Annotated in this window: 103 protein-coding genes, 7 tRNA genes and 3 pseudogenes (2 of these 113 cut by a window edge); 51 read left to right on the top strand and 62 right to left on the bottom strand. The window is 66.9% G+C overall.

Annotated features, from left to right (window positions below; genetic code table 11):
- On the top strand, window positions 1-658 hold the 3' portion of the coding sequence (locus ABZ004_RS05925; protein WP_355678630.1) for an SDR family oxidoreductase. Its footprint begins 86 nt before the window's first position; only the last 658 of its 744 coding nucleotides appear in the window; its start codon lies beyond the left edge, outside the window; the stop codon is at window positions 656-658.
- Here the strand turns inward: ABZ004_RS05925 and ABZ004_RS05920 are convergent.
- A complete protein-coding gene (locus ABZ004_RS05920) occupies window positions 641-1687 on the bottom strand; it encodes a LacI family DNA-binding transcriptional regulator (protein ID WP_355678629.1) in 1047 nt (348 codons plus the stop codon). The two genes, ABZ004_RS05925 and ABZ004_RS05920, sit on opposite strands and share 18 nt — an antisense overlap.
- 165 nt (window positions 1688-1852) lie before the next feature.
- Here ABZ004_RS05920 and ABZ004_RS05915 point away from each other — a divergent pair, with 165 nt between their 5' ends.
- Genes ABZ004_RS05915 through ABZ004_RS05905 form a run of 3 tightly spaced genes read left to right on the top strand, consistent with a single transcriptional unit; the run spans window position 1853 to window position 4922 of the window.
- Complete coding sequence (locus ABZ004_RS05915) at window positions 1853-3118, top strand: extracellular solute-binding protein (protein ID WP_355678628.1); 1266 nt, start codon at window positions 1853-1855, stop codon at window positions 3116-3118.
- Between the two features lie 2 nt (window positions 3119-3120).
- Window positions 3121-4080, top strand: coding sequence for a sugar ABC transporter permease (locus ABZ004_RS05910; RefSeq protein WP_355678627.1), 960 nt, complete (start codon window positions 3121-3123; stop codon window positions 4078-4080).
- Entirely contained in the window at window positions 4077-4922 is an 846-nt protein-coding gene (locus ABZ004_RS05905; RefSeq protein ID WP_355678626.1) for a carbohydrate ABC transporter permease, read from the top strand. Before ABZ004_RS05910 ends, ABZ004_RS05905 begins: the two co-directional genes overlap by 4 nt.
- Before the next feature lie 117 nt (window positions 4923-5039).
- Here the strand turns inward: ABZ004_RS05905 and ABZ004_RS05900 are convergent.
- From ABZ004_RS05900 to ABZ004_RS05885, 4 genes are all read right to left on the bottom strand, one after another.
- A tRNA-Val gene (locus tag ABZ004_RS05900) sits at window positions 5040-5111 on the bottom strand.
- A 28-nt stretch (window positions 5112-5139) separates the two neighbouring features.
- Window positions 5140-5210, bottom strand: a tRNA-Cys gene (locus ABZ004_RS05895).
- Window positions 5211-5240: 30 nt separating this feature from the next.
- Window positions 5241-5313 (bottom strand) — tRNA-Gly (locus ABZ004_RS05890).
- 143 nt (window positions 5314-5456) lie between these two features.
- Window positions 5457-6326 (bottom strand): sigma-70 family RNA polymerase sigma factor, encoded by an 870-nt coding sequence (locus tag ABZ004_RS05885; protein ID WP_355678625.1) that lies wholly within the window; start codon window positions 6324-6326, stop codon window positions 5457-5459.
- A gap of 97 nt (window positions 6327-6423) precedes the next feature.
- Between ABZ004_RS05885 and ABZ004_RS05880 the strand changes: the two genes are divergently transcribed.
- Together ABZ004_RS05880 and ABZ004_RS05875 are read left to right on the top strand one after the other, a co-directional pair.
- The gene (locus ABZ004_RS05880) at window positions 6424-6876 is read left to right on the top strand and encodes a pyridoxamine 5'-phosphate oxidase family protein (RefSeq protein WP_355678624.1); all 453 of its coding nucleotides are present in this window, start codon (window positions 6424-6426) and stop codon (window positions 6874-6876) included.
- A 10-nt stretch (window positions 6877-6886) separates the two neighbouring features.
- Window positions 6887-7543: a DUF2461 family protein gene (locus ABZ004_RS05875; RefSeq protein WP_355678623.1), complete on the top strand. Its 657-nt coding sequence runs from the start codon at window positions 6887-6889 to the stop codon at window positions 7541-7543.
- Here the strand turns inward: ABZ004_RS05875 and ABZ004_RS05870 are convergent.
- Complete coding sequence (locus ABZ004_RS05870; protein WP_355678622.1) at window positions 7540-8679, bottom strand: epoxide hydrolase family protein; 1140 nt, start codon at window positions 8677-8679, stop codon at window positions 7540-7542. The genes ABZ004_RS05875 and ABZ004_RS05870 overlap by 4 nt on opposite strands.
- Before the next feature lie 62 nt (window positions 8680-8741).
- On the opposite strand from ABZ004_RS05870, the gene ABZ004_RS05865 reads away from it, so the two are divergent.
- Window positions 8742-9728, top strand: a complete 987-nt coding sequence (locus ABZ004_RS05865) for a YafY family protein (RefSeq protein ID WP_355678621.1) — start codon at window positions 8742-8744, stop codon at window positions 9726-9728.
- Between the two features lie 110 nt (window positions 9729-9838).
- Window positions 9839-10315, top strand: a complete 477-nt coding sequence (locus ABZ004_RS05860) for a hypothetical protein (protein WP_355678620.1) — start codon at window positions 9839-9841, stop codon at window positions 10313-10315.
- Between the two features lie 163 nt (window positions 10316-10478).
- Here ABZ004_RS05860 and ABZ004_RS05855 read toward each other — a convergent pair whose 3' ends face one another.
- From ABZ004_RS05855 to ABZ004_RS05840, 4 genes are all read right to left on the bottom strand, one after another.
- Window positions 10479-10670 (bottom strand): hypothetical protein, encoded by a 192-nt coding sequence (locus tag ABZ004_RS05855; RefSeq protein ID WP_355678619.1) that lies wholly within the window; start codon window positions 10668-10670, stop codon window positions 10479-10481.
- Between the two features lie 232 nt (window positions 10671-10902).
- Window positions 10903-10974, bottom strand: a tRNA-Val gene (locus ABZ004_RS05850).
- Between the two features lie 19 nt (window positions 10975-10993).
- Window positions 10994-11064: transfer RNA gene (locus ABZ004_RS05845), tRNA-Cys, on the bottom strand.
- A gap of 33 nt (window positions 11065-11097) precedes the next feature.
- Window positions 11098-11170, bottom strand: a tRNA-Gly gene (locus ABZ004_RS05840).
- Between the two features lie 181 nt (window positions 11171-11351).
- On the opposite strand from ABZ004_RS05840, the gene ABZ004_RS05835 reads away from it, so the two are divergent.
- Entirely contained in the window at window positions 11352-12176 is an 825-nt protein-coding gene (locus ABZ004_RS05835; protein ID WP_355678618.1) for an aminotransferase class IV, read from the top strand.
- A 295-nt stretch (window positions 12177-12471) separates the two neighbouring features.
- On the opposite strand, the gene ABZ004_RS05830 is transcribed toward ABZ004_RS05835, so the two are convergent.
- Window positions 12472-13038: a CGNR zinc finger domain-containing protein gene (locus ABZ004_RS05830; RefSeq protein WP_355678617.1), complete on the bottom strand. Its 567-nt coding sequence runs from the start codon at window positions 13036-13038 to the stop codon at window positions 12472-12474.
- A 126-nt stretch (window positions 13039-13164) separates the two neighbouring features.
- On the opposite strand from ABZ004_RS05830, the gene ABZ004_RS05825 reads away from it, so the two are divergent.
- Window positions 13165-13236: transfer RNA gene (locus ABZ004_RS05825), tRNA-Val, on the top strand.
- A 302-nt stretch (window positions 13237-13538) separates the two neighbouring features.
- Here ABZ004_RS05825 and ABZ004_RS05820 read toward each other — a convergent pair.
- A complete protein-coding gene (locus ABZ004_RS05820; protein WP_355678616.1) occupies window positions 13539-14450 on the bottom strand; it encodes a LysR family transcriptional regulator in 912 nt (303 codons plus the stop codon).
- A gap of 61 nt (window positions 14451-14511) precedes the next feature.
- Between ABZ004_RS05820 and ABZ004_RS05815 the strand changes: the two genes are divergently transcribed.
- Window positions 14512-15495: a DMT family transporter gene (locus tag ABZ004_RS05815; protein WP_355678615.1), complete on the top strand. Its 984-nt coding sequence runs from the start codon at window positions 14512-14514 to the stop codon at window positions 15493-15495.
- On the opposite strand, the gene ABZ004_RS05810 is transcribed toward ABZ004_RS05815, so the two are convergent.
- The 4 genes from ABZ004_RS05810 to ABZ004_RS05795 all read right to left on the bottom strand — a co-directional run bounded on the left by ABZ004_RS05810 (window position 15394) and on the right by ABZ004_RS05795 (window position 18991).
- Complete coding sequence (locus tag ABZ004_RS05810) at window positions 15394-15906, bottom strand: pyridoxamine 5'-phosphate oxidase family protein (protein WP_355678614.1); 513 nt, start codon at window positions 15904-15906, stop codon at window positions 15394-15396. The genes ABZ004_RS05815 and ABZ004_RS05810 overlap by 102 nt on opposite strands.
- Window positions 15907-15939: 33 nt before the next feature.
- On the bottom strand, window positions 15940-17403 hold the full coding sequence (locus ABZ004_RS05805; protein WP_355678613.1) for a glycosyltransferase family 39 protein: 1464 nt from the start codon (window positions 17401-17403) through the stop codon (window positions 15940-15942).
- A gap of 16 nt (window positions 17404-17419) precedes the next feature.
- A complete protein-coding gene (locus ABZ004_RS05800) occupies window positions 17420-18139 on the bottom strand; it encodes an SDR family NAD(P)-dependent oxidoreductase (RefSeq protein WP_355678612.1) in 720 nt (239 codons plus the stop codon).
- Between the two features lie 105 nt (window positions 18140-18244).
- Window positions 18245-18991 carry a hypothetical protein gene (locus ABZ004_RS05795; RefSeq protein ID WP_355678611.1) on the bottom strand — a complete coding sequence of 249 codons (747 nt, stop codon included), beginning with the start codon at window positions 18989-18991 and terminating at the stop codon, window positions 18245-18247.
- A gap of 139 nt (window positions 18992-19130) precedes the next feature.
- Between ABZ004_RS05795 and ABZ004_RS05790 the strand changes: the two genes are divergently transcribed.
- The 4 genes from ABZ004_RS05790 (at window position 19131) to ABZ004_RS05775 (ending at window position 24183) form a co-directional block, all read left to right on the top strand.
- Window positions 19131-20246, top strand: a complete 1116-nt coding sequence (locus ABZ004_RS05790) for a GntR family transcriptional regulator (RefSeq protein ID WP_355678610.1) — start codon at window positions 19131-19133, stop codon at window positions 20244-20246.
- Window positions 20247-20292: 46 nt separating this feature from the next.
- Window positions 20293-21861 (top strand): histidine kinase, encoded by a 1569-nt coding sequence (locus tag ABZ004_RS05785; protein WP_355678609.1) that lies wholly within the window; start codon window positions 20293-20295, stop codon window positions 21859-21861.
- Window positions 21858-22523: a response regulator transcription factor gene (locus ABZ004_RS05780; protein WP_355678608.1), complete on the top strand. Its 666-nt coding sequence runs from the start codon at window positions 21858-21860 to the stop codon at window positions 22521-22523. The genes ABZ004_RS05785 and ABZ004_RS05780 overlap by 4 nt, the downstream gene beginning before the upstream one ends.
- 235 nt (window positions 22524-22758) lie before the next feature.
- Window positions 22759-24183, top strand: coding sequence for an AAA family ATPase (locus tag ABZ004_RS05775; RefSeq protein ID WP_355678607.1), 1425 nt, complete (start codon window positions 22759-22761; stop codon window positions 24181-24183).
- A 55-nt stretch (window positions 24184-24238) separates the two neighbouring features.
- Here the strand turns inward: ABZ004_RS05775 and ABZ004_RS05770 are convergent, their stop codons facing one another.
- The 3 genes from ABZ004_RS05770 to ABZ004_RS05760 are packed head-to-tail and all read right to left on the bottom strand — an operon-like array spanning window position 24239 to window position 26600.
- A complete protein-coding gene (locus tag ABZ004_RS05770; RefSeq protein WP_355678606.1) occupies window positions 24239-25036 on the bottom strand; it encodes an ABC transporter permease in 798 nt (265 codons plus the stop codon).
- Window positions 25033-25686: a DedA family protein gene (locus ABZ004_RS05765; RefSeq protein WP_355678605.1), complete on the bottom strand. Its 654-nt coding sequence runs from the start codon at window positions 25684-25686 to the stop codon at window positions 25033-25035. Before ABZ004_RS05765 ends, ABZ004_RS05770 begins: the two co-directional genes overlap by 4 nt.
- Window positions 25683-26600: an ATP-binding cassette domain-containing protein gene (locus ABZ004_RS05760; RefSeq protein ID WP_355678604.1), complete on the bottom strand. Its 918-nt coding sequence runs from the start codon at window positions 26598-26600 to the stop codon at window positions 25683-25685. The genes ABZ004_RS05765 and ABZ004_RS05760 overlap by 4 nt, the downstream gene beginning before the upstream one ends.
- A 211-nt stretch (window positions 26601-26811) precedes the next feature.
- On the opposite strand from ABZ004_RS05760, the gene thrS (ABZ004_RS05755) reads away from it, so the two are divergent.
- Both thrS (ABZ004_RS05755) and ABZ004_RS05750 read left to right on the top strand, forming a co-directional pair.
- Window positions 26812-28836: a threonine--tRNA ligase gene (thrS, locus tag ABZ004_RS05755; protein WP_355678603.1), complete on the top strand. Its 2025-nt coding sequence runs from the start codon at window positions 26812-26814 to the stop codon at window positions 28834-28836.
- Window positions 28833-29447, top strand: coding sequence for an HIT domain-containing protein (locus ABZ004_RS05750; protein WP_355678602.1), 615 nt, complete (start codon window positions 28833-28835; stop codon window positions 29445-29447). Before thrS (ABZ004_RS05755) ends, ABZ004_RS05750 begins: the two co-directional genes overlap by 4 nt.
- Here the strand turns inward: ABZ004_RS05750 and ABZ004_RS05745 are convergent, their stop codons facing one another.
- Window positions 29448-30443, bottom strand: a complete 996-nt coding sequence (locus tag ABZ004_RS05745; protein WP_355678601.1) for a hypothetical protein — start codon at window positions 30441-30443, stop codon at window positions 29448-29450.
- An 84-nt stretch (window positions 30444-30527) separates the two neighbouring features.
- Between ABZ004_RS05745 and pgsA the strand changes: the two genes are divergently transcribed.
- The 3 genes from pgsA to ABZ004_RS05730 are packed head-to-tail and all read left to right on the top strand — an operon-like array spanning window position 30528 to window position 33178.
- A complete protein-coding gene (gene pgsA / locus ABZ004_RS05740; RefSeq protein ID WP_355678600.1) occupies window positions 30528-31205 on the top strand; it encodes a phosphatidylinositol phosphate synthase in 678 nt (225 codons plus the stop codon).
- A 3-nt stretch (window positions 31206-31208) separates the two neighbouring features.
- Entirely contained in the window at window positions 31209-32075 is an 867-nt protein-coding gene (locus ABZ004_RS05735; protein WP_355678599.1) for a phosphatidylinositol mannoside acyltransferase, read from the top strand.
- Window positions 32075-33178, top strand: a complete 1104-nt coding sequence (locus ABZ004_RS05730; RefSeq protein WP_355678598.1) for a glycosyltransferase family 4 protein — start codon at window positions 32075-32077, stop codon at window positions 33176-33178. Before ABZ004_RS05735 ends, ABZ004_RS05730 begins: the two co-directional genes overlap by 1 nt.
- 56 nt (window positions 33179-33234) lie before the next feature.
- Here the strand turns inward: ABZ004_RS05730 and ABZ004_RS05725 are convergent, their stop codons facing one another.
- Window positions 33235-33639, bottom strand: coding sequence for an HIT family protein (locus ABZ004_RS05725; protein ID WP_355678597.1), 405 nt, complete (start codon window positions 33637-33639; stop codon window positions 33235-33237).
- Between the two features lie 85 nt (window positions 33640-33724).
- On the opposite strand from ABZ004_RS05725, the gene ABZ004_RS05720 reads away from it, so the two are divergent.
- The 3 genes from ABZ004_RS05720 to ABZ004_RS05710 are packed head-to-tail and all read left to right on the top strand — an operon-like array spanning window position 33725 to window position 36278.
- Window positions 33725-34168 carry a hypothetical protein gene (locus ABZ004_RS05720; protein WP_355678596.1) on the top strand — a complete coding sequence of 148 codons (444 nt, stop codon included), beginning with the start codon at window positions 33725-33727 and terminating at the stop codon, window positions 34166-34168.
- A complete protein-coding gene (locus ABZ004_RS05715) occupies window positions 34165-35040 on the top strand; it encodes a tetratricopeptide repeat protein (protein WP_355678595.1) in 876 nt (291 codons plus the stop codon). The genes ABZ004_RS05720 and ABZ004_RS05715 overlap by 4 nt, the downstream gene beginning before the upstream one ends.
- A complete protein-coding gene (locus ABZ004_RS05710) occupies window positions 35037-36278 on the top strand; it encodes a tetratricopeptide repeat protein (RefSeq protein WP_355678594.1) in 1242 nt (413 codons plus the stop codon). The genes ABZ004_RS05715 and ABZ004_RS05710 overlap by 4 nt, the downstream gene beginning before the upstream one ends.
- Here the strand turns inward: ABZ004_RS05710 and ABZ004_RS05705 are convergent.
- Complete coding sequence (locus tag ABZ004_RS05705; RefSeq protein WP_355678593.1) at window positions 36275-38407, bottom strand: elongation factor G-like protein EF-G2; 2133 nt, start codon at window positions 38405-38407, stop codon at window positions 36275-36277. The genes ABZ004_RS05710 and ABZ004_RS05705 overlap by 4 nt on opposite strands.
- A 248-nt stretch (window positions 38408-38655) precedes the next feature.
- A complete protein-coding gene (locus tag ABZ004_RS05700) occupies window positions 38656-39609 on the bottom strand; it encodes a hypothetical protein (RefSeq protein WP_355678592.1) in 954 nt (317 codons plus the stop codon).
- Between the two features lie 279 nt (window positions 39610-39888).
- Between ABZ004_RS05700 and ABZ004_RS05695 the strand changes: the two genes are divergently transcribed.
- Together ABZ004_RS05695 and ABZ004_RS05690 are read left to right on the top strand one after the other, a co-directional pair.
- Complete coding sequence (locus tag ABZ004_RS05695; protein ID WP_355678591.1) at window positions 39889-41142, top strand: tyrosine-type recombinase/integrase; 1254 nt, start codon at window positions 39889-39891, stop codon at window positions 41140-41142.
- Between the two features lie 49 nt (window positions 41143-41191).
- A complete protein-coding gene (locus tag ABZ004_RS05690; RefSeq protein WP_355678590.1) occupies window positions 41192-43099 on the top strand; it encodes a DUF2207 domain-containing protein in 1908 nt (635 codons plus the stop codon).
- A gap of 9 nt (window positions 43100-43108) precedes the next feature.
- Here ABZ004_RS05690 and ABZ004_RS05685 read toward each other — a convergent pair whose 3' ends face one another.
- The 4 genes from ABZ004_RS05685 to ABZ004_RS05670 all read right to left on the bottom strand — a co-directional run bounded on the left by ABZ004_RS05685 (window position 43109) and on the right by ABZ004_RS05670 (window position 47087).
- Window positions 43109-43636, bottom strand: a complete 528-nt coding sequence (locus ABZ004_RS05685) for a ferritin (protein ID WP_355678589.1) — start codon at window positions 43634-43636, stop codon at window positions 43109-43111.
- A gap of 62 nt (window positions 43637-43698) precedes the next feature.
- Complete coding sequence (locus ABZ004_RS05680) at window positions 43699-44106, bottom strand: hypothetical protein (RefSeq protein ID WP_355678588.1); 408 nt, start codon at window positions 44104-44106, stop codon at window positions 43699-43701.
- A gap of 18 nt (window positions 44107-44124) precedes the next feature.
- On the bottom strand, window positions 44125-46023 hold the full coding sequence (locus ABZ004_RS05675) for a DUF2264 domain-containing protein (protein ID WP_355678587.1): 1899 nt from the start codon (window positions 46021-46023) through the stop codon (window positions 44125-44127).
- Window positions 46020-47087 carry a hydroxyacid dehydrogenase gene (locus ABZ004_RS05670; protein ID WP_355678586.1) on the bottom strand — a complete coding sequence of 356 codons (1068 nt, stop codon included), beginning with the start codon at window positions 47085-47087 and terminating at the stop codon, window positions 46020-46022. The genes ABZ004_RS05675 and ABZ004_RS05670 overlap by 4 nt, the downstream gene beginning before the upstream one ends.
- A 191-nt stretch (window positions 47088-47278) precedes the next feature.
- On the opposite strand from ABZ004_RS05670, the gene ABZ004_RS05665 reads away from it, so the two are divergent.
- The 3 genes from ABZ004_RS05665 (at window position 47279) to thrS (ABZ004_RS05655) (ending at window position 50492) form a co-directional block, all read left to right on the top strand.
- Window positions 47279-48193, top strand: coding sequence for a PAC2 family protein (locus ABZ004_RS05665; protein WP_355678585.1), 915 nt, complete (start codon window positions 47279-47281; stop codon window positions 48191-48193).
- Window positions 48194-48263: 70 nt separating this feature from the next.
- Window positions 48264-49100, top strand: a complete 837-nt coding sequence (locus tag ABZ004_RS05660) for an acyl-CoA thioesterase II (RefSeq protein ID WP_355678584.1) — start codon at window positions 48264-48266, stop codon at window positions 49098-49100.
- Window positions 49101-49280: 180 nt separating this feature from the next.
- Window positions 49281-50492: a threonine--tRNA ligase gene (thrS, locus tag ABZ004_RS05655; protein ID WP_355678583.1), complete on the top strand. Its 1212-nt coding sequence runs from the start codon at window positions 49281-49283 to the stop codon at window positions 50490-50492.
- Here the strand turns inward: thrS (ABZ004_RS05655) and ABZ004_RS05650 are convergent.
- The 6 genes from ABZ004_RS05650 to ABZ004_RS05625 form a co-directional block, all read right to left on the bottom strand.
- Window positions 50485-53370 (bottom strand): BREX system ATP-binding domain-containing protein, encoded by a 2886-nt coding sequence (locus tag ABZ004_RS05650; RefSeq protein ID WP_355678582.1) that lies wholly within the window; start codon window positions 53368-53370, stop codon window positions 50485-50487. The two genes, thrS (ABZ004_RS05655) and ABZ004_RS05650, sit on opposite strands and share 8 nt — an antisense overlap.
- Before the next feature lie 27 nt (window positions 53371-53397).
- Complete coding sequence (locus ABZ004_RS05645; protein ID WP_355678581.1) at window positions 53398-53598, bottom strand: hypothetical protein; 201 nt, start codon at window positions 53596-53598, stop codon at window positions 53398-53400.
- Between the two features lie 193 nt (window positions 53599-53791).
- On the bottom strand, window positions 53792-54649 hold the full coding sequence (locus ABZ004_RS05640) for a MaoC/PaaZ C-terminal domain-containing protein (RefSeq protein ID WP_355678580.1): 858 nt from the start codon (window positions 54647-54649) through the stop codon (window positions 53792-53794).
- Window position 54650: 1 nt separating this feature from the next.
- Window positions 54651-55988 carry a 3-oxoacyl-ACP reductase gene (locus ABZ004_RS05635; RefSeq protein ID WP_355678579.1) on the bottom strand — a complete coding sequence of 446 codons (1338 nt, stop codon included), beginning with the start codon at window positions 55986-55988 and terminating at the stop codon, window positions 54651-54653.
- Window positions 55988-57271: an acetyl-CoA C-acetyltransferase gene (locus tag ABZ004_RS05630; RefSeq protein ID WP_355678578.1), complete on the bottom strand. Its 1284-nt coding sequence runs from the start codon at window positions 57269-57271 to the stop codon at window positions 55988-55990. The genes ABZ004_RS05635 and ABZ004_RS05630 overlap by 1 nt, the downstream gene beginning before the upstream one ends.
- Window positions 57268-58038, bottom strand: a complete 771-nt coding sequence (locus ABZ004_RS05625) for a TetR/AcrR family transcriptional regulator (RefSeq protein ID WP_355678577.1) — start codon at window positions 58036-58038, stop codon at window positions 57268-57270. The genes ABZ004_RS05630 and ABZ004_RS05625 overlap by 4 nt, the downstream gene beginning before the upstream one ends.
- 52 nt (window positions 58039-58090) lie before the next feature.
- Here ABZ004_RS05625 and ABZ004_RS05620 point away from each other — a divergent pair, with 52 nt between their 5' ends.
- Window positions 58091-59467 carry an acyl-CoA dehydrogenase family protein gene (locus tag ABZ004_RS05620; RefSeq protein ID WP_355678576.1) on the top strand — a complete coding sequence of 459 codons (1377 nt, stop codon included), beginning with the start codon at window positions 58091-58093 and terminating at the stop codon, window positions 59465-59467.
- Window positions 59468-59479: 12 nt separating this feature from the next.
- On the opposite strand, the gene ABZ004_RS05615 is transcribed toward ABZ004_RS05620, so the two are convergent.
- From ABZ004_RS05615 to ABZ004_RS05605, 3 genes are all read right to left on the bottom strand, one after another.
- Window positions 59480-60817, bottom strand: coding sequence for a site-specific integrase (locus tag ABZ004_RS05615; protein WP_355678575.1), 1338 nt, complete (start codon window positions 60815-60817; stop codon window positions 59480-59482).
- Window positions 60818-61528: 711 nt separating this feature from the next.
- Entirely contained in the window at window positions 61529-62056 is a 528-nt protein-coding gene (locus ABZ004_RS05610; RefSeq protein ID WP_355678574.1) for an NUDIX hydrolase, read from the bottom strand.
- Window positions 62053-63318, bottom strand: coding sequence for a helix-turn-helix transcriptional regulator (locus tag ABZ004_RS05605; RefSeq protein WP_355678573.1), 1266 nt, complete (start codon window positions 63316-63318; stop codon window positions 62053-62055). The genes ABZ004_RS05610 and ABZ004_RS05605 overlap by 4 nt, the downstream gene beginning before the upstream one ends.
- A gap of 207 nt (window positions 63319-63525) precedes the next feature.
- Here ABZ004_RS05605 and ABZ004_RS05600 point away from each other — a divergent pair, with 207 nt between their 5' ends.
- On the top strand, window positions 63526-63873 hold the full coding sequence (locus ABZ004_RS05600) for a hypothetical protein (RefSeq protein WP_355678572.1): 348 nt from the start codon (window positions 63526-63528) through the stop codon (window positions 63871-63873).
- Between the two features lie 1460 nt (window positions 63874-65333).
- Window positions 65334-66239: an SMEK domain-containing protein gene (locus tag ABZ004_RS05595; protein WP_355678571.1), complete on the top strand. Its 906-nt coding sequence runs from the start codon at window positions 65334-65336 to the stop codon at window positions 66237-66239.
- Window positions 66240-66701: 462 nt separating this feature from the next.
- On the opposite strand, the gene ABZ004_RS05590 is transcribed toward ABZ004_RS05595, so the two are convergent.
- The 3 genes from ABZ004_RS05590 to ABZ004_RS05580 form a co-directional block, all read right to left on the bottom strand.
- Window positions 66702-67130 carry a hypothetical protein gene (locus ABZ004_RS05590; RefSeq protein WP_355678570.1) on the bottom strand — a complete coding sequence of 143 codons (429 nt, stop codon included), beginning with the start codon at window positions 67128-67130 and terminating at the stop codon, window positions 66702-66704.
- A gap of 91 nt (window positions 67131-67221) precedes the next feature.
- A complete protein-coding gene (locus tag ABZ004_RS05585; RefSeq protein ID WP_355678569.1) occupies window positions 67222-67872 on the bottom strand; it encodes a DUF5343 domain-containing protein in 651 nt (216 codons plus the stop codon).
- Between the two features lie 166 nt (window positions 67873-68038).
- Window positions 68039-68464 carry a pentapeptide repeat-containing protein gene (locus tag ABZ004_RS05580; protein WP_355678568.1) on the bottom strand — a complete coding sequence of 142 codons (426 nt, stop codon included), beginning with the start codon at window positions 68462-68464 and terminating at the stop codon, window positions 68039-68041.
- A gap of 340 nt (window positions 68465-68804) precedes the next feature.
- Here ABZ004_RS05580 and ABZ004_RS05575 point away from each other — a divergent pair, with 340 nt between their 5' ends.
- The 4 genes from ABZ004_RS05575 to ABZ004_RS05560 all read left to right on the top strand — a co-directional run bounded on the left by ABZ004_RS05575 (window position 68805) and on the right by ABZ004_RS05560 (window position 79009).
- The gene (locus ABZ004_RS05575) at window positions 68805-69860 is read left to right on the top strand and encodes a hypothetical protein (protein ID WP_355678567.1); all 1056 of its coding nucleotides are present in this window, start codon (window positions 68805-68807) and stop codon (window positions 69858-69860) included.
- A gap of 629 nt (window positions 69861-70489) precedes the next feature.
- On the top strand, window positions 70490-70684 hold the full coding sequence (locus tag ABZ004_RS05570; protein ID WP_355678566.1) for a hypothetical protein: 195 nt from the start codon (window positions 70490-70492) through the stop codon (window positions 70682-70684).
- 280 nt (window positions 70685-70964) lie between these two features.
- Window positions 70965-74183, top strand: a complete 3219-nt coding sequence (locus tag ABZ004_RS05565; RefSeq protein ID WP_355678565.1) for a hypothetical protein — start codon at window positions 70965-70967, stop codon at window positions 74181-74183.
- 8 nt (window positions 74184-74191) lie between these two features.
- Complete coding sequence (locus ABZ004_RS05560; protein ID WP_355678564.1) at window positions 74192-79009, top strand: hypothetical protein; 4818 nt, start codon at window positions 74192-74194, stop codon at window positions 79007-79009.
- On the opposite strand, the gene ABZ004_RS05555 is transcribed toward ABZ004_RS05560, so the two are convergent.
- The gene (locus ABZ004_RS05555) at window positions 78985-79305 is read right to left on the bottom strand and encodes a hypothetical protein (RefSeq protein WP_355678563.1); all 321 of its coding nucleotides are present in this window, start codon (window positions 79303-79305) and stop codon (window positions 78985-78987) included. The genes ABZ004_RS05560 and ABZ004_RS05555 overlap by 25 nt on opposite strands.
- A gap of 206 nt (window positions 79306-79511) precedes the next feature.
- On the opposite strand from ABZ004_RS05555, the gene ABZ004_RS05550 reads away from it, so the two are divergent.
- On the top strand, window positions 79512-79655 hold the full coding sequence (locus ABZ004_RS05550; RefSeq protein ID WP_355678562.1) for a hypothetical protein: 144 nt from the start codon (window positions 79512-79514) through the stop codon (window positions 79653-79655).
- 12 nt (window positions 79656-79667) lie between these two features.
- Here ABZ004_RS05550 and ABZ004_RS05545 read toward each other — a convergent pair.
- From ABZ004_RS05545 to ABZ004_RS05535, 3 genes and pseudogenes are all read right to left on the bottom strand, one after another.
- A pseudogene (locus ABZ004_RS05545) lies at window positions 79668-80939 on the bottom strand (neutral zinc metallopeptidase); the annotation flags it as partial.
- Window positions 80930-81454, bottom strand: a complete 525-nt coding sequence (locus tag ABZ004_RS05540) for a DUF5709 domain-containing protein (RefSeq protein WP_355678561.1) — start codon at window positions 81452-81454, stop codon at window positions 80930-80932. The pseudogene ABZ004_RS05545 and the gene ABZ004_RS05540, both read right to left, overlap by 10 nt.
- The gene (locus ABZ004_RS05535) at window positions 81454-81666 is read right to left on the bottom strand and encodes a hypothetical protein (RefSeq protein ID WP_355678560.1); all 213 of its coding nucleotides are present in this window, start codon (window positions 81664-81666) and stop codon (window positions 81454-81456) included. Before ABZ004_RS05535 ends, ABZ004_RS05540 begins: the two co-directional genes overlap by 1 nt.
- A gap of 166 nt (window positions 81667-81832) precedes the next feature.
- On the opposite strand from ABZ004_RS05535, the gene ABZ004_RS05530 reads away from it, so the two are divergent.
- Window positions 81833-82477, top strand: a complete 645-nt coding sequence (locus ABZ004_RS05530) for a hypothetical protein (protein ID WP_355678559.1) — start codon at window positions 81833-81835, stop codon at window positions 82475-82477.
- A 271-nt stretch (window positions 82478-82748) separates the two neighbouring features.
- On the opposite strand, the gene ABZ004_RS05525 is transcribed toward ABZ004_RS05530, so the two are convergent.
- The gene (locus ABZ004_RS05525) at window positions 82749-83339 is read right to left on the bottom strand and encodes a GAF and ANTAR domain-containing protein (RefSeq protein WP_355678558.1); all 591 of its coding nucleotides are present in this window, start codon (window positions 83337-83339) and stop codon (window positions 82749-82751) included.
- Here ABZ004_RS05525 and ABZ004_RS05520 point away from each other — a divergent pair.
- Window positions 83281-85497 (top strand): hypothetical protein, encoded by a 2217-nt coding sequence (locus ABZ004_RS05520; RefSeq protein ID WP_355678662.1) that lies wholly within the window; start codon window positions 83281-83283, stop codon window positions 85495-85497. The two genes, ABZ004_RS05525 and ABZ004_RS05520, sit on opposite strands and share 59 nt — an antisense overlap.
- A 230-nt stretch (window positions 85498-85727) precedes the next feature.
- Here the strand turns inward: ABZ004_RS05520 and ABZ004_RS05515 are convergent, their stop codons facing one another.
- From ABZ004_RS05515 to ABZ004_RS05500, 4 genes are all read right to left on the bottom strand, one after another.
- Window positions 85728-86132: a nuclear transport factor 2 family protein gene (locus ABZ004_RS05515; protein WP_355678557.1), complete on the bottom strand. Its 405-nt coding sequence runs from the start codon at window positions 86130-86132 to the stop codon at window positions 85728-85730.
- Window positions 86133-86201: 69 nt separating this feature from the next.
- Window positions 86202-86360, bottom strand: a complete 159-nt coding sequence (locus tag ABZ004_RS05510; RefSeq protein WP_355678556.1) for a hypothetical protein — start codon at window positions 86358-86360, stop codon at window positions 86202-86204.
- 7 nt (window positions 86361-86367) lie between these two features.
- The gene (locus ABZ004_RS05505; protein ID WP_355678555.1) at window positions 86368-86736 is read right to left on the bottom strand and encodes a hypothetical protein; all 369 of its coding nucleotides are present in this window, start codon (window positions 86734-86736) and stop codon (window positions 86368-86370) included.
- Complete coding sequence (locus ABZ004_RS05500) at window positions 86702-86935, bottom strand: helix-turn-helix transcriptional regulator (protein ID WP_355678554.1); 234 nt, start codon at window positions 86933-86935, stop codon at window positions 86702-86704. Before ABZ004_RS05500 ends, ABZ004_RS05505 begins: the two co-directional genes overlap by 35 nt.
- Window positions 86936-87023: 88 nt before the next feature.
- Between ABZ004_RS05500 and ABZ004_RS05495 the strand changes: the two are divergent.
- Window positions 87024-87438 (top strand): annotated as a pseudogene (locus tag ABZ004_RS05495) (amidohydrolase family protein).
- A gap of 93 nt (window positions 87439-87531) precedes the next feature.
- A complete protein-coding gene (locus tag ABZ004_RS05490) occupies window positions 87532-87867 on the top strand; it encodes a carboxymuconolactone decarboxylase family protein (RefSeq protein ID WP_355678553.1) in 336 nt (111 codons plus the stop codon).
- Here the strand turns inward: ABZ004_RS05490 and ABZ004_RS05485 are convergent.
- Both ABZ004_RS05485 and ABZ004_RS05480 read right to left on the bottom strand, forming a co-directional pair.
- A complete protein-coding gene (locus tag ABZ004_RS05485; RefSeq protein WP_355678552.1) occupies window positions 87864-88625 on the bottom strand; it encodes a hypothetical protein in 762 nt (253 codons plus the stop codon). The genes ABZ004_RS05490 and ABZ004_RS05485 overlap by 4 nt on opposite strands.
- A complete protein-coding gene (locus tag ABZ004_RS05480) occupies window positions 88622-88921 on the bottom strand; it encodes a helix-turn-helix transcriptional regulator (RefSeq protein WP_355678551.1) in 300 nt (99 codons plus the stop codon). The genes ABZ004_RS05485 and ABZ004_RS05480 overlap by 4 nt, the downstream gene beginning before the upstream one ends.
- A gap of 51 nt (window positions 88922-88972) precedes the next feature.
- Here ABZ004_RS05480 and ABZ004_RS05475 point away from each other — a divergent pair, with 51 nt between their 5' ends.
- Entirely contained in the window at window positions 88973-90166 is a 1194-nt protein-coding gene (locus tag ABZ004_RS05475) for a hypothetical protein (RefSeq protein WP_355678550.1), read from the top strand.
- Here ABZ004_RS05475 and ABZ004_RS05470 read toward each other — a convergent pair whose 3' ends face one another.
- From ABZ004_RS05470 to ABZ004_RS05445, 6 genes are read right to left on the bottom strand one after another with little or no spacing between them, the layout of a single operon-like run.
- Window positions 90167-90961 carry a hypothetical protein gene (locus tag ABZ004_RS05470; RefSeq protein WP_355678549.1) on the bottom strand — a complete coding sequence of 265 codons (795 nt, stop codon included), beginning with the start codon at window positions 90959-90961 and terminating at the stop codon, window positions 90167-90169.
- A 39-nt stretch (window positions 90962-91000) separates the two neighbouring features.
- The gene (locus tag ABZ004_RS05465) at window positions 91001-92257 is read right to left on the bottom strand and encodes a hypothetical protein (RefSeq protein ID WP_355678548.1); all 1257 of its coding nucleotides are present in this window, start codon (window positions 92255-92257) and stop codon (window positions 91001-91003) included.
- Between the two features lie 49 nt (window positions 92258-92306).
- Complete coding sequence (locus tag ABZ004_RS05460) at window positions 92307-93563, bottom strand: HAMP domain-containing sensor histidine kinase (protein WP_355678547.1); 1257 nt, start codon at window positions 93561-93563, stop codon at window positions 92307-92309.
- Window positions 93554-94207 (bottom strand): response regulator transcription factor, encoded by a 654-nt coding sequence (locus ABZ004_RS05455; RefSeq protein WP_355678546.1) that lies wholly within the window; start codon window positions 94205-94207, stop codon window positions 93554-93556. Before ABZ004_RS05455 ends, ABZ004_RS05460 begins: the two co-directional genes overlap by 10 nt.
- 48 nt (window positions 94208-94255) lie before the next feature.
- Window positions 94256-95014, bottom strand: a complete 759-nt coding sequence (locus ABZ004_RS05450) for an ABC transporter permease (RefSeq protein ID WP_355678545.1) — start codon at window positions 95012-95014, stop codon at window positions 94256-94258.
- Window positions 95014-95739, bottom strand: a complete 726-nt coding sequence (locus tag ABZ004_RS05445; protein WP_355678544.1) for an ATP-binding cassette domain-containing protein — start codon at window positions 95737-95739, stop codon at window positions 95014-95016. The genes ABZ004_RS05450 and ABZ004_RS05445 overlap by 1 nt, the downstream gene beginning before the upstream one ends.
- Window positions 95740-95882: 143 nt before the next feature.
- On the opposite strand from ABZ004_RS05445, the gene ABZ004_RS05440 reads away from it, so the two are divergent.
- From ABZ004_RS05440 to ABZ004_RS05425, 4 genes are all read left to right on the top strand, one after another.
- Complete coding sequence (locus ABZ004_RS05440) at window positions 95883-96986, top strand: sensor histidine kinase (RefSeq protein WP_355678543.1); 1104 nt, start codon at window positions 95883-95885, stop codon at window positions 96984-96986.
- Window positions 96983-97648, top strand: a complete 666-nt coding sequence (locus ABZ004_RS05435; protein ID WP_355678542.1) for a response regulator transcription factor — start codon at window positions 96983-96985, stop codon at window positions 97646-97648. Before ABZ004_RS05440 ends, ABZ004_RS05435 begins: the two co-directional genes overlap by 4 nt.
- Before the next feature lie 56 nt (window positions 97649-97704).
- Window positions 97705-98724, top strand: a complete 1020-nt coding sequence (locus tag ABZ004_RS05430; RefSeq protein WP_355678541.1) for an EcsC family protein — start codon at window positions 97705-97707, stop codon at window positions 98722-98724.
- A 78-nt stretch (window positions 98725-98802) separates the two neighbouring features.
- Window positions 98803-99411, top strand: a complete 609-nt coding sequence (locus ABZ004_RS05425) for a DcrB-related protein (RefSeq protein ID WP_355678540.1) — start codon at window positions 98803-98805, stop codon at window positions 99409-99411.
- A gap of 23 nt (window positions 99412-99434) precedes the next feature.
- Here ABZ004_RS05425 and ABZ004_RS05420 read toward each other — a convergent pair whose 3' ends face one another.
- A complete protein-coding gene (locus tag ABZ004_RS05420) occupies window positions 99435-100826 on the bottom strand; it encodes an ATP-binding protein (RefSeq protein WP_355678539.1) in 1392 nt (463 codons plus the stop codon).
- A gap of 3 nt (window positions 100827-100829) precedes the next feature.
- Window positions 100830-102482, bottom strand: a complete 1653-nt coding sequence (locus tag ABZ004_RS05415) for an FAD-dependent oxidoreductase (RefSeq protein WP_355678538.1) — start codon at window positions 102480-102482, stop codon at window positions 100830-100832.
- A 152-nt stretch (window positions 102483-102634) separates the two neighbouring features.
- On the opposite strand from ABZ004_RS05415, the gene ABZ004_RS05410 reads away from it, so the two are divergent.
- The 5 genes and pseudogenes from ABZ004_RS05410 (at window position 102635) to ABZ004_RS05390 (ending at window position 107478) form a co-directional block, all read left to right on the top strand.
- A complete protein-coding gene (locus ABZ004_RS05410; RefSeq protein ID WP_355678537.1) occupies window positions 102635-104416 on the top strand; it encodes a ricin-type beta-trefoil lectin domain protein in 1782 nt (593 codons plus the stop codon).
- 38 nt (window positions 104417-104454) lie between these two features.
- Window positions 104455-106200 (top strand): annotated as a pseudogene (locus tag ABZ004_RS05405) (phosphocholine-specific phospholipase C); the annotation flags it as partial.
- Window positions 106163-106483, top strand: a complete 321-nt coding sequence (locus ABZ004_RS05400; RefSeq protein WP_355678660.1) for a phospholipase domain-containing protein — start codon at window positions 106163-106165, stop codon at window positions 106481-106483. The pseudogene ABZ004_RS05405 and the gene ABZ004_RS05400, both read left to right, overlap by 38 nt.
- A 99-nt stretch (window positions 106484-106582) precedes the next feature.
- Window positions 106583-106942, top strand: coding sequence for a DUF1003 domain-containing protein (locus tag ABZ004_RS05395; protein ID WP_355678536.1), 360 nt, complete (start codon window positions 106583-106585; stop codon window positions 106940-106942).
- Window positions 106943-107019: 77 nt separating this feature from the next.
- Entirely contained in the window at window positions 107020-107478 is a 459-nt protein-coding gene (locus ABZ004_RS05390) for a phospholipase A2 (protein ID WP_355678535.1), read from the top strand.
- Window positions 107479-107508: 30 nt separating this feature from the next.
- Here the strand turns inward: ABZ004_RS05390 and ABZ004_RS05385 are convergent, their stop codons facing one another.
- The 3 genes from ABZ004_RS05385 to ABZ004_RS05375 all read right to left on the bottom strand — a co-directional run bounded on the left by ABZ004_RS05385 (window position 107509) and on the right by ABZ004_RS05375 (window position 110451).
- The gene (locus ABZ004_RS05385; RefSeq protein ID WP_355678534.1) at window positions 107509-108651 is read right to left on the bottom strand and encodes a nitric oxide synthase oxygenase; all 1143 of its coding nucleotides are present in this window, start codon (window positions 108649-108651) and stop codon (window positions 107509-107511) included.
- Between the two features lie 89 nt (window positions 108652-108740).
- Window positions 108741-109214 (bottom strand): DivIVA domain-containing protein, encoded by a 474-nt coding sequence (locus ABZ004_RS05380; protein ID WP_355678533.1) that lies wholly within the window; start codon window positions 109212-109214, stop codon window positions 108741-108743.
- Entirely contained in the window at window positions 109162-110451 is a 1290-nt protein-coding gene (locus ABZ004_RS05375) for a globin domain-containing protein (RefSeq protein ID WP_355678532.1), read from the bottom strand. Before ABZ004_RS05375 ends, ABZ004_RS05380 begins: the two co-directional genes overlap by 53 nt.
- Before the next feature lie 435 nt (window positions 110452-110886).
- On the opposite strand from ABZ004_RS05375, the gene ABZ004_RS05370 reads away from it, so the two are divergent.
- A complete protein-coding gene (locus ABZ004_RS05370) occupies window positions 110887-111273 on the top strand; it encodes an RNHCP domain-containing protein (RefSeq protein ID WP_355678531.1) in 387 nt (128 codons plus the stop codon).
- A gap of 53 nt (window positions 111274-111326) precedes the next feature.
- Here the strand turns inward: ABZ004_RS05370 and ABZ004_RS05365 are convergent, their stop codons facing one another.
- Window positions 111327-111463, bottom strand: partial view of a helix-turn-helix domain-containing protein gene (locus tag ABZ004_RS05365; protein ID WP_355678530.1) — the final stretch only. Its footprint extends 499 nt past the window's final position; the window shows 137 of its 636 coding nt (coding positions 500-636); the start codon falls outside the window, past its right edge — the gene reads right to left on this strand; it ends in the stop codon at window positions 111327-111329.

Raw genomic sequence — 111463 nt, 5'->3', positions numbered from 1 at the left:
AGCAGTGCACTACGGCTCGTCTGCCGAGGCCGCGTCGGAGGTCCTGTCGAAGCTTCCAGGAACTGGCCACGTCCTGGTCCACGCCGACCTGGCAGATCCCGCACAGATCTCGTCGATGGTCTCCTCGGCTGCAGCCTCTCTCGGCAGTATCGACGTCCTGGTCAACAACGCCGCCGTCTACGAACCGCACCCGATCCGTTCGTCGACGTACGACGAATGGCAAGCGGCCTGGGCGACCACCCTCGGCGTGAACCTCATCGGCGCCGCCAACGTCACCTGGTGCGCAGTACGCCACATGACCCGAGGCGGCCGGATCATCAACGTCTCGTCCCGAGGCGCCTTCCGCGGCGAACCCAACCAACCGGCGTACGGCGCCAGCAAAGCCGCCCTCGTCTCCCTCACCCAATCGCTCGCCAGATCCCTGGGCCCAGAAGGAATCGCCGTCACCGCGATCGCCCCCGGCTGGACCACCACCGACATGGCAGCCGAAGCCCTAGCCGGCGAAGGCTACGACCGCCGCCGCCTGGAAAGCCCGCTGGAACGCGTCTCCACCCCGGACGAGGTGGCCAACGCCATCCACTACCTAGCCTCGCCCCTGGCCGAATTCGCCACCGGCACAGTCCTGGACTTCAACGGCGCCTCACACCTGCGCATGTAGCGGGGCGGTGCTGCTGCGGACGATGAGGTCGGTGGCGAGCTCCATCCGGTGGTGGGTCGGGACCTCGCCGCGGCCGAGGGTGACCGCGAGGTTGGCGGCCGCGGCGGCCATCTCGGTCAACGGCTGACGGATCGTGGTCAGCGGGGGAGTGATCCAGTTGCTGAGCGGCAGGTCGTCGAAACCGACGACGCTGAGATCGTCCGGGATCCGCAGTCTTGCCTCGGCGGCCGCTCGGTAGAGACCGAGAGCCTGCAGGTCGTTGTGGGTGACGACCGCGGTGGGCCGGTCCTCGAGGCCGAGCAGGGTCCGGCCGTGGTTCAGCCCGTCCTCGGTCTGGAAGCTGCCTTCGTAGATCAGCTCGGGAGACACCGGCGTACCGGTCGCGTCCATCGCCGCTCGGTAGCCGTCCAGCCGGGCTCGGCTGGACAGCATCCCGTGCGGTCCGGTGATGGTTGCGATCCTGCGGTGCCCGAGGTCGAGCAGGTGCCGCGTGGCCGAGAATCCCCCACTCCAGTTGGCGGCTCCCACCGACGGGAACTCGTGGCCGGGGTCGCCGGTGGGGTCGAGCAGAACGAAGGGGATGTCGCGACTGCGGATCTGGTCGCTCTGCTGCGGGGTGAGGCCGGAGAAGACCGCGATGACGCCGATCGGCCGCCGGGCCAGCACGCCCTCGATCCAGCCCCGGCCGGGAGTGTGCCCGTGCATCTCGGACAGGACGACGGCCAGTCCGTTCTGGTCGGCGACCCGCTCGACGCCCTTGATGATCTCCATCGCGTAGGCGCCGGCAAGCTCGTGGAAGACGAGTTCGAGCAGGGCGGCCCGGTTGGCCGGCCGCTTGAGTCGCCGGAAGCCGTGCCGGCTGATGACCTCCTCGACCTTGGCGCGAGTGAGCGGCGCGACGTCCGAGCGGCCGTTGATCACGCGCGACACGGTAGGCACGGAGACCCCGGCCAACTCGGCGATCTGGGCCACTGTCATGGCCGGGCCCGGCGTCTGTGTCAGGAGCGATGGGTCGGTGCTACCGGTCATGGCGGCGAGTCTAGCTCCGAAAATTCCGGTCCGAATGTTTCGGAAGCGTTTCCGGAACAAGTTGTTGACGCTACGTGTACTCCGCCTTACAGTTCCGGCAGTCCTTTCGAGCTGAGCTCCGAAACTTTCAGGCTCGGCCTGTGTTTCAGCTGCAGGAGGTTCGCCGTGAAGAGTCGTATCGCCGTCGCGGTGACGGCCGTCGTGACGCTCGTCGCCGCCGCGTGTTCGGGCAACAGCTCAGGAGCCGGCAGCGGCGACCCGAAGTCGTTCGACTTCTGGTCGTTCTCCGGCATCAATCAGAAGGCGGCAGTCGAGGAGTACCAGAAGAAGCACCCCGATCTCCGGATCAAACTGACCGAGGTGGGCTCGTCGGTGGAGACGGCGCAGGCGCTGACCACGGCGCTGGCCGGCGGCAAGGTTCCGGACCTGGTGCTGATCCAGGGCGACGACCTGCCGAAGTTCGTCGAACAGCCGCAGAACTTCGTCGATCTGCGCAGCCTCGGTGCGGACGACCTCAAGAAGGACTATCTGGACTGGGTGTGGTCGCAGAGTGTCGCCAAGGACAGCTCGGTGCTCGGCGTTCCCACCGACGTCGGCGGTCTCGCGATCGCGTACCGCAAGGATCTGTTCGCGGCGGCCAAGCTGCCGACGGACCGGGAAGCGGTCGGCAAACTGTGGCCGACCTGGGACAAGTTCATCGAGGTCGGCAAGCAGTACAAGGCCGCGACCGGTAAGGCGTTCGTCGACAACGCGGCGACGAGCGTGTTCTACCAGGCGGTGAACCAGGGGGCGATGAAGTTCTACGACGCCGACCGGAACCTGGCCTACGACCACAGCCCGCAGGTCAAGGTGGCGTTCGACTACACGCTGGCGGCAGCGCAGGCAGGCATCACCGCGAAGCTCACCTCGTTCTCGACGGGCTGGACGGCCGGCATGGCCAAGGGCGACTTCGCGGTCGTCGCGGCGCCGTCCTGGATGCTCGGCTCGATCCGGTCCAACGCGCCGTCCACCAAGGGGAAGTGGGACATCGCCACCATTCCCGGCGGCGCCGGGAACTGGGGTGGCAGCTATCTCGCCATCCCGAAGAACGCCAAGAACCCTCAGGCGGCCTGGAACTACATCAAGGAGATGCAGTCTCCGCAGTCGCAGCTGACGCACTACGTCGGCTCGGGTTCACTCCCGTCGACGCCAGCGGTCTACAAGGACCCCCAACTTACGTCGTACAAGGATCCGTTCTTCTCGAACGCACCGACCGGGAAGATCTACACCGACTCGCTGCTGGGTCTCAAGCCGTTCTACATCGGACCGGACAGCTCGGCCATCGGCCAGGAATTCCAGAACGCCCTCACCAATGTCGAACAGGGCAAGGGTGATCCGGCGAAGGCCTGGGACACCGCCTTGCAGAACATCAAGACCGCGATCGGGAAGTGAGGGTGACCAGCAGCCTCGCCGCACCGCGGGCCTCGACGCGACCACCGGTCGTGTCGGGGCGCCGAGTGCGCGAAAGTCTGGGTGAGCGGGTCGCTCCGTACACCTACATCGCGCCGTTCTTCCTGATCTTCGGGATCTTCGGCCTGTTCCCGCTGCTGTTCACGTTCTACGTCGCGTTGTTCGACTGGAACCCGGTCGCCGGGCACACCTTCATCGGGCTGGACAACTTCTCCCGGTTGTTCAACGACCCGCGGTTCTGGAACGCGCTGTGGAACACGATCACCATCTGGGTGATGTCCACGGTGCCGCAGTTGCTGGTCGCGCTGGGCCTGGCGCACCTGCTCAACCACGTGCGGCTGCGCTTCGCGACGCTGTTCCGGATGTCGATGCTCGTTCCGTACATCACCTCGGTCGCGGCGACCACGGTCGTGTTCGCGCAGCTCTTCGATCGCGATTACGGCCTGCTGAACTGGGGGCTGCACCTGGTCGGACTCGGCCCGGTCGACTTCGTCCAGTCCACCTGGGGCAGCCAGGCGATGATCGCCACGATGGTGATCTGGCGGTGGACCGGGTACACGACGCTGCTCTACCTGGCGTCACTGCAGGCGATCTCACGCGAGATCTATGAGGCCGCCGCGGTTGACGGCGCCGGCAACTGGAAGCAGTTCCGCTACATCACCATCCCGTCGCTGCGCCCGGTGATCGTCTTCACCATCGTGACGTCGACCATCGGCGGGTTGCAGATCTTCACCGAACCCCTGCTCGTCTCGTCGAGTGCGCCGCTCACCTGCGGACCGGTCCGGCAATGTCAGACGCTCACCCTCTTCTTGTTCGAGCAAGGCTTCGGCCAGTTCAAGTTCGGGTACGGCGCTGCGATCGGCGTCACCCTGTTCGTCCTCGTCGTCGCCTTCGCGCTCCTCAACTATCTGCTGTCCACCCGCATCCGCCGGGAGAAGCCATGAGTGTGTTGATGTCACGCCGCCGGATCGAGCGGGTGCCGTGGTGGGTCTACGTCCTGCTGGCCGTGGCGGTGCTGATCGCCGTGTTCCCGCTGTACTGGATGTTCGTGGTGGCGTCGAACGACTCCGCGACCGCCTACAAGATGCCGCCGCGGATCGTCCCGGGCGAGAACCTGTTCCACCTCGCGGATCTGGTCTTCAGCACAGTGCCGTTCGTCCGCTCGCTGGTCAACAGCGCGGTCGTCGCGGTTTCCATCGGTGTCGGCCAGGGGCTGCTCTGTGCGCTCGCCGGGTTCGCCTTCGCCAAGCTGCGCTTCCCCGGTCGCAACACCCTGTTCCTGATCGTCGTCCTCACGATGACCGTTCCGACCCAGCTCGCCGTCATTCCGCAGTACATGATCATGTCGAAACTGGGCTGGGTGGACACGCTGCAGGCGTTGATCGTGCCCGGGCTGGCCAGCGCCTTCGGCATCTTCTGGATGCGGCAGCACATCGCCTCGACCGTTTCCGACGAACTGCTTCAGGCGGCCCGGATCGACGGCGCGAACTCCTGGCAGATCTTCTGGCAGATCGCCTTCCCACTGGTCCGTCCGGCCGCGTTCGTCCTCGGCCTGCTCGGCTTCGTCACCGCCTGGAACGACTTCCTCTGGCCGTTCATCATCCTCAAATCCCCGGACATGTACACCGCCCAGATCGCCATCAAAGCCTTACAGAACAGCCGAGTCGTAGACCTGGGCCTAGCCATGGCCGGCTCCTTCCTAGCCACCATCCCCCTCCTCATCCTCTTCGCCTTCGTAGGCCGCCGCCTGGTAACCGGCATAATGGACGGCGCCTTCAAAGGCTGAACCCAACCCCCGAACCCGACCCGTGAACCCGACCCCCGCCGAGCGAAGCGAAGGCGCACAAATGACGAAAGCGACCCGCTCTGCGCTTTCCGCAGACACGAGCCGCCATCGCTTTCGTGGACGATACTGGGATCGAACCAGTGACCTCTTCCGTGTCAGGGAAGCGCGCTGCCGCTGCGCCAATCGTCCAGGATTCTGTTGTTCTGCAGGTGTTTCGAGGTGGAGACGGGATTCGAACCCGTGTACACGGCTTTGCAGGCCGTTGCCTCGCCTCTCGGCCACTCCACCGCAGAGTCTCCAGCCTGCCGGCCAGTTCCGAGCGAACGACCGGGTTCGAACCGGCGACCTCAACCTTGGCAAGGTTGCGCTCTACCAACTGAGCTACGTTCGCATCTCGCGGAGCCGGACGCTGTCCTGCTCGGTGCGAGAGCAGAACAGTAGCGCACTTTTCGCGGACTTCGAAACTGAGTATCCGGGGTGTCGCGGGATACCCGGATCAGGCGGGGAAAGGTCCCTTCCGCCACACCAGTCCCACTACCCGTCGAACCGGGCGAGCTCCACCTCGCGGAGCCGGCCGGCGTCGCCGAGCAACTCGATCTCGACGATCCGATCGGCCTCGAAGGTGAACCTGAAGATCACCTGCGGTTCCCCGCGATACGTCCAGACCGCGCCCGCGACCCCGTCGACGAGGATGACTCGCGCGGCCGCCGCCCGCCCGGAGAAGTTCGCCGCGACGGCGGCTGCTCCGCGCACCAGGCGCGCCGCACCTCTACCGGCGGCGGCACCATCGGCACGGAGTACGACTCCTGGATCGAGCATCTCGAGCAGTGCTGCGAAATCGCCGGCGCGGGATGCGGCCAGGAAGGCGGTGACGAGCTCGCGGTGCCGATGTGCGTCGGTGTCGAGCAGTTCGGGCCTGCCCTGAGTCCGCCGCCGCGCGCGACTCGCGAGCTGCCGGGCGGCGCCGGCGGAGCGACCGACGATCGGCGCGATGTCGTCGTACGGAACAGCGAACATGTCGTGCAGCACAAAGGCGAGCCGCTCGGCCGGCGTGAGGGTCTCGAGTACGACGAGCAGCGCGAGCCCGATGGACTCGGCCCGGACGGCTTCGACTTCGGGATCCGGTACGTCGGGGTCGACGAGCGCGGGGGAGTGCACCTCGACGGGCTGCTCGCATCGGCCGCGGCGAAGACGCAGTACGTCGAGGCAGATCCGGCCGACGACCGTGGTCAGCCAGCCACCGAGGTTGTCGATCTCGCCGGGGTCGGAGCGGCTGAGCCGGATCCACGCTTCCTGTACGGCGTCCTCGGCCTCCTGCGGTGATCCGAGGATCCGCAGCGCCACAGTCCGGAGGTGATCGCGCTTCTCCTCGAACCGTGCCGCGAGCCAGTCGTCCTCACTCATGCGAGCCCTCCATCTGTCACACTTTCGAGCCGAGCTCCGTCGAGGGACTGACGTAGCGAGCCGCTGCGATGTGACAAAACGGACGAGGAGAACGCGAGTGACCGAGCCGCCCCGGAGCCCTGAAGTGCGCAAAGATCATGTCCTGAAGCGCCTCGACGAAGATGTCGATGCCTGGGTGTCAACAGCTTCAGCCGACGGTACGCCGTACTTGATGCCGCTCTCGTTCCTCTGGGACGGCCAGACGCTCCTCTTCTCGACAGCCGCGTCGAACCCCACCAGCCTCAACCTCCAGTCGACCGGTCGCGCTCACGTCGCCCTGGATCACACCCGCGACGTCATCCTGATCACGGCGACGTCCGAGACCCTTCGTGCCGAGGAGCTGGCACCCGGAGTCGCGGAGGCCTTCGCCGCCAAGACCGGCTTCGATCCGCGCGACGCGAAGGCGCTCTACCTCTACTTCCGGTTGACCCCCGACACCGTGCAGTCGTGGCGGGAGGCCAACGAACTGCCCGGCCGGACGCTCATGCGCGACAACACCTGGCTCGTCTAGGCGGCCTGCCGTGCCCGGTGAGTTCGAGGGCTGGCCGCGGGCTGCCTTCGATGTGCTGCTCCAACTGGACGGCGAGCCTTCTCTGGAGGTCCGGCGGCTTTGGCGGCGAGATCGGGAGGAGCTGGTACGCCGTCCGATGGTCGAGCTGCTCGACGCGATCGCGGCGGCGGACCCGGCGTACGAGGACTTCGCTGTCTGGCGCTACGGCGGGGTCCTGCTGGAGGCGTGGCAGCGGCAGGGCGCGATCGTTCGGCTGGCACAGAACGTCGAGCTGAGTCTCCGGTTCGATCTGGACGGTCTGGAGGTCAGCCTGGCCTGGTGGTACGCGCCGCCGGAACAGATCGAGCGGTACCGGGCAGCGGCGGCGGATCCTGGTTCCGGGCGGCGGCTGACTGCGATCATCCGCAAGCTGGAGCTCGAGGGCTTCGAAATCTCGGGCGACCAATTGAAGCGGCCGCTGCGCGGTTATCCGGCGGATCATCCGCGGGCGGAGCTGCTGAGACACCGCTCTCTCATCGCCACCCGGCCGCTCGGTTGCGACGACTGGATCCACACGGCGGCGGCGGTCGACCGAGTGGTCACCGCCTTCACTCAACTACGTCCGCTGGCCCGCTGGCTGGTCGGGAACGTCTCCCGACCGCCAGCCGGCCTGCATCATGACGATTAGAGCTTGCTGAAGAAGCCCTGGAGATCCTGGATCAGGAGGTCCGCGGCGTCTTGGGTGGCCCAGTGGCTGCCGCGGTCGTATTCGTTCCAGGACACGATGTTGGAGTGGTCCCGTTCGGCGAATCGCCGCAGTGGCCGGAAGTCGAAGGCGAAACTGGCGAGGCCGGTCGGTGCGGTGGTCGGCTCGGTCGGGTGTTCGGCGTGGTGGTCCTCGTAGTAGAAGCGGGCCGAGGAGGCGCCGGTGTTGGTGAGCCAGTAGATGGTCGCGTTGGTCAGTACGTGCTCGTCGCTGGTGCCGCCCAGCAACTGGGCGATCCAGGCCAGTTGGCCTGACGGGGAATCGGCCAGGGCGTGAGCGAGGGTCTGTGGCTGCGTCTCTTGCAGCTTCGCGTACGCCGACATGTTGTCCTGGAACGACTGCAGGAAGTTCACGTAGCCGAGTTCCTCCGCGGACAGGTCGTCGAGTTCGGCGGGGTCGCCGGAGGGGAACGAGAAGAGCTGGGTGACGTGCACACCGATCACGTGGTCGGGATCGATGCGGCCGAGTTCGGGCGCGACGAACGCACCCGCATCGTTGCCGTGGGCCCCATATTTCTGGTAGCCGAGCCGGTGCATCAGTTCGGCCCAGGCGCGCGCGGTGCGGTACCTGTTCCAGCCCTGGTCCGCGGTCGGGCCGGAGAAGCCGAAGCCGGGCAGTGACGGGATCACCAGATGGAAGGCCTGCGCCCCGTCGGTTGGCGCGGTCAGCGGTTCGATCAGGTCGAGGAACTCGACGACGCTGTTCGGCCAGCCGTGGGTCAGCAGCAGCGGAATTGCGTTCGGGTCAGCGGACCGCACGTGCAGGAAATGGATCTGCTGGCCGTCGATCTCGGTGACGAACTGTGGATACGCGTTCAGTCGCTCTTCCCACGCACGCCAGTCGTACGTTGTCCGCCACGCCTCTACGAGACGCTGCACATAACCGACCGGTACGCCGTACTCCCATCCCGGCGGCACCGGACCGGTCTGGACGGCGCCTTCGGTGGGCAGCGGCAACTCGTTCGCCCAGCGGGTCCGCTCGAGCCGGCGCTGCAGATCGTCGAGGTCAGCTTGCGGGATGTCGATCCGGAAGGGGTGAATCTCGGTGTTTGTCGTCATACCCAGAACATTATTTCTCTATTAGGCGAGTTAGCTTCCTAATGAACTGGCAGACTTTTCGCATGATCGAAACCTCGGCCCGGCTGCTGAAGCTCCTGACGCTGCTCCAATCCCCACGCGACTGGACCGGCGCCGAACTCGCCACCAAGCTCGAGGTCAGCCCCCGCACGGTCCGCGCCGACATCGAACGACTCCGCGGACTGGGTTATCCGGTCGATGCGACCCGCGGCTCGATCGGCGGCTACCGCCTCGGCAAGGGCGGCTCGCTCCCGCCGTTGCTACTGACCGACGACGAGGCAGTCGCCGTAGTGATCGGCCTGCGCAAGGCCGCCGAACTCACGGGACTGGAGGAGAGCTCCCTGCACGCCCTGACCAAGCTCGAACAGGTGCTGCCATCGCGACTGCGCCGTCGAGTGAACTCGATCCACACCTTCACCGTGCAGGTGCCGCAAGACGTCCCAGCGCCCCTCTTCGAGCCCGAATTGCTGACCCAACTAGCGGGCCTCTGTCGCGACCGCGAACAACTCAGATTCGACTATCAGTCCCACCGCTCCGAGTCGAGCACGCGCAGGGTCGAGCCCTATCGACTCGTGAACTGGGGGCGCCGCTGGTACCTGGTCGCCTACGACCTCGACAAACAGGACTGGCGCACCTTCCGGGTCGACCGCATTTCGCCCCGCGTCCCCACCGGCCCACGCTTCACACCCCGCCCCCTACCCAACGACGGCGACCTCACCACCTACGTCTCCCAACGAGTCTCCGCAGCCGCCTGGCGCTACCGAGCCGAAGTCATCGTCCACGCGCCCGCCGAAAGCATCGCCGCCCGCCTCCCACCAGCCGCCGGCACCGTAGAACCCCTCGACAACAACACCTGCCTCTTCACCACCGGCTCCGACTCCGCCACGGGCCTCGCCGTACACCTAGCGCTCCTCGACGCAGACTTCGAGATCCGCGAGGGACCAGCCGAACTCCATGCCTCCGTCCGCCAACTCGCCGACCGCTACAGCCGAGCCCTACCCGACCGCCCCGGCCACCCAGCCAGCACCTGACCGGCCTTCGACCGGATCGCGAAAGCTACTTTCTCGACCTGGATACTGCACTTATGGTGGGATGACCTCCTCGACGGGCCGCGCATGCCGGCCCCGGGTGAGGAGTTTCGATGCGTCGCACCTGGTTCGTCCTGGCCGTCCTGACGGCCCTGTTCGGTGGGGCGCTGGTGACCGCCCCGACTGCCGCTGCCTATACGCGGGAGTGGGATTCCGTGACCTCGGACAACTGGATCAATGGCAAGGCCTGGTGCATGTGGCGGGTACCAGACACCCCGGCCGTCGGGTGCTGGTTCCCCGACAGCGATGACCTGCAGATCGCCGACCTGGCGAGCGACGGCAAGCGGGTCGGCATGCAGTGGAAGACCGACTACGGGCGGTTCGGCGTCTGCGTGCAGGCAAACGGTGCCGACAGTTATCTCGGCGGCGGCGCCCTGCAGGCCGGCAAGTACTCCTGCAACCAGATCAACATCGCCGAGGACCACACGATCAGCTTCCGGGTCGGCACGTGCAACGGCAGCCAGGTCGACTGCGGCGTCATCGCCAACTGGGGCCAGTGGTCAGCCTGGTCAGAGTCGAAGCCCACCTGACCCCACCCCCGCCGGACGCGCCGCAGACCCCCAGCCCGCGTCCGGCCAACACCAGCCACAGCGGAAGCCCGACAAACAACCCGGGCCACAGCGATTCGCAGTACGAAACAGCTTCTTGAGGGGAGTGCTGACAGACACCTCAGCCCAGGGAAAGCTGAACGGGTCAGATGGGTGAGCGCGTGAGGTCGTGCTGGTACGTGCGGAAGGGCTCGACCGGATCAACGTCATGGATAACAGCCAGGACCTCCGCCATCGCAACCACGCTCAGCTCGTCGATTCCGGTCGTAGCGTCACCAGGCATCCGCGACGTCAGATGAGCCGCAACTCCCGCGTGCTGACCGGCGAACCCAGTCACGGCGGTTCGTAGTACGAAACCGGTTGGCGGGGGAGTGCTGACCGGCGAACCGAGCCGCGGCGGTTCGTAGTACGGAATCGGTTGGCGGGAACGCCGACCGCCGAACCCGACCCCCGCCCAGGGGGTGCGGGTGGCGAAGCCCCCGCAACGCGGCAAGCGAAGCGCAGCCGCACAAATAACGAAAGCGACCCGCTCCGCGCGTTCCGCGGACACAGATCGCCTATCGCTTTCGTGGACGATACTGGGATCGAACCAGTGACCTCTTCCGTGTCAGGGAAGCGCGCTACCGCTGCGCCAATCGTCCAAGCTGTACAAGGGTGTTGAGGTGGAGACGGGATTCGAACCCGTGTACACGGATTTGCAGTCCGTTGCCTCGCCTCTCGGCCACTCCACCAGTGAGAAAGCCTGGCTTGCCGAACCCTCTCCGAGCGGACGACCGGGTTCGAACCGGCGACCTCAACCTTGGCAAGGTTGCGCTCTACCAACTGAGCTACGTCCGCATTGCGACCGGGTTTTCGTGCCCCTCGGCGCGAGAAGAACATTAGCTCATCTCCGCCGGAGTTCAAAAACGGGGGTCCCCTTCCGGGCAGACCAACGGGCCGGGCGACGGGCCTACCGGCAGTCGTCGCGCGGTCACGGAAGGCCTGCGGATTAAGGTGTCCCGAGTTGGAAGGAGCAGGAATGAAGATCTGGCTGAACGGCGCCCTACAGGACGACCCGGCGGCTGCCGGCCTGTCGCCGTTGGATCACGGGCTGACCACCGGCGACGGAGTGTTCGAGACGGTGAAGATCGTCGACGGGCAGCCGTTCGCGGTGACCAAGCATCTCGACCGGCTGGTCCGGTCGGCGACCGGGCTGGGGTTGCCGGCGCCGGACCGCGACGAGGTCGAGCGCGCGATCGCGGAGGTCGTGAAGGCGGATCCGGAGATCGCGTTCGGCCGGTTGCGGATCACGTACACGGGTGGGGTGTCGCCGCTGTCGTCGGATCGCGGGACGGCCGGGCCGACGCTGGTCGTCGCGACCCAGGCGATCGAGCGGCCGGCGCCGTCGACGGCGATCGTGACAGTGCCGTGGGTACGCAACGAGCGCAGCGCTGTCGCCGGCTTGAAGACCACGTCGTACGCCGAGAACGTGCGCGCGCTCGCCTACGCCAAGGAGCGCGGGGGGACCGAGGCGATCTTCGCGAACACCGTCGGCGATCTGTGCGAGGGAACCGGCGCGAACATCTTCTGCGTGTACGGCGGGGAGCTGGTTACCCCGACGCTCGAGTCGGGCGCGCTGGCTGGTGTCACCCGCGCGCTCGTGATCGCGTGGTTCGGCGCGGTCGAGCGCGATGTGCCGCTGGCGCGATTGGCCGAGGCGGACGAGATCTTCCTCACGTCGACGACGCGGGACGTCCAGGCAGTCCACCGTTGCGACGACCGCGAGCTTGCCGCTCCCGGTGAGGTGACCGCCGCGGTGGCAAAGGTCTTCGCCGAACGCTCCGCCGAAGACATCGACCCCTAGGCCTTCGTACTACGGGCGCGCGGTCGCCTTCGCCGTGTTTCGCGGTGACCGAGATGGAAACCCGGCGCACGGCGTACCGACAGCCGCGATGCCCCGCAGGTCCTTGGCGACTTTGAGCATGAGCTGAGTGTTTTCGGGGCCGGTGGATGCTCAAGCGCAGCTCAAAGTGGGCCGAGGGTCGGCGGTTCGGCGGGCGATCGCGCGGGGTGGGGGATCGGCGTACCGGGGGGTGTGGGGTGGGCGAACGACAGCGTCCGAAGTACTCGAGGTACTTCGGACGCTGTTGGTGTTCGGGCTATTCGCCGGCGGACTTGCGGCGTTCGCGGTAGGCGGCGACGTGCAGCCGGTTGCCGCAGGTGCGGGCGTCGCAGTACCGCTTGGAGCGATTCCTGGACAGGTCGATGAGCGCGTCGTCGCAGTCCGGTGCCTCGCAACGACGCAACCGCTCGCGTTCGCCGGCCGAGATCACCTGCGCCAGCGCGATTCCGCACTCGACGGTGATCCGGCAGGTCAGCGATGCACCGTCCCGCGAGTAGTGGATGTGCCACGGATGACCGTCGTGGTTGGTCAGCCGGGGCGTCGTCGTACCACTCGCGACGATCGCGTTGATCATCGCGGCGGCCTCGGCATCCGAACCTGTCGTGAAGACCGGTGCGAACAGCGGACGGAGTTCGCGGACCTCGTGCAGATCCGTCTCGGTCAAGGTTCCGACCGCGCTGAACTCCCGCTCGTGGACGAACTTCTCCAGGTCCTCGATGGTCTCCATCGTGTCGACCTGGCTGCTCGGCCCGGGCAGCGTATTCACCAGCCGGACCAGTGTGCCGAGCGCGTGCTCGGTGTCGTGCGAGAAAGTCACAGTCATATCTCCAACGCGACGGGGTCTCCGTCTTGCAAGCAAGAGTAGCCCGGCCGGTTTCGTACGTCGCGGACCAATGCGCTATGGTTTCACCCGCACCACCTCAACAGGCAACACCAGCACCACCAGAGCGGGCGATTGGCGCAGTGGTAGCGCGCTTCGTTCACACCGAAGAGGTCACTGGTTCGAACCCAGTATCGCCCACGAAAGCTCTAGGCGACTCGTGTCCGCGGAAAGCGCGGGCCGGGTCGCTTTCGTTATTTGTGCGGCTGCGCTTCGCTTGCCGCGGTGCGGGGGCTTCGCCACCCGCACCCCCTTGGCGGGGGTCGGGTTCGGCGGTCGGCGGTTCCCGGTGACTGAGGTCGCCGGGCGGCACCCCGCCAAAACCATCTTCCTACGGCGAGCCGCGGTGGCTGGGGTTGTCTGTCGGCTCGGTCCGGCCGACCGCTCCCGTAGTGCGAACTGCTGTCCTTGGGGCGTCTGTTGGCTTTCCTGGGGACCGGTCGTTAGGAGGCCGGAGAGGTGGGGGTTGTGGTGTGTAGGGCGGCTGTTACTGCTTGTATGGCTGGGGTTTTGGGGGTGCGGGTCAGGAGGTAGACCTCTCGGGTGAGGGTGTTTTGGGTGAGGGGGCGGATGGCTACTCCGGGGATGCCGTAGTCGAGGACGAGGTCGGGGAGTAGGGCGCAGGCGCCCGTCGTACGGACCATTTCTACGAGGATCAGGAAGTCGTCGGAGGAGTAGCGGAGGTCGGGTTCGAAGCCGCCTAGTTCGCGGCAGGCTCGGATCTGCATCTCGCGGTGGCCGGTTCCTGGTTGGCAGGCGGCCCAGCGAGCGTCGGCGAGGTCTGGCATGGCGACGCGGTCGTGGGCGGCGAGTGGATGTGATTCCGGTAGGACTAGGCGGATTTGCTCGCGAACCAGGAGCTCTCGGGTCAGATCTTTGTGGACTGGGCGCGGTTGTCCGGAGTACTCGTCGCCGATGACGGCGTCGAGTTGGCGCAGGCGCAGGGCTGGTACGGCTTCCTCGACTTCTGCCTCGGTGACTTCAACTCGGACGTCGGGATGGCTGTGGGCGAGTGCGGCGACAGCAGGAGCTGCGATGCGCAGGAAAGCCGACTGAAAGGCAGACACCCGTACGACGCCTGCCGGTCGGCCCGCCGCGATCGCTGAGACCTCCGCCTCGGCCGCCTCCAAGCCGTCGAGCAGGACGGCCGCGTGCCGTACCAGGGCGTGGCCGGCCTCGGTGAGCTGGACGTTCCGGCCGGCGCGCTCCAGGAGCTTGGTGCCGGCTTCGCGTTCGAGGACGGCGAGTTGCTGGGAGATGGCACTGGGCGTGTAGCCGAGTGCCCGGGCGGCACCGTGGACGGTTCCGCGGGCGTCGAGTTCACGCAACAACCGCAGGCGGCGAAGATCCAGCATCGTTCATCAACGCTACCTGGTTCTGTGCACAAAGAGGAGATGGACGTGAATAGTTGACGCTGTGAGCATCGTCGGTATGGGTGCCCTCTTCTGCCTCTTGTCCGCCGCCTGTTTTGGCGCCATGGCGATCTTCGGGAAGTCCGCGTACGACGCCGGCGTCCACGTCGGAGACCTCCTCCTGCTGCGCTTCGCGATCGCGGCCGTAATGCTCCTCGTCATCGCCCGCAAGACCGGCGCTCTGAAAGGCCTCTCGCGCCGCTCGATCGCGGCCGGCCTCGCGATGGGCGGCGTCGGCTACGCGACCCAGTCCGGCCTCTTCTTCGGCGCGCTCGAACGGATGGACGCCTCCCTGCTCGCGCTGATCCTCTACGCGTATCCGGTTCTCGTCATGATCGGCGCGGTCGCACTGGGCTGCGAGAAGACGTCCGTACGCCGGGTCGCCGCGCTCCTCGTCGCATCGCTCGGCACCGTGCTCGTCCTCGGTGGAGCAGCGTCCGGGAGCCTGGACGGACTCGGTACGGCGATGGGCTTCGGCGCCGCGATCGCCTACACGGCCTACATCCTCGCGGGCGACCGGATCGGCGCCGCGATCCCGCCAGTCGGGTTGGCGGCTCTCGTCTGCACCGGTGCCACGATCACGTTCGGCCTGGTCAGCGCCGTACGAGGTGGTCCCGACCTCGACTTCGCTCCAGCCGGCTGGGGATGGATCGCAGCCATCGCCGTCATCAGCACGGTCGCCGCGATCCTGATGTTCTTCGCCGGCATGGCGCGCGTCGGCCCATCGACCGCCTCAATCCTGTCAACCCTGGAACCGGTCATCACGGTCGCCCTAGCCGCCGTAGCCTTCGCCGAATCCCTCGCCCCGCTACAGCTAGTCGGCGGCGCCCTAGTCCTCAGCGCAACTGCAGTAATCCAATGGCCAACCCGCCCAGCGGCACCAGACTCAGCAGGGGCGCCAGTGTTGGCGGGGTGCGTAGCCTTGGCGGCGGAGCCAGTGTTCGGTGTAGACGATGCGGGTCGGGTGGACAACGACGAGCGGGCCTAGCGGGGGATCGTCGAGCGAGTTGCCGCGTTCGACGTGGTCGGACTGCCAGCGGTATGCCTGCCAGTAGTGCTCGAAGTCCTCAGCGGCCGGATCGAGGATGTCGGCGGTGCCGAAGATCTGGGCGCCGCGGCTGCTTGCCTGGCCTACCAAGGGTGCGAAGACGCCGAGGGAGATGCGCGGGTCGGCGGCGAGGTTCCGCATCTTGGGCGAGCGGGCGGACGCGGTGAAGATGATGGCGAAATCCAGGTGGTAGAAGCGGACCGGGGTCGCCAGCGGGCCGTCGGGGCCGACGGTTGCCAGGACGCACATGTTCTGGCTGGACAGCAGGTTCAGGATCCGTTCGGACAGTCGTTCGTGATCGAGCTTCTGGGTGGGGGCAGGTCCGGACAACCACGGGTTCGTCAGCGCCATGGCCGATCTTCTCTCATGCAGAGATGGCGGGCATCAGTAGTAGCGCCGCAGGGAAGGCCAGAGGGTGGACCACGACTCAGTCGGGCCGGTGCAGAGGGTTAGGTGGGTGCCGTTTTCTTCGTTGTCCACGCCCGTCTTGACGGTGCCGATCTGGTGGCAGGTGCCTAGGCGGGATTCGTAGTACTGCGTGGGTTCTTGTTCGACCAGGAGGACCGGGCCGGTCTGGGTGTCGGGGGGCGGGCCCCAGTCGTAGAAGGACATGTGGCCCGAGTACGGGGTGGGGAGGTTGTGGGCCGGGCCGTAGTGGTCGATGGCGCCGGCTTCGCCGTAGTTGAGGGCGAAGATGGTGGCGCGGGAGCGGTCGGGTTCGGGGATCTGCGCCCAGGCGTCGGCGACAGCGCTGGTGAGAGCGGGCCAGCCGACCTGCTCGCCCTGCTCGGGGTTGACGGGCAGGACGGCGCCGAGGGCCGAGGTCGGTAGCACCGGCAGCGCGATGATGACCGACGTGACGGCGGTCAGGACTGCTCCAACAGCCAGGAGACTGGTGCGCCCGCGGCTGAACCAGTCGAGGGTGGGAATGGCGCCGGCTGCGATCAGGATCAGCATCAGCGGCAACGCGTAGTACGACTTGCCGCCTGCGGCCAGGACGATGAGGCAGAGGATCGGGTAGGCCAAGGCGATCGGCCGGGACCAGTGGATGGAACGCCACATATGGACGAAGCCGGCGACCCAGACCGGCACGAGGAACGGCGAGAGCTGCAAGAGCTGCAGGGGGATGAACATGATCCGGTTCTCGACGCCGTCGTCGTCGCTGATGCCGCCGGCAACGGTGAGTTGCGGCCAGCCGTTCGTCGCCTGCCACCAGAGGTTGGGGCCGGCCACCAGCGCCGCGGTGATGATGCCGGCGAGGAGCCACCAACTTCGGAGTACGGAACGAGGGCCGAGGATCAGTACGGCGAGCAGCAACGCGGCGAGCGGGAGGACCACCAGGTACTTGTTCTCCAGCGCGATCCCGGTTGCGAGACCGATCCCGACCCACCAGCGGTGATCGCCGGTCCGGAGCAGCTTCACCGCGAACAGGCCGATCACCATCCAGGCGAGCAGGTCGTACGTCGCGGTCGAGGCGAGGTGAGCGATGCCCAGCGGGAACCCGGCGACCGCAGTACAGCAGGCTGCGAACGTCTGGGCACGGCGGTCGGCGCCGAGTTCACGGGCGATCAGCGCGACGACGATGATCGTGGCGGCGGCCGCGAGCGTCGAGAACACCCGGATGCCCATCGGTGTGTTGCCGAAGATCGACCCCGAGACGTGGACCAGCAGCGGCGTGAGTGGCGGCTGGTCGGTGAAACCCCAGGCGAGGTGCTTGCCAGCCACGAGGAAGTAGAGCTCGTCGCGATGGAAGCCGTAGCGACCAGACACAGCAGTCAGTACTACGGCGACGATGGCGGCGACCACAGCGACCGGCACGGCGGCAAACGGATGACGTCTGGTGGTCATGGCGAGATGCTGTCAGTCATAGGGGATCACCGGCCAGCATCCGAGGTGGTTGCCCGCGGTCGAGCAGCAGCACCCGGCCGGCCAGGCTGTCGTCCTCGATGAAGTTCACGACCGCATCGGTGAGCGTCTCGAGCGGGACGAGCGGGGGACCGGGATCAGGCAGCGCTGCCTGCTCGGCGAGACCGCGCGACGTGGCGACCCAGTCCGGCACCACGCAATTCACCCGCACCTGATGGCTGTCCCGCAGCACACCGAGCGTCGCGGTGAACCTGATCAATGCAGCCTTGGCCGCGCTGTACTCCGGTGAGACGTGCGGCCCGAATCCCAACCCTGCCGTGGATCCCATGTTGATCACCACGCCACCACCGGCACGGCGCATCGGCTCCAGTGCGAGCTGCGTGGCGAGCATCGGTGCGCGCAAGTTCAGGTCGAGGGACGCGGTCCAGCGCCCGACGTCGGCATCGGGGAAACACGGCCGCAGTGACGGGCCGCCGCCCGCGTTGTTCACCAGGATCTGTGGCTCGCAGGACATCAAGGCAGCCACCGCATCGTCATCACGCAGGTCGGTGCGAACGAACCGCCCGGATCCGATCAGCGCCCGCGTCTCCTCGCCACCTGCCTCGTCGATATCCGCCAGCACGACTGAGGCCCCGGCGGCAGCGAGGCGCTGGGCGATGGCGCGCCCGATTCCGACCGCGGCTCCGGTCACCACGGCGAGTTTGCCCTTGATCTCCATGCTCGATCACCTCGAGCCAAACCCTGCCGGACGCCGCCGACAATTTTCGGAGCGCGACGATTTCAGAGCGCAAGGATCAGAGCGCAAGGATCAGAGCGCGACGATTCAGAGCGCGACGATCTGGAGCAACGCAGCGCCGGCGGCTGCGGTCAGGCTGTCCAGCGGCCCGGGAGGCGTGCGGCAACTCCAATCCGAACCGATCAGCCCGTCACTCGTACGACGGTGGCGCCACGCCAGATCCGCGTTGTGCTGGAGGAACGGCAGGTACTGCGGCTGGCCCAGCTCCACAGCGAGCCGATGCAACTGCCGCACCAGGACCGCCTTGTCGCCAGTCAGCGGCTGCGTGACCACCCAGTCCGCAGTCGACAGGGCGTCCGAGAGATAGCTGCCGTCCCGCGTAACGCCGTACAGGGCTGTCGCTGCGCCGATGTAGATGCCTGCGTTCTCGCTGCGCGGCTGTCGCCTGATCCGGCTGTAGAGCGCCTGCGCTCTGTCCAGGTACGACGTATCGCCGGTCGCCGCATAGACCTTCACAGCTGCGATCGCAGCCGGCCCGTTGCCCGTAGCATCCCAGCTCGAACCGAGGAGTTCCCGAGCCCGGTCGAGGTAACGCGTCAGGCCGGTCAGCTCATAAGCACGCGCACAGCCCTGCGCCCACCGGGCGGTGTCGGCAAAGGCACTGACTCCGTCGTACACCGCATGGACCAACCTCTCGTGAACTCCGTCGCGCTCGCAGGCGTCCATCGCCAGATCCCACAGCGCCGGGCTGAAGTGTGCCGGATCCCAGTAGGCGCCGAGGAAGGATTCCAAGGCGGCGTCCGCGATGGTCAACGGAACGGCGGGTGAGCTCATGAGGGACCGCCTTCGGGGGAGGGCCACGGCGTGTGCTCGGATGGTAGGAAGCGCAGTTGGCATAGGTCAATATGTCGGAGCACCCCACTTGCGCCTGATCAGACCGCCTGGGATGGTATATCAACCAGGAGGTGACCCGATGGCCCTGTTGTACGAGCAGATCAGCACCCATGTGCTGGACGAGATCAGGCGCGGTGTCCTCGGCCCCGGCGACCGGGTCGCCTCCGAGATGGAGCTCGCGGCTCAATTCGAGGTCAGCCGGATCACCTCCAAGCGTGCCCTCGAGGTACTACGGGAGGCAGGCCTGATAGAGCGGGTCCGTGGCAAGGGCTCGTTCGTCGTACGGCGACTGCCTGACCTGGACCGCATCTCGATGCCACTCAAAGGCCGGCTGCGCCCGGCTCGCCCGTACGGCGTACCGGGGGCCATTGCGCTCCTAGTACCCGATGTGTCGGAGTCCTATGGGCTGGAACTCTTGCAGGCAATAGAAGAACGGTGTGCCGAGCATGGGGCCAACCTGATCGTCCGGCGGACTCGCGGCCGGCAGACCGATGAGGAACAAGCTGTCGAGTCGCTGGTGGCCATGGAAGAGGTTGGCGGGCTGATCGTCTTCCCGGTGCACGGCGACTTCTACAACGCGAGTCTGCTCCGGCAGGTGCTCGACGGTTATCCACTGGTTCTAGTGGATCGGCATCTGTCGGGCATCCCGGTGTCAGCTGTGCACACGGACAACGTGGCTGCATCGCGTGCTCTGACCGAGCGGCTCTTCGAGCTAGGTCATCGGCAGATCGCGTTCGTTTCGCCGCCTCCGTTGAACACCTCCAGCATCGAGGATCGGCTCGAGGGATTCCGGTCGGCCTTCGCGGACCGCGACCCGGCCAGCTATCAGGCGCATCACCTGACAGACCTCCGTAGTACGTTGCCCGGCTCGTTCACGGCAGAGAGTGTTCAGTCCGATCTAGAGCTGATCCGTGAGTTCCAGCGGAAGGTCCCGGCGGTGACCGCGTTCGTGGCGTGTGAATACAACCTGGCCCGGATGCTGGACCGGGCGTTCGGCCGCGAGCGCAGCCAGGTGATCAGCTGCTTCGATTCGCCGGGCGATCCGATCGACGGACCGCCATACCTGCATGTGCGGCAGAACCAGACCGAGATGGGCCGGCAGGCAGTTGACCTGTTGTTCGCACAGCTTCGCGGGGAGTCGGTCCCGAAGCTCTCGATCATCCCGTTCGAACTGGTCGATGCCCAGCACAACTGACTTTCGGCAGTACTCCGGCCAGCCGCGTGCTGTGTAGCGTCGTCCTGTGAAGAGGCGCGCGGGAGACCTGGGACTCTGGGCCGTCCTCGGGCTCCTGGTTCTCGGCGAGTCCGGCGCCCGCGGGGATCCGTACTGGTTCCGGGCGGGTTGCCTGACGGTCCTCGCGGCAGGAGTGCTGCTACGCCGGCCCTGGCCGCTGGTCGCGCTGGCGATCGTCGGTGGCACGGAGTGCGTGATCGTGGCGCTGGCGAGCGGCACGACGTACGGCGTACCGATCGCTCTCGTGCCCGCGATCGTGTTGCTGAGCTATCTCTCCGGGCGCCGCGAGAGCCAGCTGAGGTACTTCCTGCTGGTGGTGAGCTGGGAACTCGTCGGCGTGCTCGTGCTCGCACTGCTCGTCCACCGGACCGTGGCGACCTCGATCCTCAACTGGCTGGTCGTGCTGCTGTTCGCCTTGCTCACCGTCGTGCTGCCCTGGCTGATCGGCCGGTACCGCGCGCAGCAGGCGCTGCTCGCCTCCGCCGGGTGGGAGCGGGCCGAGCGGATCGAGCGAGAGCACGGGCTCGAGATCGATCGCGAGAGACTGCGAGAGCGCTCCCGGATCGCCGAGGACATGCACGACTCGGTCGGGCACGAGCTGAGCCTGATCGCGCTGCGGGCGGCCGCCCTCGAGATCGATGCCGAACTCCCCGAACGGCAGCGCCGGGCAGCCGGCGAACTCCGCGAAGCCGCCGCAACCGCCACCGAGCGGCTGGGCGAGATCATCGGCGTACTGCGGGACCCCGGTGCCGAGGCGCCCGTGATTCCGGCCCGCGAGTCGGTGCCGGATCTCGTCGAACGAGCGGTCGCGTCGGGGCTCGCCGTCCACCTGGTCCAGCAAGGCGACGGTGAACTCGCCCCGATGGTCGACCGTGCGGTGCACCGCGTCGTCCAGGAGTCACTCACCAACGCAGGCAAACACGCTCCCGGCGCATCGATCACCGTCTCGATCTCGCACGAAACCGACCAAGTCGTAGTGCGGATCGCGAACGGCGCCGCCACGAAGCTTGCCCCTCAGGCCGTGTCCACCGGGCGAGGGTTGGCCGGCTTGCGGGAGCGGGTGCGCCTGGTCGGGGGAGTGCTCGATGCGGCGCCGCGCAGCGACGGTGGGTTCGAGGTGGTGGCGCAGATACCGCGGATCGGCGGCAAGGCCGTCGAGCCGGAGATCGCGGCGGCGGCGGAAGAACGAGACGTCGTACGACGCCGGGCCCGGCGCGGGCTGATCACCGCGGTGGCCGCTCCGCTGGCGGTCGGCGCCGTCATCGGAGTGGTTGCCCTCGGCTACTACCTGGTCGTCGGGTACAACTCGATCCTGGAACCCGCGCAGTACGAGAAGCTCGAGCTCGGGCAGTCCGTCGCCGAGGTCGAGGAGTTGCTCCCGCGGCTGCAGATGGTGGATCCGCCGGCCGGCGTTCTGCCAGAACCGGCGCAAGGGAGTTGCCGTTACTACCGCCCGGACGCACCGTTCAGCATCACCTACGCCTACCGGCTCTGCTTCCACAACGATCGGCTGGTCGCGAAGGACGTAGTACAGACAGGTTCGCGACCGCCGACCCCGGAAGGAGCCGGCCGATGATCCGGGTAGTGCTGGCTGACGACGAGGCACTGGTCCGGGCGGGTGTGCGCTCGATCCTGGGGACGGACGACGCGATCGAGGTGGTGGCCGAGGCGGCCGACGGGGTGGCGGCGGTCGAGGCGGTCCAGCGGCATCGGCCGGACATCGCCGTACTGGATATCCGGATGCCCCGGATGGACGGGCTCGCGGCGGGCGCGGAGATCAGGCGCACCTCGCCCGGGACGGCGGTCGTGATGCTGACGACCTTCTCGGAGGACGCCTATATCGCGAGGGCGCTGGGAGACGGCGCGAGCGGGTTCCTGCTGAAGTCAGGCGACCCGAGAGAGCTGATCGCGGGGCTGAAGGCAGTTGCCGAGGGTGCTGCCTATCTGTCGCCGCGGATCGCCCAGCGGGTCATCGCCGAGCTGGCCGCCGGATCGGGTGGCGGCCGGATGGCCCGGACGGCGGCGGCCCAGGAACAGGTCGGCGTACTGACCCCACGAGAGCGCGAGGTGCTGGCCCTGGTCGGCGCGGGGTTGTCGAACGCGGAGATCGCCGCCCAGCTGTACCTGGTCGAAGGGACAGTGAAGGCCTACGTGAGCGCAGTACTGAGCCGGTTGGGTGTGAAGAACCGCGTTCAGGCCGCGATCGTCGCCTACGAAGCCGGTCTCGTCAGCAACTGATCCGGCAGCGAAACCGCGGGCGCCCGCCGGTCTGACATGAAGCGGTCAGCCGACGTGACGGCACGGCCGGACCGGGCAGGATCTGAGTCGGGCGGCGACGCTCCGGCGGGTGACATCGCATGGACACCACGTCATGGGATAGTGGAGCCCTCCCGGGGGTACCCACCCCGGGACCAATCCTGCAAACCACGGGCGGTAGCCCCGCCCCGTCTCACAGAATCGGGGGATCGAGGTCGTGACCGACTCGCACAACTCCGGACAGCACAAGGACCGGGAAGCAGCGGCGGCCGAGGTCCGGAGGATGTGGCAGCCGACCCCTTCCTGGACCCAGCCGGATCCCAATGCCGTCCCCGAATCCGAACCCGAAGCGGCCGACCAGGCCGAGCAGCCGGACGCGCTCTCCCAGGACTTCCCGGGCGACGCGTGGTCCCAGCCGGCCGCGGCGACCCCGGCCGAGGCACCGCAGACGCAGGCCCAGCCGTGGGCCGCCAAGCCGGCTGACCCGGAGCCGGAGGCCGAGGTGGAAGAACCGGCCGATCCCTGGCGGGCCGCCAAGCCGGTCAACCCGGCACCGGTCGACCCATGGAGCACGCCGACTGCTGCTGGCGACCCCTGGAAGCAGCAGAACGAGGCCCCGCAACAGCAGCAGCCCGGGCTGTCTCCGGCCGCTCAGCACTTCTTCCCGCAGGGCATCCCTGGGCAGCACGCGCCGCAGCCCGAGCGGCAGGTCTCGTACCGCGCCGACGAACTCCTGCAGGCACTCCCGTTGCCTCGCGAAGCTCCGGCGGAGAAGGGCGTTCGCAGCGTACTGCGGCTTCGCCCTGGCACCGCCGAGCGCAGTGAGCGGATCGCCCGCGCTACTGCCGCGACCGCCTTCCGCCGGCCGGTCACCATCACCGTCGCCAACCCCAAGGGCGGCTCCGGTAAGACGCCGACCACACTGCTGCTCGCGGGCGCGCTCGGTCAGGCACGGGGTGGCGGCGTCGTGGCCTGGGACAACAACGAGCTGCGCGGCAACATGCACCTGCGTACGCACGACACGAACGCCAGGTCCACCGTCACCGACCTGCTGCAGGCGATGACGATGCTGACTCAGCCCGACGCTCGTCTCGGCGACGTCGGCGCGTACCTGCGGCACCAGGTGTCCGGCCAGTACGACGTACTGACGTCCGCCACCACGACGTACGCGCAGATCGAGGCGAAAGACTTCGACCAGATTCACCGGCTGCTGAGCCGCTTCTACAAGGTGCTGGTGATCGACACCGGTAACAACGAGGGCTCCAGCAACTGGCGCGAGGCGATGAAGGCGTCCGACGTCCTCGTCATCCCGATCAAGTGGAAGAGCCTGTCCTGCGCGGCTGCCGTGCAGATGCTCGAGGAGCTGGACCACCAGGGACCGGACGCGCAACGGCTGATCCGGCGCGCGGTGATCGCCGTCAGCAACGGCCCCGGCGACGTCAACAAGGAGGTCGAGAAGCAACTGCGCCCGTACTTCGAATCGCGCGCAGCCGCCGTCGTCGACATCCCGACCGACCCGCACATCGCCGCCGAAGGTCCGCTCGACCACTCGGCTCTCCAGCCGGCCACCCGCCGGGCCGCCCTGGAGCTAGCGGCCAAGGTCGCCGAGCAGATCACGATCGCACTGAACGTTCCGCGCTAGTTCGCAAGACAACGGCGGGTGGTGGCTCATCGAGCCACCACCCGCTTCTTTGTTGTCAGACGTCTCGCTTCTTGAGCACCTTCGAGCCCGCCCATAGTCCGCCGACAGCCCAGAGAACCAGGACCACGAGGCTCAGGGTGGGGGAGAGCGGGTCGGTGCTGCCGGAGAGGAAGTTCTGGCCGGCTCCGCCTGGGAGCAGCGCGGCGAACCAGACGAGCGCCCGGATGCTGCTCTGGCCGAGCATCAGCGGAATCATCATCAGCAGCAGGAACGCGGCCGTCAGCGTCCCCGCCGTACTGCGAATCAGGAACGCGATGCCGGCCGTGAAGAGCCCGGTCAGGGTCAGATAGGCCGCGATCGACAGGACATCGACGGCGAGCGTGGCGGCATCCCAGTCGGCCCAGTGGCCCATCGCGAGTCCACCGGAGACGGCTGCGAGCAGGCCGACCATGAGTCCGTAGAGGAAGAGGACCGGAGTCAGTACTGCGGCCTTGGCGAGCACGACGTCACGGCGTACCGGCGTCCATTGCACTGTCGAACGGATGCTGCCGGACGAGTACTCCGAGGTCACGGGAAGCATCGCGAAGGCGGCGACCACGACCTGCAGGATCAGCACCACGCTGACGCCGACTCCACCGACGGCGGACTGTCCGGGAAGGTCACCCTGCGGCCGATGGGAGTTCTCGTACGCCGTGGAGAAGCCGAACTGGATGCCGAGCAGTCCGGTCAGTCCCAGACCTGCGATGAGGTTCAGCCAGCTCGATCGGACCGTCCACAGCTTGGTCCATTCCGAGGCGATCGCGCCGGGGAGACCGGTCGACCTCTGGTGGACCGTGATGGTTGCTGTGCTCATCGTTCTCCTGCCTTGACCAGTTCGGGTTCAGCCTCGAGCTGAGGTTGAGGGGTACGCCGGGAGCGGCGCCGGTGCCGGACGACCTCGACGACCGCTGTCACGGCGAGCGCGAGACCGATGCCCAGGGCGACGCCCTTCAGCGGGTTGTCCTCGAAGGCCTTGCCGCCCAGGTAGCCGACGAGCGAGCAATAAGTGCCCCAGGAGACGGCGGCGAGGGCGGCGAACAGGGAGAAGTGACGGAGTCGGTACCGGACTGCGCCCATCGTCAGCGTGACCGCCGTACGTCCACCCGGTACGTAGCGGGCGACGACGAGGACCAGGCCGCCGCGTTCGTCGAGTGCGTTGCGGGACCAGGTGACCATCGCGTGCCGCTTCGTTCCTGGTTTCGAACGGTCCATCAAGCGTCCACCGGTGCCTCGTCCGAAGGCGTACGAGACGTGGTCCCCGACGAACGCGCCGGCCGCGGCGACCGCGATCACGGCGTACAGGTTGGGCTCACCGGTAGCGGCGAAGACGCCGGCCATCACGACCAGGGTCTCGCTCGGGATCGCTGGGAAGAAGCCGTCGAGGGCGGCGAAGCCGAACAGGGCAAGGTAGATCCAGGGCGATGACATGAGCTCTTGCGCGAAATGCAGGATCGCGTCGGTCATGAAGCCACCGCCACGCCGTACTCGACGCTGTCGGCGGTCAGCTCCATGTAGGCCTCTTCGAGCGACGCCTGCTTGGTGCGCAACTCGTGCAAGCGAATCCCGAGCTCGTGAGCGAGGTCTCCCACCCGCTCCGCCGGTACGCCAGTGACGACCAACGTGTCGACGCCGGAGTCGATCCGCTCCGCCTCGCCGGCCAGCCGGTCCCGCAGTACGGCGAGGTCGGCGCGGACCGGGACGCGTACGTGAACGGCGCTCTGCGACGAGCCGGCGATCACCGTGCCGATCGGGGCGTCGGCGATGAGCCGGCCGCGGCCGATCACCACCAGCTGGTCGGCGGTGAGCTGCATCTCGCTCATCAGGTGACTGGACACGAACACGGTCCGGCCCTCCGCCGCCAGCGAGCGCATCAGGTCGCGGACCCAGCGGACGCCGTCCGGGTCGAGGCCGTTGACCGGCTCGTCGAACATCAGCACCTCGGGATCGCCGAGCAGCGCGCCGGCGATACCGAGCCGTTGGCCCATCCCGAGCGAGTACTGGCCGGCCTTCTTCCGGTCGACCGTGTCCAAGCCGACGATCGAGATCACCTCGTCCGCCCGGCTGACCGGGATGCCGTTGCTGCGGGCCATCGCGATCAGGTGGTTGCGGGCACTGCGGCGTGGGTGGAGCGCCTTCGCATCGAGCAGCGCGCCGACCTTGCGCAGCGGCACCGGCCACTCGGCGTACGGGCGGCCGTCCACCAGGGCGGTGCCGCTGGTGGGGGTGTCGAGGCCGAGGATCATCCGCATCGTGGTGGACTTGCCGGCGCCGTTCGGGCCGAGGAAGCCGGTCACCCGGCCGGGGACGACGCTGAGGTCGAGACCGTCGACGGCGGTCGTCGCGCCGTAGTTCTTGGTGAGTCCTTCGAGGGTGATCACGAGGGCCCTTCCCTGGTTCGTTGTGTGGTTACGAACCTAGGAATCGCCGGTCGGCGGCACATCGGACTTCCGGCGGGACCGACCCCCGACTTTCGTCAGGTACGGCGTCAGCCGCCGGGCCTGTGGATGGGGCGTCAGGACCTGGCCGCGCAGTGGATACCATTCCCGGTGTGACGGCCTGCTGTGGGCCGGCCTGATGCGAGGAGTGAACGTGGCGGAAGTCAAGGTCCATCTGATCGGCGTCGAGGGCGAGGCTGAGCGGAGTGTGACCGAGACGACGACGATCGGGGAGCTGTTCGCCGAGCTCTTCGGTCAGGATCGCTCCGCCATCGCCGCCAAGGTCAACGGAGAACTGCGCGATCTGGCCCGGGTGGTCGAGGACGGCGACGAGATCGAGCCGGTGAAGAGCGACTCGGCCGACGGTCTCGCGGTCATCCGGCACTCCACCGCGCACGTGCTCGCCCAAGCGGTGCAGGACCTGTTCCCGGAGGCGAAGCTGGGCATCGGCCCGCCGGTCGAGAACGGCTTCTACTACGACTTCGACGTGGCCACGCCGTTCACCCCGGACGACCTGACCAAGCTCGAGAAGAAGATGCAGCAGATCATCAAGGAGCGCCAGCGGTTCAGCCGCCGGGCGGTCTCCGACGACGACGCGCGCACCGAGCTGGCCGGCGAGCCGTACAAGCTGGAGCTGATCGGCATCAAGGGCTCCGCCTCCGCGGACGCCGCCGAAGGGGCCAATGTCGAGGTCGGTGCCGGTGAGCTGACGATCTACGACAACATCCGGCGCGACGACACGGTCGCCTGGAAGGACCTCTGCCGTGGCCCGCACGTCCCGGCCACCGGGTATCTGGGCAACTTCAAGCTGATGCGCGTCGCCGCGGCGTACTGGCGTGGCAGCGAGAAGAACCCGCAGCTGCAGCGCATATACGGCACCGCGTGGGACACCCGCGACGCGCTGAAGGCGTATCTGAACCACTTGGAGGAGGCCGCCAAGCGCGACCACCGCAAGTTGGGCACCGAGCTTGACCTGTTCAGCTTCCCGGACGAGATCGGCTCCGGCCTCGCGGTCTTCCACCCCAAGGGCGGCGTGCTGCGCAAGGTGATGGAGGACTACTCCCGCCAGCGGCACGTCGAGGACGGCTACGAGTTCGTCTACACCCCGCACATCACCAAGGCGCAGCTGTTCCAGACCTCGGGGCACTTGGACTGGTACGCCGACGGCATGTACCCACCGATGCACCTGGACGAGGAGCGCGGGCCGGACGGCGAGATCCGCAAGCAGGGTCAGGACTACTACCTGAAGCCGATGAACTGCCCGATGCACAACCTGATCTTCGACTCGCGCGGCCGGTCGTACCGCGAACTGCCGATGCGGCTGTTCGAGTTCGGCACCGTGTACCGGTTGGAGAAGTCGGGCGTCATCCACGGGATGACCCGGGCGCGCGGCTTCACGCAGGACGACGCGCACATCTACTGCACCCGCGAGCAGATGCGCGACGAGCTTCGCGGCCTGCTGAACTTCGTGCTCGGCCTGCTCGCCGACTACGGCCTGGACGACTTCTACCTCGAGCTGTCGACCAAGAACCCGGAGAAGTTCGTCGGTTCCGACGAGGTCTGGGAGGAAGCCACCGAGACCCTGCGCGAGGTCGCCGAGGGGTCCGGGCTGGAGCTGATCCCGGATCCAGGTGGCGCCGCGTTCTACGGGCCGAAGATCTCCGTCCAGGCGCGCGACGCGATCGGCCGGACCTGGCAGATGTCGACGATCCAGCTGGACTTCAACCTGCCGGAGCGGTTCGAGCTGGAGTACACGGCACCGGATGGATCGCGGCAGCGACCGGTGATGATTCACCGGGCGCTCTTCGGGTCGATCGAGCGGTTCGTCGCGGTGCTGACCGAGCACTACGCCGGTGTCTTCCCGCCGTGGCTCGCGCCGGTCCAGGTGATCGGGATCCCGATCACGGACGGGCACGTGGACTACCTGTTCGAGGTGGCGGCGCAGCTCAAGAAGGAAGGCATCCGGATCGAGGTGGACGCCTCGGACGACCGGATGCAGAAGAAGATCCGGAACGCCCAGAAGGCGAAGGTGCCGTACATGCTGATCGCCGGCGACGAGGACATGGCGGCCGGCTCGGTCTCCTTCCGCTACCGCGACGGCAGCCAGAAGAACGGCATCCCGATCGCCGACGCCGTCGCCGAGATCGTCGACACGGTCAAGAAGCGCGCCCAGGTATGACGAACGACCCCAACCTGCCCGGTCAGCCACTCGAGGCAGGCGACGAAGCCACTTCGCCGTACGAGCCGGTGGAATTGACCGGGCAGGACGGGGCCGGGGTGCCGGATCCGTTCTTGCGGTTGTGGACGCCGCATCGGATGGCGTACATCGCGGGGGAGAACAAGCCGACCAGTACCGATGCTGGGTCGGGGTGCCCGTTCTGCCGGATCCCGGGGCTGTCCGATGCGGACGGGCTGATCGCGGCACGCGCGGAGACGGCGTACGCAGTACTGAATCTGTATCCGTACAACCCCGGTCACCTGATGGTCGTGCCGTACCGGCATGTCGCCGACTACACCGAGCTGACGCCGGCCGAGGTCCAGGACGTGGCGAAGCTGACCCAGCAGGCGATGCAGGCGGTCCGGATCGTCTCAGCAGCCCACGGCTTCAACATCGGCATGAACCAGGGCGAGATCGCCGGCGCCGGCATCGCCGCCCACCTCCACCAGCACGTAGTCCCACGCTGGGGCGGCGACACCAACTTCATGCCGGTCATCGGCCAGACCAAAGTCCTCCCCCAACTCCTCACCGACACCCGAGCCCTCCTAGCCAAGTCCTGGCCAACAGACTGATCAGCGGATGAAGAGGGGGAGGACCGGGCCGACGATTGCGGTGAGGGTGTCCAGGGAGACCGGGCGGGCGGGGGTGGTGAGGCCGGTGACGCGGACGACGCGGCGGCCTTCGCGGAAGACGAGTTCGCCCTGGTCGGGCAGGTAGTAGCCGGGGTTGCCGATCGGGGCGAAGGCCGGCGGGGGAGTTGTGGCCGCCTCGGGCATGGTGTCGGGGTAGAACGATTCGACGATCGAGACGGTCGCGTCGAAGGTTCCCCAGATGCAGGTCAGCGCCCCGTTCACCCGGTAGTCGCGCCGCAGCAGCACCTGCGCCCCGACGAACCGTTCCGCCGCCGAGTTCGACACCTGGCAAGCAGCGTCCGCCTGGCGAGCGTTTCGTAGTACGGACGGTACTGCGGCACGCACGGCCAACCCGATCGCCACCGCCTTGGCGCGATCGATCCCGGTCGCCGTACTCCGGTCGATCCCGCCCGGCGAGGTGATCCGGACGACCCGGTCGTCGACCACGAAGGCCAGCCGGGCAGCCCCGAGCCGGGCGTCCGGACCGAGTTCGGGGACGGTCCGGGTGAGACCGTTCGTCAGCCGGCTCAGCGAATCCGGCTGTTTCGGCAGCGCACTCACCCCGACCTGCACCGGCCGGTCGTCGAGCAGCAGGGTGCACAGGTCGAGCGCCGGCAGACCGCCGTCGTTCCAGGCGTACGGCTTGGCGGTGACCTTCACGCCGAGCTGCTTGCCGAGGTGGGCGCTGATCGCCGTGCAAACCTGGGGACCGGGCGCACCCGCCGACCCGTCGAGGCCCTCCGGCTGCGGCGGCTCCACGACAGCCGGTACGACGGTGGTCGGTGGTCCGGCCGGTGGTCGCGCGCCATCAGCCCGGCGCGCCACCGAGCAGCCCGTCACCGGAACCACCATCACCACGACCGCAAGCAGCAGGCGAAACGAGGCGGCGGCACGGGGCAGTAGGGCGCGGGGCGGGGCGGTACGGCGTACGGTCATGGAGCCTCCCAGTGAGGCAATGGTGCGCCTTCGGGGTGGCGCTGTCATCCGAACGCCGGTCGCCTGGTCTACGATCGCGTCGCCATGCTTAACAGATTCCGGCAGTTCTGGACCAAGGTGATCTCGCCGATCGCCAACCTCTTGCTGAAGCTCGGCGTGAGCGCCGACGCGGTCACACTGGTCGGCACCATCGGTGTCTGCGCCGGTGCGCTGATCTTCTTCCCGCGCGGCCATATCTGGCTGGGCACGGTGGTGATCACCTGTTTCGTCTTCTCCGACCTGATCGACGGCTACATGGCCCGCACCTCGGGCACGTCGTCGAAGTGGGGTTCGTACCTGGACTCCACCCTCGACCGGCTCGGCGACGGCGCGATCTTCGGCGGCCTCGTCCTGTACTACGCGGGCTCGGCCGGCCACTCGCGCTGGATGGCGGCCGTCACGCTGTGGGCCCTGGTGATGGGCGCGACCACGTCGTACGCGCGCGCCAAGGCCGAGAGCCTCGGCCTGCAGGCCAGCGGCGGCCTCGCCGAACGCTCGGACCGGCTGGTCTCGGTGCTCGTGATCGCCTTCTTCTCCGACGTGCTCAACCTGCCGATCCTGCTGAAGATCGTCCTCTGGGCGCTCGCGATCGCCAGTACGATCACCGTCGTCCAGCGCACCCTGAGCGTCCGCAAACAGGTCCTCGCCGACCCCGCCAATGCCGGTCTCGACAAGCCGCCGGCGGCCGGCAACGGTGAGGCCCATCCGCCCGCGACTTCCTGAGCGATGGAGGCTCTTCGGCAGCGCGTGGTCGATCTGGCGTTCGCGCTCGCCTGGGCATTGGTACGACGGTTGCCGGAGCGGGTCGTCACGGCGGTGTTCAACCGGGTCGCCGACTTCGTCGTACGGCGGAACGGGCGCGGCGTGCAGCGCCTTCGCTCGAACCTCGCCGTCGTCCGCCCGACAGCAACGCCGATCGATCTCGACGAGCTGACCGCGGCCGGGATGCGTTCGTACCTGCGCTACTGGCAGGAGGCATTCCGGCTGCCCGATTGGGATGCCGACCGGATCGTCGGCCGCGTCCGGACCGTCAACGAGAAGCTGCTCCGCGACGCTCATGAGGCCGGCCGCGGCGTCATCTGCGCACTCCCGCACCTCGCGAACTACGACCACGCCGGTGCCTGGGCCGGCCAGACCGGGATGCCGGTCTCAACCGTCGCGGAACGCCTGCGACCGGAGTCCCTCTTCGACCGCTTCGTTGCCTACCGCAAGAAGCTCGGCATGGAGGTCCTCCCGCTCACCGGCAGCGACGATCACGTGTTCGGCGTACTGGCGGAACGGCTGCGAGCAGGTGGGTTCGTCTGCCTCGTCGCCGATCGAGATCTGAGCGAGCGCGGCGTACCGGTCACGTTCTTCGGTCGCCAGTCGCGCATGCCCGCCGGCCCGGCCGCGCTGAGCGTCCGCACCGGCGCTCCGCTCATCCCTGCGACGTTGCACTACGACGGCCCCGATCTGGTCATCACGTTCCACGAGACGATCGAGCGCGACGGTGGTCCCGCCACGATGACCCAGCGCTGCGCGGACGCCTTCGCCGAGGGGATCGCCGCGCATCCGCAGGACTGGCACATGCTGCAGCGGATCTTCGTGGACTGATGAAGATCGGCCTGGTCTGCCCCTACTCCCTGGGGACACCGGGGGGAGTGCAGAACCACGTCCGCGATCTCGCCGAGGCCTTGCTGTCCCGCGGCCACGAGGTGTCGGTGCTCGCCCCCGTCGACGAGGGACAGCCCGCTCCGCCGTACGTCGTGAGCGCGGGTCACGCCGTCGGTGTGCCTTACAACGGCTCGGTCGCGCGGGTGACCTTCGGACCCCGTACTGCGGCCCGGGTGCGCGCGTGGCTTGCCGAGGGGGCGTTCGACGTCGTCCACGTGCACGAGCCGACCACACCGAGCGCCTCGATCATCGCGTTGTGGTCCGGCGACGGGCCGTTCGTCGCGACCTTCCACACCTGGCAGGTCCGATCGCGCGCGATGAGCGCGGCGGCCGGGCTGCTCCGGCCGGCGCTGGAGAAGCTCGACGCGCGGATCGCGGTATCGGAGAACGCGCGGTCGATGATGGTGCAGCACATCGGCGGCGAGGCGGTCGTTATCCCGAACGGTCTCTACACGGCCCGCTTCTCCGGCCGGCCGCGACCGGAGTGGCAGGGGGCGGACGGAACGATCAGCTTCCTCGGCCGGATCGACGAACCCCGCAAGGGTCTCGCCGTCCTGCTCGCCGCGGTCCCGCACCTGGTGACCGAGCGCCCCCAGCTCCGGGTGCTGGTCGCCGGTGCCGGGCAGGCTGATGAGGCACGGCGATCACTGCCGCCGTTCTGCCGTGAGAACGTTCTGTTTCTCGGGTCGATCGATGATGCGGCGCGGGCCGACATGTTCGCCGGCTCCGATGTGTACGTGGCGCCGCACACCGGCGGGGAGAGTTTCGGCATCGTGCTGCTCGAGGCGATGGCTTCCGGAGCGCCGGTGCTGGCGAGCGACCTGGCTGCCTTCCGGCAGGTGCTCGACGGTGGACGGCTGGGGGAGTTGTTCGAGCCGGGCAATGCGGCCGCGCTCGCCCGGTCTGCTTCGCGGCTGCTCGGATCGGCCGACGAGCGGTCCAAGCTCCGCGAGGCCGGGCGGAGCGCAGTACGAAGGTATGACTGGGATGCGCTGATCGGTGAGCTCGTAGCCGTCTACGAGCTGGTCGCTCGCCGCCACTGAAGCCTGCCGCTAGCCGCGCGTGCCGCTAGCGGAGGCGGTGCTTGCGGAGGCAGCGGCTAGCGGAGCTCTGCGGCGGTGGTGGCGATGGCGTCCAGGTCGCCCGGGGTCGGGTGCCAGGGGAGCTGCAGCGGGTCGTCCTTGTAGCGGGGGATGACGTGCAGGTGGGTGTGGAACACGCTCTGCCAGGCGTCGGCGCCGATGCAGCTGAGCAGGTTGGCGCCGTCCGCGTCGAGGCGCTCGATGACGCGCGAGACGAGCGACTGGGCGAGCAGGGTCGCCGCGGTGAGATCTTCCGGAGTGCTTTCCCGCAGGTCGTTGGCATGCGCGCGCGGGATCACCAGCAGATGCCCGCGGGTGGCCGGGTTGATGTCCATGAAGGCGATCGCCCGCTCGTTCGACGCCACCTGCTGCGAAGGGATGGTGCCGTCGACGATTCCACAGAAAAGACAGTTCTCACTCATGTCCCCAACCCTAGTGCGGAGGACACGGGTGGAGTGGCTGGCCTAAGCTGCGTTTCGCCCGATCCGATCAGCGACCAGGAGCCTGATGCCCGACGAACTGCTGCGCCCGACCATCGGCGCCGGCGTCGACATGTCCGTGCGTCCCTGGCGGCTGATGTCGCAGGCGTACGTCGCCTTCTTCGGCGGCGTCGTCTCCACGACGGTGATCGCCTTCCTCAACGCGCGCCGGCTCGGTGTCGCTCCGGACAAGCGTCGTCTGATCCTGCTGGCCGGCGCGGTCGGCCTGATCGTGGCCGCGGTCGTCATCGCGCTCGTCGACAACTCCACGCTGAGCGGCGTCCGCGTCGCGATCCGGGTGGTCGCCGTCGTCACCTGCCTCGCTCAGCTCAGGATCCAGCGGCCGATGGACCGTGCTTTCCAGCTTCGCGGCCAGGATTACCGCTCGCTCTGGCTTCCGGGCCTCGCGGCCGTGATCGGCGGCGGCATCGTCGAGGCGCTGTTGCTCGCGGCCGTGGCGGTGGTCCTGTGAACGAGCCGAGCGAGGCGCGGCTGCAGATGGCCGGTCATTGGTTGCAGATCGGTCATCCCGAGCGGACCCTCGACGAACTGCAGGGGCTGTGGGGCGATGCGGCGCTCGACTACCGGGCGTACCTCTTCCGGGGCGCGGCTCTGCACGCATTGGAGCGCAATACCGAAGCTATCGACGTACTGCGTGATGGCTTGTCGCAGTACGGCCAGTCGCCGCTGCTACTCCAGGTGCTTGGTTCGGCCCTTCGAGCTGAGGGGCGTCTGCCAGAGGCCGAGGCGACTTTCCTGCAAGGCCTCAGCATGGATCCGAACGAACCGGATCTGCTGATCGGCTATGCGATGGTCTGTCTCGCCGCTGGGCAGGCCGAGAAGGCTGCCGCGCTGGTGGAGCGCGCTGCCTCGCATGCTCCGGAGAGCGCTGCTGTGTCCGGGGCACGGGCGCAGGTCGCGTTCGCGCTCGGCAAGGACAAGGAGATGTTCCGGCACACCGAGGAAGCGCTCTCCCACGATCCCGAGGATCCGAACGCACGAGCACTGCACGGTACGGCGTCCATGCTCACCGGCGATCCACGGTCGGGATACCGCTCTCTCGCATCCGCCGCCGCAGCTCACCCCGACGACCCGGATCTCCGCGCCGCGGCCCGAAGCGCCAAGCTGGCGAACCACCCGCTGCTCTTGCCGCTCCGCCCGTTCCAACGCTTCAACCCACTCGTGGTCTGGGTGTGCGCGGTCGCCGTGATCTACGGCCTCCGCGCCGCCCACCTAGGAGTAGCCGCCGGCGTGGCAGCGATAGCGTGGTTCGCGTTCTGCGTGTACTCCTGGGTCGCGCCGCCACTAGTACGCCGCTGGATCAACCGAAAGTGGGGCTCATGACAGACCGGATCTCCGCGCTGCGTAAGGCGGTTGAGGCGAACCCGGACGACGTGCTGCTGCGGCTCGTGTTGGCGGAATCCCTCGTCACCGCCGGGGAGACCGAGGCGGCGCTGGATCAGTACGTCGTACTGCTGGACCAGCACGGTGTACCCGATGACCAGTTGGTCGCGGTCGGTGAGTTGGCGGCGGCGAACGGGCGGCTCGCGTTGGTGCGGAGCTGCCTCGAGACGGCGCGTCAAGCCGGAGTCGTCGAAGGCACTGGCCGGCTGCAGCAGTTGGTGGACGAGATGATCACCAGCCGCAGCGGTGTGAAGGTGAAGGTCGGGGCCGAGGTCGGCGAGGACTACGCGAGCGACCTGACTCGCGAGCTGACGACCTTCGACCAGGTCGGTGGGATGGAGGAGATCAAGCGCATCATCCATCGGATGGTGATCCTCCCGTTGAGCCGGCCGGAGCTCTACTCGAAGTACGGGCGTCGGTCGGGTGGCGGCGTGATGCTCTACGGGCCGCCCGGCTGTGGGAAGACGCTGCTGGCCCGCGCGACCGCCGGCGAGTGCGGTCTGCCGTTCGTGAATGTGCGGATCGAGGACGTGATGGATCCGTACCTCGGGGTCTCCGAGCGGAACCTGCATGCCGCATTCGAGCGAGCGCGGGCCAATGCTCCGTGCGTGCTGTTCCTCGACGAGCTGGACGCGCTCGCGTTCGCCCGGCACAAGCACGGCGGTTCGGAATCACGCCGGCTGGTCGACGTACTGCTTCAGGAGCTCGACGCGATCGGTTCCGACAACGACGGTCTGCTCGTCCTCGCGGCAACCAACGCGCCCTGGGATGTTGACGAGGCGATGTTGCGACCGGGGCGGTTCGACCGGGTGATCTTCGTACCGCCGCCCGACGAGCCGGCTCGCGCGGACATCCTCAAGGTGCTGCTGAAGGACGTGCCCGCCGACAAGCTGGACCTCGCCGCCGTCGCCCAGGGCGCCCCGATGTTCAGCGGCGCAGATCTCCGCGCCCTGGTCGAACGCTCGGTCGACCGCGTCATCGACGAAGCCCTCAGCACTGGCGGAGAGCCACCCCTCTCGATGCGCCACCTCACGGAGGCACTCCCGACCGTCAAGCCGTCCACACTCGACTGGCTGCACCGCGTCCGCTCGTACATCGAGTTCGCCAACCAGGCCGAACGCTACGACGACGTGGCCGCCTACCTCCGCACCAAGGACGTCCGCCGCCGCCTCTCCTAGGACGACTTCACTCGGGCAGCCGCTGAGTCAGGCATCGGCTCGTAGCGGGCGAAGGTTCTCGAGAACGAGGCAGCGCCGTGGGAGAGCGATCTCAGGTCGATCGCATAGCGAGTGATCTCGACCTGCGGAACCTCGGCCTTCACCATCGTGCGGTTCTCGCCGACCCGTTCGGTGCCCAGCAGACGGCCCCGCCGCCCGGACAGATCGCTCATCACCGAGCCGACGAGATCATCAGGAACCAGCACCGAGACAAGATCCACCGGCTCCAGCAGATTCACCTTGGTCGCGTTCGCCGCCTCCCGCAGCGCAAGCCCGCCGGCCATCTGGAACGCCATGTCCGACGAGTCGACGCTGTGCGCCTTGCCGTCGAGCAGCGTGACCCGGATGTTCACCACCGGATACCCGGCACCGACTCCGCGCTCCATCTGCGCGCGGACCCCCTTCTCCACACTGGGGATGAACTGCCGCGGCACCGACCCACCAACAACCTTGTCGACGAACTCGAACTCGTTTCCCTCCGGCAGCGGTTCCACCTCGATATCGCAGACGGCGTACTGGCCGTGCCCGCCGGACTGCTTCACATGCCGCCCATGCCCCTTCGCCTTGCCGCCGAACGTCTCCCGCAGCGGCACCCGAAGCTCCACGGTGTCCACCGTCACGCCGTACCGATTGGCCAGTGCATCCAGTACGACGTCCGAGTGCGCCTCGCCCATGCACCAGAGCACGATCTGATGCGTCTCCGGGTTCTGCTCGATCCGCAACGTCGGATCCTCGGCGGCAAGCCGCTGTAGTCCGACCGACAACTTGTCCTCGTCCGTCTTCGCATGAGCCTGTACGGCGACAGGGAGCAGCGGCTCCGGCATGGTCCACGGCTTGAGCAGCAGCGGTTCCGCCTTGTCGGACAAGGTGTCGCCGGTCTCGGCACGGGTCAGCCGGCCGATCGCGCACAGATCACCCGCGACCACGTTCGACGCGGGTCGCTGCTGCTTGCCCAACGGGAACGACAGGGTGCCGATCCGCTCGTCCTCGTCGTGGTCGGCGTGCGTGTTGCCCTCACCGAAGAAGGACGTGAAATGGCCCGACACGTGAACCGTCGTGTCGGGCCTGATGGTGCCGGAGAACACCCGGACCAGGCTGACCCTGCCGACGTACGGGTCCGACGTCGTCTTCACCACCTCGGCGAGCAGCGGCCCGGCCGGGTCGCAGGGCAGCTTCTTCTTCGGTACGCCGTGCGGCGAGAACACCTCCGGCACCGGGTGCTCGGTCGGCGAGGGGAACCCACTCGTCGCGATCTCGAGCAGCTCGAGGGTGCCGACCCCGGTGCCGCTACAGACCGGGATCACCGGGAAGAACGACCCGCGGGCGACCGCTCTCTCGAGGTCCTCGATCAGCACGTCCTGGCCGATCTGCTCACCACCGAGATAGCGCTCCATCAGCGACTCGTCCTCGGACTCCTCGATGATGCCTTCGATCAGGGTGCCGCGCTGTTCCTCGATCTCGTCCGCGTACGACGGGTCGGGATCGTGCGTGGTCCGCTTGCCGTTCTCGTACTTGTACTGCGTCTGGCTCAGCAACCCGACCAGGCCGTCACCGGTCGGCAGGTAGAGCGGCAGAACCTTGTCCCCGAACGCGTTCTGGGCAGCGGAGAGCGCGTTCTGGTAGTTCGCCCGGGCGTGATCGAGCTTGGTGACGACGACCGCACGCGGCATCCCGACCTGGTCGCACTCCTGCCAGAGCGCCTTGGTCGGCTCGTCGACGGATTCGTTCGCCGGGATCACGAACAGAGCGCAGTCCGCCGCTCTCAGCCCGGCCCGGAGTTCGCCGACGAAATCGGCGTACCCAGGGGTGTCGATCAAGTTCACCTTGATGCCGTCGTGGGGGAGCGACGCGAGCGCCAGCCCGACGGACCGCTGCTGCCGGATCTCCGCCTCGTCGCTGTCGCAGACCGTCGTACCGTCGAGCACGGACCCCGGTCTGTTCAGCACCCCGGAGGCGACCAGCAACGCCTCGACGAGGGTGGTCTTGCCGGCACCCGACGGCCCGACAAGCACCACATTACGAATGGCGGCCGGACTGTCCGCACTGGGAGCGGCTCCGGCGCCCTGGGAAGTATTCGCCTTGTCTGCCATGACGTTCCTCCTAGCTAGCCACCATTCCCCCAACCCCCCACCCAGCACAACCCCCGCGTCCGGACTACCGACCCCACCCTCGCCAGCCGCACCCGCGCCAGCCGCACCCCGTCAGTCCCACCTTCGAAGCTCCGGGCGGCGTCCAGCCGGGGCGAACGGGCGACCTTGTGCTCCACCTGACCATTCCAAGGCCGTCGGAATGGTCAGGTGGAGCACAAAGACGAGGGTGCCGCGGCCGGACTGGAGGGTTAGCGGCCGGGGGCGGATGTCGAGGGGATCGGGGTGGTGGGGGTGAGGGCGGTGAGGACGGCTTGGAGGTCGTCGGGGTGTAGGCGAGGTGCCGGCTGTGGGGTCGCTCGCAGTTGTGCGAGTTCGGCGGCGAGGTTCTCGTTGTCGGCGACGTGGCGCGCCAGGTCGAGGCGAAGGTTGACGAGCTCGGCGGCGTGGTCAGCGCGTAGTTGCTGCTCCGTGCGGGCTTGTTCTTCGGCGGCGGTGCGGAGGGCGACGGTTGACTGCTCGGCTGTCTTGAGTGCACGCTCGGCACCGGCGAGTTGATCCGTGAGTGCCAGGCGAGCGGCGGTCTCCCGGGCCTGAGCTGTCTCGGCTGCTCGTAGACGGTCCCGCGCTAGTTCCAGCTCAGCCCTCAGGGCCTCGCGTTCGTGATGGGCGGCGTCTCGCTCGGTTGAAGCTCGCTCAGCTAGTACTGCGGTGTCGCGCGACTCCTTCTCGGCAGCCGCGACCCGCTGCTCGAGCCGCTCGGCGAGTAGCTCAGTACGGCGCTGGGCAGCGGTCGCCTGGTCAGCCTCGTGGCGAGCGGCACCCAAAGCTTCTGTGGCTTGCAGAGCTTGGCGTGCTGCCGCGTTGGCGCGGTCAACGGCTTCGGTGCGTTCCTTGGCAGCTCTCTCGGCAGCGGCTGCACTCTGCCGAGCTCTGCTCTCCGCCTGTTCACGTGCTTCCTCGGCAGCGAGCCGGGTGCGCTCCGCTTCTGCCACCTGGGCGTGCGCGGTCTCAACCGCCGCAACCGCCGCAGCCTCGACCTCATCCAGTCTGGTGGTCACCGCAGTCAGCGCAGCAGTCAGCGCATCAACAGGACCTCGTACTGCGTCCAGCTGGTCTCGCAGCCGCTCTGCGTCCAGCCGGAACGTGCTGCTCCCGGCATCCAGTCCCAGCGCTCCCAGAGCCTCCCGCTCAGCCCGGGCCATCTGCGAACAAGTCCGTCCGCCTTCCCAGCGGGTGTCCCGGCAAAAACTCCGCGGCCGCCCGCCCTGCGTTCCAGGCACCGGCAACTCAGCCCGGCATTTGCTGTATCCACATCGCCCAGCATCAATTTCCACGCTCCGAAGCGTAGGAGTTAGCAGTTACAAAACTGAATAACCGGTACGGCGTTTCCAAAACCAAACCATAAACCCACGAAACCAGCGTTTCGTTGGCGCGACGGCGCGGCAACCCGAAACGGGCAACCCAGCAGGGAAGATCGCCCCATGGACGATCGCCCCGAGGACTTCGCAGGAGATGCACTCGCCGTGCTCGAGGCGGCCGGCATGCGGGCCCCCAAAGCCGGACCGAGGCCAGGAGGACCGGGTGGACCGGGGTCTGGTGGACCGGGCGAGCTGGTTGCGGGTGGGGATGGGGTTTGGCCGGGGGTTGAGGACGGCGCGGCGTTGCAGCGGCTGGTGATGGAGTGGTTGAGTCAGTACTCCAACCAAGGCACTCGGCAGACCTACGCCTACGCGCTCGGGCTCCCGCAGGAGTGGGCGATCTGGAGTCCGCCGCCGACGCACGTAGTACGGAAGAGTCCTCCAGCGGCAAGCAGTGGAGTATTGCATGAGCTGGCCTGGTTCAGGTGGTGTGCGGCGAGAGCAATGGATCCACGGGAAGCAACCGGTACGCACGTGAAGGCCTGGCTGCATTCGCTTGAAGCAGCAGGTGCCAGCAAGCGCACCAGGCAGCGCATGCTTTCCACGCTCTCCGCCTTCTACGCCTACCTCACAGAGCTCGGTGCAGTCCCAGCAAACCCAGCCGCGCTCAACCGCACCCGCCTAGGCCTCAACCGCAGCGCCCGCGACGCCTCACCCACCATCCGCCTCACCGCAACCCAACTGAAAGCCCTGCTGGACGCAGCAGCTCAGCTCCCCAACAAGACGCGCCACCGCAGCCTGTACGCCGCCCGCGCGGTCGCCGTAGTCGCTCTACTCACCCTAGGCCTCCGGATCTCAGAGCTGGTCGGCCTGGACCGCGACAACCTCATGGTCTCCGGCGGCGAACCCATGCTGCGGGTACTAGGCAAGGGAGGAATCCACCGCGAGGTCTACCTCACCGCACTAGCCAGCACAGCACTAGAGAACTACCTAGCCGAGCGCGATCGCACAGCCCAAGCCACGGCACCCGCAGTACGGGGCCGAACGAATGCCAGCACCAGCCCGCTGATAGCAACTCGCGAGGGCACCCGTTGCTCCCGCTTCGACCTCAACGCCCTGCTCCGCCGCATCGCAGTACAGGCTGGACCAGCTCTGCAGGACGTAGCCGACCGCGTTCACCCGCACGCCCTCCGCCATGCCTACGTGACGATCGCACTGGAGCAAGAGGCCCGGATCCAGCACATCCAGGCCGACGTCGGTCACGCCAGCATCGCCACTACTCAGTACTACGACCGCAACCGCCGGACCCGCGAAACCACCGCAGCGGACCTCGTCGAGGCGGCGATCCGGGCAGCCGACTCTGCGCCTTCGGCCTGAACCGCCGGTCGTGGGCCCGTCGGACCCCAGGTCTCGATACTGTCGCCGCATGCGTAGGGGATTCATGACCGCCGTCTCGGCGGCTTTCGCCGGCCTGGTGCTCGCCGGTTTCGCAAGCGCCGCACCGGCAGCGGCCGCACCGGGCGAAACGGGCGAGGCGGGTGATGTCGTACGGAATCTGCAGATCGACTACAACGTCACGGCCGACGGCGTCCTGAAGGTCAAGGAGACGATCGCCTACCACTTCGGCAGCTCCGGCCGGCACGGCATCTACCGCAACCTGATCACCCGCGAGGCCTGGGTCGACGACAAGTCGAAGGACCAGAAGTACGAGATCTCGAACATCGGGGTCGACAGCCCCACGCACGCGCCGGACACCTTCGACACCACCACGAACAAGTCGAACGGCCAGCGCGACCAGAGCATCCAGATCAAGATCGGCGACCCCAACAGCACGATCACCGGCACCGAGGCGACGTACGTCATCACGTACGACGTACGCGGCGCGCTCCGGCATTTCGCCGACCACAGCGAGCTCTACTGGGATGCCACCGGCAACGGCTGGACCGCGCCGCTCGCCAAGGTCACCGTGAACGCGACCGTCCCGCAGGGCGTTCAGAACGTGACCTGCTCCGCGGGGCCGGCCGGTTCCCAGGCGAAGTGCCAGCAGGCGTCGGTCGCCAACGGACGGGCAACCTTCACCCAGGCCAACATCCCCGTCGGCCAGCAACTCACCATCGTCGCGGGGATCGAGGCGGGCGCGGTCAAGAACGACAGCCCGATCGTGGTCGACCCGCCCAGCCTGCTCGAACGCCTCGGTCTCAAGGTCCGCGATCTGATCATCGCCGGCCTGGTCTCGTTCGTCGCCGTCCTCGGCGGAGTGCTCTACCGGATCTTCGGCGGCAAGGACGAGCGGTTCGCCGGTCTGCCGCCGGGCACCTTCCCGCCGAGCGGCATGAACGCGGCGACAGTCAAGGACGATCTGAAGGAGAGCCAGCTGCCGGTCGCGTTCTCGCCGCCGAAGATCCCGGTCGCCGAAGGCGGTCTGCTGATCGACGCGGTGGCGAACACGACCGAGACCGCGGCCACCCTGATCGACCTCGCCGTGCGTGGCGGCGTACGGATCGACAACACCGGCGCTGAGCAGAAGGCCGTGCTCCTCAACCCGGCCGTCGCCACCGCACCTCACGAACAGATCTTGATGCAAGGCTTGTTCCCCGGCCTGCAACCAGGTTCCGAGATCACCCTTGAGCGGCGCGGTGTCGGCGACACGTCGATGCGCCAGGCGCACGACGCGATGATCAACCAGCTCCGCGAGCAGATCAAACAGCGCAACTGGTACGTGCGGTTGCCGCGCGCAGGTGGTGGTTCCAGCGTCGGTGGTGGCGCGCTGGGCGGCTGCCTGGCGGTGGTCGCGCTGGCAGTCGTCGGCTCCGGCGTCGTCGGGACCGGCGTCTCTGCTGCCTCGGGCAACATCGGCCGCGCGATCACCTTCCTGGTCCCGGCGGTCTTCGTGATCTTCGGCTTCGCGCTGTGGCTCGGCAAGCGGGGCAAAGGCAAGCGGAACCCGGCGGGCCGGGCAGTCACCGACCAGCTGGTCGGGTTCCGGACCTATCTCGCGACGGCCGAGGCCGATCAGCTGAAGTTCGAGGAGGGCGAGGACATCTTCAGCAAGTACTTGCCCTGGGCCATCGCTTTCGAACTCGCCGATCGCTGGCAGCGGGTCTGCGCCCAGCTGGTCGCGGCCGGGCGGATCCCGGCCGACCCCTACTGGTATGCCGGTCCTTCGTACTACAACTCAGGATTCGCGGCCGGCAACATCAGTCAGACCGTGGCGCACACCTTCGACCCACCACCGGCTCCGGCCGGCAGTGGCGGAGGCGGCGGCAGCTCCTCCGGCTTCAGCGGTGGCAGCTCCGGCGGCGGTGGTGGCGGCGGAGGCGGCGGTTCCTGGTAACTCCTCCGGTCAGACCTTGCCGCCGGCGGCGGCCGGTGCGGTCGGGTCGGACTCGTTCGGGCCGGAGACCTCGCGGGCCAGGAAGTCCTCGAGGTGGAAGAGGTTGTCGCCGGCCCGCTTCGCGACGTTGACGAGCGTCGTCATCGCGGAGACCTCCTCGACCTGCTCCTTGAGGAACCACTGCATGAACTGCTCGCCGACGTAGTCACCGTCGTCGCGGGCGGTCCGGGCCAGGGTCTCGATCTGCTTGGTGACCGTGATCTCCTGCTGCAGCGCGAGTTCCAGCGGCTCGAGCGCGGACTTGAAGTCGTTCACGACCTCGCCGACCGCGGGGATGTGCGGCCGGATGTCCATGTCCAGCAGGTACTGGACCATCATCATCGCGTGGTTGCGCTCTTCCAGGGACTGCTTGTAGAAGTGCGTGGCGAGCTGCGGGAGGTCCTGGTCGTCGTACCAGACCGCGACCGCCGTGTACTGCTGGGAGGCCGTGAATTCGTTGCGGATCTGTTCTTGAAGGAGTTTCGCGTACGTGCTCATACGGGCAATCTAGTGCTCTTGCAGAGAATTCTCACCGTTGGCGAGGCTGGCCTAACGGCGTGTCATGTCAGCCCGGCAACGTGCGACCGGATCGCAGGCAGATTGCCGAGCGGCGCGAAGTACCCGCTCACGCCGTGGTCGAAAGTGATCGCCGCGATCCCTTGCTGCAGCCAGACCGGAGCCTGTACGACGGCGTCGGCCGGCGTCAGTGCGAGCACCAGAACCTCCTCGTCCGGCTCCGCCAGCCCGTTCTCCACCGCGAACGTCCGGGCCCGCTCCGCCGTCGTGAAAGCCATCAGAAAAGGCTGATCCGCGTGCACTCCGACGAACGGCTGCGGGTTGTCCGGCTCACCGCGCTGGACGAACCACCAGCGCTCCAGCGAGAACGTTGCCTTCCACAACTTCTCCTGGTTCTCGGTGTTCGGGTCGGCCGCCACGGCCTCGGCGAGAGTGTCAGTTGCTGAGGTCATAACTCCAAAGGTACGACCTCACCGGTTCCCCAGCCGAACTGTCTCGGTGCCCGCACCAGGCAATGTGATGGTGATCTCGTGCCCCTCGACCACGAGTTCGATGCCTTCCGCGAAAGCGGCCGGCGGCAGGGCGTCGCGGGTCAGCAACACGGCGTACACGAGGACCACGGGTTCACCGTTGTGGGCTGCTGTCAGGTACGGCGTAGCCGAGTGCGCCCCGAACGGATTCGCCCCCAGATCACGGTGCACGCCCGCTTCGTCGTACCCGTGCAAGCTCACGACCGCCGACATCAGCCCGTCGGCATTCCGCGCGGACGCCCACCCCCCGCCAGCCGTTGCCGAAGGCAAGGAGTCGCCGGCCACCGCGAAGCCACCGCTGCGGACGAGCGCTCCGGCGGGTCCGTCGACGAGCGAGCAGCGGATCTCCCAGCCGCCGTGGACGACCGACGCGGTCTCGATCGGCCACGGACCGTCCTCGCCGAGCCACGCGTTGTGCCACGAAGAAGCCGACCGCGCCCCGATCGACAGCCGCCGGATCCGCCCACGCGAGGACGTCCGGCCCTGCCCGTCGACCAACGCGATCAGGTTGTCGATCCGCGGCGACGAGTCGGTCAGATCAGGCCCGGCATGATTGGCGAACGCCAGCCGGTCGTAGTGCGGATCACCCGCCGGCTCGGCTCCTTCAGGCGCAGCCAGGGGAGCGTGGTCGGCGCCGTGATTGACCAGCCGCACCAGCTGATCGTGCCGGCTGGCGTGCACGATCCACCCCGGTGCCGCCATCGAGCGAACCTGGTCGGCCTCGTCGAGCGGCACGGTCTCCTCGGGATCGCTCCACACCGGGTGCTCCGGCGGCAGCAGCAACCCGATGAACCCCTTGCTCGCCCAATACGGCGAGCCTGGCCCGGAGTACGGCTGTGTCGTCGGCAGGAACGTGTCGTACCACCCGAGCGTCAGCAGTCCGCGCTCATCAGGCACGCCGTGCTGCACGAAATGCCGCGCGATCCCGGAGCAAAGGCGCCGCGTCTGTCCCGGGCTCAGCGGTGACGCGTCGAGGATCTGGCCCATCCAGTACGGCGCGGCGGCGGCCATCCGGTACGTCAGCGAGCGCCCCTGGTAGATCGGTGCGCCGTCGTTGCCGACCAGATGCACCGCGTCCTCGAGGAACAACGAGAGCCGCTCGCGGTAGACCTTCAGGCGGTCCTCGTACTCCGTACCAGGGCTCGCCGCCGCCATCCGGGCCCAGAGACCCGGGTAGAGGTGCATCGCCCAGCCGATGTAGTTGTCGAAGTTCTGGCCGTCGCCATCGGAGTACCAGCCGTCGCCGACGTACCAGTCCTCGATCCGGTCCAGCCCGCCCTCGATGTCCTCCTTCGAGTACGGCGCTCCCACGCTCGCCAGGAACTGCTCGCTGACGACCTGGAAGAGGCGCCAGTTGTTGTCGTGGGTGGCGGACCCGATGAACCCGCCGAGCCAGTCGGCCACGTGGCCCTGCGCGCGGGTGTCCAGGCGATCCCAGATCCACTCGCGGGACTCGTGCAGCGCGACCGCGATCGCCGCCGCCTCGACCATCTGCTGCGAACGGGGTGTCAGCCGCAGCCACGCCTCGGGGTGATCGGGGTTCGCGCCGTTCGCGACACCTCGCGCGTACCGCTCGATCAGCTTCTCGCAGCCCTTGCCGCGGACGCCGGCGATCCGGAACGCCGCGAGCATGAACGAGCGCGCGAAGCCCTCGAGCTCATCGGAGTCGGTACCGGACCGGCTGGGCCGCCCAGGAATGACGAGGCGGGCCGCGCCGGGGGAGGTGTAGGGGATCAGGGAGTCGAGCAAGTGATCCGCGAGTGCCTCCCAGTGCGCCCGGACCCAGCCTGTCTGGCGGGACAGCACCCGGTCGGTGGCAGGAAGTACTAGGCGCGTCATGCGATCCTCCGGTAATCGGCGGCGGTGATCGAATGTTGCAGGGGAGTGCCGGCGGCGAAGCGTTCCACCTCGCCGACCGCCAGTTCGCCCAGCCGGGCGACCTCGTTGCCGACGGCACCGGCCAGGTGCGGCGTGAGGAACACGTTCGGCAGGTCGAGCAGCGGCGAGTCCGGCGGCAATGGCTCGGGGTCCGTGACGTCCAGGACCGCGTCGATCCGGCCCGAGCGGCACTCCTTCTCGAGCGCCGCGGCGTCGATGATCCGGCCGCGCGACGTGTTGATCAGCACCGAGCCGTCCTGCAGCAGCCCGAGCAGCCGCGCGTCGACCATCCCAACCGTCTCGGGCAGCAGCGGCGCGTGCACGCTCAGGATGTCGCTTCGGGTGAACAGCGTGTCCAGGTCGACCAGCTCGGTGCCCATCTCAGCAGCCTCAGCCGCGGTCAGGTACGGATCACTGATCAGTACCTCGAGGTCGAAGGCGCGCAGCCGCTCGGCGACCATCCGGCCGATCCGCGAGGCGCCGAGCAACCCGACCGTGCTGCCATAGCTGCCCGGGATGAAGCTCGGGTCCGGCTTGCGCCGGGACAGCTTGTACTCCGCGCTGAGCCGGAACGCCCGCTTGCCGCTCAGCACGATGGTCGCGACCGTGAACTCCGCGACCGGCAGCGCGTTCGCCACCACCGCGGACGAGACCTGGATCCCACGATCGAACACGGCCGGATCCACGAACCCCTTCACCGACCCGGCCGCATGAATGATCGCCCGCAACTTCGGCGCCGCCGCCAGTACGTCGGGAGTGATCGCCGGGCATCCCCACCCCGTCAACAACACCTCGACCTCCCCGAGCTTGTCGCGGATCGCGGCATCCCCGAGGAACGTGTTGCTCTCGGGCGCCGCTCCCGGGCCGACGGGGAGGATCTCGGCGACGCGGTCGAGCCGGGCGCGGACCTGGGGGACCAGGACGCGGACCCGGCTGGACTCGTTCATCGCCAGCATCACCTTCGGCCGGGCGGCCGGCGGCTCGGCGGACGGGACGGTGAGGGCGGAATCTGGTTCGGTGCGCACAGGAGTACGCTAGCAAGCGCTTTCCGAAGCCGCTCGCCCTGTCCGCGTCCCGCCCGCGCCGGGTCCGCCGCGGACGGCGTACGGAAACTTTCCCGGAGCCGGAATGACGGCCCGCCCCCGAGACGTTGAACCCCGAGAAGGCAGGATAGACAGAGCCGACCCGCCTGAAGGCCACTGAGAAGGAGACGACGATGCTGCGACCGGACGACCTCTACGAGATCGTCGACGAGTCGGTGGCGACCGGCCCGGCGGCTGCGCCGAAGGTGCTGGTGCACTCCATGGACGGGTTCATGGACGCCGGGCAGGCGGGGCGGGTCACCGCCGACCACCTGCTCGAAGTACTGGAGAACCGTCTGCTGGCGCGATTCGACGTCGACCTGCTGCACGACTACCGGGCCCGCCGCCCCGAGGTGACGTTCGCCGAGGACCGGTTCATCGACTACAGCCCGCCGCAGTTGTCCTTGCACCTGATGAAGGACGACGCCGGGGTGGAGTTCCTGCTGCTGGAGGGCGTCGAGCCCGACAACCACTGGAACCGCTTCGCCGGCGCGGTGCGGCAGCTGATCGAGCGCTACAACGTGACGCTGACCATCGGCGTACACGGCATCCCGATGGGCGTCCCGCACACCCGCCCGCTCGGCATGACCTCGCATGCGACCCGCCCCGAGCTGATCACCCGCTCGAACATCTGGGACGGCGAGATGCGCCTCCCGGCGAGCGCGGCGACGATGCTGCAGGTCCGCCTCGGCGAGGCCGGCAAGGACGCGATGGGCTTCGCTGTCCACGTCCCGCACTACCTGGCCGAGAACCGCTTCCCCGGCGCGGCCTTGGCTCTCGTCCACGCCATCTCCGCCGCGACCGGCCTGCTGCTCCCTAGCAAGGCGCTCCTCGACGAGGCAGCGATCACCGGCCGCATGGTCGACGAACAGGTCGAGGCCTCCGACGAGGCAGCCGCAGTCGTCAACGCCCTCGAAACCCAGTACGACGCCGCCGAAGGCTCCGTAACCCGAGGCAGCCTCCTGGCCGGCGCCACCCCCTCCGCCGAAGAACTAGGCGCCGAGGTCGAGCAGTTCCTCGCAGAACTGAACCGCGAAGACGACAACTAACCCGTACGCCGTAACGCAGGCCGGCCGGACTCCCCAAGGAGCCCGGCCGACCTGCATGTCAGGATGAGGCATGCCTGAGTCGTTGGAGGATTTGGTCGAGTTGCTCGACCTGGACACGATCGACGCCGACCTCTACCGGGGCCGGCAGCCGCAGACGTCGGCGCAGCGGGTGTTCGGGGGACAGGTGCTCGGTCAGGCCCTGGTCGCGGCGAGCGACACGGTCGACCCCGAGCGCGTCGTGCACTCGTTGCACGGCTACTTCCTGCGGCCGGGCGACACCGGCGTACCGATCGAGTACCACGTCGAGCGGATCAAGGACGGCAAGGCGTTCAGCAGTCGCCGGGTGGTGGCGTCGCAGCACGAGAAGACGATCTTCTACATGTCGACGTCGTACCAGCAGCCCGAGCCGGGGCTGGATCACTCCGACCCGATGCCGACCGACCTGGTCGAGCCGGAGGATGCGCCGACGCTGGCCTCGGTGTTCGAGCAGGCATCGGGGCGGAAGGCCGAGGACTGGAACAAGGAGTGGGCCGCGCTCGACGTACGGCTGGCCGGTCTGAGTGGGCGGCAGTTCTGGATCCGTGCCGCAGGCAAGCTTCCCGACGAACCGGCCTTGCATGCTTGCGTTCTGGCGTATGCGAGTGATCTGACGTTGCTTGGGGCAAGCTTGTTACCGCATGGGATCATCATCGGCGACCGGCGGATCCAGCCCGCGTCGCTGGATCACGCTCTCTGGTTCCACCGGCCGTTCCGGGCCGACGAGTGGCTGCTCTACGACCAGGCTTCACCGTCGGCTTCGGGGGCGCGTGGTTTCGCGACCGGGAGACTCTTCAGGCAGGACGGCCGGCTGATCGCGTCGGTCGCGCAGGAGGGGCTGATCCGGCCCATTGGCCTCGACCTGGATTGATGGGTTCTGCTACGTTTGGCGACATGATCAAGCGCGCAGTGGTGACGACGACGCCGAGGAACGTCCCGGCGCGCTGACAGCTGACTGTCAAAACACTGACAGCTTTTACCAGGCCCGGGGCGAGTGCCCCGGGGCTTCGCCATGTGGACACTCGCCTCACTCATCTGAGGAGTTCACACCATGTACGACCACCGCAAACTAGGCCGCGAGCTGGGCATCTTCGACTCCGACCCGCTGATCGGCGCGGGTCTGCCGTACTGGCTGCCCGCCGGTGCCGCGATCCGCCAGGCACTCGAGCGCTACATCGCCGACGTGGAACGAAGAGCCGGCTACCAGCAGGTGTACTCGCCGGTGCTCGGGAAGCGCGAGCTTTATGAGATCTCGGGCCACTGGTCGAAGTACAGCGAAGACATGTACCCACCGATGGACATCGGCGAGGAACAGCTCGTACTCCGGCCGAGCCTGTGCCCGCACCACGCGCTGATGTACCGATCCCGCTCGCACAGCTACCGCGAACTCCCGCTCCGCATGTCGGAGATCGGCGGGATGTATCGCTCGGAACTGTCCGGCGTACTGGGTGGCCTGACCAGAGTCCGCGCGATCCAGCTCAACGACGGCCACATCTTCTGCAGCCTCGACCAGGTCGCGGGGGAGGCCCGTGCCGCACTCGACCTCATCAACCAGGCCCACCACGACATGGGCATCAGCGCCTCCCGCTACCTGCTGTCCCTCCCTGCCGAGGACGCCCGCTTCGGTTCGCCGGACAGCAAGTACGTCGGTGACGCAGACAGCTGGGCCCTCGCGGCCTCGCTGCTCCGGGACGTCCTGGACGGCGCAGGCATCGCGTACGACGAGGCGCCCGGCGAGGCAGCCTTCTACGGCCCCAAGATCGACATCCAGATCGAGGACCACGCCGGCCGCGAGTCCACCCTCTCCACCATCCAGATCGACTTCCACCAGCCGGAGCGCTTCGACCTCGAGTACATCGGTGCCGACGGCAACAAACACCGCCCGGTGATGATCCACCGTTCCATCATCGGCAGCATCGAACGCGCCGTAGCCCACCTCATCGAAGTCCACGGCGCCGCCTTCCCCGCCTGGCTCGCCCCGGTCCAACTCGTCGTACTGCCCATCTCCTCCGCCGAAGAGAAGGTGGCTTCCGACGTCCTCCGTCAAGCGGTTGCCCTGGGCATCCGAGCCGAGATCGCGTACGCCGACGAAGGCACCCTCAACGCCCGGATCCGCGAGAACCGCCACGCCCCGTACCAAGCCGTCATCGGCCCCCGCGAAGCCGCCGCCCACCAACTAGCCATCCGCGAACGCTCCGGCACCAAACACCCCGCGGCCCCCATCAAGGAGGTCCTCGACCGAATTGCTGCGGAGATCAGGTGAAACTGTCCTGCGCATAGGAGGCGAACGCGTCGCGATCATGCTGCCCCGTCTTGGTCAGCAGATTCGCGACGTGCTTCTCCACCGTCCGCGGCGAAATATGCAACCGCTTGGCAATCCCCTTGTTAGGAATCCGCTGCGCCAGCAACCGCCCCACCTCCAACTCCCGCACCGTAACCCCCAACTTCCGCAAATCCGAAGGCACCGCCTCATCCCCCGTACGCCGCTGCCGCACCGGCGCCCCCATACCCCGCAACAACCCCCGGCAAGCACTGGCCACCGCCGGAATATTGTTGGACTGGAAGTACTCCTCAGCCTCCCGAGCCCACATCACCGGCTCCCCCCACCCATCCTCGAACGCGGCTTGAATCACCAGCCGTAAAGCCAAATGCCGCCCAAGCGGATAAATCTCGGCAGCCTCCAACGCAACCTCAGCCGCCCGCGTAGCCCCCTCCACATCCCCATCACGACCGAGCAACACAGCATGCGCGAATTGCGCGAACTGCGCGTTCCACCGAGTCCTGCTCGCACTCCGCTCGGCGACGGCGCGGTAGTGCTGCCAGCCGTTGCGGTGCTCGAGTACGCCGATCAGCAGGATCAGCCCGTTCTTCCCGAAGTCGATCGCGGTCGGATTCTCGAGGTCGAGAGCAATGGCCTGGGCGAATTCCTGATCGGCACGATCCGAGTCCTCCTCCAGGAGCGAGCAGACCGCGCGGGCGAGACCGTAGGACGCCAACTGGTTTCCGGGCGCCGACCGATTCTCTCCGGTGAGGTCCTCGAGCGCCTTCTCCATCCCCGCGCGGTCGCCTTTGTGAGCTGCGTAGATGCTCTGGGCCAAATGGAGAGGGGGTAGCGCGCGGCCGAGCTTCAGCTTGATCGCAGTGGTCAGGCTCTCGTCGAGTTCGCGCCGGGCAGCATCGATTTCGCTTCGTTGAATCAGTTGGACAGCAAGCCTCGCAGATGCCTCATAAGCCATCGGCAGGGCGCCGATCCGCAGGGCGCTGTCGCGGGCTGCGCGCAGGGCTGCGGTCTCGCCCGTGCGCATACACAACGCAATAGCGAGGAACATCTCGGAGTAGATCCGGAAGTTGTGAAGGTGGTTGTCGTAGGCAACCCTGCGGGCTTCTTCGAAGTAGAGGTTGGCTTGCTCTTCGTCGCGATCCCGGACGAAGTAGCCGAGCAGCTGGAGAGCGTCGCACAGCACGATCGGCAGCCCGGCTTGCTGAGCTGCCGCGACGGCGCGCTCCGCCAGCGCAGTAGCGGCCTCCAGCCGATCCGGATTCGGCCTGCCTGCCTCGATATAGGCACCGATGACATCGACCTGTGCCGACTCCGCGGGGGCCGGCTGCGGCCCGAGCAGGCCGCGCGCGGTGGTGATCCGCTCGACTGCTCTGTCCTGATCGCCGGCCAGGTGAGCCGCATTGGCGAACTGAGCATGCAGAACGGCCTGCCGCCCGGCCGGCAAACCGGCGGCGGTCAATTCTTCCAGCATCTTCTCCAGCGCGGGGATCCGGGTGAAGTCTCCGGAGTCGGTCACGGCGGGAAGCAAGTCGCCGAGTAGGTCTGCTCGGTGGCCAGGATCGCTGCCAGGATCGAGGTCAGCGTGGACGAGCAGAGTGACCGCGGACCGAAGCGCGCCGGTCGCGAGAGCGCGGCGGCCTGCCTCGGCGTACAGCTGCGAAGCCTTGGTGAGTTCTCCTGCGTGTTCGCGGAGCTCTGCCGACCGCGCGCACCATTCGCCCGGCAGATCGGGGTAGTGCTCCGCAATCGCCGTCGCGACTGCGGAGGAGTAACTTGCTCGCTCGCTCGGGGTCAGCTCGGAGAGCAACGCCTCAGCCGTCAGCGGATGCCTGAAGGAGTACCAGCCGGGGCTGCCCGGCTGGATCATCCGGGAGGCGACGCCTGCGTTGACGATCGTCAGAATCTCCTGGGCGGTGGATCCGGCCGCCTGCTCCAGCAGGGTCAAGGGAAAGCGTTGACCTATCACTGCGGCGATACTCAGGATCGTCCGTCCGTTGGATCCGAGCCGCTCGGTCCGCCGACTGACACTGCGGGCGACGTTGAGCGGCACGGCCGAGCCGGACGAGTCGTCGAAGCCTTGCCGGCTGATGGAATGGACCAGTTCCTCGATGATGAAGGGATTCCCGGCGCTGTCCCTGGCAAGCCGGTCGAGGACGGTCGACTGGACTTCGGCAGGACGGATGTCGAGCCGGTTGGAGGCCAGTTGCCGGATCTGCTCGCGGTCCAACGGCGGGGGCTCAACTACCGTCGCCAGGCCCTGTCGTACGGCAGCCGCTGCAAGCTCGCTCGCGGTACAGGGTTCTGATCTGGTGGCGAGCAGAAGGGTGACCGGAGCGCCTTCGAGATTGTCGATCAAGTACTCGACGATGGCCAGGGTCTCCGCGTCGGCGTCGTGCAGGTCGTCCAGCACCAGCAGGCAGCCGCGCCGATCACCGACCATCGTGAGCAGACGCAAGAGGGCCTCAGCGACGATGACAGGAGAACTGACCGACGGGCCAATGGGATCGGACAGGCCGGGGATCAGTCCGCCGAGAACAGCTCCGTAGGTGCCGAGTGACTCCAACTCAGCGAGGATGCCGGTCCGCGACAAAGCCTGTAATGCCTCGATCAGTGGCCGATAGGGAACGATCGGTCCGACTGTGCTGACTCGGCCGCGAGCGGTGATGATGCCACGTTCGGCGGCGAGCCTGACGGCTTCAGTTGCGAGCCTGGTCTTGCCGATCCCAGGCTCGCCGATCAGGAAGATCGCACTGGCTGTGCCGCTCTGGGCAGCGGTCAGAGCGGCCCGGAGCTTCTCTATCTCACTTTCCCGCCCTACCAGCCCGTCATCGCCCATGACGCCGTACTGTAGTCGCCGCATCGGCAAGAAGTTAGGAGAGCGGATCTGTCAGACGCCCGCGGCCAGGGTGGTCCAGGTGGGACAGATGGTGCTGTCTGCGAGGGCGACGAATGTCCCGAGGGCGACGCCGGTCAAGGCGAGCGCCCGGGCCGTGTGCCGGGATGCCTTCGGTAAGACGGGCGGGCCGATCGGGTCGATCAGGTCGTCGTGGTCCGGGTCGCGGGCCTCGGGGCGATCAGGTGTTTCCATGGTGGTGCTCCACTTCTGGGATCGGGCGGATCGCGTGGAGGCGTGACCGGTTCGCAGTGGGGCCCCCAGCGGATGGGCTGTGCTCCGGTTGAGGACAGCTTGGCTACATCATGAGCCCTGAAGTGCTGCCAGACGAGCGAATCCAGCGTGCCGCTCTTCACGCCGGAAGCAAGCGTTTGAACCCTAAAGCGGTCTAGCGAGGAGCTAGTTGGCCGATCAGGTGGGTGGTGGAGTGGTCGTCGTTGTAGAGGGCGAAGTCTGTCGCGGTCCCGTTGGAGCGGTGGGCGAAGAGGACGCGGGACGGGAGCAGGAGGGGTTTGCGGAAATCTACGCGGACGGTGAAGGCGTCAGGGAGGCCGGAGGTGCGCTGGATGGAGGCGAGGGCGGCGGCTTTGGCCCACATGCCGTGGGCGATCTGGCGGGGGAATCCGAACGCCTGGGCGGAGAGCTTCCAGAGGTGGATGGGGTTGCGGTCGCCCGAGGCGGCGGCGTACCGGCGGCCCAGGTTCGCGCGGAGATCCCAGAGCGCGTTGGCTTCCAGGGAAGGGTCCGGCAGCAGGTCGGTGTGCGCGGTCGGCGTACCGGCTGATCGGCTCAGCAGCGAGGTCGAGTCCGTCCAGACCACCTCGTCGTCGACGCTGACCGCACTGAGGATGTCGAAGACGGTGCCCTTCGGGTGCGGGCGTTCCGGCGTGCTGTGCACCGAGATCGACAGCTCGGCGTGCATCGGGATCGGCTTCAGCTGGGTGATCGTGTTCGACAGATGCACGATCCCCATCGGCTTGTACGGGAACGACGGATCGGACATCAGATCCAGGTGCAACGGAAACGCGAGCACATGCGGGTAAGTGACCGGCAACGCAGGTCCAGCAGCAAAACCAGTCACCTCCCGGTACGCCGTGAGGTGGTCCTGATCGACAAGAGCACGCGGCAGCTCGAGCGTCAGCCCATCCAGATCCGGCTCGTACTCCGCTTTGCGCAGCGTCGCCTTCACCGTCCGGGCGTAGAGCGACCCGAGCCCGGGCGAATCGTCGTACCGGCGGGTCGGCATCTCAGGCTCCGAGGAGACTCTGGCCGCAGACGCGGACCACGTTGGCGGTGACGCCCGCGGAGGCCGGATCGGCGAACCAGGCGATCGTCTCGGCCACGTCGATCGGCAGACCGCCCTGCTGCAAGGAGTTCAGCCGACGCCCGACCTCGCGGATCATGAACGGCACCCGGGCGGTCATCTCGGTCTCGATGAACCCCGGCGCGACCGCGTTGATCCGGATCTGCCGTTCACCGAGCCGCGGCGCGAGCGCCTGGACCAGCCCGATCACGCCGGCCTTGGACGTGGCGTAGTTGGTCTGCCCGTTGTTCCCCGCGATCCCGGCGATCGACGAGACGCCGATGACGGACGCCCCGTCGGACAGCGCGCCCGACTCGAGCAGATGCGTCGTGATCCGCTCCGGAGCGCGCAGGTTCACATCCAGCACGGCGTCCCACACGTCGGTCCGCATGTTCGCGAGCCGCTTGTCCCGGGTGATTCCGGCGTTGTGGACAACGATGTCGAGGCCTTCCTCGGAGGCGGCCGCGATCCGTTGTGGTGCGTCGATCGCGGTCACGTCGAGGAGCAGCTCGCTGCCGCCGATCGAGGACATCACCTTGCGCAGGTAGTTCGCGTTCTGCGGTACGTCGACGCCGATCACCTTCGCGCCGTCGCGGGCCAGGGTCTCCGCGATCGAGGCGCCGATCCCACGGGCGGCCCCGGTCACCAGAGCGACCTTGCCGGCCAGGGGAGCGGTCGGGTCGTTGCTGACGAGCTGGCCGGTGCCGACCCGGACGACCTGTCCACTCACGAACGCCGACTTCGGCGACAGGAAGAAACGCAGCGTCGAATCGAGTTGGTCATGCGCGTCCGGTGCGACGTACACGAGGTTGACCGTGGCGCCCCGCTTGACCTCCTTGCCTAGCGACCGGGTGAATCCTTCGATCGCGCGCTGGGCGATCTGCTGCTCGGGGCTCGCCGCGAGCTCGGGAGTACGCCCGACGACGATCACGCGACCCGCAGTACCGAGCTGGCGGATGACGGGGGAGAAGAACCGCTGCAGACTCGTCAGCTCAGCTGTCGAGGAGATCCCGGTCGCGTCGAACACCAGCGCCTTGGGTCGCAACTCGCTCGAGGCGACGCCTTCGGCCGCAGTACTGAACGATGCGCCGATATCGCGCAGCAAGGCCTGGATCGCCTTGCCCGTATCGGTTTCCGCGCTGGCGCCGAAGACGACCGGCCCGTCGATCACGGCCGAACCGTCGGTCCAGCGCTGCAACGGGGCCGGGTCCGGCAGGCCGAGATTCTTCACCAGTGCCTTGCCGAGCGGCGTACGGGTGAAGGTCTGGTAGCGATCGGTCATCAGTTGCTTCCCTCCAGGATGGCGACCACGCCTTGGCCTCCGGCGGCGCAGATCGAGATCAGCCCGCGGCCACCACCGTTCTCGTGCAGCTGCTTGGCCAGCGCGGCGACGATCCGCCCGCCGGTGGCGGCGAACGGGTGTCCGGCGGCCAGCGAACTGCCGTTCACGTTCAGTTTGTCGCGATCGATCTCGCCCAGCGGCGCGTCCAGGCCGAGGCGTTCCTTGCAGAAGATCGGGTCCTCCCAGGCCTTCAGCGTCGCGAGCACCTGCGACGCGAACGCCTCGTGGATCTCGTAGTAGTCGAAGTCCTGCAGCGTCAGTCCGGCGCGGGCGAGCATCCGCGGTACGGCGTACGCGGGAGCCATCAGCAACCCCTCGGCACCCTTCACGTAGTCGACCGCGGCGGTCTGCGAATGCGTCAGGTAAGCCAGCGGCTTGAGTCCGTGCTCCTTCGCCCACTCGTCGGTCGACAGCAGCACTGCGGACGCGCCGTCGGTCAGCGGAGTCGAGTTGCCGGCGGTCATCGTCGCCGTTTCGCCCTTGCCGTAAACGGTTTTGAGCTTCGCCAGCTTCTCCAGCGTCGTGTCCGGGCGGAGGTTCTGATCCTTCTCGAGACCGAGGTACGGCGTGATGAGGTCCTGCTGGAAACCGCGATCGTACGCCGCCGCGAGGTTGACGTGGGACTTGTAGGCAAGCTCATCCTGCGCCTCCCGAGTGATACCCCACTCGAGCGCGGTCAAGGCCGCATGATCGCCCATCGACTTGCCCGTGCGCGGCTCGGCGTTGCGCGGAATCTCCGGTACTACGTCCTTCGGCCTCAGGTGCGAGAGCACTTTGAGGCGATCCTGGAAGGACTTGGCCCGGTTGAGATCGAGCAGGACGTTGCGCAGCTGGTCGTTGACCGCAATCGGCGCGTCGCTCGCGGTGTCGACGCCACCGGCGATGCCCGCGTCGATCTGGCCGAGCGCGATCTTGTTGCCCACCAGGATCGCGGCCTCGAGGCCGGTGCCGCAGGCCTGCTGAAGATCGTACGCCGGGGTGGTGGGCGCGAGCTTCGAGCCGAGCACCACCTCACGGACCAGGTTCCAGTCGCGGGCGTGTTTGAGCACCGCGCCGGCGACCACCTCGCCGAGCTCCTGGCCGCCGAGTCCGGTGCGGTCGACCAGGCCGTTCAGCGCGGCGGTGAGCATGTCGGAGTTCGAGGAGTGCCGGTAGGTCTTGTCCTGCCGGGCGAACGGGATTCGGTTGCCGGCGACAACGGCCACCTTGCGGGTCTCGGTCACGGGTTCTCTCCTGCTGTGCGTGAAGTGGAGCGCCGGGTGCTTGCCGTACGGGCGGAAGTCTTTTTGGCTGTCAGCGCGTCGAGGCCGACCGCGGTCGCGAGGGTCGCGGTGATTGCCGTCGTACGGACTGTTTCGATGTTTGCCTGGTGTACGACGGGGTGCCCCAAGCCTGGTGTTTCCTGGGACACGATGAGACCCATGCGCGCCATGTGCATCGCGCCGAGGGTCTGTGTGTACAGGTGATTCGCCAGGTAATCGGTGTCGGCTTCGGCGAAAACGCCGGCTTTCTGGCCTGCCTTGAGAATGGCTGAAATACGCTCGAGGGCACTTGCCATCGCCGTACCGAGTTTTGTCATCACCGGCTCGGTGATCTCGCCGAACAGTTCTTCGCCGGTACGCCGGAGCAGGCTCATCGCGCAGTCGGCGAAGGCCGGATATTCCAGGCAGAAGTCGACGAAGACCTCGCTGAGCGCGCGCAGCCGATTGAGCGGGGCGCGTCGGGGCCCGTCGACTTCTTCGAGCTTTTGGTCGAGTTCGCCGAGGTAGTCGACGAGGGTGAGCGCGAACAGCTCTTCCTTGCCGGCGAAATGCCGGTAGATCAGTGCCTTGTTGATGCCGACCCGCTTGGCGATGTCGTCGATCTGGGCGTCGATGGTGCCGCGCTCGTCGAACAGTTCACGGGTGGCGTGGATGATCTCGCGCTCCCGGTCGCGACGGCGCTCCGCCGTGGTCCGGCGGCGCCCGATCGCCAGCAGCGCGGAGCTCATGCACCGATCTTAGTCACAGCGGTACCCCTCGGTGCAAACGATAGTTACACTCGTGGGTAACATCACTCTTCGTACGACCACCCTGCAGCTCGCTCCGGAGGAATCGATGACCATGACCGAGTCCACCCCGCCCCCCGTGTCAGCCGACGTGATGACACTGGCCGGCGAGCTCGCGGCCGAGCGGTCGAAGCCGGACTGGCAGACGTTCAACCTCAACCTGAACGACGAGCAGATCGAGATCCGGGACTGGGCACATGAGTTTGCCGCCACCGTGATCCGGCCGGCCGCGTCCGAGTGGGACGAGCGCGAGGCGACGCCGTGGCCGGTGATCCAGGAGGCGGCCAAGATCGGGCTGTACTCGATGGACGGCAGCATCAACCTGTTCATCGACCCGTCCGGGCTGCTGATGCCGCTGGTGCAGGAAGAACTGTTCTGGGGCGACGCGGGGATCGGGATGTCGCTGGTCGGCACCGGTCTGGCCTCGTCGGCGGTGTTCTCGAACGGGACGCCGGACCAGTGGAGTCAGTGGCTGCCCCGGTGCTACGGGACGCCTGACGACGTACAGGTTGCTGCTTTCTGCTCTTCGGAGCCGGGTGCAGGGTCTGACGTGTCGGCGATTCGGACGAAGGCGACGTACGACGAGAAGACCGACGAATGGGTCATCAACGGGCAGAAGGCCTGGGCGACCAATGGCGGGATCGCTGATATCCACGTCGTCGTGGCGACTGTGGACCCGTCGCTCGGGAGTCGTGGGCAGGCGGCGTTCGTCGTACCGAAGTCTGAGGTGAAGGGGCTGGAGCAGGGCACCAAGCTGAAGAAGCACGGTCTGCGTGCGTCGCACACCGCGGACGTGTTCTTCGACAACGTGCGGATTCCGGCGGCGAATGTCCTTGGTGGCAAGGAGAAGCTCGACGCCCGGCTCGCGAAGTCCCGGGAGAACAACGGGGCTCGCGGGAACGCGTCGATGGCGACCTTCGAGATGACGCGGCACATCGTCGGTTCGCAGGCGATCGGGATCGCGCGGGCGGCGTACGAGTTCGCGCTGGAGTACGCGAAGGGTCGCGAGCAGTTCGGCCGGCCGATCATCGACAACCAGGGCATCGCCTTCAAACTCGCCGACATGGCGATGGAGATCGACGCCGCCCGCCTGCTCGTCTGGCGGGCCGCCTTCATGTCCGCGGCGCTCATGCGCGGCCAAACCCCCGACTACCGCCACGGCGAAGGCTCGATGGCCAAACTCAAGGCCAGCGAGGTCGCAGTCAAGGCCACCGAAGACGCCATCCAGATCCTCGGCGGCAACGGCTACACCCGCGAATACCCGGTAGAGCGCATGCACCGAGACAGCAAGATCTACACCATCTTCGAGGGAACGTCGGAGATCCAGCGGTTGGTCATCTCCCGAGCAATCTCCGGCATGCGCATCCGCTGACCTTCCCGCAGGTCAGAGGCTCATCTGAGGGCCTTCTAGGTCCAGGCCGCCGTCCGCCTCCCACGAGTGAGTGGGGGAGCGTACGGCGGCCTGTTCCGTCCCTGCTCCGTAAGATTTCAACGCGAACAGCCGGGTAAGTCTGGAGTCCACAGCCTTCCGCGCCCGCTCATGCGACGACGGCAGCATGTGGGTGTACAGCCGGAGAGTGAAACCAGGATCTCCGTGCCCGAGGTACTCAGCCAACTCTTTGATGTTGACCCCATCGGTCAGAGTGATGCTTGCGTAGTAGTGCCGAAGGGCGTGCATTCCGTTCGCCCGGCTCGACACATAGTGCTTCCGACCCCGAGCATCCCTCAACGGCTCACGAATGACCCCTGCGTGGAACAGGGCCGGCTTCCAAACGAGCTGGTCGTACGTCCCAGCCCGGATGTGCTTGTCATCAGTCCAACGAAAGAGAATCTTGGCCATGTGCTCCGCGCCGTCGACTTTCTCCCACGGCAACGCGTACGCCCGCGGCTCGATGGCCTCCATATGTTCCTTCAGCACAAGGGCCGCCCCATCGGACATCGGCACGGTCCGCTCTGTGTCGTTCTTGGGCAGCGCGAACACAAACTCTCTACCGAGCCTCTTAACCTGCCGCCGCACATGGATGACCATCTCGTCAAAGTCGACATCCTCTTCGGCCAGTCCAAAGAGCTCACCCTGCCGTAGACCGCAGGCAGCCCCAACGGTCGCGATAGCCCTGTACTGCGGGGGATGTCCCTCAGCGATCCGCAGCACAACATCATCGCCCCCGGCAACGACCTTCCCACCTTTCGCGGATGGCACTTTGACCGCTCGGGCCTTGGCCGGATTCCGCCTGATCGTCTCGTCGTCAACCGCCAGATCGAGCGTTCCGTGCAAGACCAGGTACGCCGTACGCGCGGTCGACGACCCAAACCGCCCATCCAGTTCCGCGACCCACGCCGCAATCTCGGACGGCTTGATCGTTCGCAACTGCCTCCGCCCAAACACCGGAGCTACATGCAACCGCAGGGTCGACTCGTACTTGATCGCACTGGATGGATCGACGACCCGAGATGCCAACCACCGCCCGGCGACCTCCTCAAATCGAACCTTCCCAGCGTCCGGATCGATGTACTCGCCACGCTCCCGATCCGTCTCCATAGCGTTGGCATGCCGCTCGGCCGGTGCCTTCGTGGTGAAGGCCTTCGTCCGCTCGCGCCCTTCCGGATCCATCCACCCCGCCAACCATCGCTTCCCCTTCCCCCACCGCTCATTCCGGACTCGCGCCGTACTCCCGTCAGCCTGCTTCACCGGCCGAGTCCACAGATCCTTCACATAAGCCACCGCACCGCACCTCCGTCGTAGTCGATGTGCGGCAGCTCAACGTGTGAGGTCGGACGACTTCGCTGGATCGGTGGCACAGCGGACCGTCGATGCAGTCGATGACCTGCTGACTTCCTCAGCGCCTGGCGACCAACTGTGTTGGCAGCTGACGTTGAGGTGCCCGTCGGGACGTATGGCTGTAGCAGTGCGCATCGGAGACTGGCGCGGCACGGTGGATGTCCTACGGCTGTGGGGCCGCGTCCACTGCCCGCCGGCCATCCGCTCGCCCCGGACTCGTGGGGATGAGCTCCTTCCGCAGAGGGAGTCGCGCGTTTTAGACCACGGGCTATCTGGGATTAGGTCGGGGCGTCGTGTCTGCTTCGACGATGAACCGGTTGTCGCTGATGTGGATCAGGCGAATCGTTGGTGGCGCACCTTGCGGCCACGGGGCTTGGCCGGACCGGAGAAGCCAGCGTCCGAGCGCGGCGCTCCGGAGTTCACTGCATGTCCGCCAGAACGAGGCAGACAGAGAGACTGTGACCTCGCCTTCGCCTGGAATCGCCAACTGAATGTGGGTCCATTCCGGATCGAAGAGGCAGTCACGGTCCGCGATGCGAATCTTGAGCCCGTATCCGGCGCCGGACCGATGGTGTGCGCCGTTGTTCCATGCTCGAACTTGCATCCCTGTCACCCCCGGAGATCGACCTGTCATTGGACTGGCGATAGTTTCCGTCAGGCTGGATGGCCATCGTGGAGGTAGGCCACCGTCCGCGATTTGGTGGCCCCAAGCGCGGCTTCCAGGCGTAGCCAGACGTACGGCTTGAGCAGGTGTTGTGCTTTGCCGAGGTCGACGAAGCCGAACCGCCTCAGCTCAGTCTGATCAGGCTGAAGGGACGACATCTGGTCCGAGTCGAGTTGTCCGCCGTCGAAGATGAACATTAACGAGTCGTCCCAAGGCCCGTGAGGTGCGACCCAGTCGACGCAGGCGAGCGCCAGTTGGCTCGGCGGCAGTTGAAGGGCGAGTTCTTCCTTCAATTCACGGATGAGTCCATCGACCGGTGGTTCGTTTGCCTCGATCATGCCGCCGGGCAGATCCCAGTCCGGCTTGTAGTCGGGATCGACGAGCAGTATTCGCCCCTGGTCATCGCGCAGGATCGCGTCGGCGCCCACTCGCTTGCGGGCTTGCTTTGCGTTTCCTTCGGCCAGGTGTTCTTGCCATGCGTCGGGGTCTCGACGATAGAGCGGTTCGTCGGCGGTCATCCGCGCGTCACCTGTGGGCTGGAGGCGTCGGAGGTGATCCATTGCTGCAGCCAGACACGTTGGCGGATCGTCTCCGCGAGGCTCTGCCGAGTTTCTCGTACGGCGGGGGAGTCGGCGTATTGCGTGAGCTGTTCGCGGATGTCACGAAACTGCTGAACGATCAAGTGCGATCCTACTGACTGAGTCGCGTCGACGACCTCCCGGACGAGGCGACAGGCCTCGGCCGGTTCGCCCTGATCGATCAGAGTTGCTATGAGGAACAGCTGCCCGAATGCGTGGCTCCTCGTCCGGCTCGATGTCCGAAGAGCGATGATCCGCTCGGCATGTCCGGCCGCTTCGTTGTGTTTGCCCAACTGCCGCGTGCATCGTGCGGCCTCACTGGACAGGCTGCCCAGATCGAATCGGCTCACCCATGGGGACGGAGTCTCTTGGTGGGTTCCATCGAGTGCGTTCTCGGCCTTCGCCAGGAGGTTGTGCGTCTCTCCAGCGTTGCCTTCGGCGGCGTGGCCTCGTGCCTGCATGGCCAGAAGCCGCGCACTGAGTTCCGGGTTTGCCGGGCCTTGGGCGAGTGCACGCTGCCCGGCCTGAGCGAAGCGGACAGCTCCATTCGAGTCGGCGCGGTGGTGGGCAAGATGGCTGAGACTGGCGAGTATGTGTACGCCGAGTTGGCGATCCTTGCCGGCCTTGGACAGATGAAAAGCACGGAGGAAGTGGCTGTAGGCGCGGTCGTCTCGACCGGCATCGTGCGCCATCCAGCCTGCCATCTCAGTCAGTCCGGCGGCAGCGGTGAAGACGGCAGGGTCTTCGATGATGAGGTCCCCGCCGAACAGGCGAGGCCCAACCTGGACATGCAGATACTTGACCACGGAGGAGTACAGATGGCCGCCGCCGACCTGCCGGTCGGCGGTCCGGAACGACTGCATCGCGAACACATCTGAACTCTGGTCGTGCCCAGAGTCCATCAAGATTGCTGCTCGCGACCGGGATCCTGAGTGGTCGAAGCGCGATGGGGGAGTCGCGGCCCGAACCGGTTCGGACGGCGGCGCTGAAGGTGCTTCCGGGCCCTTCAGCCGCGCGGCGAACCGTGACCTTTCAGCATCGCTCGCCGCCGCCAGAAGCGAATCCAGCCCGGCTTGATTGATCGGCCGCGGCCGAATCTGCTCTCCGCCGGCCTCCCATCGCGACACCATCCGCTCGCTCACACCGATGCGCAGGGCGAACTCCCGGATGCTCAATCGCTGACATTCCCGCAGCGCCCGCACCTCGCGACCCGACCACACCTGCACCATCACGAGCCCAAGTCTCCCACCGCGAAGCTCGCCCCTCTACCTGACCGGCCCACGGCCGGTTCAGTGGAAGTTCAGTACTGCGTCAGCAGCAAACCATGGTGGCAACCCATTCGCCTGCCCGAGGCTATTTGCACCACAACAACTGCAGATTTCGCACAAACCAACGGGGCCTGAGACATCATGCGTATCGCCTTCGGCTACTTCAACAAGCACTTCCTCATGACCGACAGCGAGATCGCCACCCGCCGCCAAGCAATCGTTAACTGCGCAGCAGCACACGATCACGAGTTGACGGCCCTGTTCATCGACGAGATCAAGACCGCACCGACCGAACTCCACCGCGCACTCGCCGCACTCATGGCCGTCGACGACCGCGTCCTCATCGTCCCAAACCTCCTGCACTTCGCTGCCAGCGGCAACCCGCTAGAGATCCGCGAAAGCATGCAGTGCAACCACATCAAGATCCTCCTATCCCAGCCCCCAATCAGGCGGGGCGGGTGTGCTGAGGGGTACCCCTCTCCTCAGTGACCCCTGCGTTCCGCACCCGTCCCGCCCCTCCACCGGACCTGCGAGCCGGTCACCTCACGGACCAATCCCGCAGGTTCCAGCCCGGTCCGGTTGGTGCTGACACCTCTCATCACCAACCGGACCGGCGCGCTCCGACCCACGCATGGAGCCCCAACCCGGTCGATCTAATGAATCCCGGATACCGCCCTGCCTAGTCCTCATCTGCAGTGTCGTCTTCCCATCTCCGCCGACGGTTCCTCAAATCCCATCTGCCGTGAGGTCGACGAGACAAGATCAGGCGCATCTCCGCAGCGGAGAGACATCGGCGCAGGAAGCCATTGAACTCCCGAAGTTGCGCCACTTCGCGCAGCAGACGATCAACCTCGGCGCGCAGGCCCCTCATCTCATCAGTGTCGATCCGCGACTCCAGCCGGAGCGCTTGACGGCTCCGCCAGTGCCGGCCGCGGCACAGATCCGAGCAGAAGCGTTGGTCCGATCTGCCCGCAATGAAAGTGGAAGCGCAGTCCTGACACACGTGCGTTCGCGCCAGCGAACTCGGGCGATATGAGCTTGCGGGATCATCCATGATGGATCAACGAGCACGCAACGACTGCATTCAATAGCCGTAACAGCCTCCCGTAACTCCTTGAGTGCCAGAAGTGTGACGGTTCTGCTGGCCTCGTTTCGGCGGGGCAAAGTGCGTGCCGGTCGCATGGCAGCCCGAACGTCGTTGGGAATTCATAGACCGATGGGGCGCTGACGGCGAGCCGGGGTGCCGAAGCGTCGAACGGGCAGCGCACAGCGAGCAAATCAATCTGGACATTCGCACTGCCGCAACCACCGATAGCCTGCTGGACGGGATCGACAGGTTCCGCCCACACGTGGGTTCACTTCAGCGCTCTCACGGCGGAGTTTCGGCTTCGAAAGACATCGACGAGTACCGCTGCGGCGTTGTGGCCACCGTGGACGCCTCGCTTCGGCCAGTACTGAAACCCAACGCCTCACCCAATCTGGTTGTGCTGAACGCATGCGGTGCGAAACCACTCGGCAGCCGGAGGGATAGTCGAGGCCCTCGCTCCAACGGCAGTCGGAATGGACGGCGATACACGGACGCGATCCTCTACGCCCCCAGTCTGCGCACCTCGATCGCGGACGGCCATTCCGTCAACTCCGCCCAGATGGCGGGCAATCCGGCGGTCGCCCGTCGGCAAGGATACGAGCCGCCACGTCTCGTAGCAGCCGTCGATGTTAAGCCGGTGGTCGTGAAGGTGAAGTGGCCGGACGGAGACGAGGCCGCATAGCGCCTCTTGTACGCATCGAGCCTGCGGGGATGCCCTGCTCACCGATCGAGTGCCTCTTCTCTCGCAGGGCTTGCCTCCTCGTTCGCCTCGGGGGAACAGGCCGCGCGTCCAATGCCGCCAGTGGCCGAGATGAGCGGATACCCTCTCCATAAGATCCCTGCTCTCCCCGAGGTGATTTTGGTGAACAAGGTCGAGGCGCAGCAACGCATACTGCGTAATCTCGCAATCATCTGCCATCAGGTAGAAGCTCAGAACGCGCACGGGCAGAACATCTCAGCGTACTGCGAGACCGCCATCTGTGACGCCATGAACGCGGTCACGAGCATGGGGTGGTTGAATATCAATGCTTTTAGCAATAATTTTCCTGCGATCGATCTGATCACAAAGGACGGTACTCGGGGAATCCAAGCTACATTGAAGACTACTAAAGTGAAGTTCGACAAGACCGTGTGCGCCCTCGCCAAGCAACTCGTTCAAAAAGGGAATCGGCTAGACGGCATTCAGGAAGTGGAGGTGGTCGGCCTAACTTGCGTGCGAAACGAGGGTGTTACCTCTTGGCGAACCGTCACCGCAGGGAAGAGTTCAGTCAAAGTTCGCGGCATCAGCCTGATAAAGCTTCTCGACCTCCAAAATCAGGACAGTGTCAGGCTGTCTGATCTCGACGAAGCGCTACAGGGTCTGACAATGATTACACCATTCCACTTACGTTCGGATGAGGAGGAATTGATGACAATTGTTGCCTACTTGGACAGGCCAGCCATTCGAGACCATCGATCAGCCGAGATGAGCTGGCAGGAGATGAACGAGGCGATGCGCAGTATTCGGCGCCTACTCGGACAAGGCGCCGATGATCAGGGGCACCAAATCACCAGACCGTACCGCACGTTCCAGCCGCAGTTTGCCCGTCTGCTGAAGGGCATCTACACCGAGACAGAAGCGATCTCCACGCTTCTCAGAGACGAATTGCACTCAAGGGGGTCACTGAAGGGAAGTGACGGGATCTTGATCGACGGGCACCGGCTGCGCATTCAGGAGGACGTCACCGCACTGGCCATGGCGACCAACAGTCAGCCACCCATCTGGTAGCGCGGTCGCGCACGTGGGAGCCGGATAAGACGGGAGTCGGCGATGCTAAGAGCGACTGTGATGGCGGACCGGGGTGAGCCAGGCCATCTGACGCTGCGAACTACTCGGTCATACCGCTCGCCGGGGCTAAAGATTCGCTCCCGCGTGAGCCTTTAGCAGATTCGAAATGCTGCCTCGGATGACTGCTTGTTCCGTCACAGCTCCATGAGGCGATGACAAATGACGATCACAGCCAAACAAATTCCAAGAGGTGAGACCGAGGTCAGGCTCAGTTTCGACGCTTTTGGTGCGAACCTGTCAGGACGCTGGAAGGGATCTACACGATCCTTGAAGGCGCCTCAGAAGTCCAGCGCCTGGTAATCTTCCGAGTAATCTCCGGCTTGCGCATCCGCTGACGAACTTGCCGAACATCCAGCAGGCCTGCCAGCGCGGCGTCCCGCTGTTCGAGGTCGGTCAGGGTACTCAGGTTGCGAGCGCGGCGATCCGCTTCATCATCTCATCCAGGTACCCAAGGGTGTCATTAATTCCCGGCTCGTAGTCCTCGGGATGAGCGCACTCGTTGCGCTTGGCCAGCAGCCCCTGCAGCGCCTTCATCATGGCGTTTGTAATCAAGCTCTGCTTTTTCAGCACTTCGAACAGCGTGTAGTCCTTCTGCTCTCGCAAGTCCGCGGCCTGCTTGATATTCCACGTGGGGTAGTTCGTCTGGATGGCTTGGAGGCGCGTGGGTTCAGCCGCGATCCACTCGTGGACGAAATCCATGAGTGCAGCAAAGGATGTGACGTGCGCCGAACGATAGAGTCCATGCTCCGCGCACTGAAGCGCTTCGCGAAACAACTTGTCTTGCTTGATATTGAGCTTCGTCAATTTCTCGTAGGACTCGGTCACCGTCATCACGCGATGTGTTGACGTCTCGCGCTTTGCGAGGAGCCTGCTTAACTCGGCCTGCGCGTTGGTCGCCCAGTCGGCGACCTCACGCGGAGTCCTAGGCGCTGCCATCTATCAGGCCCTTGAGATGCTTCGCCATCGCGGCGAAGAAGGCGTCGTACACCGCTGGGTCGCTGGTGGCGTCGACGGATAAGGCGATGTTCACGTTGATGACGACCGCACCTCCAGAGTTGCCGCTGGTCCGCGGGCGACGTTGACTACCTCTGTCGCCTACGTCTTCGCCCTTGCTGCCGTCCTCATCAATGCTGTCGGCCGCCCCGGGATTCTGGAAGTCGCCAAACTTGCATAGCGCCTTGAACGTGCGAACGACCAACCCCGCCTTGTCGTCATCCAGGTTCGAGTTGCTCTTGACAAATGTCACGAGATCGGCTTCCGGATGGCTGTGAGCGTCGGGGTAGACGTCGAACAATGGCTTATATGCCTGCGCGATTGCCGTCCCGACCAAGGTCCGACCTGCAGACCCACCACGGAGGCCCTTCTTGTACGCCTCCGTTGGCTGACCGGAGGACTCGAGCAGCCCTGCGTACTTCAGTACGGCGGGGAAGCTACGCGCATGTGACGAGCCGAACCCGATCGACTTGGGGTAGTCAGTGGTGATCTTGTCGGGTGCGCCGACTGACTGGAGCTTCGTGATGAACTCTTCGAGCTTGCCCGGCGTGTAGTTAAAGACAAACTGGATCGATGCCATGAACGCATCGTACGAGTCGGTGCACACAATTCTCAGCAGGCAACGCGCAGCCCACAACGGAGGCATCGTGCTCGGCCGGCGCCTTCGACCTAATCTCCCAGCCGACGACTCTAGCTTTTGGGGCGCTGAGGCTCCCGTCTCGGATCGGGTTGGCCAGCACTTAGTGCTATTTGCTGTCGGTGCCGTCCGAGAGACGGGCGCCTCGGAGGTTCGCGTCACGTAGAACAGCACGGGTCAGGTTGACAGTGCGTAGGTCCAGCCCCCTGAGGTCGGCTCCAGTCAGGTCGGCTCCGGTCAGGTCGGCTCCGGTCAGGACAGCTTTTCCGTCACTGGCGTCGCTGGCGCAGCTGGCGTCTGTAGTTGCCTCACCGACGGTTGCGAGCGGCGGTGCTCCTTCTGTGGGGTTGGGCGGAGTCGAGGAGATCCCGGCGCCGAGGACCCATCCCAGCGCCAAGGTTGCGACGAGACCCAGCACAATTGATGCCGCGATCAGACCCCAAGTTTCGCTCACTACGGCAAGGATCAGTACGACGACTGCTGGCGCGGCCCACACAAACGGATAAAAGGCCTGAATGATGCGTAGCGATCGCATCGAGACTCCCTCGGTTAGCTAGACCCAAGCATGTCAGCGCATAACGGTCGCCGGATGCAGCCGCGCCGAGGGGTGGTCGTCGGCCCACGCCGGCGGCATACTGACTTCACGATGGTGGGAGGTGCGCGATGTCTGGTCGCGTGCGGGGTGCATTGATCGTTCTGATTCTGAGGACCTCCGTCCTCTTGGGGTACCGCGGCGGAAGCAAGAGGGGGGAAGGCACGGGGCGATATAAGGCGGGGCAGACCTGCCCAAATTGCAAGATGGGAAAGTTGAAGCTCGACCCGAATGATGTCCTGTTCTGCAAGGCTTGTAAGTGGCGGGAAGAGGCCGGCTCCTGATGGCAGGAGGGCTCCCCGAGACGGCAAATGCGGTCGGGACGCAAATAGGTCGCTATTTCAGCCTCGCCTCGTTGTTGCCCTCCCTGATTTTCGTCCTCTGGGTGACGGCACTGCGTGGGGCGTCTAAACCATTCGGGAGGTTCGACCTAGACGGAGCGGGCAAGGCGATCACTGACTGGTCGCCCGCGAAGGTCGGACTGATGGTCGTTTCATCTCTGCTGTTGGGTCTCCTGGTGCACCCGTTGCTGTTCGCGACGACACAGTTGTTGGAGGGGTACTGGGGGCCGCGGCCGTTTGCTGTGCGCCTGGCCACGGCCATGGCTCTCCGACACCGACGCAGGCAGCATCAGCTCGAAGATCGGGCTGACGCAAGTGAGTTGGAGATGGAACGAGCCCTCGACGCGATCTCGCGATCAGAGCTCGGGGAAGCCTACGACGGCCTCACGCCGGAACAACAGAAGGGTTGGCGCGTAACTCAGAGGGCTTCGCCGGACGGCGCAATGGTTCACGGCCTTGTGATTGCGATGGACTCCACCAAGAAGGTCCTATCTGAGTTGCCCAAAGATGCTGATCGAATGCTGCCGACGCGGCTTGGCAACGCACTGCGCTGCGTTGAGGACGCAGTTGGACGACAGTACGGCCTGGACTTGATCACCATCGCCCCCCATCTTGCGGTCGCTGCGGCGCCTACCCGATCCGCCTATATTGACGACTCGCGAGAGCAACTGGACGTGTCGGTGCGGATGGCCTTCTACGGGCTTCTTGGGGCCGTCCTTACTAGTGTTTGGCTATTGGGAGCGGGCTGGTGGCTCCTCGTGGCTCTAGTGCCGTATACCTTCGCGTTCGTAACCTACCGTGGTGCTGTGGCCTCAGCAGCCGAGTGGGGGGCCGCGATGGCCACGTGTGTCGACCTTGATCGGTTTGCTATGTACGACGCTATGCACGTCGAGTGGCCGAGTGACACCGATTCGGAGCGGACTCGTAACCGTGATCTGATGAGACTGCTTCAAGGCGAGCGCGTCTCGGTGAGCTACGTGCGGCGCCCCAGCTCCTAATCAGCTGTTGGCCCCCAGGCGATAGCGATGGGGCGGTGGGGTACTTCGTGGGGGCCCGCTCCGTCACCGTTCCGTGAGACGTCGGCAAGCAGCGACAAGCGTCGAGCATTGATGAATAATAATCGTGCAGGTCAGAGCCGAATTTCGCCCGATGCGCGTGAGGCGTGTGACCAGCGCGAATAGAACTACACCATCTTCGAAGGCACGTCGGAGATCCAGCGCCTGGTCATCTCCCGAGCAATCTCCGGCATGCGCATCCGCTGACGCTTCCGCAGGTCAGAGGCTGATTTGGGGATCTTCTAGGTCCCGAGCATCCCTCAACGGCTCGCGAATGACCCCAGCGTGGAACAGGGCCGGCTTCCAGACGAGGTGGTCGTACGTCCCAGCCCGGATGTGCTTGTCGTGGCCGTAATGGTTGAGCCAAATCGCGGGTCCGCTACCGGACATCGGCGCTTTCGAGTACCGAGTCAGCTGACCCCGTCCGCGAGGGTGGGTGATGTCCTGCGGCCGAAGATGGCCAATGTCGGGGATCGCCCGCCGGACTGGGTGCGTGACGGTGCGGTCAGGCGTGGCGAAGGGCTGGCGCGGGTACTGCGGGAAGGCAACCGCTATCGACAAGGAGTCCGCTGATGAGTACCAGCCAGTTCACGCCGATGCCGTTCGATGGACCGGAGGACCCGGACAACAACCCGGCTCCCGACTCCGAATCGACCGCGAACGACACCTTCGATCCCGACGACGGCCCGCTGGCCGAGAGCGGCGAGCCGGACCAGAACGAGACACCGGCCCAGGAAGACCCGAACGACCAACTACCCCGAAACTGAGCGACAGATCACCGGCTGCTCCGGTGATGTCATCGACAAACTCGGCGTCATCTACCCGCCCTGGCCGGCCGCGCTCATCTGTGCGGTTCCGCGGGAGCGGTTGCCAGTGCACCGGGCCGACTCGGAGGGCCGCCCCGGCTCTCAGCCATGCGCCGGCACCACCAAGTTGACGGTCGAAGTACGCCATTTGTCAGCGGCGGCATACCGGCGGCTCTAGCCGATCCATTGACAGGGTTCGTGGGCTGCGTCAGCGTGGGGCTGGGGCGGAGGGGGTGCCGTGATGGGGGGATGGCCCGACGATGGGCTGCGGCCTGTGGAGATTCGGCTGCTGCGTGCGGATGACCTGATCGATCTCAGGCTGTTCGCGTACGGATGTGCTGTCGAGGGTGAGACCGAGTTGGTGGCCGGCCCGGACGCGTGCCTGGTGTTGCAGTTCCCGCCGCAACATCTGGGGGAGGAAGTCTGGCAGGCGGGTGCGCCGCCGCCACCACCTGCTGTGCCGCCTCAGGCGTCGAGCCACGTTGCGGCGGGACCGTCGCGACTGGCGTACGACGTACCGGACGGCACCCGGATCCCGTTGACGCTCAAGGATGTGCTGGAGACCGTTTCCGCGTTGCCGTTGCGGGTTTCGCCGAGCGCCACGGAGTACGGCGAGTCGATCGACCGGGGGATCGAGAAGCCGGACGACCTCGAGACCGCGATCGAAGCGCCGTACCGGTTGATCGTCTCGCCGAGTGCGCGCGGGACGTTCCGGCACCCGAGTGAACCGAAGGGGCCGCCGGGAAGGGTCGAACTCTGGCGGACCCGGCTGACGGTGGACGACGAGGAGCAGTTGATCGTCCGGGGGTTGTGGACGCGAGACAGTGAGTTGCCGCCGCCCGGGTTCGACCAGCCGCTGATCCCGTTCGACCGGACGGCGATCGTCACCCAGACACATGGCGGTGATCCGGCGAACGCGAGAACGCCGCTGGAGGTTCGCGACCTCGAGCTGTCGAGTCTCGGTGCGTGGTTCGACTGGAAGCAGTCCTGGGAGTTCCCGGCGAACATCGTCGACTACCGGCATCAGGCGTTCATGGGGCGCGACGCGTATGTGCGGGTCGCCTACCCCGGGATCCTGTTCCCGTTCGGGCATCGGTGCTTCCTGGTGAAGATCACCGAGCGCGAGGTCAAGCATCGCGCGACTCCGGTGGCCTATCTGTGGCAGCGGTGGTTCATCGTGCTCCGCCAGCCGACCCGGAACTACCCGCCGCGAGACCGCGACAACCCGTTCGGCGAGGTCACGATCGGACCGCTCGTCACGCCCGACATCGACAAGCCTCCGGAGAACCAGCAGCCGTTCGTGCCGACCCGCAACGGCATCCCGTTCCCGTTCACGCTCACCACGGTCGACCGGGGCGGCGAGACGCGGAGCTGGCCGGCTCCGCTCGTCTTCGTGCAGGCAGGGAAGGACGGGCCGCAGACCTTCGTGTTCCACCCGGAGGACGCGTCACCGCGGTACTTCCCGGTGCGTCAGATCGCCGGTGGTGGTCAGACCCTGGCCGTCGCCGAGCCGGTCAAGGCAGGCGACACCTCGATCGAGGTCAGCCATCTGGTCTTCGACGGCGAGATCGACTCGGCCAATGTCACCTCCCGCCCGTTCCTCACCGAGGCCCGGGCGATCGTGCCCGCGATGCGTCAGCTCGCCCCGCAGGCCCCGGCCGTCGATCTGGTCTTCGCCAAGCCCTATCTCGCGCACGGACTCCCGGGTCGTGCACCGGACGCTCCGCCAGTGCCCGGTACGCCGAACGCCGGTGAACTCGTCCTTGCTCTGAAGAGCGCGCCGCCCGCGATCGACTTCACCAACGGCTCGGACCGGTCCGGCGGATTCGTCGCCCCCAACCTGTCGGTCCGGGGGATCTCCCGAGCCCTCGGCGCGATCGGGGAGAGCGGCAACAGCCCCTCGCCGTACGACGGGGGCACCTTCGATCCGGCCTCCTTCCTGGCCGGTGCGTTGCCCAAGCTGTTCGGGCTCTTCAGCCTGCTCGACCTGCTGAAGGTCGCGGGTCTCGATGAGGCGCCCGCCTTCGTCTCCGACGCGCTCGATGCCGTCGCCAAGCTGATGGCGGAGGCGCAGCGGCTGAAGACCGAGCTGGAGAATGCCCAGGCGCGACTCGCGCAAGAGGTCGCGAGCGCGGCCCACGATGGCGCACGAGCCGTTGCCCAGCAGGCGAAGGACGAACTCGATGCTCGCGCGAGCGGGCTGAAGGCGAAACTCGATGCTCTGATCGCCGCCGTACAAGGTCTTCCGGGCAGTCCGGAGACCGTCAGCGATGCCGCTGTCGCGCTGATCGGCGAGTTCCAGCCGTTGCTCGACGCGATCGGCCTTCCCGGCGTACCGGCCGCGGTCCGGTCGGCCTTGGGCAAGCCGGTCCGGACGCTGCAGACGCTGACCGATCTCGCCAAGGATGCTGCCGGACTAGCTCAGTTGTTGCGGGGCGCTGTCGGTGGGCAGGTCACCGCACGGATGCAGTGGCGGCCGGCGATCGGTTCGTGGGGACTGCCCGGCGTACCGGAGATCTTCAAGCCGAAGGACGAGCACGCGCTGCACCTCGACGTCGAGGTCAAGGCGTCGGCGAGTGCGCCGCCAGAGGTGGACATCCTCGCGGAGCTCGCCGACTTCGACCTGAACCTGATCGGGACCGGCTCGGGCGGGCTGATGAAGCTGATGTTCCGGCGGATCGGGTTCCACGCGGGGTCGGCGGGCAAACCCGAGGTCGACGTCGTCTTCGGTGGGATCGGATTCCTCGGTCCGCTCGGTTTCGTCGATCGGCTGCGTGAACTGGTCCCGTTCGACGGGTTCTCCGATCCGCCGTACGTCGATGTCGCGCCCGACGGGGTGACGGCCGGGTTCGACCTGACGCTGCCCAATGTGTCGGTGGGCGTGTTCAGTCTGGAGAACATCTCCCTCGGCGCGGATGCGCGGGTGCCGTTCCTCGGCGATGCGCTGACCGTCGGGTTCGCGTTCTGCTCGAAGGACGCGCCGTTCCGGCTGACCGTGATGTGCATCGGCGGTGGTGGCTGGCTCGGGCTGCGGGCCTCGCCCAAAGGCCTGGTCCTGCTGGAACTCGGGCTCGAGGCGTGCGCGTCGCTGTCGGTGGATCTCGGCGTCGCGTCCGGGTCGGTGTCGATCTCGGTCGGGGTGTATCTGCGACTCGAGGCCGACAAGGGACTGCTCACCGCGTACTTCCGGATCCGCGGCGAGGTCGACGTCCTCGGTCTGATCAGCGCGTCGATCACGCTCGAGCTGTCACTGACCTACCAGTTCGAGACCGGCAAGCTGATCGGCAAGGCATCGCTGACGGTCGAGGTCGAGGTGCTGTTCTTCTCGGCCTCGGTCGAGATCACCGTGGAGCGCAAGCTCGCGGGATCGAAGGGCGATCCGACGATGTACCAGGTGATGCCACCCGACGGCGACGGGACGAACGCCGACTGGGCCCTGTACTGCGACGCGTTCGCTTAGGAGCTGTCATGCCCACTACCGTCATGGCGACGGCGTTGCCGCATTCGCTCGCGGACGACGCGTCGTACCAGCTGACCGTTTTCCTGACCCACAAACTCGTCGACGACGGCGTGCTGCTCTCCGACTACCCGGCAGCCTCCGACTGGGTCACGACGCTGGCAGGGTGCACGCTGACGTTGACCACCTCGCTCGACCCGGCGGCGGCGCTGCCGTTGCGGGTCGTCTCCACACCCGACGCCGCAGCCTGGTCGGCGGTCCTGCCATCCGGTATGCCGGTGGCCGCGTTCCCGAAACCCTCGTTGTCGGACGAGACCTGGCGGACCAACCCGGCGAGCCGGCTGAGCGATCACGCGGTCGATCTGCACCTCGCCGCGGTCACCGCGGCGCCGCTGCATCGACCGGGTCTGGCCGGGAACGCGATGGCCGGCGCCTTGCTGGAGACGCTGGCGAACCTGGATCAGGGCGGTCCGCTGCGCCGGCTGCTCGAGGATGCGCCCGGCCGGGCGCGCCGGCGCGCGCAGGTTCCGGCGCAGCGGCTCCGGGATGCGTTGACCACGATCGGGCCACTGACGGAGCCCGATCTCACCGACCCGGAGCACGGGCACGGTGGCGAGATTCCACCGCCGCCGGTGTATCAGTCGGAGCCGCGCGACTCGCCTTCGCCGGTGCAGCTGCTGCTCGACGATCCCGAGGCCGATCTGCGGGTCACCCGGCAGCTGGATGCCCTGGTGGGCCAGGACTTGTCCCGCGATCCGGGACTGCAACTGATCGTCGATGCGCACGCGATGCGCCGGTACTACGAACGTCCCGAGCAGCCGCAACCGCAGCCGCGGGCCGAGCCGGATCCGGCGGCGCCGCCGACACCACGCCCGGACCCGCCCGAGCACGATTTCCATGCGAAGGTCGGCTCCTTCGGTTCCACGCCGGCGTTGCTCCGCCGGCTGGGACTAGCGCTCGATGTGGTGCTGGACGGGATGGACGCGGCGGGTGCGCGGGCTGCGCTCGCGGGAGCGACCTGGGTGAGCGTGACGTTCACTTCTCCGGCTGACCTGGTGGTCCTGCCGGCCCGTCGTACGGCCGTTGTCGTCGAAGGGGCGGTCTTCGCGGCGCAGTCGAGCGAGGCCTGGGTCGGTGGCGCGCTGCCGTTGGGGGACGACGAGTGGGTGGTGCTCGACGCGGATCCGGATGCGTCGGGGCTGAAGCTGGATCAGTATGCGCGGAACCTGGTGCGGCAGTATGCGGGGGAGGCGAACGGTGATCCTGCGACGTCCGCTCCTGCGACATTGCGCTCCACCGGGTTCGCACTGGCCCGACGGGGGCGGGCCGAGGTCTTGCGCGAGCGGGTGCAGTCGGCCGAACAGCTCGAAGGCGACGGACGCGACCTGCTGCTCGACGACCTGGTGCGAGGTATCCGGGTCGAGGTCTGGGACGACGTCACCCGTGAATGGCACGGCCTGCACCGGCGTCGCGTGACAGTGACGGCCGAGCCGGGCGGTACACCGGTGCTCACCGACGAACCAGATGTGGGCTTTCTGCAACTATCAGCGCTGAACCGCCCACCGGACTCGGCGAACGGCTACTACGTGCACGAGGTCGTCGCAGGCTGGGACGGGTGGAGTCTGTCAGCTCCCCGACCCGGCCGGACCATCATTCACGTCGAACCTCCCGGCCCCGGCGGCGAGACCGAAGTCGTCACCGACAATCCACCGGACCAACCGCTCGACGGAGCCCACATCACCTCCCGCGTCGAGCCGAAGTCGCTGCCTCGCCTGCGTTACGGTACGTCGTACAGCTTGCGGGTGCTGGCCGTCGATCTGGCTGGAAACTCAGTCCCGCAACGGCTGAGACGGCATCCGGTGATCGGCGAACCGGATGAGGGTGCGATCTCCGCTGCGGCCGCTCATCTTGAGCGGTTGCGGGAGAGTTATGCCGAGCGGGATCAGGGCGGGGTCGCCGAGGCGATCCGCGGAGCGATCGTCGAGCAGTTGCGTGCGCAGCCCGGGCCAGAGCTTGGGGTGCCGGATGAACTGCGGTCGGGCGATGCCGCGATCGACTCCGTGCTGGAGCAGTTGGTGCTCGAGGCAACCACCCGGGACGGCGTACCGGCTGACCTGCGGCGGGTCGTTGACGATGCGGCCAAGGCAGCCCGCATTCTTGCCGAGTCGCGTGGCGCGCTGCGGGTGCGGCCGCAGTTGCGGATCGATGCGGCCGACTTCGCCCGCCTGGCCGGCAATGACGACTTGCAGCTCCCCAGAGGTCTGCGGCGGCCAGTGATTACCACGCCTCGGCCTTATCTGCGGTGGGAGCCGGTGCCGGCGCCGGCGATCGTTCCGCGGCAGGAGCTGGGCATCGGGGAGCAACCGGCTCATCTTGTCGTGCGCGCCGATACGCCCTTGTCCGAACGGCACATCGCTCCACCGAAGGCAACGCAGCTGGAGGCCGAGGCGGCCGGGCGTTTCGACACCGCCATCGGCACCGGCGACCTGGCCGAGATCAAGCGCCTGTACGCCGTGGCCCTGGCCGAACGGGGAACGTTGCTCGACCAGTTCGTGCCCAGCTTGACCGATCCGAACGCCACCGTGGAACAACCGGGGATCGGACTCGTCGATCGCCCGGGTGCCGACACGGGATCGATCCACCGAGCAACTCTCGCGGATATCACTGCCGATCGCGGTCGCCCCATTGGCGAAGGGCAGTACGTCATCCATGACACCGACGCACTTCGGCTGCCCTATCTGCCCGACCCCTACGCCACTGGCGTGTCCTTGGTGTTCTACGAGGCAGGCGCACCGCACGTGCTTGCGGAGCCGCGTGCCCTGCAAGCAGTTTCGGTGCCTTACCCGGGGGAGTGGCCCGCGCTTCAACCGCTTCGCCTGGTCGTCGCGAGCGGCGAGGTGCTCGGCGCCCACGTGGAAGGCCACGAGGTGCATGTGACAGTGCCACCCGGTGAGCAGGTGCGAGTAGCAGTGTCGAGCACCATCGATGTGGCCCAGTTGGAAAAGTTCGGGTTGTGGCGGTCGCACCTGGCGAGTGTGGCTGATCCCGCGGACGGCTACACCCCCGACGAGGTCGTTGCTGCTGCCGCTCTGATGCGGGCTGCGTCGGCAGGATGGACGTGGTGGCTGACACCGTCGGTCGAGGTTCGCCTGGTGCATGCGGTGCCGGCACCGGTGACCCCGCCGAGGCTGACGGGGCTGAGCGTGTTCCTGCGGCCGCCGAATCGCTCAGTGGCTGCTTTGAGCGGACTGGTTGACGTCCATGGATCGAGCACGGACCTCCTCGTCGTACGGGCCGGTTGGACCGAGCAGGTCGATGACTTGGCCGCAACTGGTCCACAGGTGGTGTCCAAGTCGGACGTGGTTGTGCGGTCGGCTGTGGGGGAGCGCGAGCGACGTGGCGTGCTCTTCCTGTACGACTTCCTGCCGACAGGTGCACTCGCTCAGGCGCTCGGTGGGCTTGGCTTCCACCGGATGCTGCAGACCTTCGAAGACACGCACTACCGCCGGGTGACGTACGTTCCGAGTGGCACTAGCCGGTACGCCGAGTTCTTCGACCCAGCGGAGCTCCCGGACGAGCCGGTCGAGGGGGAGCCGGTGGTGCTCGACGTACTCTCATCTGCTCGTCCGGCGGCGCCCGTAGTACTCGATGCCGTCCCCCTGCTGCGATGGGACGAGCAGAGCGAACCGGACGACCCGTTTGCCTGGCGGCGTGTCCGGCGCTCGGGCGTGCGGGTGTGGTTGGCGCGCCCGTGGTTCTCATCCGGTGACGGCGAGCTGCTCGGCGTACTGGTGTTCGACCCGGACGAGTGGGTGAGGCAGCCCGATGGTTCGTTCCTGCGGCAACCGAAAGCGCAGCAGGCTCCTGACGGGGCAACGAGCCTGTGGGCTGCGGACCCCGTCGTACAGCATGGTGCTGGTACTTCGAACCCGACCGTGCCGCCGCTGCTCACGCTCGACCAGTTGGTGCTGGATGCGGTCGAGACCGGCGCTGCCGGCAGCCTCGGCATCCGGCCACCGCTCGGTGGCGAGGTGGCAGCGGGACGTGATCGAGGGTGGCCGGACGGACCAGGTAACCCCGTCGCGGTGGCTGCTGCCGTGCCGCTGCGCGATGTGCGGACGCATCCGGAAGTGCGGGTGCTCGGATATCAGCCGGAGTACGACGAGGAATCGGGACGCTGGTTCGTCGACATCGCGTTGCAGGAGACCCCTGCGTTGTGGCCGTTCGTGCGGCTCGCTGTTGCGCGGTACCAGCCCCAATCGATCGAGGGATGCTCGTTGTCGCCCGTCGCGCTCACCAGTTGGGTGCAGCCGTTGCCGACGCGCACGCTGACGGTGAGCCGTCCCGATGCGCAGCATGTCCAGGTAACGCTCACCGGAGTCGTCAACTGGTTGCGGTGGAATCCGGAAGCGACGCCTGAACTGCCAGGGGAGCAGTTGAGCGCAGACAGCCCCACAGGCGACGATGCGGTTCGTGCTGCACGGTTGCAGCAGTCACGGACTGTCCGGGCGACTGTGCAGAGCCGGCCGGCGGGAGCCGGTGATCTGGCTTGGTCTGCTGTCTCGACGTCCCTGCTCCTGGCCGTGAGCGTCGCGGAGTCCGGTGGCTTCAGGTCCACCTGGACAGGGTCCGTCGCACTACCTGCCGAAGCCGGTACGCCGGCCGGCGACACCCTCGGCTACCCAGGCCTCCGGCGCCCTGGCGGACCCGAGGCCGAGTGGCGCGTCCTGGTCGAAGAACACGAACTACTGAACGCCGACCCAACCACGCCAGGCCTACCCGCCGACCCAGCCCCCCGCCTCATCTACGCCGACACCACCGCACTGTAGAAGACCAAGCTATCCGGGACACACGGATCTCGCCGCCCGGCCGCCGCGACCAGCGCTGTCCGCGCCGCGGAACCGTTGCGGGGCAGGTTGTCGCAGGACAGCACCGTGAACGGCGCGATCCCCAGTCGGCGACGCCGCTCCAGCGCCGCGGCCAGCAACGGGAACGTGTCGGCACGAGGCCCGAAGTACGACAGTTGGTGTGCGCGATGGAACTCACCGACCCCCAGGTGCGACTCCGGGACGCAGGGCAGTCCGGTCGTACTGCGGGACGGCGACCAGGCTGTTGGCTCGGGCACCGATCAGAGGCCAGTCGTGAGATCGAGGAGAGAGAGCCGCAGCGGATGATGTCATGGGCAACTTTCGTCGAAACTGCCGAACCCTGCTCCCTGAAAGCTCGGATCAGGTAAGTGCCCACTGACCGGCCTAACAAACCCGGCTCGTGGTCATCGAGTGGAAACGGCGCTCGGCGTTCGGCCGGTTCGGTTCCGGGTACCGGTGCGCCATGACGACCAATGATGAGCGTGGACCGGAGTTCGAGGACCAGGACAGCGAGCCGACGATGACGGCTCCCGGGGAGGGGCGGCCGGACGGCACCGCGGCGCCTGTGCGCGACGAGGACGACGACGAGGACGGTGAGGCTCCGTAGGTGGTTGTGGGCTCAGACACAGGCCGAGATGTTGTTGAAGACTCCGTTGCGTAGTGCTTTGGTGCGCTCGAAGGCGCCGCCGCGATCCATCCGTCGACCGTCCTTGGCGAAGCTGCTGGTCACGATCTCGGTGACCGCTTCGTCGAGGTCGCCGGGGGACAGCTGTGAGGCCGGCAGGTTGGTGCCGGCGAGGTGGGCGATCCAGGCACCGGTGAAGCAGTCCCGCTGGATGCCGGGGTCCTTGCCGGTGGTCGGTAGACCCAGCTCGGTTTGCGCGGCCTTCGCCCAGGCGTCGCTGAGCAACGTGCCGGTCGCGAGATCACCGATCTGCTCGTGCGCAGGCTGCAGCTCCTGGTCGGACGGCACGTCCGTCGGCGGCGAGAACGTCTTCCCCGGCTTGAGTTTCGGTACTGCGGCGGTCCAGAACTCGGTGAGGTCACGGCTCAGGAGCTGCACCGTCTCGCCGTACGGGAGGTTGCCGCCGGTCTCTGATTCGGCCACCGTGCGGAACGGCAGTTCGGTCGTGACGACGCCCTGCTGAGGGAACTCGGCGCATCGCCGGGCGCCTTGTTCGTAGCCCGTCTGGAAGGCGTTCACCCGATCGAACCCGAGACCGTGCGCCTGCTGCGCGCCGGCCGCCGTACCGGGCTGGTCCCGCAGGGTCAGGATCGCGACCACGGCACTGTCCAGAGCGCCATCGGTCAGCGAGACCGGATCGGAGTCGGAGGTCTCCGCGAAGCGCGTCCACGATCCGGCAAAGCAGTCGGCCTGCAGTTCCCGTACGACGGACGCCGCCTCGACACCCACCCGAGCCTGCACCGCGTGCCCTGCTTCGTGAGCAAGGACCACGGCCGGAGCGATATCGCCGAACTGCTTGGTCAACCTGGGGAACAGCTCAGCCGCGTCCCAGGCGATGTAGTCGTCGTCCGGGCCGCCGCAGTAGAAGGTGTTCCCGCGCAGGTCTTCGTACGACTGCTGCTGGCCGTCGCACGAGAACGCCGGGCTTTGCGGTGTCTTCGGCTGGAATCCACCAGCGAGCTGGACGAACCGGCGGTTGTAGACCTTCGGCAGCTCGCTGGTCCAGTACGCCGCCAGACTGCGCTGAGCGGCATCGGTCACCTGGTCGGCCGAATCGCCGGAGCGACCGAGCGAGACGTTGCCTCCGCCCGGGCCGTCGCCTTCCCGCCGGTTGGCGACGAGCCCGATCACAACGATCAACGCAACGACGATCACCAGCAGGCCGAGCCTGACTGCGCCGCTGCCCGACCGCCTGATCATGGTTCCTCGTGGATGGCGGCTTCCTCGGCACTCAACCCGCCGCCCGCGAACCCGGCCTGGTTCGCGATCGCCGCTCCCTCGTCGTCCACGTGGGCTCCCTCGTCCGGCGCCACCAGCCGCCCGGCACTGTCTTCGTCGATGCCGGAGAACTGCCCGGGTTCGTCGCTGTCCAGGATCTGATCGGCGTTCAGGTCGGCCAGGTCGTCGCTCGCGGGCAGGACGTCGACGTCGCTGATCCCGGTGACGTCCTCGGTGGCGACGGGGTCCTCCAGAGGTTCCGCGCCGATGTCGGGTTCCTCGCGGGCGAGTCGGTCGCCGAGTGGCTCCGGGGTGGCGGCCTCGCGGGGTGTGGTGCCGTAGTCCAGGGCGGCGATCGGGTGGTCGGCGGGGAGGGCCGCCGGGTCGGGGCCGTCGGCGATCCGCGCGGAGTCCACGTCGTCGTACGCCGTGGAGTCGTCGTCCGCCGTACCGGGGAGTCCTTCGGCCTCGGGGTCGCTGACCGGCCGCTGCTCGGCCGCCATCAGGTGCGGTCCTCGGTCTCGGCGGGGGAGAGCACCCGGTCGCCGTCGGACTCGTCGTCGACGCGCAGGGTCTCGCCGTTGGAGTCGACGATCTCGGTCTCGGAGGGGTCGGCCGACACGCGCACGTGGTCGTCGACCGAGTTGACCGCCAGGGCGGTCGGGTCGACGTCGTCGATCGTCGGGCGGTAGTCGTCATCATCAGGCCGGCTCATCACAGCTCCTTCATGGTCGGGATCGTGCCGGACCGGCTCGATGGCGAGCCGACCGATGCCCGCCGGTACCCCGGCCGAACCGCCGTAACCGCGCTGATCCGCGGCGCATACGAGCCGCTCAACCGGGTACCTCCGGCGGGAGTCGCTCACTCGTCGGGAGGTCCGGATGGCCAGAAACATCGAGGTGGTGCCGATCCTCTCGCGCGGACGGCATCGCAATCCGCGCCGCGGCGGCTGCTTCATGGAGTACGCCTCGTATCTGGCCGGCGTCGCCTGGTCGGACGCTCCGGAGTGCACGCATCCCCTGCTGGCGTTGGTCGCCCGGGAGGTCAACGACGAGATCTCCGACGCGGGCCGAGCGGAGCTGGTGCCGCTGATTCCCGACGTGATCGGGCTGACCACGGACGATCCGCGGCTGATCCCGGCGCTGGTCGCGCGTTGCGTGCGACCGGTCATTCCTGTGGTGTCGAAGCAGTTCGGCGTCAAGCTGGCCGGTGTTGTCGACAAGGCGGAAGCAGTCCTCGAAGACCTGCCGAACACCGGCGAGCTTTCGCCTGGCTACGAGTGGGAGGCTCCGCTGGCGGTGGCCGGAGCCATCCGCGCGATCACCGACTTCCGGGCTCCAGACAGCGACGGGCTCTTGCACCAGGTCCTGAGCGAGGCGATCGCCGAGACCCGCAACTGGCTTCCCATCGGCGGTGCGATCGCCGTACGGGACACTAGCCTTGCAGCGACGCGATTGCCCGGGCAGCTATCCGTTCGGCACGCTCGGGCCGCGCGATCCACCCTTCGTCCATCGCCGGGTGGGTGAGCGCAGGACCCGCTGGCCGCGTCTCGAGATGCGCTCTCAGTTGCGCGAACTCGACGGGACGAGTCGGCGCGAACGGCGACGTGCGGCCCTTCATGTCAACGCCAAACCGTTCGGCAGTTGCCCAGTGCAACTGATTCTTGGGAAGGGAGGGGACGGTTCTGGCGCTGCCTCTTAACGCCGGAACCTAGACGGTCCCGGTGTCTCGAGCGGCCGGGACCGTCCTAGCGGGTGGGTACCCCGCCGGGCCAGCAACATGTACCACCGGGCGACGCTAGTGATCCAGCCCCGGTTCGGTGACCCGTGCCGACGGGAGTTGGCGGGTGTCGATGAGCTCCTGCGCGACGTCGCGCAGTTTGGTGTTGGTGTCTTGGGAATAGCGCCGTAGCAAGGCGAAGGCCTGATCGTCGCTGAGGTCGAAGCGCTCCATCAGGATGCCCATCGCCTGCCCGACCAGTTTGCGGGCATCCACCGCCCGGGCCAGCGTTTCCTCGTGCCGCGCGGTCGCTACCGCAACCGAGGCGTGCCGGGCCAGGATGTGCGCGACCGCCACGTCGTCGGGAGTGAAGGCGTCCGGGTGCAAGGTGTAGAGGGACAGCACCCCGATCACCTGCGGACCGGATCGCATCGGCACGTGCAGCACGCTGCGGATCTTCCCCTCCGCAACCTGGGCCCGCCACCGCGGCCAGCGGTCTTCGGCGTCGACGTCGGCGATATAGACGGTCGCTCCGGACGGGTTTGTGGGTTGTCCACAGGCCTCGTTCGTGATTGGTTCCGAGCGGTTTGGGTGGCCTATAATCGACAGTATGTTCGAGAGTCCGGCGGGGATGGTGGACACGATGGCTTCGGTAGCCAGCGTGGACATCGCGCTGCTCGACGCCGACGGGCTGCTGGAGCACCTGTCGAAGATCCAGCAACTGGAGTCCGCGCTGGCGGCCCGGAAAGCCCAGACGATGGTCGCCTTCCACCAGGCGCTGTCCGGCACCTGTGCCGATCTGGGTCACGAAGCACCGCGGCCAGGTGATCGCCTGGCCGGTCCGGCCGAGCGGCGCTGGTCGGGTGACGTGCTGCGGTCGGTGACCGACGAGATCGGCCTGACGTTGAGCGCGCACCGCAAGACCGCGGCCTTGTGGCTGAACCGGGCCGCGGTCCTGGTCGACCGGTTCCCGGCCACTCTGCGGCTGCTCGGCGCGGGCGGGATCCCGGTCGCCGCCGCCTACCACATCGCCCGTGAACTCGCGCTGATCGTCGACGACGACCTGCGGGCAGCGGTCGAGGCGATCGTGCTGGCCTGGGGACGCCGCTACGGGTGGCGGCGGATCAAGAAGACCGCGCAACGAGAAACCCAGAAAGTCCTGGCCGAGTACGAATCGCTGCTGCACGCCCAACGCCAAGACGAACGCACCACCTACACCGTCAACCACAACGGCGGCACCTGCGACCTGGTGGTGTCCACCTCCGCGATCGACATCACCGCGATCATGGCCGCCCTCACCCTGCGCGCCCGGCAACTCCAACACGAAGGCGACCCCCGCAACCTCAACCAACTCCGCACCGACCTCGCCGTCAACCGCCTCCTCGGCAACGACCAAACCACCACCAACCCCCACACCACCACCCGCAACGGCGACTCGCACACCGGCAACGGCGAACCCACCAGCAGCGCCAGCCCGGCCGCCGCGGGCCCCCACTCCACTACCGGCCACACCCGGCCCACCGCCGGCCATACCCAGCCCACAGGAGACAGCGACGCGGGCGCCACGCCGCACACCGCCGGGCCTGGCGGGGATGGCGAGCCGGAGTGGTACACCCCCGCTCCGCGCACTGCGTCGACCGCGGACGCCGCGCCGCACACCGCCACGGCCGGGCCAGACGGGGATGTCGAGCCGGAGTGGTACACCCCCGCTCCGCGCACCGCGTCGACTCCGGACGCCACGCCGCACACCATTACCGCCGAGCCTGGCGCGGATGACGAGCCGGAGTCGTGCACCGCGGCCCCACCCGCCGCCGCTCCACTGACCGCCTCGACCTCGGGCGCCACGACCCTCCCGGGCGTTGCGACTGCCGCGGATGATGAGCGCGTGCCGGCTGCGGGTAAGACCAGCACTGATGCCCGAGAACGCAGGGATCGGGCGGGTGCGCAGGCCGCGGAGGTCGCGGCGAGTCCGGACGACGAGAACGTGGCCACCGAGGACGCCTCGGACGCGGGAACCGTGGATCAGGTCGCGGCCGCGCGGGTGAGTGCAGACACCGTCGCAGGTGTGGATGTCGCAGTGGGTGCAGACGCGATGCCGGGCGTGACGGGCGTGGCGGGCGTGGGCGCTGCAGATCCGTTCCTGGCGGCCGATGCCGCGACAAACCAGCACGCCGAAAGCGTGGTCGCCGAGACCATCTCGAGCGCGGACACGGGTGCGGGTCCGGTCATGGCCGCGACCACAAACAAGAAGGCAGATGCCGGTGCAGGTCGGGTCCCGGGGCCGCCGGAGTCCGGGTTGAACCCGGCCGTCGCGATCCAGATCGTCATTCACTGCACCTACGCCGAGGCCGAAGCGCTCGCTACCGGGGCGATCTGCACCGGCGGGGAACTCCAAGGCTACGGACCCCTTCCCCAAGACGCCCTCGCGATGGCGTTCAGCAGAGCCAAGTTCAGATACCGACTCACCGACCGCACCCCGAAATCCGACCCCGCCCGGTACACCCCGAGCCCGGGACTGGACCAGCACGTCCGCGACCGCGACCAGACCTGCCGCTTCCCCGGCTGCACCGCACCCGTGCAATTCTGCGACCTCGACCACCGCATCCCCTTCCCGCAAGGCCCCACCGACGACGAAAACCTCGGACCCTTCTGCCGCCACCACCACCGACTCAAGCACCACGGCGACTGGCAAGTCTTCACCACCGACACCGGCACACTCGTCTTCATCAGCCCCACCGGACGCGCCTACCTCGAACCACCCACCATCCCCAACACCACACCCGGCACACCAAGCATCGAAACACGCTCCAACACCGAAGCCGCCTGACACCCTCGGGGCCGCCGTTGAAGTCAGGCGTGAGGCTGAGCGCGTCAGCAGTCGGCGGGATCCCGCCCGGGGTAGCCACAGCGATCTCGTACCCGGCCTCATTGAAGACGGCGTACGGGCCGAGGGCCTCCTCAGCCCAGAACCCGGCCGGATGCCGGTATCCGTCCGCCAAGGTCCAGTGCGTAGTGGCGGTGATGACGAAAAGAATCTTTGCCATGGGCAATGCTCCTTCAGACTTCGGTGGGTTGTGTGAGGGCTTCCCGTACGACGTGGCTGTCGGCGGCTTGCCGAAGGTGGGTGAGCTTGCCGTCGCGGACCGTCCACAGGTGGATGAAGCGGGCGACGGCTTCGGTCCCTGCCTTGCTGATGACGTGGTAGTGGCCGAGGACAACAACGTGATCGTCGGAGGCGGCGAAGAACTGTTCCGCGTGGCCGGAGAAGGACTGGTACTGCGGCATCAGATGGCCGAAGAAGTCCCGGCTGACGCTCTCCCAGCCGTGGTAGACGCCGCTGGAGGGGAATCCCGGGGTGATGTCCCAGACCAGGTCGGGGCCGATGATCTCGGCGGTGACCTCGGGGGACATGCCGGAGTCATACAACCGGCGTACGAGGGTGGTGTTCGGTGACTCGGACATGTGTGGGCTCCTTCGGTGTGAGTGCTCCGCCACCGTTGCAGCGGTGGGGCGGACCGAACAGGGAGAGATTCATCCCCGGATGAGTTGGTCCCCTGCTGCCCAGGACGCCAGGAGGCGTAGGGAGTCGTGGGAGGGGCTGCCGGGTTCGGCGGTCCACACGATGAGGTACTGCTCGGGGTCGGCTGCGCTGGTGAGGGTGTCCCAGTCGAGAGTCAGAGGGCCGACCACGGATGGTTCAGGTGCTTGGCTCCCAACCCGCGGCCGGCGTCGGCGCCCCACCACGTTCTGAAGTCCTCATCCCGCGTGGACGCTCGCCGACCAGGGTGCTCATCCGCGGATCGCCTGGAGTTCGTGCTGCCTCCGTCCGCAGTTGCGCGACAGCTCTCCGGGCGACGTTCTCCCAGTCGGGGTAGAGCCTGCGCATCGCGGGGTCGGTGAACAGCAGCCTGACATAGGTCCGGTGCTTCGGTGGGATGTCTCCGAAGTCGGTCACCAGTGCAGCAGCCAACGGATTCCACCCCAGGATGTCGGTCCGGCGGCCGAGTACGAAGGCGGGACTCGCGGTCAGGTCATCCTCCCAGGCGCTGCAACTGGGCGACTGCACGGAGTACCGGACCTGAGGCCGGCGCCCGGCCCTGCTCGAGGCGGGTGTAATGCGTGGTGCTGATGGCCGCGAGGTGGGCGACCTCCTCGCGGCGCAATCCGGGCACCCGGCGTCGCTGCCGGCTCTCGGGCAGTCCTACCTCGGCGGGAGCGAGTTCGGCACGGCGAGCCTTGAGGAACTCTCCCAGCTGACTCGCCATGGAGCCACGATGGCATCCAGAGCCGCTCTTGTGAGGGGGAGAGTTCCCTCCCTCCCTCGCTCGGGAGGCCAACGAAGAGGCCGCTGGTCTGGTCGCCACCCACCCGGGCCGGTTCGGGTTCTTTGCGTCCGTCCCATTGCCCGATGTGGACGGCACACTCGAAGCGATTGCCTACGGCATCGATGAACTCGGCGCGGACGGCGTCGTCCTGATGACCAATGCCCAAGGCAAGTACCCGGGGGGACGAGAGCACTGAGCCGGTCTTCGCCGAACTCGACCGCCGCCGCGCGGTCGTTTTCCTGCATCCCACCTCACCGGTCTGCTGGGAACAGTCGGCGCTCGGACGGCCGCGCCCGATGGTCGAGTACATCTTCGACACCGCGCGCACCGTGACGGACCTGCTCGTGTCCGGGGTGCTCGGGCGTTACCCGAACGTCACGGTCATCGTTCCGCACTGCGGCGGAGCGTTGCCGGTCCTGCCGACCGCGTCAACGAATTCATGAGTCAGTTCCTTGGCTCACCTGGCGGTGACTGACGACGGCCAACACGCAGCGCCTGTTCCCCCGACTCGTCCACGAACGTCGAAAGGACCGACCATGCCTGACACCAAGGCCGGCCAGGAACCCTCCGGCGCACAGAAGATGTTCGGCGAATTCCCTCCCGGCCTCGTCCACTTCACCGACGACGTGCTCTTCGGTGAGGTGTGGAAGCGCAGCGACCTCGGCGCCAAGGAGCGCAGCCTCATCACGGTCGCCGCCCTGACCGCAGGCGGCAACACCGACCAACTCGTCTTCCACCTCGGCTACGCCCGACAGAACGGCCTCATCAAGACCGAACTCATCGAGGCAATCACCCATCTGGCCTTCTACTGCGGCTGGCCCAAAGCCATGGCGGCGATGGCCGTAGCCAAGCAAGTCTTCAGCAGCGGCTAGGCGACTTCCGCTAGGTCGTGGACGGTGGCGGTGACGGCGAGCGCCAGGCCTAGGATCGCGGTCGCCGTGACGACGCCGATGAGCTTGTCGGTGCCTGCGGTCAAGGTTGCGGTGAAGATGATAGCGCCGCTGAGGGCAAGGCCCAGTGTTGCCAGCCACAGTCCTATTCGGAGTCGCCGCGGACCGGGTGCGTGGACCGGATCGAAGCTGGTCAGTACTCGGATCGCCTGGATCGCGCCGGTGGCGAGGGTGAGCCACCAACAGCCCACGATCGCCCACCGCCCGACGAGAGGTATTGCCGACGCGGTGAAGTTGTTGGCCGCGGCAACGATGAGCGCACCGAGAAGAGCCGGTACTGCGAGTCTCCGTGCGATCAGGTGAGCCAACTGGTGGAAGTACCTGAGTCGCGGGAGTGGGAGGACAAGCGCCAGCCCGGTGATCATCAGGGCGTCGCAGGAGGTCAGGATCCAGGAGCGAGCGAGGGACCTCGGCACAGCGCCGGTCAACTCGAGGGCGGCGTGACCCGTTAGCCAGCCGACGGCGCTCACGGCGAAGGCCAGGTGGGCGGCGCGAAGTCGTCGTTGGGCCGGGGAAGTAGCCGGCCAGATCACCGGGTGGATCCACATCCCGATCAGCGTCCGGGCGAGATCGGGGGACGACCGCCAACCCGTCGTACCGGCTTCGCTCTCCAGGGCCGGTCCCCAGCGGTCGCGGAACGGTCGTGGATAGAGGGCGATCAGCCGGTGGGTGAGGCTCATGCGGGGTTCGCCCGGAGGTGTCTGAGGCCGGTCGCGGCGATCCGGGCCATCGTCGTGAGTTCCCGTTGGAGCACCTCTCGGCCCGTCGTTGTCAGGCGTACCGGTTGCTGCCGTCCCTGGCCTTCGACGGGCTCGACGAGTCCCTTCGCCTCCAGCCGGGTCAGGGCGCCGTACAGGCTGCCGGCGCCGAGGCGCTCGCCGGTCAGTTCCTCGATCGCGGTGTTGATCGCGTAGCCGTGCAACGGCCCGTCGGCCAGCACGCAGAGCACCAGGGTCTGCGCATCGTTCGCTTGCATGCGTCCAGAGTACTACGTGATGCGTAGTACGCGGTGTGTACTATGCCAGACATGACGGCGAAGCGGAGAGTTCGGCAGGTCCTGCGGGTGATGGCGGCAGTCGTCGTGGCGCTAGTGGTGATCTGCGTCGGGTATGTGGCGATCGTTTCTCAGCTGAGTCGGCGGGTGGTCGCCGTACCCGACCTGACCGGGCCTTCCGTGGTCGGCCGGACGATGGCTGAGTGGGTGGATCGGACGCGGACGGATCCGTTGGCGCCCGGTGGCGGACCGCGGCGGCTGTCGGTGTGGCTGTGGTACCCGTCGGCTGCGGCTGGTACGTCGGCCGGGTATGCGCCGGGCGGTTGGCGAAAGCTGTTGTTTGGAGGCCCGGTCGGATGGTTCGAGTCCGACGCCGACAAGATCAGGGTGCACGCGACCGCGGATGCTCCGGTCGCGGGCGGGAAGTTGCCTATCGTCGTACTGGAACCTGGGATGGGTCTTTCGGCACCGCAGTACACCGCCGTGGCAGAGAACCTTGCAAGCCACGGGTATCTGGTGGCAGGTGTGACTCCGACGTACAGCGCGAACCTGACCATGCTGGATGGCGCCGCGGTGATGAGCACCTCGAAGGGCAATCCGCCGGACCTCGGGGGACATTCGGGGAGTGCGCAGGACGAAGGGAACGCGCTGGTGGCGTTGTGGGCGGCGGATGCGCGGTTCGTGGCCCGCGAGGCTGCTGCGCTCGACGGTCCCTTCCGGGGCAAGGTCGAGCAGGGGGCGGTGACGTACGTAGGGCACTCGTTCGGTGGCGCAGCGTCGCTGGAGGCGTGCCACCTCGATCGCCACTGCGTTGGCGCGGTCGATCTTGACGGCACGCAGTTCGGAAGCGTTGTGCAGGAAGGGCTTTCGGTGCCGTCGATGATCCTGGGCTCGGAAGATTCGTGTGTGACCGGCACCTGTGGTCCGGATGCGACGAACCCCGAGGGTGAACGCGAAACCGCGGCGTCGTTCGTGAAGGCCAGTACTGGCATGTCATGGCGGTTCATCCTCAACGGCGCACGCCACTTCAACTTCACCGACTACAGCCTCTACTACTTAGCGCGACCTGTGAGGAACCTTGTCCCCCTCGGTTCGATCGACGGCCGCCGAGCCTTGTCCATCGAAAACGCCTGCCTGACCGCGTTCATAGACGTGGTGAACAAGCGGGCCGCCGCCAAGGCGCTCGACAAGGTGCTCCACAACAACCCTGAACTGAGCCAGGCCTAGTCAGTGGACCGGGTCGGGTTCGCTGGTGGCCGAGTCGCGGGCGTGGATGGCCGCGTGGTCGACGTCGCTGTGGGTCAGGGCGAGATAGGCGACGAGCGCAGCGAAGAGCAGCAGCCCGACGAGGGTGACGGGGCCGGTTCCCCAGCCGACGCCACCGTCGTGGGCAGGCTTGCCGAGCCAATCGGCGACCGAGGCGCCGAGCGGCCGGGTCAGCACGTACGACGCCCAGAAAGCCGCCGTGACGTTGAGGCCGAGCTTCCACAGGCCGAGCGGCACCACGATGAGTACGGCGAAGAGGGCGATCGACCAGGTGAAGCCGAGGCCGAAGTCGATCGCGGTGGCGTCACCGATCGCGGTGCCGAGGCCGAAGGTCAGCAAGACGACGCCCCAGTAGAACCGCTCGCGCCGGGCGGTGGTGATCGAGTGCACCGAGATGGTGCCTTCGCTGCGCTGCCACCAGATCAGCAGGCCGCAGAGCAGTACGAAGTAGACGATGGAGTCGAACCAGTACGGCGTGCCGAGCGCGACGTGTGGTCCGTCGGCGATCATCGTGCCGAAGACGGCGACGCTGAGTACGGTGGCCCAGTAGCGCACCGGGTGGTAGGTCTCGGCTTTCAGTTGCAGGGAGAGGGCTGTGAAGAAGCCCCCGGCCCCGATGACGGCGGCCAGCGGGATGCTGACGCTGCCGAGGAAGTCCGAGCCGGTCTCGCCGATCCCGGTGGTCAGCACCTTGACCACCCAGAACATGAGAAAGACCGCTGGGACCTTCGGAGCCTGGAACACTCGTGTCTGCATGTGACGGCACTCTAAGATTTCAACCTGCCAATGACCTGATCAGCCGAGGGTCTTCTGGATCGCCTGAACTGCCTGCTTCTCGGCGCTGGGGTCCTTGGCCTCCCGGACCGAGCTGAAGAGGGCGTCGTTCTGGCTGTCGATGAAGTCCCAGGCCTTGCCGTCGAGCGGCTTGAGCTTGGACTCGTCGTCGTCCCAAGCCTGCTCGTAGGCGTCGACGGCGTCATTCAGTGCCGCTTGGTCGCCTTTGGCGAGGTCGGTGCTCATGCCGGCGACCATGGTCCGGAAGTGGGCTACGTCGGCTGGGGGGAAGTGGGAGATCGCCTGCTCCGAGGTGAGGTGGAGATTGGCCGCGGCCGGGGTCGGCCCTTCGCCTTCGGCGGCTGCGTTGGTGTGGGGTTGGGCGGAGGCCCAGTTGAGGAGGATGCCGGCCGCAATGGTGGCGGCGGTCATCACACCGACCAGAGGCCATTCGCGGCCAGGTCGGTGGTACGTCGCCGTACGGTCGCTGTGCTGGTCGCCCTCGATGATGTCGGTCTTGGTGAGGGTGAGGTAGAGGACGGTCGCCAGGATCGCGCACAGGAAGATCACGCTGGTGATGAGCGTTCCGAGGCCGAGGCCTTGGTCGGGGACGCGAGGGGAGGCCAGCCAGTCGCCGAGGTTGGCGCCGAGTGGACGGGTGAGGATGTAGGCCAACCAGAAGGTCAGAACGGGGTTGGCGCCCATCCGCCAGCAGGCGATGATGATCGCGATCAGGGCCAGTGGCAGCAGGACCGAGACGCCCGGGCTCCAGCCGGTGAGTTCGAGGGTCCAGTCGCCGGCCGCGGTACCGAGGGCGAAGGTGACCAGTACGGCCAGCCAGTAGAACGCTTCGCGGGGGAGGGTGACGATGCTGTGGATCGAGAGCGTGTGCTCGCGGGCCCACCAGATGCCGAACACGAGGGCGAGGGCGACGGTGAAGACCGACGTACTGAGCCAGAGCGGTACGCCGAGCTGGTCGGTGAGGATGTCGGTGTAGAGCGTGCCGGTGACGCTGACGACCACGACGGTGAGCCAGTAGGCGGACGGCTTGTACTGACGGGTTCTCAGTTGCCAGCCCAGGACGACGGCGAAGACCACGGTGAAGATGACTGCGGTGGCGACGAGCCCGACGCCCAGCTGCATGTTGATCCAGTCGGCGAAGCTCTCGCCGACGGTGGTGCAGAGGATCTTGATCAGCCAGAACCAGATGGTGACCTCGGGCACCTTGTTCAGCAGCGCCCTGGATGCCGCCGTACGGGATGCGGTATTGGTAGTCATGGTCGCAACCCTTGCCTGAAGCACCTGCACGCAACCTGACTACGTGTGGTCAGGCGCGCGGGAACCGTACTTCGAGGTGTCCGCGGCCGTCCGCCACCGCCCGTACGCCGAGCCCGGTCGCGTTCGCGATGCGCCGGACCACGGCGAGGCCGAGCCCGTGCCCGTCCGTTCCGCTGTGGCCCGGCGCGAAAACGCGGTCGAGGTCGTCCGGCCGGAAGCCCGGGCCGTCATCGAGGACGTGCACGAGCACATTGTTGCCCACAGCTACTGTCTGCAGCGAGGCCGTTGTTCGGGCATGCCGGACGGCGTTGTCGAGCAGCGGCGCCAGGACGGCGGCCACCACCTCGGCCGGGACGGCCACCTCGAAGTCGCCCACGGCATCGAACTGTACGTCGCGTCCCTCGGACATCTGACGCAGTACCGGCACCAGCCGGCACGATGCCTTTCCGCCCACGCGGGACCGCGCGGCGTCGAGGATGGTATTGACCGCGTTGCTGAGTCGGTCCGTCTCCGCGAGGACAACCTGCGGATCGACCCACAAGCCGGCGAGCTCAGCCAGTTGGGCGTCGCCGCGCAGTACGGTGATCGGGGTCCGGAGCTCGTGCGCGATCTCGTCGGTCAGCCGGCGTTCGTCGGCGATGGTGGCCGAGACGCGGTCGAGCAACCGGTCGAAGGTCTGTGCCAGTTCGCCGAACTCGTCGCGGGCATGGCCCTGACCGAAGCGGCGGCCCGGGTCGTGATCGCCCCACTCGTCGGCCAGCGTCGACATCTGGTGGACGGCCCGCAACGACCGGCTGACGCCGAGGTGGGCGACGAAGCCCGCGAGTGCGACGGCCAGAGCGCCGAGCAGGAGCGACACGATCAGGCTGCGCTGCTCGGAGTTCTCGTACGGCGTGAGGTCCACGGTGACGACTGCAGTGACCTCATGACCCGGCACGGGCAGCGGTTCGGCGTACAGGAGGTAGTGCCGGGAAAGCAGGAACTCCTGGCGGCCGGATGTGCCCAGTTGCTCGACGATCGCGGCGAGACTCGAATGTGCGACGCCGTCGATGAGGCGGCCGTCGGCGTAGACCCAGGTGACGGCATCGAACGGATCGTCGGCGCCCTCGACGAGGTGCACCGTTCCGTTGCGAAGCTGGACGGTGGCCGCGACCGCGTCGGCCCGGGTCCGCGCGAGCGTCCGGGTATCCGTGTCGGTGGCCCGGCTGAGCAGGACATGGCTCAGTACTACGAGTACGGCGACGACCAGGGTCGCGGTCAGGACTCCGAGGGAGACGATTCGCCCCCGGAACCCGGTCAGTCCCACCGGTAGCCGACTCCGCGGACGGTTGCCACCCGACCGGCGACGCCCAGCCGCTCGAGCTTCACGCGGAGGCGGCGCAAGTAGGAGTCCAGGGTGTTCTCGCTGACATATGCCCCGTGCGGCCACCCGGCGGCAACCAGCGCATGCCGTCGTACGACCTCACCGGGCATCGAGATCAGCCGGCCGAGCAGCCGGAACTCGGTCGGTGTGAGCGTCTCCCCGTCGCTACCTCGCCGTACTTCGTGACTGGTGGGGTCGAGCACGACTTCGTCAGCGGTCACCACGACTGTGGTCCGGCGCAGCAGTGCGCGAATCCGGACCAGCAGCTCGGGGATGTCGAAGGGCTTGGTGAGGTAGTCGTCGGCGCCGGCCTCGAAGCCGCTCACCTTGTGGTGCATGCCGCCCAGCGCGGTGAGCATCAGGACCGGGGCCTGTACTCCGTGCGCCCGCAGAGCCACGCAGACGTCGCGGCCGTCCGCATCGGGAAGGCCGATGTCGAGGATCACCACGTCGGGGACCGGGGCCAGCTGGGCAAGCAGCTCGGAACCTGTTGCTGCGGCAACAATCGAGTGGCCGTCGGCGACCAATGCCCGCTTCAACAGTCCACGCAATGCGCGGTCGTCCTCACAGACGGCGATCCTGGCCATCCCGAGACCGTAGCGACCTTCTGCTGAGTGGCAGCTGAGAGACCTGTGTCAGGTGTCGCGGCGGGTGATCAGGAGTAGGGCGAAGGTGAGTGGAACGAGGGCGTAGAGGGCACAGATCGCGAGGCCCATCGTTGGTGAGGGCGCGCCGTCGGTGGGTGGGCGGGTGGCGATCAGGGCGTTGCCGGCGGCCCAGAGGTTCCAGTTCGATGGCCAGGTGATCCAGTCCTTGAGGTTCGCGGCGACGAGCGGGACCACGAAGACGAGGCCGAAGATGGCGCTGACCGCGCCCGCGGTGTGCCTGATGATCGCTCCGAGGGCGAGACCGAGCAGCGTGAGAGCGGTCAGGTAGATGCCGGCGCCGGCTACCGCGCGCAGAGCCGCATGGTCGCTGAGAGATACGTTCAAGTGGATGCTTCGCAGGCTCAGCTGCGCGACGAGGAAGGTGACGAGCGACAACAGCTCGCCGACGATGAGTGCTACCGCTCCTACGACCAAGGCTTTACCGAGCAGGACTTTTCGACGATGGGGTGTCACTGTGAAGGTGGTTCGGATCTGCCCTGTCGTGTACTCCGAACTGATCGCCAGTACTCCGATCACGCCGAAGGCGAGCTGGGCGAAGGCGAGCCCGTCGAAGCTCAGGTTCACCGGATCGAACGCGGCCTTGTCGACGGCCGACCAGGTCGGATAGTCCTTCGCCCGGCCGGTCGCTGAGAAGAGTCCACCCAGTACTGCGACCGCGAAGGCCGCAATCAGACTCAGCGGAGTCGAGCGGATTGAGCGGAGCTTGGTCCATTCGGAGAGCAGCATCAGTTCGTCCTTCCGGTGCGGTACTGCGTGGCGTCGTCGGTCAGGTCCAGATAGGCGTCCTCGAGCGACCGTCCGTCCGCGGTGAACTCGGCCAGCGTGGTGTCGGCGACGAGCCGGCCTCGGCCGATCACGATGAGGTGGTCGGCGACCAGTTGCAGTTCGCTCATCAGGTGGCTGGAGACGAAGACCGTCCGGCCGTCGTCGGCCAGCTCGCGAAGCAGCCGCCGGATCCAGCGCACGCCTTCGGGATCGAGACTGTTGACCGGTTCGTCCAGCAGGAGCACGGCCGGGTCGCCGAGAAGGGCGGCCGCGATGCCGAGGCGCTGGCGCATGCCGAGCGAATAGGTCCCGACTCGTCGGTTGGCCGCATCGTTGAGTCCGGTGAGTTCGAGGACTTCCGCGACTCGGGTGGTGCTGATTCCCGCGGCTTGGGCGATGCAGAGCAGGTGATTGCGTGCCGAGCGGCCCGGGTGGGCCGCATTGGCATCGAGGAGCGCGCCAACTCGGCGTACGGGGTGATCGAGCTGGACGTACGGCCGGCCGTCGATCAGGGCCCGGCCGCGGTCGGGGCGGTCGAGGCCGAGCAGGATGCGGAACGTGGTGGACTTGCCGGCGCCGTTCGGCCCGATGAAGGCCGTCACCCGGCCGGGCTGGATGGTGAAGGTGAGGTCGTCGACGGCTTGGGTCGACCGGTAGCGCTTGGTGAGTTCGTGGATTTCGATCATGGAGCCACGATCTCGGTGCGGGTGGCGTGCTGACATTGCCCTGTGGGGAGAGTTTCAGCTCCACCCGTGGGTTGAGATAGGTCTTTGGATCTATACCTGGAGGCTGATGACCAGAGTGCCTGGTGAGGCATACCGTCCTGGCTATGGAGATTCAGGCGCCGCTGGTGACGCGGCTACGGCCGGGGCAGGTGCTTGCCCTGGAGGCTGGGCTGGCTGCGGCGTACGGCGGTGCCGCCTGGGTGCTGTTCGCGCACAAGGATCCTCACGTGGTGGCGTTGCTGGGGACTCTGCTGTCTGCCTTGGCGATCGTGCTGACCAGGCGACATCCGGTGTGGGGATTCGTGAACGCGTTGGTGCCCCTCGCATTGATGCCGGCCGCCTCGTCGCTGGGCTTCGTTGCTGTGCTTCCGCTCTGCTATGCGCTGTTCTGGGTGGCCGGAGTCTGCAAACGGCGAACAGGTCTGGCAGTGCTGGCGGTGGCTCAGCTGGGGGCGGTGGCGACCGGGCTGCCACGATTCGAGCACGTGGGTGCGATCGTGCCGTTCGCGGTGATGTTCACTGCAGCTTGGGTGACTGGGTACGTCGTCGCTCAGCAGCGTCGGTACGGCCGCGAACTGGTGCTGCAGCAGGAGCGGATGCGGATCGCCCGCGAGCTGCACGACATCGTTGCCCACAGCATGAGTGTGATCACCGTGCAGGCGGGATACGGCCACCTGGTGATCGACGAACAGCCGGCCGAGGCGCGCCACGCGCTGGCGGCGATCGAGGCGGCCGGTCGGCAGACGCTCACCGAGATGCGCCGGCTGCTCGGCGTACTGCGGTCGGAGCAGGACGGTCCGGCCGCGCTCGGGCCGGCGCCTGGGCTGAGTCAGTTGGATCAGCTGATCGAGCAGACCGGTCGCGCCGGGGTGCGGGTCCGGCTCACGGTCACCGGCGAGCCGGTGGATCTGCTGGCGGGGATCGACCTTTCGGCGTACCGGATCGTTCAGGAGGCGCTGACCAATGTGGTCAAACACGCTGCGACGGGCACGGCGGAAGCAGTCGTCGACTACCGGCCGACCGAGCTGGCGATCCGGGTCACCGACAGCGGCTCCGGCTGTCCGGACGGCATGGTGGCGAACGGGCACGGTCTGGTCGGGATCCGCGAACGCGTCACCCTGTACGGCGGATCGCTGCGAGCCGGTCCGTTGCCCGATCGCGGGTTCGAGGTGTCGGCCCGGTTGCCGTTGACGGGGTACGTCGGATGACCATCCGAGTGCTGATCGCCGAGGATCAGGCGCTCGTTCGGGCTGGTCTCAAGGGCATCGTCGGTACTGCGCCCGATCTGCAGGTGGTGGGGGAGGCGTCGACCGGTTCGGCCGCTGTCGAGCTGGTCGCCGGTGTGCGGCCGGACGTGATCCTGATGGATATCCGGATGCCCGGGATGGACGGGCTGGAGGCGACTCGGATCATCACGGCGTCTTCGTCGGCACGGGTGCTGGTGCTCACCACCTTCGACCTGGACGAATATGTGTACGCCGCGCTGCGCGGTGGGGCGAGCGGGTTCCTGCTGAAGGACTGCCCGCCGGCCGAGTTGCTCACGGCGATCCGCGTGATCGCTACCGGAGAAGCGCTTCTTGGCCCTTCGATCACCCGCCGCCTGATCGACGAGTTCGTAGCTCGGCCAACGGACGTCCGGCCAACCGTCCACCTGCCGACGATCACTGAACGGGAGCGCGAGGTCCTGCTCCTAGTGGCCGAGGGACTGTCGAACGCAGAGATCGCGCAACGGCTCTACATCGAGCCGGGAACGGCCAAAACACATGTCGCCCACCTACTGACAAAACTCAACGCCCGCGACCGGGTCCAACTAGTCATCCTCGCCTTCCGCAGCGGCTTGGTCAGCCCCGGATCGAAACGCTCCGTGTAGCCTGGCTGCGATCTGCGAGGGGGATTCGTTGATGCAGGTTCGGAGGGGGACCAGCTGTGGGCTTCGAAGAGATGACGTCGTACGACCAGGCGGCTTGGCGGCAGTCGCTCAAGGTGCTCCATGAGGCACCGCGTCAAACGCTTGTTCCGAAGAAGCTCCGAGAACGGGCTTCCTCCGCTGCGTCATGGGTGGCAGGTCGGGCCAGCGAACTTCCCGGGGCGGAGTCGGCCCGGGAGATCGTCGAGCGAGCCTTCGAGGGAACACTTGCGCTGACCTTCCAGCCCGCACTGCGCAGTACCCGGCCGGGCTCGATCGTCAAGCGCTACTCGAAGAACAATCCGGATCTGGAAACCTACGAGCAGATCCGGGCATTGCCGCTTGAAGAACGCGATGCCATGTTGCCGCCGAAGTTCGGCTATACGTTGGGCTCGGCCGGTCAAGGGGCAGTGACAGCCTTGGCCGTCACGGGAGCGGAGGTAGCTTCCACGGTCACTGCGGGCACGACTGCAGCGGTGGCGATCGGGGCGGTGGCCGCCGACAGCGTGGCATCGATGGCGATGATGGGGCGGACCGTCGGCGTGGTGGCTTCTCGCTACGGTTACGACGTTCGGCTCCCCGACGAAGAGCTCTTCGCGATGGGCGTTCTTTCGCTCGGGGTGGCGGGCTCCCTGGGGGCGAAGACGCAGGCTCTGGCTGCTCTGTCGCGATTGACCCAGCAGATGATGCGCAAGGCGACGTGGAAGAAGATGAATGAGCACCTCCTCGTTCAGGCGATCGGCAAGGTCTACCAGATGCTCGGCCTACGACTCACCCAGAAGAAACTTGCGCAGACGGTTCCGTTGGTGGGCATTGGGCTGAACGCAGCGCTCAGCGCCTCGCTGACGGAGCGGACGTTCCGCCGCGCGCAGGCTGTCTACCGGCTTCGGACGCTGTCCGAGACCTACGGAATCGATCCGCAGGAGTGGATGTCCGGCTCGCCAGCCAGCTCATCGGCCGGCGATGATTCACGTGAGGAAGCCGTGGTGGATGTTATGGCGGTGTTGGACGCTGAGAGGAATCCTCCTACCGATCCGTGACGGCTGGGACAGGAGACGTCGCAGGTTGCTGGCGGCAACATCCGATCGATGGACCCGGGGCTCGGATATAACTCGGGTATGCGGAAAATCGGGGTTGTGGTGGCTGTTGTTGTTCTGGGCGGGGCGTTGGTTGGGTGCGGGTCGGGGGAGGACAAGAACGCGGGGGTGAAGACGCCGGCGTCAGTGACGACTCAGGCTTCTTCGGTGACTCCGACGACGCCGGCGGCCTCGAAGCCGGCGGGGAAAGTGTTCACCTCGCCTGATGGGTACTCGTTTGTGCCGCCGGTCGGGTGGACGAATTATCCGGCCGGGGCGGCGGGTGGGATCTCGGTGATGTTCATCGCTCCCGAGCTGGACAAGGCGGCGAAGTTCTCGGACAACATCAACGTGGTCGTGAACGCCAACAGGAAGGATCTGGAGGCGACGGTCTCGGAGACGAAGCGGGCGCTGCCGACCGTGCTGACGAAGTATCAGGTCACGGTCGACGAGCCGATCACCGCCGGCGATCAGGAGGCGCATCTTCTGGGTGGGACGTTCGACCAGGGGACTTTCCATCTCCAGAATCTGCAGCTCTTCTTCATCACCGGGGGCAAGCAGTACACGGCAACCTTCACCTGCCCGGAGGCGAGCTTCGCGAAGCTGCGCGCCAAGGCGCAGGCCTCGTTGCTGACCCTGCGCGCGGCCTGACCGGCAGAGCGGGCTCGCAGCGATCAGGGGCTGGACTTCTGGCGGATGGGGATCTCGACGTGCAGGGTGGTTTCGCCGGGGACGGAGGTGATCGTGATGGCGCCGTTGTGGCGTTCGACGATGATGCGCTGGGCGATGTCCAGACCGAGGCCGGTCCCTTTGCCGACATCCTTGGTGGAGTAGAAGGCCTCGAAGGCCCGGGCGGCGACCTCGGGTGGCATGCCCTCGCCGGTGTCGGTGACCTCGACGACGACGTTGTTGCCTTCGGCGTGGGTATGGATGCGCAGCGTGCCGGCGCCGCTCATCGCGTCGACGGCGTTGTCGATGAGATTGGTCCAGACCTGGTTGAGCTCACCGGCGTACGCCTCGATCCGGGGCAGTTCGCCGTACTCGCGCACCACCTCGATCCCGTCGCGGAGTTTGTGGCCGAGCATCACCAGGGTGTTCTCGAGTCCTTCGGTCAGGTCGGTGGGCTGCAGGGATGCGCGGTCCAGTTGTGAGTAGGACCTGACGGCCGAAACCAGCTCGGAGATGCGCCGGGTCGAGATCTTCACCTCCGACAGCAAGGTGGTCGCGGCGAACGTGCTCGCCACCCATTCCAGACCTGGTTCCAGATTGTCCTCGTCCAGTACTGCGGCCGCCCGCTCGCACCAGGCGACGTCGACGCCGGCGGCGGCCAGCGGCTGGGCGATCAGCCAGTCACGCTCCACCCCATGCCGTCCGAGCCAGCTGGCCATGGCGTTCTCCTGGTCCGCGATGTCCAGCGGATCCAGGCCGACCGCGGCTGGCTCGATCTCGCGGCGGAGCTTGTCGAGCGCGGTCAGCTGCGGGGCGGAGATCTCCCCCTGGGCCAGCCGGTCGAGAGAGGAGATGAGCGTCTGGCAGACATCTTCGAGCGCGTCCGCGGCCCGGGTCGCAGCGGCCGCGGGATTGTTGATCTCGTGTGCGAGGCCCGCGGCCAGGGTTCCGAGAGTGACCAGCGACTGGCGTTGCCGCGCGGTCGCCTCGATCGAGCGGGCAGTTCCGTAGACCCCGTTGATCAGGTGCCCGCCCAACGGGAACCACGCGGTGATGAGCGTACGCAGTACCGCCGCCGGCACCCGCAGTACGCGACCCTCCTGTACGCCGCGCCCCGATGCCAGATAGACGCCCCGCTCATCCCAGGCCCTGAACCCGCCGGCCCAGCGACCCGGCACGTCCAGCCGGCCGACCACGTTCTCCTCCCGGCCGACGCGCCTCGACAGCTCGATGGCGCCGTCGACCAGCACCCACCAGTAGTCGGCGTGCTCGCCTTCGGTGAACAGCTGGACCCCGGGCTCGATCCGTACTTCGGTGCCGCCGTCGAGTAGCTCTGTCAACTGCGCGTCGGTCAGCCCGGCGAGGAGCTCGAGTCCGCGGAGATCGTCGACCTGCATGGCTCACACCGTCGCCAGGTAGCGGTGCACGAGGTAGACCGACATGGCACCCTCGCCGACCGCGGAGGCGACGCGTTTCATCGAGTCGAGCCGTACGTCACCGGCCGCGAAGACGCCGGGCACACTCGACTCGAGGGCGAAGGGGGCCCGCGGCAACTGCCAGGCCTTGTCGTGAGTGAGCAGCTCCTGGCCGGTCACCACGAATCCCTTGGCGTCCCGGACGACATCAGGGCCGAGCCACTCGGTCCGCGGCGAGGCGCCGACGAAGATGAACAACCAACTCGTCGGCAGCTCTTCGGTACGGCCGGTATCCCGGTTCGTGACGGTGATCGCTTCGAGGTGCCCGTCGCCACGGCAGGCCGCCACCTCGCTGCGGCATCTCACCTGGATGTTGGGAGTGGACGCGATCTTGTCGATCAGGTAGCGCGACATGGTGGCCTCGAGCGAGCTGCCCCGGACGATCAGGACGACCTGCTTGGCGTAGCGCGCCAGGTTGAGGGCGGCCTGGCCGGCCGAGTTGGCTCCGCCGACGAGATAGACGTCATCGCCCTTGCACTGGCTCGCCTCGCTCGCACTCACGCCGTAGTACACGCCGCGGCCGGTGAGCTGCTCGAGTCCGGTCGCTTCCAGCCGGCGGTACGAAACGCCGGTGGCCACGATCACCGCGCGGGCCTCGATCTCGCCCCCACCCTCGACCAGTACGGCGTGCACCGGGCCTCTGGTCTCGAAGCCGACCACCGCGCGGGCCAGCACCATCTCCGCGCCGAACCGCGAGACCTGCGCGACCGCCCGCTGGGCGAGATCCGAGCCGGTCAGTCCTTTGGGGAACCCGAGGTAGTTCTCGATCGCGGCGCTCTGTCCGGCCTGTCCGCCCGGTGCCTCGCGCTCGACGATGACCGTGCTCAACCCCTCGGATGCCGCGTACACCGCCGCCGCCAGGCCGGCCGGACCACCACCGACGATGCAGACGTCGTACAAGGGCTGTTGGGCGTTGGTCCGCAGACCGAGTGCTCCCGCGAGCTCGAGAGACGACGGTGAGCGAAGCGTGTCGCCATCGGGGATCAGCACCAGCGGCAGGTCCATCGGTTGGGCCTCGGCAAGCAGCGCCAGCCGCTGAGCCTCCGGATCGCGCTCGACGTCGTACCAGCGGTAGGGCACGTAGTTGCGGGCCAGGAACGTCTTGATCTCATGACTACGGTCGGACCAGCGGTTGCCGACCACCCGTACGTCGGACGTGTGATCGGGGTTGGCCTGCCGCCAGTCGTCGAGCAGGTCCTCGATGACCGGGTAGAGCCGCTCCTCGGGCGGATCCCACGGCTTGAGCAGGTAGTAGTCGAGCCCGATGTCGTTGATCGCCTTGATCGCCACATCGGTATCGGCGTATGCGGTGAGTAACAGGTACTTCGCGCCGGGTGCGTGCACCCGCGCCTGCTCGAGCATCTCGATGCCGGTCATCTCCGGCATCCGCTGGTCGGCCGCGATCAGCGCGACCTGTTGGCTACGCAGCGCGAGTTTCGTCAGCACTGCAAGGGCTTGTGCGCCCGACGTCGCGCGCACGACGAGGTAGTCGTCGCCGTAACGATTCCGCAGATCCCGGGAGATCGCAGCGGACACCATGGGATCGTCGTCGACGGTCAGGATGGTGGGTTTGCTCATCTGATCTTCCCCCCAAAGCACAGAGTAACCATCGCGGCGAGTTCTTGACAGGGGTGGGGGCCGGTCTCATGATGCTTGCAATCTGTGTCGTTTAGTGCACATAAGTAACGATTGTGCGCAATATTGAGCGATACTCGTCGAAGGGACCGCCCATGAGAGTTCGTCGTCGGCTGTGCGGAATCGCTCTTGCTGTGATGCTTGTCGGCGCTGGGCTGGTGGGTGGTGGGGCGGCGAGTGCGGACACTGTCGCGGCCAACACCAGCGCGGCTGTGGGTGAGAAGCCGATGATGGGGTTCAACAACTGGGCGCGGTTCACGTGCGCGGCTCAGACGCGGCTCGACGGGACGAGGAGCGGGTATTCGTTCCAACAGTTCATGCAGGATCAGGCGAAGGCGATGAAGGACACCGGTCTGGTCGCCGCGGGGTACAAGAACCTGACTGTTGATGACTGTTGGATGCAGCGGACGAGTGCGGGATATCTGCATGGAGCAGCTAGCTGGGGTGGGAGCAGCCAGCCTGGGTTCGACTGGGAGTTGACCGACTACTCCAACTTCGTGCACAGCCAGGGGATGGAGACGGGCCTCTACAGCACCTCAGGTGTGAACACCTGCCAAGGCGTGCCTGGGGGAGTGCTGGGGCACGAGCAAGTCGATGCCAACTCCCTTGCCTACTGGGGGATCGACTCGCTGAAGCTGGACAACTGCGGTACGACGAGCAGCAACCGCCAGCAGATCTTCACCACAATGGCCAACGCCCTCAAAACCGCTACGGCCAACACGAGTCGCAAGATCTTGTTCAACGAGTCGGCACCCGCCGGCTACGGGCCGACCAGCTCCGAGAAGTACAACTCGATGGACTGGGTACGGACGCTCGGTCAGATGTGGCGGGTCAGCCCGGATATCGCTGTCTGGCACGGTGACAACGCGTCGGCCTGGAACTGGCCGCACGGCGGTGACTACTACGAGGGTGGCGTGATCCAGAACCTCACTGACACAGTCGCTCTTGCCCGCTACAACGGTCCGGGCAACCACAACGACGCGGACATGTTGCTGATCGGCGACAACAACCAGTTGACGCTCGCCGAGCAGCGCAGCCAGTTCGCGCTCTGGTCAGCAATGGGCTCGCCCCTGATGATCAGTACCGACGTCCGCAAGCTGGCCGCCGACCCCACGACTTACGCGCCGCAGTTGAACATCCTCAAGAACAGCGACATCATCGCCGTCGATCAGGACTCCCTGGGCGCCGGTGGCTACCTTGCCTCCCGGGACAGCGCAATCGACGTCGTCGTCAAGCCTCTGGCCGGCGGACGTCGAGCGGTCGCAGTACTGAACAAGACTGGCGCCTCAACCAGCTACACGCTGAACCTCAGCCGCCTTGGCTTCGCGAACACGACCTGTACGCGCACCGCAAGAGACCTGTGGGCTCACACCAACCAAAACGTCCAGGCATCGATCACCACAACGATCGCGAGCCACGACACCGCGATATACACCGTCGATCCCGGCAGCTGCGGAAATGCAATTTCGACCGGACAGATCCAGGCCCCACAAAGCGCCTTCCAAGCATCCGCCCTGTGCCTGGACGCCTACACCGGAGCCGCGCTCGGCAACAAGGTCGCTCTCTACGGGTGCACCGGCAACAGCAACCAGCAGTGGCAACGCCAGTCGACAGGACTCATCTCCTCGCTGCAGAACAGCAGCCTGTGCATCTCCGGCGACTCCACCGGGCTCCGCCTGGCCGCCTGTGACGGCAGCGACAGCAGGCAGAAGTGGGTCTACAACCGCGCTGGTCAGCTGCGGCAGGGCAGCACTTGTATCGACATCGCCGGTAGCGACTTCACCAACCAGAACTCCGTCGTCGCCACCTACGCTTGTGGGAGTCATCAACCCAACCAGACCTGGAGTGCTCCTTTCGACAATCCGCCCGGTAGTTAACTCGAAGCTTTACCCAACCGCCCCGAAGGGAAGCTCGAATGTCCGTCACCCGCAGGAAGTTCATCGCCACGTCCGCCGGAGCGGTAGCGGCAGGCATCGCAGCCAGTCAGCTCACCCCCGAAAAAGCCCGCGCCGGTACGACGGGAACGCTGACGGACGCGAAGCACATCGTGATCCTGATGCAGGAGAACCGCAGCTTCGACCACTACTTCGGAACCCTGCGCGGAGTACGCGGCTTCGGCGATCGCAGCGGGATCCAGCTCCCCGGCGGCTACAGCGTCTTCAACCAGCCCAACGGCAGCGGCCGCCACTATCCCTGGCAGTTCAGCAAGACCCAGCCGGCCGGCGGTGCGGATCCGGAGCGGCTGGCGCAGTGCAACGGCGACCTCAGCCACGGCTGGTCGGATCAGCATGGCGCCTGGAACGGCGGGAAACTCGACAGTTGGGTCGCCGCGAAAGGAAATGTCCGGGCCCTGGGCCACCTGGTCCGCGACGACATCCCGTTCCACTACGCGCTGGCCGACAACTGGACGATCAACGATGCGTACTTCTGCTCGATCCTCAGCGCGACCGGCCCGAACCGGACCTATCACTGGAGCGGCCAGATCGATCCGGGAGGCGTCGCCGGCGGACCGGCGTACGACGGCGGTGACGAATCCGGCCTCAAGTGGCAGACGTACGCCGAGGCGCTCGAGGCGGCCGGCGTCAGCTGGAAGGTCTACCAGAACGCCTCCGACAACTACGGCGACAACGCGCTCGCCTACTTCACCCAGTTCCAGAACGCGCCCGCAGGCAGCGTATTACGGACAAAGGGCATGTCGTCGGTGCCCCGCGTCACCGGCCGTACTCCGGACGACATCCTGGCCGCGATCCGTGCCGACGTGACCGCTGGGACCCTGCCCCAGGTCAGCTGGGTCGTCCCCAACCAAGCCGTCTCCGAGCACCCGTACGCGACCCCGGCCGACGGTGCGAACTTCGTGCGCGGCCTGATCGAGGCGATCAACGCCGACCCGGCCGTCTTCAACCAGACGATCCTGTTCCTCAACTACGACGAGAACGACGGCTTCTTCGATCACGTGCCGCCGCCGATCGCTCCGGCCGGAACCGCGGGGGAGTACTACAACGGCACCGCGATCGGTCTCGGCTTCCGGGTGCCGCTGCTGGCGATCTCTCCCTGGACCCGCGGCGGCTGGGTGAGTTCGGAGGTCTCCGATCACACTTCTGTACTACGGTTCCTCGAGCGCTGGACGAGTGCGATCGGCAAACCCGCGACCACTCCGAACATCAGCGCATGGCGTCGTCAGGTCTGCGGAGATCTGACCGGGATGTTCGACTTCGCCCACCCCGTGTACGGATTGCCGAGCCTCCCGGCGACTCCGACGATCGGTTATGGCAATTGCACCCTGCTGCCCAACCCGGCGCCGGTGGACAATGCCTTGCCGGTGCAAGAGCCGGGGACCCGGCCGGCTCGAGCGCTGCCCTACCAACCCAACGCGAATCTGGACCGGCTGGAGTTCGGTGCCGCAGGCAAGATTCTCGTCTGGCTCGCGATGGCGAACACCGGTACGGCGGCGACGCACTTCGCGGCGTACGCGAATGCCTACCGCAGCGGCGGACCGTGGCAGTACACGGTCACCTCGCAGGGCGGGACGAGTGACTTCTTCAACTGCGGCACCGGCTTCGGGGACGGCAAGTACGACCTGTCCGTCGTCGGGCCGAACAGGTTCTTGCGTCGCTTCACCGGGAATGCCACCACGGCCGGCAAGTACCTCTCCGCGACAGCGACGTACGCACCGGCACCGGACACCGGCAAACTCGCCATCTTCTTCAAAGCTGACCAACACCTCGACGGCAGCGGTCACCTTCACCATCCGTGCCAACAACTACCGCGGCGACGGCCCATGGACCTACCAAGTCGCCGCCGGCGCTACAGTCACCGACTACTTCAACGCCACCGCTTACGCCTCTGGTTGGTACGACTTCACGGTCACGGCGAACTCGGACACCGCCTGGACCCAGCGCTTCACCGGCCATCTGGAGACCAACACTCCGTCAGTCTCCGGCTGAGAAGCGGGCGGCCCGGATACCGTGCGTTCATGCGGTGTCCGGGCCGCTGCTGAGACGTTGGAGGATTCTGTGGGAACAAATGGCCGGCAGCATCACCCGGTGGTGTTGGCGCACCAGGCGCAGCGGGCGGCGCATCTGCAGGTGCGGATCGCTGATGCCATCACGGCGTTCGCCGGATCGATGCAATTCGTCTACGTGCACGTGGTGGTGTTCGCGGTCTGGATGCTGCTCGTCGAGTCGAGTCCCTGGCCGACGTTGACATTGGTGGTGTCGCTCGAGGCAATCTTCTTGTCGACCTTCGTGATGATCGGGCAGAACCGCCAGGCGGCGTTCCAGCAGGCGAAGGCCGACCACGACTTCAACGAGTCGGAGCTGGAACTGAAGACCAACACACAGCTCACCCGCGAGATCCACGTACTCACGACAGAGCTGCATCGCCGTCTGGTGGACGATATTTAGGAAGTATGGGGAGCGGATCTAGTTTCACGGTGTCTTACTGCCGCCCGTGAAATGGAGTAGAGATGATCCGTCAATGGATGCGACGCGTGCTTGTGGTGTCGTCGATATGCCTCGCCGGTCTGGTCGTTGCGCCGCTGCCCTCCCACGCAGCAAGTGCGAACCCTGCCAAGCCGGCCCAGCCGCAGAAGGCGGTCGTCGTCAAGCCTGTCGCGAAGGCGTTGCCGACCGTCTTCACGGTGCAGTCCTTCGTGGCAGTGCCGTCGAACTACATCTACAACCCGTCGCTGGGATCGCTGCACGACTTCTGCACCTCGTCGCCCGACTCGTGGTTCTCCGCAGACTTCCGTGGCCCGTGCGCGATCCACGACATGTGCTACGAACAGCCGGGCTCGCACAAGAAGTTCTGCGATGACCAACTGGAAGTGCAGCTGACGGAGAACTGCGACTACGCCTACGCGCCAGGTGCGAGCCGGTCGACCTGTCACGGTACGGCGAACGTCTACTGGGCAGCTGTCACGGCATTCGGCGACGACTAAGGGAAGGGCTCCCGGCCTTTTGCAGGAAGTTCAGCGGAAGGCCGGGGGACCACCGTGGAGCCCGCGATGAGTGGCGTCGGGGTCGGTGAAGAAGTTGGGGACCTGCGGAGACGAGTCGTAGTGGCGATGGAAGACCGGGGTCTGTGAACCGGACATCGGCGGGACGATCCAGGTCCAGTCGGTGGGACACCGGCGGCCTGCATTCTCCTCGCGTTCCAGATGGGTCAGAAAGCGGCGGGACTCGGTGTGATGGTCCGTGATAGTCACACCCTGAGCGCGAAACGAGTGCAGTACGGCGCGGTTGAGTTCGACCAGAGCCCGGTCTCGCCAGAGCGTCGTCTCTTCGGAGGTGTCCAGGCCCATCCGCTCGGCGACTTCCGGGACCAGCGCATAGCGGTCACTGTCGCCGAGATTGCGAGCGCCGATCTCCGTGCCCATATACCAGCCGTTGAAGGGCGCGGCCGGGTAGGAGACGCCGCCGATGACGAGCCGGTTGTTGCTGATCACGGGAACCGCGTGCCACCTCAGGTCGAGGTCCGCGAACCACGCCAGCTCAGGGTGACGCAGTGGCACCTCATGGATCGAGGCGGCGGGGACTTCGAAAAGCTGAGGTCCCTCTTCGACCGTCTCCACGACAAGGGGGAGGACGTCGAACGCGCCCGGCGACGAGGGTGGTTGCCAGCCGCGCTCGATCAGCCCAGAAGTGAAGGCGAGATAGCGAGGATCGCCGAGAACACGCTCATCGGGGAGCGCGTGCCCGGCGTACCGGATGAGTTGTTCGTTCCAGATCCGGGGGGCCGGCCGGTACGGCGTCTCGGGGGCGAACACGCTGATCATCGGCCGGATCTTGCCGCCGTTGTGAGCGAGTCGCAGATGGTCGAAGCAGTGCGCAGCGACGCGGCCGGCGTCCGAGACCGTTCGCAGATCGCGCACCTGCAAGCTGTGCCAGTACAGCCGGCCGATGCAGCGTTCGTTGTTGCGCCAGGCGACGCGTGCGCCGAAGGTCAGCTCCTCGCTGGTGTGCCAGTAGGTCCCGGTCAGGTCGATCTCGCGCATCACCGCGGCGACCCGCGGCCCGACCGCTCCAGCCCGTGGATTCTCGGTGTGGAAGAGCTCGAGGAACTCCCTGGCCGCGGCGCGGAGCAACTCGGTGTCGGGGCCCGGCTCAGGCACCGGCCGGTGTAAGGAGTGGCCGAGCCGCGCCCGGACCCGGGGACCGGGTCCAGGTGATGCCCGCCGCAACGCCTTGCGCCGGGAGCCGCTCATGTCGGACCCGGCGACTCGGTCCCGTGGTGCGAGCGTGCCCTGCGGCCGGTCGGGCTGTCCTCGCCGAGGCGGTCGACCTCGGTGGCGAACGAGTCCACGATCCCTTGCATCTGCGCCTGGGCCGACCGGGCGTACGAGCGAACCTGTTCCCCGGCCGTGTCCATCGCCTCCGCGACGATCTTCCGCTCCTGGGCACGCGCCTCGCCGATGCGTTCGCGCGCGTCCCGGCTGACGTCCTGGACCATCTCCTCGACCACGAGCTGTGCCTGGCTGAACAGCTGGACGACCTGGTCGTTCACCCGGTCGCCGGCCTGCTCGTACTGATCCAGCTCGGCCTTCATGCGTTGGAGTTCGGCCTGCAGGCGATCGTTCGCGGCCCGGCTGTCGCCGAGCTCGCGCTCGGTGGCCTGCACCTGCTCAGCGAGCAGATCGAGGTACCCGTAGACCTTGTCTGCGTCGAGACCCCGCATCCGGCGCTGAAATGTCGCGTCCCGGATCGATCGGGGCGTCTGGTAGTGCGATACGCGGTGGTTGGTGTGCGTCACGTGTCGTCCCCTGCTCTGGTTGCGCCAGCCCGGCCCCGGCGGCTGCGTAGTAGAAGTGCTCGTACTTGATGTCCTCCGGACGCATGCCGGCGCTCGTCAGCTGCTCCAACGTGTGCGCGACCATCTGCGGTCCGCCGCACACCATCGCCGTCCGGCCGATCAGCAGTTGTTTGGCCGCGATCGTGCCGACCTTCCCGCGCGTGCCGGGATAGGACGGATCGTCCGACACGACCTCCGTGTAGTCGAACCACGGCCGCTGCTCGGCCAGCTGCCGCAACCGCGGCCGGTCGTACAAATGCCAAGGCATCCGTACGCCGTGCAGCAGGTGGACCAACGGCCCCGAACCGGTCCGTTGCCACTCGTGGTCGATCTGCTCGACGACTGCCAGCAGCGGAGCGAGCCCGGTTCCACCGGCGACCATCAGCAACTCCCGGGTGTCACCTTCTCGCCGGGTCAGCCGTTCGCCGAGCGGCGCTCCGAGCTTCACGACGTCGCCGGTCTTCAGCGTCCGGACGACCGTCGGGCTCACCTGACCGCCGTCGATCTGCTGCACATGCAGGTCGATCGAGCCGTCCTTGCGCGGTGCGTTGGCCGGACTGAAGTACCGCCACTGCCGAGGGCGCTGCGGGATCTCCATCGACACCGACTGACCCGGCCGGTAGTGAAACGCGCGCCGCGGCCGCACTCGCAGCAGCGTGAGGTCCATCGTTCGCCGCTCGGCACAGACGACATCGGCGTCCCACCAGTCCGGGCTGGAGTCCGACGACATCTCCGCCGCCTCGACCATGATCCGTGCGACCACCTGATACGCCGCGGTCCATTGTGCCGCGAGATCCTCGTCCCAGTCGGACCCCAGGAAGTGCATCAGGGTTGCGCACAACGAAGCACCGACCGCGTTGTAGTGCTCGGCGACGACGGAGTACTTGCGATGATCCCGGCCCAGGTGCTGCAGGAAGGCCTCGTCCTTGTCGAGTTGATCGGCATGGCTGACGATCCGGCCCAGTGCGTTGACGAACTTGTCCCGCTGATTCGCCATCGACAGCGGGAACATCGACCGCACTTCGGGATGAGAGACGAAGAGGTGTGAGTAGAAATACAGCGGTACCTGTTCTCCGTGTGTAGTGACCCGGTCCCAGCTGCGCTGTAGCGTATTTTCTTCCATCGGAGTTCGCTATCCGTCTCGGAAAGGCAGCTCCTCGGTCGTGACGGACCGCCCGATGATGGGCAGCAGGTGGTGCCGGTCGCCGGCGGCGCATGCCGGCGAATCCTTTGATGACAAGGGTTCCCTCCCCATTCGATCCCCGAGTCCTTCGGCGCTTCGCCCTCCCGACCTACCCGCCGGCCGGCCCGGCGAAACGACGCATCGGACTTCATGGTGTCGAAATTCCGCCGCTGTCTCGACACTTGCCGCTGAGCCAGATCCAGACGTGATCATCGTGTCCGCTTTGCGGCGAGCCGACGGCACGAAACTCCTTTGACACTGCACGCTCGCTGCTGATCTGCTAATGGCCAGTACGCCGGATCAGCCGGCGCCGACCGGAAGGAGGGAAGCCATGAACATCCTGTCCAGCAGCTTCGCTCTGAAAGGTATTTCGGTTTGTCATTCGCACGTTCGTTCAGCTGTGAACACTGTGGCGTAGAGGTTTCTCTCGACGCCCCCGGCACCACCCATCGCAATCATTGCCCGAGTTGTCTGTGGTCCCGCCATCTCGATCGCAACGTTCCGGGCGACCGCAAGGCCGATTGCTCAGGCGGTATGGAACCGATTGCAGTCACGGTCCGCGGCGAGGGCCGTTGGGTCCTCATCCACCGCTGTACCAACTGTGGCCGGCTGCGTCTCAACAAGACCGCAGGCGACGACAACGTCCTGCTTCTGATGCGACTGGCAGCGTTGCCACTCACGATGCCGTTCCTCCCGTTCGCTCCAGAACCGGAGGTCGCGACGGCCACTCGCAAGCCGAGGGCACGCAAGACGAAGGTCTGAGCAGCACGACGGCGTCGCCTGAAACATCAGGCGACGCCGTCGCGTCGTACAGGTCAGGTGACGCCGTCGCGGAGTACGGCGTACAGGTTGTCGAGACGAGCTCGGTGGGCCTCGGCGACGGTGTCGGCGGGCTCGCCGGCGAGGTGCCGGCGTGCGGTGTCGACCAGGACAGTCGAGTAGCCGGCGATGA

Origin of the sequence: Kribbella sp. NPDC006257 (assembly GCF_040613535.1) — a bacterium.
Classification (GTDB): domain Bacteria; phylum Actinomycetota; class Actinomycetes; order Propionibacteriales; family Kribbellaceae; genus Kribbella.
Note: the sequence above shows the minus strand (reverse complement) of the source record. Positions and strands in the feature narration are given on the sequence as shown.

Coding starts and splice junctions, on each gene's coding strand:
- ABZ004_RS05750 (WP_355678602.1), top strand. CDS start 28,833: ATGACGAACGACCCCAACCTGCCCGGTCAGCCACTCGAGGCAGGCGAC.
- ABZ004_RS05700 (WP_355678592.1), bottom strand. CDS start 39,609: ATGGCCCGGGCTGAGCGGGAGGCTCTGGGAGCGCTGGGACTGGATGCC.
- ABZ004_RS05400 (WP_355678660.1), top strand. CDS start 106,163: ATGCCACCACGGCCGGCAAGTACCTCTCCGCGACAGCGACGTACGCAC.
- ABZ004_RS05390 (WP_355678535.1), top strand. CDS start 107,020: ATGCGACGCGTGCTTGTGGTGTCGTCGATATGCCTCGCCGGTCTGGTC.
- ABZ004_RS05375 (WP_355678532.1), bottom strand. CDS start 110,451: ATGGAAGAAAATACGCTACAGCGCAGCTGGGACCGGGTCACTACACAC.
- ABZ004_RS05710 (WP_355678594.1), top strand. CDS start 35,037: ATGACAGACCGGATCTCCGCGCTGCGTAAGGCGGTTGAGGCGAACCCG.
- ABZ004_RS05805 (WP_355678613.1), bottom strand. CDS start 17,403: ATGACCACCAGACGTCATCCGTTTGCCGCCGTGCCGGTCGCTGTGGTC.
- ABZ004_RS05820 (WP_355678616.1), bottom strand. CDS start 14,450: ATGCTGGATCTTCGCCGCCTGCGGTTGTTGCGTGAACTCGACGCCCGC.
- ABZ004_RS05570 (WP_355678566.1), top strand. CDS start 70,490: ATGAGTACCAGCCAGTTCACGCCGATGCCGTTCGATGGACCGGAGGAC.
- ABZ004_RS05735 (WP_355678599.1), top strand. CDS start 31,209: ATGGAGGCTCTTCGGCAGCGCGTGGTCGATCTGGCGTTCGCGCTCGCC.
- ABZ004_RS05485 (WP_355678552.1), bottom strand. CDS start 88,625: ATGAGCCTCACCCACCGGCTGATCGCCCTCTATCCACGACCGTTCCGC.
- ABZ004_RS05455 (WP_355678546.1), bottom strand. CDS start 94,207: ATGGCCAGGATCGCCGTCTGTGAGGACGACCGCGCATTGCGTGGACTG.
- ABZ004_RS05490 (WP_355678553.1), top strand. CDS start 87,532: ATGCCTGACACCAAGGCCGGCCAGGAACCCTCCGGCGCACAGAAGATG.
- ABZ004_RS05440 (WP_355678543.1), top strand. CDS start 95,883: ATGGAGATTCAGGCGCCGCTGGTGACGCGGCTACGGCCGGGGCAGGTG.
- ABZ004_RS05685 (WP_355678589.1), bottom strand. CDS start 43,636: ATGAGCACGTACGCGAAACTCCTTCAAGAACAGATCCGCAACGAATTC.
- ABZ004_RS05470 (WP_355678549.1), bottom strand. CDS start 90,961: ATGCAGACACGAGTGTTCCAGGCTCCGAAGGTCCCAGCGGTCTTTCTC.
- ABZ004_RS05635 (WP_355678579.1), bottom strand. CDS start 55,988: ATGACCGATCGCTACCAGACCTTCACCCGTACGCCGCTCGGCAAGGCA.
- ABZ004_RS05810 (WP_355678614.1), bottom strand. CDS start 15,906: ATGGCGCTGACGAACCCGTGGTTGTCCGGACCTGCCCCCACCCAGAAG.
- thrS (WP_355678583.1), top strand. CDS start 49,281: ATGTACGACCACCGCAAACTAGGCCGCGAGCTGGGCATCTTCGACTCC.
- ABZ004_RS05585 (WP_355678569.1), bottom strand. CDS start 67,872: ATGGCATCGATCCAGTTTGTCTTTAACTACACGCCGGGCAAGCTCGAA.
- ABZ004_RS05475 (WP_355678550.1), top strand. CDS start 88,973: ATGACGGCGAAGCGGAGAGTTCGGCAGGTCCTGCGGGTGATGGCGGCA.
- ABZ004_RS05835 (WP_355678618.1), top strand. CDS start 11,352: ATGAAGATCTGGCTGAACGGCGCCCTACAGGACGACCCGGCGGCTGCC.
- ABZ004_RS05435 (WP_355678542.1), top strand. CDS start 96,983: ATGACCATCCGAGTGCTGATCGCCGAGGATCAGGCGCTCGTTCGGGCT.
- ABZ004_RS05565 (WP_355678565.1), top strand. CDS start 70,965: ATGGGGGGATGGCCCGACGATGGGCTGCGGCCTGTGGAGATTCGGCTG.
- ABZ004_RS05560 (WP_355678564.1), top strand. CDS start 74,192: ATGCCCACTACCGTCATGGCGACGGCGTTGCCGCATTCGCTCGCGGAC.
- ABZ004_RS05415 (WP_355678538.1), bottom strand. CDS start 102,482: ATGAGCAAACCCACCATCCTGACCGTCGACGACGATCCCATGGTGTCC.
- ABZ004_RS05540 (WP_355678561.1), bottom strand. CDS start 81,454: ATGGCGGCCGAGCAGCGGCCGGTCAGCGACCCCGAGGCCGAAGGACTC.
- ABZ004_RS05445 (WP_355678544.1), bottom strand. CDS start 95,739: ATGATCGAAATCCACGAACTCACCAAGCGCTACCGGTCGACCCAAGCC.
- ABZ004_RS05525 (WP_355678558.1), bottom strand. CDS start 83,339: ATGTCCACGCTGGCTACCGAAGCCATCGTGTCCACCATCCCCGCCGGA.
- ABZ004_RS05920 (WP_355678629.1), bottom strand. CDS start 1,687: ATGACCGGTAGCACCGACCCATCGCTCCTGACACAGACGCCGGGCCCG.
- ABZ004_RS05480 (WP_355678551.1), bottom strand. CDS start 88,921: ATGCAAGCGAACGATGCGCAGACCCTGGTGCTCTGCGTGCTGGCCGAC.
- ABZ004_RS05780 (WP_355678608.1), top strand. CDS start 21,858: ATGATCCGGGTAGTGCTGGCTGACGACGAGGCACTGGTCCGGGCGGGT.
- ABZ004_RS05520 (WP_355678662.1), top strand. CDS start 83,281: ATGTTCGAGAGTCCGGCGGGGATGGTGGACACGATGGCTTCGGTAGCC.
- ABZ004_RS05680 (WP_355678588.1), bottom strand. CDS start 44,106: ATGACCTCAGCAACTGACACTCTCGCCGAGGCCGTGGCGGCCGACCCG.
- ABZ004_RS05730 (WP_355678598.1), top strand. CDS start 32,075: ATGAAGATCGGCCTGGTCTGCCCCTACTCCCTGGGGACACCGGGGGGA.
- ABZ004_RS05425 (WP_355678540.1), top strand. CDS start 98,803: ATGCGGAAAATCGGGGTTGTGGTGGCTGTTGTTGTTCTGGGCGGGGCG.
- ABZ004_RS05770 (WP_355678606.1), bottom strand. CDS start 25,036: ATGAGCACAGCAACCATCACGGTCCACCAGAGGTCGACCGGTCTCCCC.
- ABZ004_RS05380 (WP_355678533.1), bottom strand. CDS start 109,214: ATGCGGGGTCTCGACGCAGACAAGGTCTACGGGTACCTCGATCTGCTC.
- ABZ004_RS05625 (WP_355678577.1), bottom strand. CDS start 58,038: ATGAGCTCCGCGCTGCTGGCGATCGGGCGCCGCCGGACCACGGCGGAG.
- ABZ004_RS05905 (WP_355678626.1), top strand. CDS start 4,077: ATGAGTGTGTTGATGTCACGCCGCCGGATCGAGCGGGTGCCGTGGTGG.
- ABZ004_RS05500 (WP_355678554.1), bottom strand. CDS start 86,935: ATGGCGAGTCAGCTGGGAGAGTTCCTCAAGGCTCGCCGTGCCGAACTC.
- ABZ004_RS05535 (WP_355678560.1), bottom strand. CDS start 81,666: ATGAGCCGGCCTGATGATGACGACTACCGCCCGACGATCGACGACGTC.
- ABZ004_RS05795 (WP_355678611.1), bottom strand. CDS start 18,991: ATGAGCTCACCCGCCGTTCCGTTGACCATCGCGGACGCCGCCTTGGAA.
- ABZ004_RS05465 (WP_355678548.1), bottom strand. CDS start 92,257: ATGACTACCAATACCGCATCCCGTACGGCGGCATCCAGGGCGCTGCTG.
- ABZ004_RS05590 (WP_355678570.1), bottom strand. CDS start 67,130: ATGACGGTGACCGAGTCCTACGAGAAATTGACGAAGCTCAATATCAAG.
- ABZ004_RS05515 (WP_355678557.1), bottom strand. CDS start 86,132: ATGTCCGAGTCACCGAACACCACCCTCGTACGCCGGTTGTATGACTCC.
- ABZ004_RS05765 (WP_355678605.1), bottom strand. CDS start 25,686: ATGACCGACGCGATCCTGCATTTCGCGCAAGAGCTCATGTCATCGCCC.
- ABZ004_RS05870 (WP_355678622.1), bottom strand. CDS start 8,679: ATGACGACAAACACCGAGATTCACCCCTTCCGGATCGACATCCCGCAA.
- ABZ004_RS05650 (WP_355678582.1), bottom strand. CDS start 53,370: ATGCGGCGACTACAGTACGGCGTCATGGGCGATGACGGGCTGGTAGGG.
- ABZ004_RS05790 (WP_355678610.1), top strand. CDS start 19,131: ATGGCCCTGTTGTACGAGCAGATCAGCACCCATGTGCTGGACGAGATC.
- ABZ004_RS05450 (WP_355678545.1), bottom strand. CDS start 95,014: ATGCTGCTCTCCGAATGGACCAAGCTCCGCTCAATCCGCTCGACTCCG.
- ABZ004_RS05800 (WP_355678612.1), bottom strand. CDS start 18,139: ATGGAGATCAAGGGCAAACTCGCCGTGGTGACCGGAGCCGCGGTCGGA.
- ABZ004_RS05865 (WP_355678621.1), top strand. CDS start 8,742: ATGATCGAAACCTCGGCCCGGCTGCTGAAGCTCCTGACGCTGCTCCAA.
- ABZ004_RS05885 (WP_355678625.1), bottom strand. CDS start 6,326: ATGAGTGAGGACGACTGGCTCGCGGCACGGTTCGAGGAGAAGCGCGAT.
- ABZ004_RS05610 (WP_355678574.1), bottom strand. CDS start 62,056: ATGACCGCCGACGAACCGCTCTATCGTCGAGACCCCGACGCATGGCAA.
- ABZ004_RS05695 (WP_355678591.1), top strand. CDS start 39,889: ATGGACGATCGCCCCGAGGACTTCGCAGGAGATGCACTCGCCGTGCTC.
- ABZ004_RS05675 (WP_355678587.1), bottom strand. CDS start 46,023: ATGACGCGCCTAGTACTTCCTGCCACCGACCGGGTGCTGTCCCGCCAG.
- ABZ004_RS05830 (WP_355678617.1), bottom strand. CDS start 13,038: ATGACTGTGACTTTCTCGCACGACACCGAGCACGCGCTCGGCACACTG.
- ABZ004_RS05660 (WP_355678584.1), top strand. CDS start 48,264: ATGCCTGAGTCGTTGGAGGATTTGGTCGAGTTGCTCGACCTGGACACG.
- ABZ004_RS05665 (WP_355678585.1), top strand. CDS start 47,279: ATGCTGCGACCGGACGACCTCTACGAGATCGTCGACGAGTCGGTGGCG.
- ABZ004_RS05860 (WP_355678620.1), top strand. CDS start 9,839: ATGCGTCGCACCTGGTTCGTCCTGGCCGTCCTGACGGCCCTGTTCGGT.
- ABZ004_RS05720 (WP_355678596.1), top strand. CDS start 33,725: ATGCCCGACGAACTGCTGCGCCCGACCATCGGCGCCGGCGTCGACATG.
- ABZ004_RS05580 (WP_355678568.1), bottom strand. CDS start 68,464: ATGCGATCGCTACGCATCATTCAGGCCTTTTATCCGTTTGTGTGGGCC.
- ABZ004_RS05645 (WP_355678581.1), bottom strand. CDS start 53,598: ATGGAAACACCTGATCGCCCCGAGGCCCGCGACCCGGACCACGACGAC.
- ABZ004_RS05575 (WP_355678567.1), top strand. CDS start 68,805: ATGGCAGGAGGGCTCCCCGAGACGGCAAATGCGGTCGGGACGCAAATA.
- ABZ004_RS05530 (WP_355678559.1), top strand. CDS start 81,833: ATGGCCAGAAACATCGAGGTGGTGCCGATCCTCTCGCGCGGACGGCAT.
- ABZ004_RS05745 (WP_355678601.1), bottom strand. CDS start 30,443: ATGACCGTACGCCGTACCGCCCCGCCCCGCGCCCTACTGCCCCGTGCC.
- ABZ004_RS05705 (WP_355678593.1), bottom strand. CDS start 38,407: ATGGCAGACAAGGCGAATACTTCCCAGGGCGCCGGAGCCGCTCCCAGT.
- ABZ004_RS05690 (WP_355678590.1), top strand. CDS start 41,192: ATGCGTAGGGGATTCATGACCGCCGTCTCGGCGGCTTTCGCCGGCCTG.
- ABZ004_RS05600 (WP_355678572.1), top strand. CDS start 63,526: ATGCGTATCGCCTTCGGCTACTTCAACAAGCACTTCCTCATGACCGAC.
- ABZ004_RS05550 (WP_355678562.1), top strand. CDS start 79,512: ATGACGACCAATGATGAGCGTGGACCGGAGTTCGAGGACCAGGACAGC.
- pgsA (WP_355678600.1), top strand. CDS start 30,528: ATGCTTAACAGATTCCGGCAGTTCTGGACCAAGGTGATCTCGCCGATC.
- ABZ004_RS05725 (WP_355678597.1), bottom strand. CDS start 33,639: ATGAGTGAGAACTGTCTTTTCTGTGGAATCGTCGACGGCACCATCCCT.
- ABZ004_RS05640 (WP_355678580.1), bottom strand. CDS start 54,649: ATGCCGACCCGCCGGTACGACGATTCGCCCGGGCTCGGGTCGCTCTAC.
- ABZ004_RS05410 (WP_355678537.1), top strand. CDS start 102,635: ATGAGAGTTCGTCGTCGGCTGTGCGGAATCGCTCTTGCTGTGATGCTT.
- ABZ004_RS05420 (WP_355678539.1), bottom strand. CDS start 100,826: ATGCAGGTCGACGATCTCCGCGGACTCGAGCTCCTCGCCGGGCTGACC.